General features: G+C 54.1%; 85 protein-coding genes. 53 read left to right on the top strand and 32 right to left on the bottom strand.

From position 1 onward, the window contains the following. Positions 1-207: 207 nt before the first annotated feature. Positions 208-429 carry a DUF2754 domain-containing protein gene (locus BN2591_RS17620; protein ID WP_017458816.1) on the top strand — a complete coding sequence of 74 codons (222 nt, stop codon included), beginning with the start codon at positions 208-210 and terminating at the stop codon, positions 427-429. On the opposite strand, the gene ddlA is transcribed toward BN2591_RS17620, so the two are convergent. Continuing rightward, on the bottom strand, positions 430-1,530 hold the full coding sequence (ddlA, locus tag BN2591_RS17625) for a D-alanine--D-alanine ligase (protein ID WP_086873210.1): 1,101 nt from the start codon (positions 1,528-1,530) through the stop codon (positions 430-432). A 108-nt stretch (positions 1,531-1,638) separates the two neighbouring features. Here ddlA and BN2591_RS17630 point away from each other — a divergent pair, with 108 nt between their 5' ends. From BN2591_RS17630 to BN2591_RS17655, 6 genes are all read left to right on the top strand, one after another. Further along, complete coding sequence (locus BN2591_RS17630) at positions 1,639-2,322, top strand: extensin-like domain-containing protein (RefSeq protein WP_086873211.1); 684 nt, start codon at positions 1,639-1,641, stop codon at positions 2,320-2,322. Positions 2,323-2,491: 169 nt separating this feature from the next. Beyond that, positions 2,492-3,682, top strand: coding sequence for a multidrug efflux MFS transporter (locus BN2591_RS17635; RefSeq protein WP_086873212.1), 1,191 nt, complete (start codon positions 2,492-2,494; stop codon positions 3,680-3,682). 261 nt (positions 3,683-3,943) lie between these two features. Continuing rightward, positions 3,944-4,204, top strand: coding sequence for an anti-adapter protein IraP (gene iraP / locus BN2591_RS17640; protein ID WP_017458820.1), 261 nt, complete (start codon positions 3,944-3,946; stop codon positions 4,202-4,204). An 87-nt stretch (positions 4,205-4,291) separates the two neighbouring features. Continuing rightward, positions 4,292-5,722 carry an alkaline phosphatase gene (gene phoA / locus BN2591_RS17645; RefSeq protein ID WP_086873213.1) on the top strand — a complete coding sequence of 477 codons (1,431 nt, stop codon included), beginning with the start codon at positions 4,292-4,294 and terminating at the stop codon, positions 5,720-5,722. Positions 5,723-5,812: 90 nt separating this feature from the next. Next, positions 5,813-6,133 (top strand): phosphate starvation-inducible protein PsiF, encoded by a 321-nt coding sequence (psiF, locus tag BN2591_RS17650; protein ID WP_086873214.1) that lies wholly within the window; start codon positions 5,813-5,815, stop codon positions 6,131-6,133. A 180-nt stretch (positions 6,134-6,313) separates the two neighbouring features. Further along, entirely contained in the window at positions 6,314-7,837 is a 1,524-nt protein-coding gene (locus BN2591_RS17655) for an FAD-dependent oxidoreductase (protein ID WP_086873215.1), read from the top strand. A gap of 36 nt (positions 7,838-7,873) precedes the next feature. On the opposite strand, the gene proC is transcribed toward BN2591_RS17655, so the two are convergent. Further along, positions 7,874-8,680 (bottom strand): pyrroline-5-carboxylate reductase, encoded by an 807-nt coding sequence (gene proC, locus BN2591_RS17660; protein ID WP_086873216.1) that lies wholly within the window; start codon positions 8,678-8,680, stop codon positions 7,874-7,876. Positions 8,681-8,813: 133 nt separating this feature from the next. On the opposite strand from proC, the gene BN2591_RS17665 reads away from it, so the two are divergent. From BN2591_RS17665 to ppnP, 5 genes are all read left to right on the top strand, one after another. Continuing rightward, positions 8,814-9,275: a YaiI/YqxD family protein gene (locus tag BN2591_RS17665; protein ID WP_086873217.1), complete on the top strand. Its 462-nt coding sequence runs from the start codon at positions 8,814-8,816 to the stop codon at positions 9,273-9,275. 271 nt (positions 9,276-9,546) lie between these two features. Further along, positions 9,547-10,071, top strand: coding sequence for a shikimate kinase AroL (aroL, locus tag BN2591_RS17670; protein WP_086873218.1), 525 nt, complete (start codon positions 9,547-9,549; stop codon positions 10,069-10,071). Between the two features lie 50 nt (positions 10,072-10,121). Beyond that, the gene (gene yaiA / locus BN2591_RS17675) at positions 10,122-10,313 is read left to right on the top strand and encodes a protein YaiA (RefSeq protein ID WP_017458827.1); all 192 of its coding nucleotides are present in this window, start codon (positions 10,122-10,124) and stop codon (positions 10,311-10,313) included. 217 nt (positions 10,314-10,530) lie between these two features. Continuing rightward, the gene (locus tag BN2591_RS17680; RefSeq protein ID WP_086873219.1) at positions 10,531-11,208 is read left to right on the top strand and encodes an AroM family protein; all 678 of its coding nucleotides are present in this window, start codon (positions 10,531-10,533) and stop codon (positions 11,206-11,208) included. Between the two features lie 88 nt (positions 11,209-11,296). Next, positions 11,297-11,581, top strand: coding sequence for a pyrimidine/purine nucleoside phosphorylase (ppnP, locus tag BN2591_RS17685; RefSeq protein ID WP_017458829.1), 285 nt, complete (start codon positions 11,297-11,299; stop codon positions 11,579-11,581). A 45-nt stretch (positions 11,582-11,626) separates the two neighbouring features. Here ppnP and rdgC read toward each other — a convergent pair whose 3' ends face one another. Beyond that, positions 11,627-12,538 (bottom strand): recombination-associated protein RdgC, encoded by a 912-nt coding sequence (gene rdgC / locus BN2591_RS17690; protein WP_086873271.1) that lies wholly within the window; start codon positions 12,536-12,538, stop codon positions 11,627-11,629. Positions 12,539-12,637: 99 nt separating this feature from the next. Between rdgC and mak the strand changes: the two genes are divergently transcribed. Then, complete coding sequence (mak, locus tag BN2591_RS17695) at positions 12,638-13,546, top strand: fructokinase (RefSeq protein WP_086873220.1); 909 nt, start codon at positions 12,638-12,640, stop codon at positions 13,544-13,546. A 33-nt stretch (positions 13,547-13,579) separates the two neighbouring features. On the opposite strand, the gene sbcC is transcribed toward mak, so the two are convergent. Together sbcC and sbcD are read right to left on the bottom strand one after the other, a co-directional pair. Next, positions 13,580-16,720 (bottom strand): exonuclease subunit SbcC, encoded by a 3,141-nt coding sequence (sbcC, locus tag BN2591_RS17700; RefSeq protein WP_086873221.1) that lies wholly within the window; start codon positions 16,718-16,720, stop codon positions 13,580-13,582. After that, entirely contained in the window at positions 16,717-17,919 is a 1,203-nt protein-coding gene (sbcD, locus tag BN2591_RS17705) for an exonuclease subunit SbcD (protein ID WP_086873222.1), read from the bottom strand. Before sbcD ends, sbcC begins: the two co-directional genes overlap by 4 nt. Positions 17,920-18,117: 198 nt before the next feature. Here sbcD and phoB point away from each other — a divergent pair, with 198 nt between their 5' ends. The 4 genes from phoB to proY all read left to right on the top strand — a co-directional run bounded on the left by phoB (position 18,118) and on the right by proY (position 23,289). Beyond that, positions 18,118-18,807, top strand: coding sequence for a phosphate response regulator transcription factor PhoB (gene phoB, locus BN2591_RS17710; RefSeq protein WP_007373472.1), 690 nt, complete (start codon positions 18,118-18,120; stop codon positions 18,805-18,807). A 21-nt stretch (positions 18,808-18,828) separates the two neighbouring features. Next, positions 18,829-20,127, top strand: coding sequence for a phosphate regulon sensor histidine kinase PhoR (phoR, locus tag BN2591_RS17715; protein ID WP_086873223.1), 1,299 nt, complete (start codon positions 18,829-18,831; stop codon positions 20,125-20,127). A 406-nt stretch (positions 20,128-20,533) separates the two neighbouring features. Further along, a complete protein-coding gene (gene brnQ / locus BN2591_RS17720; protein ID WP_086873224.1) occupies positions 20,534-21,853 on the top strand; it encodes a branched-chain amino acid transporter carrier protein BrnQ in 1,320 nt (439 codons plus the stop codon). Positions 21,854-21,936: 83 nt separating this feature from the next. Beyond that, the gene (gene proY, locus BN2591_RS17725; protein ID WP_086873225.1) at positions 21,937-23,289 is read left to right on the top strand and encodes a proline-specific permease ProY; all 1,353 of its coding nucleotides are present in this window, start codon (positions 21,937-21,939) and stop codon (positions 23,287-23,289) included. A gap of 53 nt (positions 23,290-23,342) precedes the next feature. Here the strand turns inward: proY and BN2591_RS17730 are convergent, their stop codons facing one another. After that, a complete protein-coding gene (locus tag BN2591_RS17730) occupies positions 23,343-24,284 on the bottom strand; it encodes a 2-hydroxyacid dehydrogenase (protein WP_244173023.1) in 942 nt (313 codons plus the stop codon). 232 nt (positions 24,285-24,516) lie between these two features. On the opposite strand from BN2591_RS17730, the gene malZ reads away from it, so the two are divergent. From malZ to BN2591_RS17745, 3 genes are read left to right on the top strand one after another with little or no spacing between them, the layout of a single operon-like run. After that, positions 24,517-26,334, top strand: coding sequence for a maltodextrin glucosidase (gene malZ / locus BN2591_RS17735; protein WP_086873227.1), 1,818 nt, complete (start codon positions 24,517-24,519; stop codon positions 26,332-26,334). A 57-nt stretch (positions 26,335-26,391) separates the two neighbouring features. Further along, positions 26,392-29,106, top strand: a complete 2,715-nt coding sequence (locus BN2591_RS17740) for a DUF2339 domain-containing protein (RefSeq protein WP_086873228.1) — start codon at positions 26,392-26,394, stop codon at positions 29,104-29,106. Beyond that, entirely contained in the window at positions 29,103-30,482 is a 1,380-nt protein-coding gene (locus BN2591_RS17745; RefSeq protein ID WP_086873229.1) for a DUF3999 family protein, read from the top strand. Before BN2591_RS17740 ends, BN2591_RS17745 begins: the two co-directional genes overlap by 4 nt. A 201-nt stretch (positions 30,483-30,683) precedes the next feature. Here BN2591_RS17745 and BN2591_RS17750 read toward each other — a convergent pair whose 3' ends face one another. Both BN2591_RS17750 and acpH read right to left on the bottom strand, forming a co-directional pair. Next, positions 30,684-31,286, bottom strand: a complete 603-nt coding sequence (locus BN2591_RS17750) for a peroxiredoxin C (RefSeq protein WP_017458841.1) — start codon at positions 31,284-31,286, stop codon at positions 30,684-30,686. Positions 31,287-31,454: 168 nt separating this feature from the next. Then, on the bottom strand, positions 31,455-32,036 hold the full coding sequence (gene acpH / locus BN2591_RS17755) for an ACP phosphodiesterase (RefSeq protein WP_086873230.1): 582 nt from the start codon (positions 32,034-32,036) through the stop codon (positions 31,455-31,457). A gap of 92 nt (positions 32,037-32,128) precedes the next feature. Here acpH and queA point away from each other — a divergent pair, with 92 nt between their 5' ends. From queA to BN2591_RS17795, 8 genes are all read left to right on the top strand, one after another. Then, complete coding sequence (gene queA, locus BN2591_RS17760; RefSeq protein ID WP_086873231.1) at positions 32,129-33,199, top strand: tRNA preQ1(34) S-adenosylmethionine ribosyltransferase-isomerase QueA; 1,071 nt, start codon at positions 32,129-32,131, stop codon at positions 33,197-33,199. A gap of 51 nt (positions 33,200-33,250) precedes the next feature. Beyond that, on the top strand, positions 33,251-34,378 hold the full coding sequence (gene tgt / locus BN2591_RS17765) for a tRNA guanosine(34) transglycosylase Tgt (RefSeq protein ID WP_086873232.1): 1,128 nt from the start codon (positions 33,251-33,253) through the stop codon (positions 34,376-34,378). 21 nt (positions 34,379-34,399) lie between these two features. Then, entirely contained in the window at positions 34,400-34,732 is a 333-nt protein-coding gene (yajC, locus tag BN2591_RS17770; RefSeq protein ID WP_020456740.1) for a preprotein translocase subunit YajC, read from the top strand. A 27-nt stretch (positions 34,733-34,759) separates the two neighbouring features. After that, complete coding sequence (gene secD, locus BN2591_RS17775; RefSeq protein WP_071925261.1) at positions 34,760-36,607, top strand: protein translocase subunit SecD; 1,848 nt, start codon at positions 34,760-34,762, stop codon at positions 36,605-36,607. Between the two features lie 10 nt (positions 36,608-36,617). Then, positions 36,618-37,589, top strand: a complete 972-nt coding sequence (gene secF, locus BN2591_RS17780; protein ID WP_086873233.1) for a protein translocase subunit SecF — start codon at positions 36,618-36,620, stop codon at positions 37,587-37,589. 232 nt (positions 37,590-37,821) lie between these two features. Continuing rightward, entirely contained in the window at positions 37,822-38,454 is a 633-nt protein-coding gene (locus tag BN2591_RS17785) for a response regulator (protein WP_086873234.1), read from the top strand. A 16-nt stretch (positions 38,455-38,470) separates the two neighbouring features. Continuing rightward, complete coding sequence (locus tag BN2591_RS17790; RefSeq protein ID WP_086873235.1) at positions 38,471-39,178, top strand: Hpt domain-containing protein; 708 nt, start codon at positions 38,471-38,473, stop codon at positions 39,176-39,178. 83 nt (positions 39,179-39,261) lie between these two features. Then, on the top strand, positions 39,262-41,169 hold the full coding sequence (locus BN2591_RS17795; RefSeq protein WP_244173024.1) for an ATP-binding protein: 1,908 nt from the start codon (positions 39,262-39,264) through the stop codon (positions 41,167-41,169). 96 nt (positions 41,170-41,265) lie between these two features. On the opposite strand, the gene BN2591_RS17800 is transcribed toward BN2591_RS17795, so the two are convergent. From BN2591_RS17800 to BN2591_RS17820, 5 genes are all read right to left on the bottom strand, one after another. Then, positions 41,266-41,949, bottom strand: coding sequence for a LuxR C-terminal-related transcriptional regulator (locus BN2591_RS17800; protein WP_086873236.1), 684 nt, complete (start codon positions 41,947-41,949; stop codon positions 41,266-41,268). A gap of 271 nt (positions 41,950-42,220) precedes the next feature. Next, positions 42,221-43,495, bottom strand: a complete 1,275-nt coding sequence (locus BN2591_RS17805) for a hypothetical protein (RefSeq protein WP_086873237.1) — start codon at positions 43,493-43,495, stop codon at positions 42,221-42,223. Continuing rightward, positions 43,492-44,283 (bottom strand): outer membrane lipoprotein-sorting protein, encoded by a 792-nt coding sequence (locus BN2591_RS17810; protein ID WP_086873238.1) that lies wholly within the window; start codon positions 44,281-44,283, stop codon positions 43,492-43,494. The genes BN2591_RS17805 and BN2591_RS17810 overlap by 4 nt, the downstream gene beginning before the upstream one ends. A 35-nt stretch (positions 44,284-44,318) precedes the next feature. Next, a complete protein-coding gene (locus BN2591_RS17815) occupies positions 44,319-45,716 on the bottom strand; it encodes an ABC transporter permease (protein WP_086873239.1) in 1,398 nt (465 codons plus the stop codon). A 9-nt stretch (positions 45,717-45,725) separates the two neighbouring features. Beyond that, complete coding sequence (locus BN2591_RS17820; protein ID WP_086873240.1) at positions 45,726-46,409, bottom strand: ABC transporter ATP-binding protein; 684 nt, start codon at positions 46,407-46,409, stop codon at positions 45,726-45,728. Between the two features lie 247 nt (positions 46,410-46,656). On the opposite strand from BN2591_RS17820, the gene BN2591_RS17825 reads away from it, so the two are divergent. Both BN2591_RS17825 and BN2591_RS17830 read left to right on the top strand, forming a co-directional pair. Further along, a complete protein-coding gene (locus BN2591_RS17825; protein ID WP_086873273.1) occupies positions 46,657-47,022 on the top strand; it encodes a VOC family protein in 366 nt (121 codons plus the stop codon). A gap of 51 nt (positions 47,023-47,073) precedes the next feature. After that, complete coding sequence (locus tag BN2591_RS17830; protein ID WP_086873241.1) at positions 47,074-47,763, top strand: helix-turn-helix transcriptional regulator; 690 nt, start codon at positions 47,074-47,076, stop codon at positions 47,761-47,763. 42 nt (positions 47,764-47,805) lie between these two features. Here the strand turns inward: BN2591_RS17830 and BN2591_RS17835 are convergent, their stop codons facing one another. Next, on the bottom strand, positions 47,806-48,675 hold the full coding sequence (locus BN2591_RS17835; RefSeq protein ID WP_086873242.1) for a nucleoside-specific channel-forming protein Tsx: 870 nt from the start codon (positions 48,673-48,675) through the stop codon (positions 47,806-47,808). A gap of 293 nt (positions 48,676-48,968) precedes the next feature. Continuing rightward, a complete protein-coding gene (locus BN2591_RS17840; RefSeq protein ID WP_086873243.1) occupies positions 48,969-49,511 on the bottom strand; it encodes a SadB/YajI family lipoprotein in 543 nt (180 codons plus the stop codon). A 153-nt stretch (positions 49,512-49,664) separates the two neighbouring features. Between BN2591_RS17840 and nrdR the strand changes: the two genes are divergently transcribed. The 6 genes from nrdR to pgpA all read left to right on the top strand — a co-directional run bounded on the left by nrdR (position 49,665) and on the right by pgpA (position 53,765). Next, entirely contained in the window at positions 49,665-50,114 is a 450-nt protein-coding gene (gene nrdR / locus BN2591_RS17845; RefSeq protein WP_017458860.1) for a transcriptional regulator NrdR, read from the top strand. 2 nt (positions 50,115-50,116) lie between these two features. After that, positions 50,117-51,220: a bifunctional diaminohydroxyphosphoribosylaminopyrimidine deaminase/5-amino-6-(5-phosphoribosylamino)uracil reductase RibD gene (ribD, locus tag BN2591_RS17850; RefSeq protein ID WP_086873244.1), complete on the top strand. Its 1,104-nt coding sequence runs from the start codon at positions 50,117-50,119 to the stop codon at positions 51,218-51,220. Between the two features lie 89 nt (positions 51,221-51,309). Next, positions 51,310-51,780, top strand: coding sequence for a 6,7-dimethyl-8-ribityllumazine synthase (gene ribH / locus BN2591_RS17855; protein WP_086873245.1), 471 nt, complete (start codon positions 51,310-51,312; stop codon positions 51,778-51,780). 19 nt (positions 51,781-51,799) lie between these two features. Beyond that, positions 51,800-52,219: a transcription antitermination factor NusB gene (gene nusB, locus BN2591_RS17860; protein WP_017458863.1), complete on the top strand. Its 420-nt coding sequence runs from the start codon at positions 51,800-51,802 to the stop codon at positions 52,217-52,219. A 75-nt stretch (positions 52,220-52,294) separates the two neighbouring features. Beyond that, on the top strand, positions 52,295-53,272 hold the full coding sequence (thiL, locus tag BN2591_RS17865; protein ID WP_086873246.1) for a thiamine-phosphate kinase: 978 nt from the start codon (positions 52,295-52,297) through the stop codon (positions 53,270-53,272). Next, a complete protein-coding gene (pgpA, locus tag BN2591_RS17870; RefSeq protein ID WP_086873247.1) occupies positions 53,250-53,765 on the top strand; it encodes a phosphatidylglycerophosphatase A in 516 nt (171 codons plus the stop codon). The genes thiL and pgpA overlap by 23 nt, the downstream gene beginning before the upstream one ends. A 37-nt stretch (positions 53,766-53,802) precedes the next feature. Here pgpA and BN2591_RS17875 read toward each other — a convergent pair whose 3' ends face one another. Genes BN2591_RS17875 through xseB form a run of 4 tightly spaced genes read right to left on the bottom strand, consistent with a single transcriptional unit; the run spans position 53,803 to position 57,866 of the window. Continuing rightward, positions 53,803-54,777: an aldo/keto reductase gene (locus BN2591_RS17875; RefSeq protein WP_086873248.1), complete on the bottom strand. Its 975-nt coding sequence runs from the start codon at positions 54,775-54,777 to the stop codon at positions 53,803-53,805. Positions 54,778-54,836: 59 nt separating this feature from the next. After that, positions 54,837-56,699, bottom strand: coding sequence for a 1-deoxy-D-xylulose-5-phosphate synthase (gene dxs, locus BN2591_RS17880; protein ID WP_086873249.1), 1,863 nt, complete (start codon positions 56,697-56,699; stop codon positions 54,837-54,839). A gap of 24 nt (positions 56,700-56,723) precedes the next feature. Continuing rightward, positions 56,724-57,623: a (2E,6E)-farnesyl diphosphate synthase gene (gene ispA, locus BN2591_RS17885; RefSeq protein WP_086873250.1), complete on the bottom strand. Its 900-nt coding sequence runs from the start codon at positions 57,621-57,623 to the stop codon at positions 56,724-56,726. Continuing rightward, positions 57,624-57,866 (bottom strand): exodeoxyribonuclease VII small subunit, encoded by a 243-nt coding sequence (gene xseB, locus BN2591_RS17890; RefSeq protein WP_017458869.1) that lies wholly within the window; start codon positions 57,864-57,866, stop codon positions 57,624-57,626. A gap of 213 nt (positions 57,867-58,079) precedes the next feature. Here xseB and thiI point away from each other — a divergent pair, with 213 nt between their 5' ends. Next, positions 58,080-59,528 carry a tRNA uracil 4-sulfurtransferase ThiI gene (thiI, locus tag BN2591_RS17895; RefSeq protein WP_086873274.1) on the top strand — a complete coding sequence of 483 codons (1,449 nt, stop codon included), beginning with the start codon at positions 58,080-58,082 and terminating at the stop codon, positions 59,526-59,528. An 81-nt stretch (positions 59,529-59,609) separates the two neighbouring features. Here thiI and yajL read toward each other — a convergent pair whose 3' ends face one another. Both yajL and panE read right to left on the bottom strand, forming a co-directional pair. Continuing rightward, a complete protein-coding gene (gene yajL / locus BN2591_RS17900) occupies positions 59,610-60,203 on the bottom strand; it encodes a protein deglycase YajL (RefSeq protein ID WP_086873251.1) in 594 nt (197 codons plus the stop codon). Beyond that, positions 60,166-61,077: a 2-dehydropantoate 2-reductase gene (panE, locus tag BN2591_RS17905; RefSeq protein ID WP_086873252.1), complete on the bottom strand. Its 912-nt coding sequence runs from the start codon at positions 61,075-61,077 to the stop codon at positions 60,166-60,168. Before panE ends, yajL begins: the two co-directional genes overlap by 38 nt. Before the next feature lie 139 nt (positions 61,078-61,216). On the opposite strand from panE, the gene BN2591_RS17910 reads away from it, so the two are divergent. After that, positions 61,217-61,708, top strand: coding sequence for a YajQ family cyclic di-GMP-binding protein (locus BN2591_RS17910; RefSeq protein WP_020456765.1), 492 nt, complete (start codon positions 61,217-61,219; stop codon positions 61,706-61,708). Between the two features lie 41 nt (positions 61,709-61,749). Here BN2591_RS17910 and BN2591_RS17915 read toward each other — a convergent pair whose 3' ends face one another. The 8 genes from BN2591_RS17915 to BN2591_RS17950 all read right to left on the bottom strand — a co-directional run bounded on the left by BN2591_RS17915 (position 61,750) and on the right by BN2591_RS17950 (position 70,758). Beyond that, positions 61,750-63,111, bottom strand: a complete 1,362-nt coding sequence (locus BN2591_RS17915; RefSeq protein WP_086873275.1) for an MFS transporter — start codon at positions 63,109-63,111, stop codon at positions 61,750-61,752. 147 nt (positions 63,112-63,258) lie between these two features. Continuing rightward, a complete protein-coding gene (cyoE, locus tag BN2591_RS17920) occupies positions 63,259-64,146 on the bottom strand; it encodes a heme o synthase (RefSeq protein ID WP_017458875.1) in 888 nt (295 codons plus the stop codon). A gap of 12 nt (positions 64,147-64,158) precedes the next feature. After that, complete coding sequence (locus BN2591_RS17925) at positions 64,159-64,485, bottom strand: cytochrome o ubiquinol oxidase subunit IV (protein ID WP_017458876.1); 327 nt, start codon at positions 64,483-64,485, stop codon at positions 64,159-64,161. Further along, the gene (locus BN2591_RS17930) at positions 64,485-65,099 is read right to left on the bottom strand and encodes a cytochrome o ubiquinol oxidase subunit III (protein WP_086873253.1); all 615 of its coding nucleotides are present in this window, start codon (positions 65,097-65,099) and stop codon (positions 64,485-64,487) included. Before BN2591_RS17930 ends, BN2591_RS17925 begins: the two co-directional genes overlap by 1 nt. Further along, complete coding sequence (gene cyoB, locus BN2591_RS17935) at positions 65,089-67,080, bottom strand: cytochrome o ubiquinol oxidase subunit I (protein WP_086873254.1); 1,992 nt, start codon at positions 67,078-67,080, stop codon at positions 65,089-65,091. Before cyoB ends, BN2591_RS17930 begins: the two co-directional genes overlap by 11 nt. A 19-nt stretch (positions 67,081-67,099) precedes the next feature. Then, positions 67,100-68,047: a cytochrome o ubiquinol oxidase subunit II gene (gene cyoA / locus BN2591_RS17940; protein WP_086873255.1), complete on the bottom strand. Its 948-nt coding sequence runs from the start codon at positions 68,045-68,047 to the stop codon at positions 67,100-67,102. Between the two features lie 617 nt (positions 68,048-68,664). Further along, positions 68,665-70,140 (bottom strand): muropeptide MFS transporter AmpG, encoded by a 1,476-nt coding sequence (gene ampG / locus BN2591_RS17945; RefSeq protein ID WP_086873256.1) that lies wholly within the window; start codon positions 70,138-70,140, stop codon positions 68,665-68,667. A gap of 39 nt (positions 70,141-70,179) precedes the next feature. Beyond that, positions 70,180-70,758, bottom strand: a complete 579-nt coding sequence (locus BN2591_RS17950; protein ID WP_017458882.1) for a lipoprotein — start codon at positions 70,756-70,758, stop codon at positions 70,180-70,182. A gap of 298 nt (positions 70,759-71,056) precedes the next feature. On the opposite strand from BN2591_RS17950, the gene bolA reads away from it, so the two are divergent. The 9 genes from bolA (at position 71,057) to BN2591_RS18000 (ending at position 81,474) form a co-directional block, all read left to right on the top strand. Beyond that, positions 71,057-71,374, top strand: coding sequence for a transcriptional regulator BolA (bolA, locus tag BN2591_RS17955; RefSeq protein WP_017458883.1), 318 nt, complete (start codon positions 71,057-71,059; stop codon positions 71,372-71,374). Positions 71,375-71,722: 348 nt separating this feature from the next. After that, positions 71,723-73,021 carry a trigger factor gene (gene tig / locus BN2591_RS17965; protein WP_086873257.1) on the top strand — a complete coding sequence of 433 codons (1,299 nt, stop codon included), beginning with the start codon at positions 71,723-71,725 and terminating at the stop codon, positions 73,019-73,021. A gap of 287 nt (positions 73,022-73,308) precedes the next feature. Then, entirely contained in the window at positions 73,309-73,932 is a 624-nt protein-coding gene (clpP, locus tag BN2591_RS17970) for an ATP-dependent Clp endopeptidase proteolytic subunit ClpP (protein ID WP_017458886.1), read from the top strand. 125 nt (positions 73,933-74,057) lie between these two features. Continuing rightward, positions 74,058-75,332 carry an ATP-dependent protease ATP-binding subunit ClpX gene (gene clpX / locus BN2591_RS17975; protein WP_007373539.1) on the top strand — a complete coding sequence of 425 codons (1,275 nt, stop codon included), beginning with the start codon at positions 74,058-74,060 and terminating at the stop codon, positions 75,330-75,332. A gap of 183 nt (positions 75,333-75,515) precedes the next feature. Beyond that, positions 75,516-77,870: an endopeptidase La gene (gene lon / locus BN2591_RS17980; protein ID WP_086873258.1), complete on the top strand. Its 2,355-nt coding sequence runs from the start codon at positions 75,516-75,518 to the stop codon at positions 77,868-77,870. 210 nt (positions 77,871-78,080) lie between these two features. Then, positions 78,081-78,353: a nucleoid-associated protein HU-beta gene (gene hupB, locus BN2591_RS17985; RefSeq protein WP_017458889.1), complete on the top strand. Its 273-nt coding sequence runs from the start codon at positions 78,081-78,083 to the stop codon at positions 78,351-78,353. Positions 78,354-78,562: 209 nt separating this feature from the next. Next, positions 78,563-80,440 (top strand): peptidylprolyl isomerase, encoded by a 1,878-nt coding sequence (ppiD, locus tag BN2591_RS17990; protein WP_086873259.1) that lies wholly within the window; start codon positions 78,563-78,565, stop codon positions 80,438-80,440. 150 nt (positions 80,441-80,590) lie between these two features. Continuing rightward, entirely contained in the window at positions 80,591-80,971 is a 381-nt protein-coding gene (locus BN2591_RS17995; protein WP_086873260.1) for a helix-hairpin-helix domain-containing protein, read from the top strand. A gap of 95 nt (positions 80,972-81,066) precedes the next feature. Next, positions 81,067-81,474, top strand: coding sequence for a YbgC/FadM family acyl-CoA thioesterase (locus BN2591_RS18000; protein ID WP_020456774.1), 408 nt, complete (start codon positions 81,067-81,069; stop codon positions 81,472-81,474). A gap of 96 nt (positions 81,475-81,570) precedes the next feature. Here the strand turns inward: BN2591_RS18000 and queC are convergent, their stop codons facing one another. Beyond that, positions 81,571-82,266 (bottom strand): 7-cyano-7-deazaguanine synthase QueC, encoded by a 696-nt coding sequence (gene queC / locus BN2591_RS18005; protein ID WP_086873261.1) that lies wholly within the window; start codon positions 82,264-82,266, stop codon positions 81,571-81,573. Positions 82,267-82,332: 66 nt separating this feature from the next. Further along, a complete protein-coding gene (locus BN2591_RS18010) occupies positions 82,333-84,030 on the bottom strand; it encodes an SgrR family transcriptional regulator (protein WP_086873262.1) in 1,698 nt (565 codons plus the stop codon). Positions 84,031-84,140: 110 nt separating this feature from the next. On the opposite strand from BN2591_RS18010, the gene cof reads away from it, so the two are divergent. Further along, positions 84,141-84,959, top strand: coding sequence for an HMP-PP phosphatase (gene cof, locus BN2591_RS18015; RefSeq protein WP_086873263.1), 819 nt, complete (start codon positions 84,141-84,143; stop codon positions 84,957-84,959). 42 nt (positions 84,960-85,001) lie between these two features. Here cof and BN2591_RS18020 read toward each other — a convergent pair whose 3' ends face one another. Then, a complete protein-coding gene (locus BN2591_RS18020; RefSeq protein ID WP_086873264.1) occupies positions 85,002-86,048 on the bottom strand; it encodes a PLP-dependent cysteine synthase family protein in 1,047 nt (348 codons plus the stop codon). Between the two features lie 115 nt (positions 86,049-86,163). Between BN2591_RS18020 and BN2591_RS18025 the strand changes: the two genes are divergently transcribed. From BN2591_RS18025 to amtB, 5 genes are all read left to right on the top strand, one after another. After that, complete coding sequence (locus BN2591_RS18025) at positions 86,164-86,622, top strand: Lrp/AsnC family transcriptional regulator (RefSeq protein WP_017458897.1); 459 nt, start codon at positions 86,164-86,166, stop codon at positions 86,620-86,622. Between the two features lie 51 nt (positions 86,623-86,673). Continuing rightward, positions 86,674-88,437 (top strand): SmdA family multidrug ABC transporter permease/ATP-binding protein, encoded by a 1,764-nt coding sequence (locus BN2591_RS18030; protein WP_086873265.1) that lies wholly within the window; start codon positions 86,674-86,676, stop codon positions 88,435-88,437. After that, positions 88,430-90,208 carry a SmdB family multidrug efflux ABC transporter permease/ATP-binding protein gene (locus BN2591_RS18035; protein ID WP_086873266.1) on the top strand — a complete coding sequence of 593 codons (1,779 nt, stop codon included), beginning with the start codon at positions 88,430-88,432 and terminating at the stop codon, positions 90,206-90,208. The genes BN2591_RS18030 and BN2591_RS18035 overlap by 8 nt, the downstream gene beginning before the upstream one ends. A gap of 255 nt (positions 90,209-90,463) precedes the next feature. Continuing rightward, positions 90,464-90,802, top strand: coding sequence for a P-II family nitrogen regulator (gene glnK / locus BN2591_RS18040; RefSeq protein WP_002891893.1), 339 nt, complete (start codon positions 90,464-90,466; stop codon positions 90,800-90,802). A gap of 31 nt (positions 90,803-90,833) precedes the next feature. Next, on the top strand, positions 90,834-92,120 hold the full coding sequence (gene amtB / locus BN2591_RS18045; protein ID WP_020456781.1) for an ammonium transporter AmtB: 1,287 nt from the start codon (positions 90,834-90,836) through the stop codon (positions 92,118-92,120). Positions 92,121-92,325: the final 205 nt, after the last annotated feature.

The raw sequence follows: 92,325 nt of genomic DNA on the forward strand, positions 1-92,325 counted from the left end.
GACGCTAATTTTGGCAGTTGTACCGCTTTGTCAACATCAGAATGGTGATAATTTCGCCCCGGGAATGATTCCAGTTGGATGATTTTTGCCGATGCTCACATTTCTGTAACGTTTTAATTACCTTGGTAACATTTCAGAATTTCCGCATACGCCACAGACGGTAAGCGGTGGTTGTGCGATGATGCCGTTTTGACTGCCGGAGTTGTCATGAAGCTGCCTGTAAAAATCCGCCGTGACTGGCACTATTACGCGTTTGCGATTGGGTTGATCTTTATTCTGAATGGCGTGGTCGGGCTGCTGGGGTTTGAAGCCAAAGGCTGGCAAACCTACGCGGTGGGGCTGGTGACCTGGGTGATTGGTTTCTGGCTGGCCGGGTTAATTATCCGCCGCCGCCCGGAGGACGAGGAGACGGCGGATAAACCGCAATAATTAGCTGTTAACGGTAATTTTCAGCGCGCTGTTAGCCTGATGGCGCGCAATCGCCAGTTCAATCAGACGTGTGATTAACTCGCTGTAACCAATGCCGCTCGCCTGCCACAGTTTCGGGTACATGCTGATATTGGTAAACCCTGGCAGCGTGTTGATTTCGTTGATGATCACCTCGTTTTCCGGCGTCAGGAACACATCCACGCGCGCCATCCCTTCACAACCCAGCGTCTGATAAGCCTGCACCGCAATGCCGCGGATTTTATCGTTGATTGCCGGATCAATGTCGGCGGGCACTACCACTTGCGCACCGTTTTCATCAATGTATTTGGTGTCGTAGGCATAAAACTCGCTGTTAAGCACGATTTCGCCACAGGTACTGGCCTGCGGAGAGTCATTGCCCAGCACGGCGCATTCAATCTCACGGCCTTTGATGCCGGTTTCAACAACCACTTTTTTATCGAATTCAAACGCCAGGTTGACCGCCGCCTGGTACTGCGCTTCATTCGTCACTTTGCTGACGCCCACGGAGGAACCCTGGTTGGCGGGTTTAACAAACAGCGGTAAACCGAGCTGGGTTTGCACCTCGCTAAAGCTAATCTGCTCGCGATTGGCGCGGGTGAGCGTGATAAACGGGGCGATGGAAAGCCCGGCGTCGCGCAGCAGGCGCTTGGTGACGTCTTTATCCATACAGGCTGCAGAAGCGAGCACATCGGAGCCGACAAACGGTAAGTTCGCCAGACGCAGCATGCCCTGCAATGAACCATCTTCGCCCAGCGTGCCGTGAACAATTGGGAAAATCACGTCGACATTCGGAAGCGGTGTGCTGTTTTCTGCCTGGATCAGTTGCTGCTGTTGGTTTCCCGGCACCAGCGCCACACTATTTGCCGAAGGGTTTAAGGCGATACGCGCCGGATCGCTGGCGTTTAGCAGATAATTATTCGCATCGCTGACATGCCACTGCCCCTGTTTATCGATCCCCAGCAGCACCACGTCAAAGCGTGATTTATCCATAGCGTCGACGATATTTTTCGCCGACTGTAACGACACTTCATGTTCCGCTGATTTGCCGCCAAAGACGACCCCTACCCGCAGTTTTGCCATTTCTCCGTTCACTCACACTGAATTCACAAAGCACATACCATAGCACGTCAAAACGCACGATTCGCGGCCTTCTGCCATAATGTTTTCTGGAAACCAGAAGGAGGCGACGTGAGCGGGAAAGGGCTGATTGTTTTGTGCATTCTTCTGGCGGTGATTTGGATTGGCTACCGCGCGTTGCCGTCTTATTACAACCCGTTTGCGCCGTTACAGCTTAGCGACCCGCCCGGGCGCATCACGCAGTTCAAACTGCGCCGCTTGCAGCCGCAAGCCTGTGCGGAATTATTGTCGCAGGCGAATCAGCAGCAGTTGATTTCCTCGGTTCCGGTTGCCGACAGCGCCGGGGATTGCCCATTAACCAATGTCGTGCGGGTGCGCGATTTTGGGGCGGTTAAACTGAGCAGCAGTTTTCTCGCCAGTTGCCCGCTGGCGCTCAGCTCCGCGCTGTTTATTGAGCAACAGGCGCGGCCACTCACCGAACGCTTTATGGGCAGCCAGCTTACGCGTATCGACCACCTTGGCAGCTACGCGTGTCGCAATATCTACAACCGCGCTGATGCCAGGCGTAGCGAGCATGCCAGCGCAGAAGCGCTGGATCTCAGCGGTTTTCGGCTGGCGAATGGTCAGTCCGTGACGGTATTAAAGGGCTGGCGCCAGGCGAGAACACAACCGTGGCTGCGGGCAATGTTAAGCGCCAGTTGCGGCTATTACGGTAACGGCCTTGGGCCGGAGTACAACGCTGCGCATGCCAACCATTTTCATCTTGGCATGCGCGGCTTTGGCCTCTGTCGCTAAGCATAATCCACTGTGAATAATGGGGTTTTTCTTTCAGGCAGCAGCGTGAAACGAAAGCTGGCAGATAAAATACCGAAATCGCTGTCACCGCATCTCTGGTGACTCATCGTAGGCGCATTCTTGTTAACCTGTGCGCTGTTTGTCAAAATCTCAATAATTACGCGTACTTATGGAATCCTGGAAGGTCAATCTTATCTCGGTCTGGTTCGGTTGTTTTTTCACCGGCCTCGCTATCAGCCAAATTCTACCGTTCTTGCCGTTATATGTTGCGCAACTGGGCGTGACGTCCCATGAAGCGTTGTCGATGTGGTCAGGCTTAACGTTCAGTATCACCTTTCTGGTTTCGGCGATTGTTTCGCCCATGTGGGGCAGCCTGGCGGACCGGAAAGGGCGCAAACTGATGCTGTTGCGTGCCTCGCTGGGGATGGCGATCGCGATTCTGTTGCAGGCGTTTGCTACTAATGTGTGGCAACTGTTGATTCTGCGCGGTGTGATGGGGCTGACCTCTGGCTATATTCCCAATGCGATGGCGCTGGTGGCCTCGCAGGTGCCGCGCGAACGGAGCGGCTGGGCGCTGAGTACACTCTCCACGGCGCAGATAAGCGGCGTAATTGGCGGGCCGCTGATGGGCGGTTTTCTCGCCGACCATGTAGGGCTGCGCATGGTGTTCCTCATCACGGCGATACTGCTGATGGTGAGTTTCCTCGTTACGCTGTTTTTAATTAAAGAGGGCGTCAGGCCGACGGTGAAAAAGGGCGATCGTCTGAGCGGCAAAGCGGTGTTCTCGACCTTGCCGTACCCGGCGCTGGTCATCAGTTTGTTTATTACCACCATGGTCATTCAGTTGTGTAATGGCTCTATCGGCCCGATCCTGGCGCTGTTTATTCAATCGTTGTCACCGCACACCACGAATATTGCTTTTCTCAGTGGGCTTATCGCCGCTGTGCCCGGTGTCTCGGCGCTGATTTCCGCGCCGCGTCTCGGCAAACTGGGCGATCGCATTGGTACATCGCGCATTTTAATGGCGACGATGGCGGTGGCCGTGGTGCTGTTTTTCGCCATGTCGTTTGTCACCTCGCCGCTCCAGCTTGGGATCTTGCGCTTTATGTTGGGCTTTGCCGATGGCGCGATGCTGCCCGCCGTGCAGACGTTGTTGCTGAAATACTCCAGCGATCAGGTCACCGGGCGTATTTTCGGTTATAACCAATCGTTTATGTATCTGGGAAATGTCGCCGGGCCGCTGATGGGGGCGACCGTATCCGCAATGGCGGGTTTCCGTTGGGTATTTGCCGCTACGGCTGTGGTGGTGTTTATTAATCTTTGGCAATTACTGCTGGCGTTTCGCCGGGTAAAACGCTAACGCAACGGGGCCGAAATAATATAAGTTTGCTTCGGCCTTACTATCGCTTTTTCTTATGAAAATAAGCCATGCGCTTTTTTTTATTTGCCGCTAAGCCACTCAAATCATTTGCCTTCGATGCGGGAGAAACGTTTCGTTAACCCTGTTTTTTAAATGACTATTACGCGTTGTGAGAAAATCCGCAAAAATAATACATGTATCTACTTTGCAACATCAAAACTCAATGCTAACGTCTTTGAAATCTCGTAAGGAAATAGCGCTATGAAAAATCTCATTGCAGAGTTATTGGTCAAGCTTGCAGAAAAAGAAGAAGAGTCGAAAGAACTGGTCGCTCAAGTTGAAGCGCTGGAAATCGTGGTGACCGCGCTGCTGCGCCAGATGGCGACGACGGAACAACAGGCGTTAATTCAGAGTATCGAAGGCGCGCTGGAAGAAGCCCGGCCGGGAACGCACGTTACCCATCAGGACGCGGAGTTGTTGCAACAGTATGTAAAAAAGCTTTTAAGGCACCCGCGCAGCTAAACCTCTGACGCGCTGCCTGCACTGTCATATCACTGTCATCTGCGCTACCTATAGTCGCTCTGTTTTATTTTCTTTAAGTATTTGTACATGGAGAATATTAAAGTGAAACAGAGCGCATTATTTCTTGCCTTATTACCTCTGATCTTTACCCCTGCTATTTATGCCGAAACGACGTCGGCACCGGTTCTTGATAATCGTGCTGCTCAGGGGGATATTTCCACGCCCGGCGGTGCGCGCCGTTTAAGTGGTGACCAAACCGCTGCTCTGCGTGATTCCCTCATTGATAAACCCGCCAAAAATATTATTTTGCTGATTGGCGATGGCATGGGGGATTCTGAAATTACCGCCGCGCGAAATTATGCCGAAGGGGCTGGCGGATTCTTTAAAGGTATTGACGCATTACCGCTGACTGGCCAGTACACGCACTATTCGCTGGACAAAAAAACCGGCAAACCGGATTACGTCACCGATTCCGCCGCGTCTGCCACGGCCTGGAGCACAGGCGTGAAAACCTATAACGGCGCACTCGGCGTCGACATTCACGATAAAGATCACACCACCATTCTGGAGATGGCCAAAACCGCCGGTCTGGCGACGGGCAACGTTTCCACTGCGGAACTGCAAGATGCTACGCCCGCCGCGCTGGTTTCTCACGTTATCTCACGTCGCTGCTACGGCCCGACGGTGACCAGTGAGAAGTGTGCGCTCAACGCGCTGGAGAAAGGCGGTAAAGGTTCGATTACCGAACAACTGCTGAACGCCCGCGCGGATGTCACGCTGGGCGGCGGCGCGAAAACCTTTAGCGAAACCGCCACCGCCGGTGAGTGGAAAGGGAAAACGCTGCGCGAACAGGCGCAGGCGCGCGGTTACCAGCTGGTTGGCGATGCCTCTACGCTTGCGGCGATCACCGAAGCGAACCAGGATAAACCGCTGCTGGGGCTGTTCTCTGATGGCAACATGCCGGTGCGCTGGGAAGGGCCAAAAGCCTCGCTGCACGGCAATACTGATAAACCTGCCGTGACCTGTACGCCCAACGCGAAACGTACCGCCAGCGTGCCAACACTGGCGGCAATGACGGAAAAAGCCATTGATTTGCTGAGCAAAAATGAGAAGGGCTTCTTCCTGCAAGTGGAAGGCGCGTCTATCGATAAACAGGATCATGCGGCGAACCCGTGCGGTCAGATCGGCGAAACGGTTGATCTCGACGAAGCGGTACAGAAAGCGCTGGAATTTGCCAAAAAAGATGGCAATACGCTGGTGATCGTTACCGCAGATCACGCCCATGCCAGCCAGATCATTCCGCCAGATACCAAAGCGCCAGGCTTGAGCCAGGCGCTGAACACCAAAGACGGCGCGGTAATGGCCATCACTTACGGCAACTCGGAAGAGGAGTCGATGGAGCATACCGGAACGCAGGTTCGTATCGCGGCTTACGGGCCGCATGCGGGCAACGTGGTGGGGCTGACGGATCAGACCGATCTGTTCTACACCATGAAGGCGGCACTGAATCTGAAGTAACGGCCTCCCGGCGGTAAATCTTTGCTGCCGGGTGGTTTTTTCACCAATTAGTACCATCCTTAAAAGGCACATTAAGAGAAGGATGGTGCTATGAAAATAACATTACTGGTTACCCTCGTTTTCGGTCTGCTGTTTGTCACGGCGCTGAGCGCCGCTGAAAAAACACTGACCCCGCAACAACAACGTATGACCCTCTGCAATCAACAGGCAACGGCGCAAACCCTGGCGGGAGACGCCCGTAAGAAATACATGAGTGACTGCCTGAAAAAAACCAAAACTGAGCCCGGACAAAAAAGCCTGACGCCGCAGCAACAGCGGATGCGTGAATGTAATGCCCAGGCGACGCAACAATCCCTTAAAGGCGAAGATCGCAGTAAATTTATGAGCGGTTGCCTGAAAAAACCGCAATAACGCAGCGGGTGAGCAGCGCGTTTGCTCACCCTTTTTTCGGAATTTTCCCCGTCTTTTTGCCCGTCCGCTAATCTCTGCCAGGCTTACTTTGTGAGCTTCGTTTTATTTTTCCTTTTCCTCGTGGTTGTGCGCTGTCTGGCGTTACGCCCGTTTTCGCAACACTGACACGGGAGCAAAGTGATGAACTATCAATATGTTACTGAACTGAATGCCTTGCCGGAAAGCCAACCGGTCAAAGTGGATGTCGCGGGCACCTCAATGATCCTTATCCGCACCGGGGCAAAAGTCCGCGCCTTTCAGAGTAAATGCCCGCACGCAGGCGGGCCGCTGGAGAAAGGGGCCGTATGCGATGGCAAACTGGTCTGCCCGTGGCATAAAGCCGCGTTTGATATCACCAATGGCGAATGGCGCGAACCGTTGGCGCTGCAAAACCTCAAGCAGTACCCGGTGATGCTTGAGCAGAATCGTGTGCTGGTGAACCCGCGTCCACTTTCTCCCGCCAGCCACTCACTTATCCGCGGCGAGCGTCCGCAAACCGCCGTGATCCTGGGAACTGGCGCGGCAGGCAGCGCGGCGGCGATGACGCTGCGTGACGCCGGATTTAACGGCCAGCTGGTATTGATCGATAAAGAAGATGATGCGCCCTACGATCGCACCGCGCTGAGTAAATTCGTTCCGGCGGGAAAAATGAAAATCAGTGACGTTCCCCATTTGCTGGACAGCGCCTTTTACAGCCAGCCTGGCGTCGAAAGCCTGCGTGAAGAGGTGGCGAATATTGATTGCCACGCTCACCAGCTTACGCTTGCCGGTGGCCGACAAATCGCCTTTGACAAGCTACTGCTGGCCACCGGCGGCCAGCCAGTGTGGCCGGATATCCCTGGCAATCACCTGGCGGGCGTGCATGTACTGCGTGGTATCCACCAGGCCGAGAGTTTGCTCAATGAAGTGGAACAGGAGCAGCAACTGGTAGTGATCGGTAACAGCTTTATCGCCATGGAGCTGGCGGCGGCGCTGCGCAATCAGGATATCGATGTGACGGTGCTGTCGCGCCATGCACTGCCGTTTGTACCGCAGTTTGGTGAGGAGATGGGCCGGTATTTTATGAATCTGCATAAACAGAATGGCGTCAAGTTTGTTACCGGCGAACCGGCTGCGCTGGAGGGGAACGGCCATGTGCAGAGCATAACGTTAAAAGATGGCCGTTCAGTGCCAGCCCACGTGGTGGTGTTTGCCACGGGAGTGCAACCGGTGACTGACATGGCGCACGACCTGCCCCATGAAAAAGATGGCAGCCTGACGGTGGATGAAACGTTAAGCGCGGCACCGGATGTCTGGGCGGTAGGAGATATCGCCAGCTACCCGGCACCGGAAGGGCGTCGGCGTATTGAACACTGGCGTGTGGCGCAGCAGCAGGGGCGGCTCGCCGCGCTGAATATGCTGGGTGAACAGCATACCTTTGATCGGGTGCCCTTTTTCTGGACGACTCACTTCGGTAACCGCTTTGAATACCTCGGTTATACCCGTGAGTGGGACAGCATGAAAATGCTGGGATCGTTTGATAATAAACGTTTTGCCGTACTCTACGGCGAAGCGGGCATACTGAAAGCGGTGCTGAGTTGCGGCGAGTACAGTGAAACGGCGGGTTTACTGCTGAAAATGCAGCAACCAATCAGCATGCAAGCCGCCAGCGAAATGCTGGCCTGAGAGTTGCGCCACGCGGATTTTGCGTGGCGCATTGCCTTAGCTGCTCAGCTTGTCAGATTTCGCCATACAAGCGGCAATGGCTTCGATCACCGCCGAGCGGAAACCTTTCTCTTCCAGCACTTTTACCGCCTCAATGGTGGTGCCGCCAGGCGAGCAGACCATATCTTTTAACTCGCCCGGATGCTTACCGGTTTCCAGCACCATTTTCGCGGAACCCATTACCGCCTGCGCGGCAAATTTATAGGCCTGCGCGCGCGGCATCCCGCCCAGTACTGCAGCATCGGCCATGGCTTCAATAAACATAAACACATACGCCGGAGCCGAACCGCTGACGCCCACCACCGGATGGATCATCGGTTCGGCAATCACTTCTGCTTCACCAAAGCAGCGGAAGATGTTCAGCACATCGGCGGTATCTTCCGGCGTCACCAGCGCGTTAGGCGTCACGGAAGTCATCCCGGCATTCACCAGCGACGGTGTGTTAGGCATCGCGCGGATGATTTTGCGGTCGTGGCCGAGCGCGCGAGCTAACTGATCAAGCGTAACGCCGGCGGCGATGGAGACCACCAGCGTCTCTTTGTTCAGGCTGGAGGCGATATCGTTAAGCACTTTCACCATAATGTTCGGCTTCACGGCACCAAAGACGATATCGGCAATCTGCGCCACTTCCTGCGCGCTTTGCGCGGCGTTCACGCCAAACTGGTCATGCAGGGCAGCCACTTTATCCGGCGACGGGGTATACACCCAGATTTGCCCCGGCAGCACCTGGCCGCTGGCAATCAGGCCGCCAACAATCGCTTTTCCCATGTTACCGCAGCCGATAAAACCGATTTTCTTCTCCATCACATCCGTCTCTCTGCTTGTAAATGTTTGTGCGATATAGCTTAACGTGGATTGGCGGCGAGGGCGAAAGGATCTCTCCTTTCCCCGACAGGAAATTAAAGCGACAATGCGCCGCAAACAGAAAGGAGTAACGATGGCGATTTGGGTTGATGCGGACGCCTGTCCGAACGTAATCAAAGAGATTTTATTCCGCGCCGCCGAACGCACACAGACGCCGTTAACGCTGGTCGCGAACCAAAACCTGCGCGTGCCGCCGTCGCGGGTGATCCGTTCCATCAGAGTGCCTGCGGGTTTTGACGTTGCCGACAATGAAATTGTCCGGCTGTGCGAGGCCGGTGATTTGGTGATCACGGCGGATATTCCACTGGCAGCGGAAGTGCTGGCAAAAGGCGCGGCGGCGCTGAACCCACGCGGTGAACGCTATAGCGAGGCAACCATTCGCGAAAAGCTGACGATGCGCGATTTTATGGATACCCTGCGCGCCAGCGGTATTCAAACCGGTGGCCCGGACAGCCTGTCACAACGGGATCGCCAGCAATTCGCCGCCGAGCTGGATAAATGGCTGCTGGCCGACAAGCGCCGCCAGGGCGAGTAAATTCTGCGCATCCCCGCATGATGTGTTACTGTTTGCCGCCTTGCGGGCTTGCCAGCCTGTGTTACATTCAGTAAGGTTGCCGCGACACGTACTGCCATAGAATGTTTACAGAGGAAACCCGGATTCACTCTGGTTTTCCCTGAGCTTTTTACCGACGCAGACATAAAAGTGTAACGTTAATTTTACGATGAATTTCGTACTAGTTTGGTGATAATATCGCTGTCTTATTTTCCGTCCTGCGCAGTGCAGGACCCGGAGGGAACACCTGCTCATGACGCTCCCCATTTTTCTTATCGGCGCACGTGGTTGCGGTAAATCGACAGTTGGCCGGGCGCTGGCGCTGGCGCAGGGGTGCCAGTTTATCGATACCGATTACTGGTTGCAGGAAAATGCCCAACAGACCATCGCAGCGATGGTTGAACAGGAAGGGTGGGATGGTTTTCGCGCACGGGAAACTGCCGCGCTGGAAGCGGTTAGTGCGCCATCACGCGTGGTGGCGACTGGCGGCGGGATTATCCTTAGTGAATACAACCGCCGTTTTATGCACGAACACGGCGTGGTGATTTATCTTTGCGCACCGGTTGATGTGCTGGCTGACCGGCTGGAGGCTTTTCCCGAGGAGGGGCAACGCCCGACGTTAACCGGTAAGCCCATCAGCGAAGAGGTCAGTGAAGTGCTGGCGCAGCGTGACGCGTTGTATCGTGAAGCCGCGCATTATGTGGTGGATGCGGCGCAGTCGCCGGATAAGGTGGTGTCTGATATTGAAGCGGCATTACAACTGGCGCGCGCCAGTTAGCGAAACGTTTGTCTATACTTATTGCTCGACCCGCAAAATGAGGAAGAGCTATGCCGACTAAACCGCCATATCCGCGTGAAGCCCGTGTTGTCGCCGTTGAAAAAGGGGCGAATGGCCCGACTGTTACCTGGTATGAACTGCGCGCCGACCATCCGAAACCGGATACCTTAATTAGCGAACACCCCACCGAGCAGGAAGCTCTGGACGCCAAACGGCGTTATGAAGATCCGGACAAAAGTTAAGCCGGATCTCGCAGGCTGGATGATTTCCTGAACATTACAAAAAAGGATCTACATCACGTTTTTAAACTGGCTAAATAATAGTCAGTGGTTACTCTTTTATGGTTACTGGAATTTATATGAACACAGGAGTGGCATGTTCTCTTTACACAACAGCCGTCAAAACGGCGTGATTGAGAGCGAATAAGAACAAGCAGTGATGAAAGGCGGAAAGTAAAAAATGAGTGCGTCCTTGGCGATCCTCACCATTGGTGTGGTGCCGGTAAAAGAGATTTTTCCGCTCCTCGCGGAACACGTTTCAGAAGAGCAGATTACACATCTCAGCCTGCTGGGCAAAATGGATCCGGAAGAGGTGCGCCGTGAATACGCCGTTGATGCCGGGGAGCACGCCATTCCCACGCGATTACGCGATGACAGCCTTGGGATGGTTTCCCGCGAAAAAGTGGAGCGCGATCTCCAGGGCGTTATCGAAGTGCTGGATAACCAGGGCTACGATGTCATTTTGTTGATGAGCACGGCGGATATTCGCGGTTTTGTTGCCCGTAACGCGATTCTGGTTGAGCCACAGCGCATCATTCCGCCCCTGGTCGCTTCCATTGTTGACGGGCATCAGGTGGGCGTCATTGTGCCCATTCCCGAACTCATGGCCCAGCAAAAGAAAAAATGGCAAGTGCTGGAAAATGAACCTTACTACGCGCTGGCGCATCCTTACCTGGCAACAGAACAGGAATTAATTGAAGCGGGTAAAGGGCTTATTGAGCGCGGCGCGGATGTGTTGATGCTGGATTGTCTTGGTTTCCACCAGTATCACCGCGATTTGCTGCAAAAAGCGCTGGATGTGCCCGTTTTGTTATCGAATGTGCTGGCCGCACGGCTGGCATCAGAACTGCTGGTTTAGGCCCGCAATCGTGTGAATTTCTCGTGACAGAAGCAAAGCCCGGCCTCTATAGTGTTTTTCCATACATTTTCTTTATAAGGGCCAGTTCATGCTTCAAAGTAACGAATACTTTTCCGGTAAAGTGAAATCCATTGGTTTTACCAGCAGCAGCACTGGCCGTGCCAGCGTTGGGGTGATGGCGGAAGGGGAATACACCTTCAGCACTGCGCAGCCAGAAGAGATGACGGTGGTCAGCGGCGCGCTGAATGTCCTGCTGCCGGGCGAAACCGAATGGAAAGCTTACGCCGCGGGTGAAGTGTTCAACGTACCTGGCCATAGCGAATTTCATTTACAGGTGGCGGAACCGAGTTCTTATCTCTGCCGTTACCTGTAATGCAAAACGCCCGGAAAACCCGGGCGTTTGTCTGTGGAGAAATGGTTAGCGCTGCGCCTCGCCGCCTAAGCCTTCCACCAGGTTTTGAATCAACGCCGCCAGCTCGCCGGTCATCAGAATAAAATCGGCATCGAATCGCTGAGCGAAATCTTCTCTGTCGATATCTTCATTCTGATCGCGCAGTTCATCGCAGAATTTCAGGCGTTTTACGGAACCGTCATCGCACATCAGGAACTGGATACGCTGCTGCCAGTCGAGCGCCAGCTTGGTGACCACTTTGCCCGCCTCAATGTGTACGGCAATTTCATCACTCACCAGATCCTGTTTTTTCGCACGGATCACGCCGCCATCTTCCAGCATCGCTTTCAGTTCTGCTTCGTCCAGCAACTGGAAACCCTGCGCCACCGTGCCGGAACGTACCCATTCGGTCAGCGTCAGTTCGATAGGATTTTCCATCGCCAGCGGTACGACCGGCAGCGAGCCGAGGCTTTTTCGCAGCAGCGCCAGCGTGTCTTCCGCTTTTTTGGCACTGGCGCAATCAACCATAATCAGACCATTCACGGTGTCGATCCACATCATGGTCTGGCTGAAACGGCTGAACGCACGCGGCAGCAAGGAGTGCAGCACTTCGTCTTTCAGCGAATCTTTTTCGGTTTTTTTCAGCTTGCGACCCTGCTCGGCTTCAAGACGGGAAATTTTCGCTTCCAGCGCTTGCTTGACCACAGGTGTTGGCAGAATTTTTTCTTCTTTACGCGCGCAGATAATAATCTGACCGTTGGCGGTATGGGTCAGCGCGTCGCTGTGTGAACCCATCGGTGGAACCCATCCGGTTTTCGCCATATCCTGACTACCGCATGGAGTAAACGATAGTGGGGCAAGCTGTTTTTCCATCTCTTCCGCACGCAGCGCAACATCGCGGCTGAGACGGTATACCATTAAATTTTTGAACCACAGCATGATTTTTTCCACGGCCTTGTCGTTAAATGCAGCGGGCATGATAGCGAATTGTCGCCGCCGTTGCATTGCTAATGCGTGGTCCACTATGAGGAGTTTGATGTGCGTATCGGTATCGACTTAGGTGGTACAAAAACAGAAATTATTGCGCTGGGTGAACAAGGCGAAGAGTTGTTTCGCCATCGCCAGGCCACGCCGCGTGACTATTGGCAGACCATTGAGCTAATCGCCTCGTTGGTGGATCTCACGGAAAAAGAGACCGGGCAGCGCGGCACGGTAGGCATGGGGATCCCCGGTTCGATTTCGCCCTACACCGGAGTGGTGAAAAATGCCAACTCAACCTGGTTGAACGGTAAACCGTTCGATAAGGATTTGAGCCAGCGGCTGAATCGCGAGGTGCGGCTGGCAAATGACGCCAACTGCCTGGCGGTATCCGAGGCGGTGGATGGCGCGGCAGCCGGTGCGCAAACGGTATTTGCGGTGATTATTGGCACCGGCTGCGGTTCCGGCGTGGCGCTTAACGGCCACGCGCACATCGGCGGTAACGGCACTGCAGGCGAATGGGGGCACAATCCGCTGCCGTGGATGGATGAGGATGAGCTACGCTATCGCACCGAAGTCCCCTGTTATTGCGGCAAACAGGGCTGTATTGAAACCTTTATTTCCGGCACCGGCTTTGCCACGGATTATCAGCGGCTTAGCGGCAATGCGCTCAGGGGCCATGAAATCATGCGTCTGGTAGACGAGCAGGATGCGGTGGCGGAACTGGCGATTAGCCGCTACGAGCTGCGGCTGGCGAAATCGCTGGCGCATGTGGTGAACATTCTTGACCCGGATGTGATTGTGCTGGGCGGCGGCATGAGTAACGTCGAGCGGCTTTACCAGACCGTACCGGTGCTGCTGCGCAACTGGGTGTTTGGCGGTGAGTGCGAAACGCCGATCCGCAAAGCGCTGCACGGCGATTCCAGTGGCGTACGCGGCGCGGCATGGCTGTGGCCGCAGGGCGAATAAACAACAAGGGCGCGGTTGAACGCGCCCTTATTTTTAACTCACCGCGAATTTCCCGTCGAGTTTGCTGTAGCCCAGTCCGTTAATTTTCTTCACTTTGATCTGCACCGGGATGCGCTCTTTCATCGCCTCCACATGGCTAATCACGCCGATGGTTTTACCGCTGGCGTTCAGCGCGTCAAGGGCATCCAGCGCCGTGTCCAGCGTTTCACTGTCCAGGGTGCCGAAGCCTTCATCGAGGAACAGTGAATCGATGCGGGTTTTATGGCTGACCAGATCGGAGAGCGCCAGCGCCAGCGCCAGGCTGACCAGGAAGCTCTCGCCGCCGGAAAGGGTGCGCGTATCGCGTACCGCATCCGCTTGCCAGGTGTCGACCACCTCAAGTTCCAGCGCATCGCTCTCCTTGCGTTTCAGCAAATAACGTCCATGCAGGCGATTAAGCTGGTTGTTCGCCAGCCAGACAAGGTTATCCAGCGTTAAACCCTGGGCGAATTTGCGGAATTTATCTCCCTCTTTGGAGCCGATAAGCGCGTTCAGGTGTCCCCAGTCGTCATACAGCACGCTGGCATGCGCCATCTCCTGCAATACGTTTTGCTGGCGCTTGCGGTTATCGTCGTCCTGCTTCAACTGTTGGCGGCATTCCCCCTGGCGGGTGGTGTTTTCCCGAAGCTGGCGCGAAATCGCGTCCAGCGCCAGGCCGATGCTTTCAACCGTGGCATCCGGTGAGAGTGCCGCAGGCGGCTGCGCCTGGTGCGCACGCCATGCCTGTTCAGCGCTGTTCGCTAGTGCCTGTTTCTGCTGGCATTCGCTGTCGAGCTTCTGGCGTAACTGCTCAAGGCGCTGGCGTTCAGGTTCGGTGAGCAGGGCGTCGAGAAAGGCCTGATGATCGGCGAAAATGCTGTTTCCCAGCGCATCGGTAAATTGTTGCTCCAGCGCGGCTGCGGTTTGCTCCTCTTGCGCCAGTTGCTGATGCAAGGTTTGCCACTGGCTTTGTAGCGCAAGGCACGCATCGTGTATTTTCCGCCAGCCTTCCAGCGCCGCCGTTTGATCGTCGCTGGCGGTGTCGCTTTCCGGTAGCGTCTCGAGGATCGGCGTGAGTTGCGCCATCTTTTCGTGCAGCGCGCTGAGCTGTTGCTGCTGGTGTTGCCATTGTTCGGCTTCCTGCGTGCGCGCCGCCAGCCACGGCTCCTCTTCGCCTTCCGGCGGCAGGGCCAGATCCAGTTGTTGCAGCGCGGTCGCCAGTTTTTCACGGCGGGCGACCACGGCTTGTTGGTACTGTTCGCTTTGTTGATGAAGTTCGCGGATTTGCACCTGCAGTGTCTGGCGCTGGTTTAGCAAGTAAAGCTGATGTTCATATGCATCCTGCGCGCTTTGCCAACTGGTTAACTCACGATGCGGCTCCAGCGTGACGCTGAGCGCGGCGCAGGCTTTCGCCCACTCCTGCAACCAGTTTTGCTCCTCCTGTTGCAGGTTTTTCACTTCGCGCTCATCTTTTTCGTAGCGTTCAGCCAGCCCTTTCAGCCGCTCGCTAAGTGCGACGCCATCCTCTTTGACCTGGCGCACTTCGAGATCCAGTGCGCTGCGCCGCGCCTGATTGACGCCGGGTTCAAGGGTTTGATAATGCGCAATCGCCGGATGTTCGGTTGCGCCACACAGCGGACAAGGCTGACCCGGTTGCAGGCGCGCGCGTTCGCTTTCCAGATCTTTGATGCGGTTTTCCAGCTCGCAAATGGTGGTGACTTCCGTCAGCAGCTGGTTTTTCTCTTTATACAGCTCGCGTTTGCGCGCCAGCTCCAGGCTTATCTTTTCCTGCTCGGCGCGTAAATCAAGCAAGCTTTGCTGGCGCTGCGCCAGCTGCTTGCGCAGCGGAGCGAAACGGGCATGCAGGGCGGTAAGCTGCTGGCGCAGCGGGCGGTTTTGTGCGCACAACGCCATTGCCGCCGCCGTCTCTTCTTCGCTCATCGCCAGTGTTGACACAGGCAAGGTGCGCAGTTTCGCCTCCTGGCTCTGCACGCGTTGCTGCAGCCCAATCCACTGTTTTTTCTCTTCTTCCAGCTGGTTGAACAACACGCGCCAGCCGGTTAATTCGCTCTGCCAGCGCTGAAAACGGGCGTTCTCAGCAAGCCAGCTTTCCAGCGTTTTCTGCGTTTCCCGCAATGTTGCATGCTGCTGCTGGGCGCTAAGGCGAATGCGCGCACGCTGTAACAGGCTGGCATGTAAGCGAGTATTTACTTCTTCGCTCTGCGCACGGGTGCGAACCAGCGCGTTACGCTGTTCTGCAAGCCGATCCCACAATGGGCGCAATTGCAGCGCCGGTTGCGCACGTTCCAGCGCCGCTAACTGCGGCTGGGCACCGGCCAGCGCCTGCTGGGCCTGTACCAGCGCGGCCTGTGCGCGTCCGCGCGTGGTGCGCAACTCCGCGTCGCGGTTCAGCCAGTTGGCCTGTGCCTGTTTGTCGCGCTGCCCTGCCAACAAACGTTGCTCTTCGTCAGTAAGCGCCTGCAAACTTTGTGCAAGCTGCTGGCGCTGCTCATCACTAAGCAGTTCCACGCCTTTTGCCTGCGCCTGCAACTGCTCCAGCCGGGTTTTCGCCGCTTTGTGTTTTTCAAACACCATGGCGGAAATCTGGCCGTAAATCTCGGTGCCGGTCAGCTCTTCGAGCAGCTCTGCGCGTTCACGCGGTTTCGCATTGAGGAACGCGGCAAACTGCCCCTGTGACAACAACATGGAGCGGGTAAAGCGGCCATAATCCAGCCCGGTCAGTGAGGCGGTCAGATCAAGCTTGTCTTTCACTTTATCGGCAAGGATTTTGCCGTCGGCGCAGAGAGCCAGCTCAACGCGCGGGGCTTGCAGATTGCCCTCCGGCAGCCCGCGGGCGCGGCTCTGGCTCCAGAATGCGCGGTAGGCAACGCCTTTCACTTCAAACTCCACTTCAGCCAGGCAGTCAGCGGTGTCGCGAGTCATTAAATCGTTTTGCGATTGTGAAAGGGTGCTAAGGCGCGGTGTTTCGTGGTACAGCGCCAGGCAGATGGCGTCGAGCAGCGTGGTTTTCCCCGCACCGGTCGCGCCGGTAATGGCGAACAGACCGTTGCTGGCGAACGGCTCTTCGGTGAAGTCTATTTTCCACTCGCCTTTAAGCGAGTTCAGGTTTTTTAGCCGCAGGCTCAGGATTTTCATGCCTCATTCTCCTCATCCAGCGCCTGACGCGCTTCGCTAAACAGCGTGTGTAACCGCGCATTTTGTGTGTCGTCGAGTTCTGCCAGCGCAAGGCGGCGGGCGAAGACCTCTTCGACTTTTAATTCGTTTAAGGTTTCGCGTAACTCGCCGGAGAGAATGCGTTCGCGTTGCTCACGGCTGCGGCGCACCAGCAGCACTTCGACTGGCAAATCTTCTGTCACCTGCTGGATTTTGCGCTGCATATCTGCCAGATATTCATGGCTTTCGATTTCGATATCCAGCCATACGGTCTGCTCTGTGGGCGCATCGCGCCACTGTTCTAACTGACGGCAAATTTCCGCGAAATCGCCTTTTATCACCGCTAGCGGCTGAGTTTCCGGAACCTCCAGCGCCGTGACATCGGCGAGTTTACCTTCGGCGAAGGTCACCAGATTGACGCTTTTGCTTTTCCCGGTTTCATCAAAACTCAACGCAATGGGCGAGCCGCAGTAGCGGATATGCTCGAGGCCGCCAATCTTCTGCGCCCGGTGAATGTGGCCGAGCGCGAGGTAATCCACCGGTGGAAAATTTTGTGCAGGGAAAGCGTCTAACGTGCCGATATAAATATCACGTACCGCGTCACTTTTACTGGCACCCACCGTGGTTAAATGGCCGCTGGCGATAATCGGCAGTGGTTTGTCACCGCGCAGTTCACAGGCCTGAGAAAATTGCTGTTGATAGTAATCGGTGATCGCTGCCAGCAAATGCTGCTGTTTTTGTTGTCCGGAAAGCCCTGCCTGGCTCACGGTAATATCGCGCGGGCGTAAAAATGGCACCGGGCAAAATACCGCACCGGGTTCGCCATCGCGGCGATAGAGCCAGAACGGCTGGGTGCCTGCACTGGCCACCACGGTGGTTTTCAGGTAGGCAAGGATCGCTTTTGATTCATTCAGCGTGGCCACGGAATCGTGGTTTCCCGCCAGCACGATAAGCTGGCAGCCCGTCTGCTGGAGTTTGACCACAAAGCGGTTGTAAAGCTCGCGCGCGTAGCTTGGCGGGGAACCGGTATCGAAAATATCGCCTGCGACAATAATGGCATCCACCTGGTGCGTTTCGGCGGCGGCGAGCAGCCAATCGAGAAAAGCGTCATGTTCGGCAGCGCGGTTTTTACTGTAGAAGTTTTGACCCAGATGCCAGTCTGAAGTGTGAATGATGCGCATAGCGGTTCCGTGGCGAAAAAGCGTAAAGCCGATTATAAACATTAAGCAGATGAGGGACATAACCGAACGCAAATTTGCGTTGTCACACGGCCACCGCACGGGTCATATAGCGGTCATCTTATTCATAAATCTGTCATAAAACTGACGCATAATGGCGCCGCTACATATACTGACGACTTAATTAAAACAGGGCGAATTATGGCGAGACGAATTCTGGTCGTAGAAGATGAAGCACCGATCCGTGAAATGGTGTGCTTCGTGCTCGAGCAAAATGGTTTTCAACCGGTGGAAGCTGAAGATTATGACAGCGCGGTGAACCAACTTAACGAACCCTGGCCCGACCTGGTTTTACTGGACTGGATGCTACCTGGCGGTTCTGGCATTCAGTTTATTAAACATCTTAAACGCGAAGCGATGACCCGTGATATTCCGGTGATGATGCTGACCGCGCGCGGGGAGGAAGAGGATCGCGTTCGCGGCCTGGAAACGGGGGCGGACGATTACATTACCAAGCCATTTTCACCGAAAGAGCTGGTCGCGCGCATTAAAGCCGTGATGCGCCGTATTTCACCGATGGCGGTGGAAGAGGTGATAGAAATGCAGGGGCTGAGCCTCGATCCTTCCTCTCACCGCGTGATGACCGGTGAGAATCCGCTGGATATGGGACCGACAGAGTTTAAACTCTTACACTTCTTTATGACGCACCCGGAACGGGTTTATAGCCGCGAACAGCTGCTGAACCACGTATGGGGAACCAACGTTTACGTTGAAGACAGAACCGTGGACGTGCATATTCGCCGTCTGCGCAAAGCGCTGGAACACAGCGGCCACGATCGTATGGTGCAAACAGTGCGCGGCACGGGATATCGTTTTTCGACCCGTTTCTGAAATTTGACAGGAGTGTGACGCGTGCTGGAACGGCTGTCATGGAAAAGGCTGGTGCTGGAGCTCCTCCTTTGTTGTATCCCCGCCTTTATTCTCGGCGCGATTTTCGGTTACCTGCCCTGGTTTTTGTTCGCCGCGGTAACCGGGTTGCTGATCTGGCATTTCTGGAATTTACTGCGTCTTTCCTGGTGGTTGTGGGTCGATAAAAGCATGACGCCGCCGCCGGGCACGGGAAGCTGGGAGCCGCTACTTTACGGGCTACACCAGATGCAGATGCGTAACAAAAAGCGCCGCCGCGAACTGGGAAATTTGATCAAACGCTTTCGCAGCGGTGCGGAATCGTTGCCGGATGCGGTGATCCTTACCACTGAAGAAGGGGCGATTTTCTGGTGTAACGGTCTTGCGCAGCAGATGCTGGGGCTGCGCTGGCCGGACGATAACGGCCAGAATATCCTTAACTTATTGCGCTACCCCGAATTCACTAAATACATCAGGAACCAGGAGTTTGGCCGACCTCTGCATCTGGTGCTCAATAATGGGCGGCATCTTGAGATCCGCGTCATGCCCTACAGCGAGCAACAGCTGCTGATGGTGGCGCGCGACGTGACACAAATGCACCAGCTGGAAGGTGCGCGGCGTAACTTTTTCGCTAACGTCAGCCATGAACTGCGCACGCCGTTAACGGTGCTGCAGGGCTACCTGGAGATGATGCAGGAGCAAACGCTGGAAGGGGCGCCGCGCGAAAAAGCGCTGCACACCATGCGTGAGCAAACGTCGCGGATGGAAGGGCTGGTGCGTCAGTTACTCACGCTGTCGAAAATTGAAGCCGCGCCGACGCTGCCGCCAAACGAAACCATTGATGTGCCGATGATGCTGCGGGTCGTCGAGCGTGAAGCGCAAACCCTCAGTCAGCAAAAGCACACCTTCAGTTTTGAAGTGGATAACACGCTTAAAGTGCTTGGTAACGAAGAGCAATTGCGCAGCGCAATCTCAAATCTGGTGTATAACGCCGTCAACCACACGCCAGCGGGCACGCACGTTATTGTGCGCTGGCAGCATGTCCCGCAAGGGGCGGAATTTAGCGTGGAAGATAACGGACCGGGCATTGCCGCAGAACATATTCCGCGCCTGACCGAACGTTTCTACCGGGTGGATAAAGCCCGCTCGCGGCAAACCGGCGGCAGCGGTCTTGGGTTGGCGATTGTCAAACACGCGGTGAATCACCACGAAAGCCGCCTTGATATTGTCAGTGAACCGGGCAAGGGCACCCGTTTTAGCTTTGTTCTGCCGGAACGTCTGGTTGCCAAAAAAGCCGCTTCCTGAAGGTCCTGTCAGCATATCTTTCCAGCGGCCTGCGAAAACAGGCCGCTTTCCCGCACCGTCTACCGCCGCTGAAACGTATTTTGTACGTCTGTTGATTTTTTGTTCGCATGATCAGCCATGTGTTTTTCTGATAAATAGAGTATTTAACTGCTTGTTTTTTGCAATGCAGCATAACAATCTGGTTTTGCGATCCCACCTTGCCTTTAAACGTTATAAGCGTTTAAATTGCGCCCCATACATTGTCAGACCGACTGTGTTCACGTGGTAAATCGAAAAACTATTCTTCGCCACGTTGTAGATAAAGCATTTCCCGCTGAATTTTCACGCAATTGGCGTTTTATTGTTCGGTCGGGAAAGGCCAATAATTCATCACTTTACGACACCACATCCACAGGCAGTAAAACTTATGACCCATCACTTAAAACCACGAGACATTGTTGCTCTGGGCTTTATGACCTTTGCCCTCTTCGTTGGCGCAGGTAATATCATTTTTCCTCCGATGGTCGGCTTACAGGCGGGTGAACACGTCTGGACGGCGGCATTTGGCTTTCTGATTACCGCTGTGGGGCTGCCGGTGCTTACCGTTATCGCGCTGGCGAAAGTGGGGGGTGGCGTCGATAGCCTGAGCACACCGATTGGTAAAGTGGCGGGTGTGCTGCTGGCGACGGTTTGCTACCTGGCGGTTGGGCCACTGTTTGCGACGCCGCGTACGGCAACCGTGTCGTTTGAAGTCGGCATTGCACCGCTGACCGGCGAAGGCGCGATGCCGCTGCTGATTTACAGCGTGGTGTATTTCGCGCTGGTGATCCTGGTGTCGCTCTATCCGGGCAAACTGCTTGATACCGTGGGTAACTTCCTTGCCCCGTTGAAAATCATCGCGCTGACTATCCTCTCGATCGCCGCGATTGTCTGGCCGGCGGGTTCCATCAGTCACGCGCTGGACGCCTACCAGAACGCCTCTTTCTCCAACGGTTTTGTTAACGGCTACCTGACGATGGATACGCTGGGCGCAATGGTCTTTGGCATTGTGATTGTCAATGCGGCGCGTTCGCGTGGCGTGACCGAAGCGCGTTTGCTGACCCGTTACACCGTTTGGGCTGGCCTGATGGCGGGCGTGGGTCTGACACTGCTGTATCTGGCGCTGTTCCGCCTGGGGTCAGACAGCTCTTCGCTGGTTGAGCAGTCTGCCAACGGCGCCGCCATTCTGCATGCTTACGTGCAACACACCTTTGGCGGTGCGGGCAGCTTCCTGCTGGCGGCGCTGATTTTCATCGCCTGCCTGGTGACGGCGGTTGGCCTGACCTGCGCCTGTGCTGAGTTTTTCGCGCAGTATCTGCCGCTCTCTTACCGTGCGCTGGTGTTTATTCTGGGCATCTTCTCGATGGCGGTTTCCAACCTTGGGTTGAGCCACCTGATTCAGATTTCGATTCCGGTGCTGACGATGATCTACCCGCCCTGTATCGTACTGGTGGTGCTGAGTTTTACCCGCTCCTTCTGGAACAGTTCGACACGCGTTATTGCGCCGACCATGTTTATCAGCCTGCTTTTTGGTATCCTTGACGGCGTGAAAGCCTCCGCGTTTGCTGAACACCTTCCTGCCTGGACACAGCGCTTGCCGCTGGCGGAGCAGGGATTGGCCTGGTTGATGCCAGGGCTGGTGATGGTGATTCTGGCCGCAATCTGGGATCGCGCCGCAGGACGACAAGTGACATCCAGCGCGCATTAACAGCAGCAAACACGGTTTGTTTAACCACGGGGTACGCGCTCCGTGGTTTTTTATTTTTGTGTTGAATAATGGCAGTGGAAACGATGGAAAGTACTAATAAGCTGAAGCGTGGGCTAAGCACCCGCCACATTCGCTTTATGGCGCTGGGTTCAGCGATTGGCACCGGGCTGTTTTACGGCTCCGCAGACGCCATCAAGATGGCCGGGCCAAGCGTGCTGCTGGCTTACATTATTGGCGGTGTCGCCGCGTATATCATTATGCGTGCGCTGGGCGAAATGTCCGTGCATAACCCTTCTGCCAGCTCCTTCTCTCGCTACGCGCAGGAAAACCTCGGCCCGCTGGCCGGTTATATCACCGGCTGGACGTACTGTTTTGAAATCCTGATTGTCGCCATTGCCGATGTGACCGCGTTTGGCATTTATATGGGCGTCTGGTTCCCGACGGTGCCGCACTGGATTTGGGTGTTGAGCGTGGTGCTGATTATCTGCGCCATTAACTTAATGAGCGTGAAGGTGTTCGGCGAACTGGAGTTCTGGTTCTCGTTCTTTAAAGTCGCCACGATCATCATCATGATTGTCGCTGGTTTCGGCATCATCATCTGGGGCATTGGCAACGGGGGGGAACCGACCGGTATCAGCAACTTGTGGAGCCACGGCGGCTTCTTTAGCAATGGCTGGCTCGGCACGGTAATGGCGCTGCAAATGGTGATGTTTGCCTACGGCGGTATTGAAATCATTGGTATCACCGCCGGCGAAGCGAAAGATCCGGAAAAGTCGATCCCGCGCGCCATCAACTCCGTGCCGCTGCGCATCCTGGTGTTCTATGTCGGGACGCTGTTCGTGATTATGTCCATTTATCCATGGAACCAGGTGGGCACTAACGGCAGTCCGTTTGTGCTGACCTTCCAGCATATGGGCATCACCTTTGCCGCCAGCATTCTTAACTTTGTGGTGTTGACCGCCTCGCTTTCTGCCATTAACAGCGATGTGTTCGGTGTCGGGCGGATGCTGCACGGCATGGCAGAGCAGGGAAGCGCGCCGAAGATGTTCGCCAAAACCTCGCGCCGCGGTATTCCGTGGGTAACGGTGATGGTGATGACGGTCGCGCTGCTGCTGGCGGTCTATCTGAACTACATCATGCCGGAAAATGTCTTCCTGGTGATCGCCTCGCTGGCAACCTTCGCCACGGTGTGGGTGTGGATCATGATCCTGCTCTCACAGATTGGTTTTCGTCGCCGTCTCTCCGCTGATGAAGTGAAAGCGCTGAAATTCAAAGTCCCGGGCGGGGTGGCTACGACCGTCGCCGGGCTGATTTTCCTCGTGTTTATTATTGCGCTGATTGGCTGGCATCCGGACACCCGCATCTCGCTGTATGTCGGCTTCGCGTGGATTGTGTTGCTGCTGATTGGCTGGATGTTTAAACGCCGTAAAGTCTGATAACCGTGCCGGATAAGCGTTAGCTTGTCCGGCATTGTCTCGCCAGACACCGGTTAAACCACCGGCGTCAGCAGTTTTCCTTGCGTAAAATAGCTCACCAGATTATTGATGGTCAGATCCGCCATCGCCTGACGCGTTTCGGCGGTATTACTGGCGATATGCGGCAATAGCACCACATTTTGCAGGCTGCGCAGCGCGGGCAGAATATGCGGTTCCTCTTCAAACACATCCAGCCCGGCGCCGCGTAGTTTCCCTTCCTGAAGCACAGCGATTAACGCCCCGGTATCCACCACGCTGCCGCGCGCAATATTGACCAGAATGCCCTCTGGCCCCAGCGCTTCCAGCGCTTCACGGTTGATAATGTGCTGCGTTTTCGCACCGCCTGGCAAGGTGAGTACCAGAAAATCGACCGCGTTTGCCAGCGAGATAAGCGAGTTATGGCGCTGCCAGCGACGATTGCGCGCTTCCCGTGGGCTGAAATAGTGGATCGGCATATTGAATGCTGCCGCGCGTTGGGCGATGTCATGCCCAATATTGCCCATGCCGACAATGCCGCAGCGCTTGCCACTCATCTTCCATGCGCCGGGAAAGACGCCATGTTCCCATTCGCCGGCGCGGGCAAACCGATCGGCCTCGCAGATTTTCCGCGTGACGGCCAGCATTAACGCCAGCCCGGTATCGGCCACGCATTCGTTAAGCACATTGGGCGTATTGCTGACGCGAATCCCGCGTTGACGGCAGATGTCGAGATCGGTGGCATCCACGCCGACACCGAAACCGGCGATCACTTCCAGCGCCGGCAGCTGCCCTATCAGCGCGGTACTGATGCCTTTCGCAGCGCGTGTCAGGGCGCCACGGATGGCAGAAGCGCGTTCACGTACCAGGGTCTGTGCATTGGGCTGCCAGTAACGATGCACCACGAAATGGTGTTCGAGGGTGTCGATCATCGCTTGCGGGATTTCGCTGATGACGAGGATCTCGGGTTTGCTGCTCATACTAAGCCCTTTATTCATCTATAGTTTTTATCAGTATAAAAAGCGCGTTTGCCTGCGGCTTCGGGCATCAGCACGAAGCGGGCGTGGAAAATATCACGCAAATGCCTGGTGAATATCTCGCCAGATCACATCTGCGCCCTCTCTCTCACCCCCGGAAAAAAGTGGAAAGAAGGAGGCAGGGCGAGAATCGCTGTGGAAGAGTGGCGTCATTTTGAGCAAAGGGGATTTTTTGATGTTGAATGCATGGCATTTGCCCGTCGCGCCGTTTGTGAAACAGAAACAAGATCAAGTCGTTATTAGCCTTTGGCTAAGCGGGACCTCGCTGCCGGAGCGGGTGACGCTGCGCACGGAAATCGATAACGAAGAGACGCCGGTGGTGATGCATCGCGCGCGCAAACCGACAGCCGATGGGGTGACGGTCTGGCGGGCGGCGATCGATGTCGCGAACGGGCAGCCGCGTCGTCGCTACAGCTTTAAACTGCTATGGGAAAACCGCCAGATCTGGTTTACGCCGCAGGGTTTTAGCCACTTTCCGCCCGCGCGGCTTGAGCAGTTCGCCATTGATGTGCCGGACAGCGGGCCGCAATGGGTGGCAGACCAGGTGTTCTATCAGATTTTCCCGGATCGTTTTGCCCGCAGCCTGCCGCGCGGCGAAAATCAAGACAAAATCTATCATCACGATGCGGCCGGGCAGCCAATTGTCATGCGTGAATGGGACGATCCGTTGACTGGCGACGCGGGCGGTTCGACCTTTTATGGCGGCGATCTTGACGGTATCAGCGAAAAACTGCCGTACCTGAAAAAGCTCGGTATCACCGCGCTGTACCTCAACCCGGTATTTGTCGCCCCCAGCGTACATAAATATGACACCGAAGATTATCGCCATGTCGATCCGCAGTTCGGCGGCGATGAGGCGTTGCTGCGCCTGCGGCACAACACGCGCGAAGCTGGCATGAAGCTGATACTGGATGGTGTCTTTAATCACACCGGTGATTCCCATGCCTGGTTTGACCGGCACAACCGCGCAACGGGCGGTGCGTGCCACAACCCGGATTCGCGCTGGCGTAGCTGGTTCAGCTTTGACGAAAATGGCCACGCCCGCGACTGGCTGGGGTATGCGAGCCTGCCAAAACTCGATTACCAGTCGCCCGCGGTCGTGGACGAAATTTATCAGGGAGAAGAGAGCGTGGTGCGCCACTGGCTGAAAGCGCCGTGGCATATGGATGGCTGGCGGCTGGATGTGGTGCATATGCTGGGCGAAGATGGCGGGGCGCGTAACAATTTGCGCCATGTCACGGGCATTACACAGGCGGCGAAAGAGACTCAGCCGCAGGCGTATGTTTTTGGCGAACATTTTGGCGATGCACGCCAGTGGTTACAGGCGGATGCTGAAGACGCGGCAATGAACTATCGCGGTTTTACCCTGCCGGTGTGGGCTTTTCTGGCGAAGACCGATCTCTCTTATGATCCGCAAAAAATTGATGCGCAAACCTGTGCGGCATGGATGGATAACTATCGCGCCGGGCTGTCGCATCAGCAGCAATTACGCATGTTTAACCAGCTCGACAGCCACGATACGCCGCGCTTTAAAACCGTGCTCGGCAAAGACATTGCGCGCTTACCGTTGGCGGTGGTCTGGCTGTTTAGCTGGCCGGGTACGCCGTGCATTTATTACGGCGACGAAGTGGGGCTGGATGGCGCTAACGATCCGTTTTGCCGCAAGCCGTTCCCGTGGGACAAAAAGCGCCAGGATAGCAAACTGCTGGCGCTTTATCAGCGCATGGCGAAGTTGCGTTCACGTTCACAAGCGTTGCGCTACGGCGGCTGTCTGGTGATTTACGCGCACGATAATGTGCTGGTATTTTTGCGCGTTTACCGTCAGCAACGGGTTATGGTCGCCATTAACCGCGGCGAAGCCTGTGAAGTTGTGCTGGAGGATTCACCGCTGTTACGGGGGAAAAGCTGGCGGCTTCAGGAAGGTACAGGTACGCTACAGGATGATGTGCTGACGCTTTCAGCCATTAGCGCATCTGTCTGGTCCGCCGCCTGAATCGCCACGCGAAAAGGGGTGGGCGTTACGTCTCCCCTTTAGCGAAGGCGATAGTACATGGATGGTCTTTTACTCTTTGGCGTGGTGGTGCTGTTTCTGGCACTGGTGGTGGTGCCCATTGTGGCTATCACCGCCTGGCGGCGCAGCATTGCCACCCAGAATGAACTGCAACAACTGCGTCAGCGGCTGAGCATACTGGAACGGCAGTTTTCGGCGATGCCGGAAAGCCGCGAACCAACCCCGGTTCCGGTGGCGACGGCTGAAATTGCGCATTCCACCGAACCGGTTGACATCACTCAACCTGCCGCGCCGGCGGAAAACCCATGGGGGCGTAAAGTCGAACCGACCTCCACAGCGGAAACCCCGTGGGGACGCAAAACTGAAACACCCGCACCGGTGATGTCCGCGCCTGCTATTGATGAACCTGCTGTAACGACAAAGGTACCGGAAACCGCATCGTGGGGAATGGTGACGTCGCTGGTACGCTGGTTTATGCAGGGCAACCCGCTGGCAAAACTGGGCGTCATCCTGCTGTTTATCGGCCTCTCTTTCCTGCTGCGCTACACCGTGGAATACGCGTTATTCCCGCTCGAATTGCGGCTGGCCGCCGTCGCGCTGGTGGCGATGGTGCTGCTCGGGCTTGGCTGGCGACTGCGGCATAAACAGACGGTCTTTGCGCTGATACTACAAGGCGGTGCGGTTGGCGCACTTTATCTCACCGTGTTTGGCGCGTTTCGCTTATGGCAGATGCTGCCGATGACGCTGGCCTTTGTGCTGTTAATCGTTATCTGCGCGGCGAGCGTTGGCCTGGCGGTGCTGCAAAAAGCGCTAAGCCTGGCGCTGCTGGCAAGCCTTGGCGGCTATCTTGCGCCGATCCTGCTCTCTACCGGCGGCGGCAGCCATGTCGCGCTGTTCTCGTTTTACCTGCTGCTTTCGGTGGGGATCCTCGCCATCAGCGTCTGGCAGCACTGGCGCGAATTGAACCTGCTCGGCATGGTCTTTACTTTCGGCGTTGCCGGGCTGTGGGGTATGGATAACTATCGCCCGGAATTCTACTTCAGTTGCCAGCTGTTCCTGATGGCTAACCTTCTCATCTTCGGTGTACTGAGCGTGGCGCTTTCGCTGCGCGCGCAGCGCCGGGGCGAGCGCATTATCGATGGTGTCTTACTCTTTGCGCCGCCGCTGGCGGGCTTTGGTATGCAGTACGCCATCACGCAACACTGGCATTATGGCCCGGCATTTAGCGCGCTGGGCTTTGGCCTCTTCTACCTGGCGCTGGCGCTGCTGGCACTCAAACGCTTCCCTGCGACCGCAAAACCGCTGGTGCTGGCGGCGCTGGCACTCGGCGGCGCGTTTGCCACACTCGCCATTCCGCTGGCGCTGTCGGCGCGCTGGACAGCGATGGCCTGGGCGCTGGAAGGGCTGGGTATTTTGTGGCTTGGCGTGCAGCAAAATCTGCGCCGCATGAGCTACAGCGGCAGCGCATTACTGCTGCTGGCACTGTGTAGCGCACTGTGGGCGGCGGCAGACGGCATTAATGCCGTATCGACATTGCTGATCTTTGCTGTGCTCAGCGGCTGCTGGCTGGCAGCCTCCTGGTTGTGGCGTGGCCTGCGGCAAGAGGGCAGCTGGCTACTGCTGGTAGGCGGCATAGCGTTTTGGGTGGTTGCGCTCGGCGGCGCGTCTCAGGCTACGCTGCCATCCTCCGTTGATAACGGGTTCGGCGTACTGGCGTTACTGGCGCTTTCCGTATGGTTATGGCGTGCGGGCAGCTTACGCTGGACATGGCCGGAGCTGGGCTACGCCCGCTGGCTGTTATGGCCGGGAATGGCAGTCATGCTGGTCTGGCAGATTATGACCCAGGGGCATCTGCTGGCAGCGGGCTGGCCGAATCTGGCCTGGTGTGTCGCACTGCCTGCCGCGTTGCTGCTGCTTTATCGTGAAACGGGGATGATACCCGCGCGGGTATCGCAAGGGCTGCATATCGCGCTGTGGTGGATATTGCTGCTGGCGGCTGGTACGGAGCTGTGGTGGTTCGTCGATGGGCTGGCATGGGGGAATGAACCCTGGCAGACCGGGCTGCCAATGGCCGCAGGTGGTGTGGTCATTGCGTTGGTGCTGGCGGCCATTCGCCGCCAGTTCTGGCCGTGGCGCATCTGGCCTGCGCTGTATGGCGCGTTGGGGCTGCTGCCGCTGGTTCCTGTGCTGCTGTGTTTGCTGGTGTACGCTAATCTGGGCGACGGGGTGGTGATGGGCATGCCGTATCTGCCGGTCATTAACCCGCTGGAAGAGGGCGCGGCGTTTGCGCTGATCGGCGTCTGGCTGTACAGCCGTTTTGCCGAAGCGCACTACCCGGCGGTTGCGCCGCAACTCTGGCGCGCGCGTCCGTGGGTGATGGCGGCGCTTGGTTTCTGGTGGCTAAACGGCGCGTTACTGCGCCTGCTGGCTTACTACGGCGATGTGGCCTGGGAGAGTGAAAGCCTGTGGCAGTCGCGATTGATCCAGACCAGTTTTGCGCTGTTCTGGATGTTGATCGCGCTGGTGGTGATGATCCGCGCCACACGTCAGCATGCGCGTCAGCAGTGGTTGTGCGGCAGTGTGTTGCTGGGCGTGGTGCTGCTTAAATTAATGCTGGTAGACAGCGCGGGCGGCGGTGGGCTTTCGCGTGCAATTGCTTTTATTGGCGTGGCGGTTTTGGTGCTGATTGTGGGGTACTTTTCACCCCTGCCGCCAAAAGCCGTGCGGGAAGAGGATAAGGGAGAAGAGCAATGAAAAAGTGGCATGGATTACTACTGGCCGCACTGATGACAACCGCAAGCGTGGCGACAGGCAGTGACGCTGTTGCGGATTCACCGCCGGATTACGCGTTTGGCGTGACACTCGATCTACCGCAACCGGCATCCTGGTATCGTGTCGATCTGCCACAGGATACTTACGCGCAGAGCGCCTGGCCGGATCTGCGCGACGTGCGGGTGTTTAACCACGATGGTGAGCGTGTGCCGTTTACGCTGGAAACGCAGCGTGCCACAGCGCGTGAGCCTGAACCCATTGCGCTGCGCGTGTTCCCGCTGGATACATCGCCGGTGGACACCGGTACAGAGGGGCAACATGTGGTGCGTTTGCACTCCTCGTCCGGCGTCGATATTCGTATTGAAGGCGAGCCTGACGAAGTGGTCGGGCAGAGCTATTTGCTGGCGTTCCCGGAAAATACGCCGGAAAGCTTTAATCTCGCGCAGCTGAAGCTGGCCTGGTCAGAACCTGTAAAAAACTGGCGTGGCAAAGTGACGCTCTTTTTCAGCAGCGATATGCGCAACTGGACAACGTTGCAGCAAGACATACCGGTGATGGAGCTGGCGAGCGGCAGCGATCGGCTGAAGCTTGATCAGATTAACCTCGATCAACCGATGCCTGCCGATGGCGTACGTTACTTGCTGATGGTGTTTGATAACCCGACTCTGCCTGTGACGATTACGCAGGTCACCGCGCGGCCAGGCAGTGAGCCAACGCCGCTGGAACAGGTGGAGATGACAGGCCACGAACAACGGATTTCCCCGACCGAAGCACAGTATCAATGGGCGCAACCGCAGCCATTAAGCGCACTGTCGGTAAGGCTTGCGCAAGAGGGCGTGTTGCCGGTGGCGATTGACTGGCGCAGCAGCGCCAGTGATGAGTGGAAACCATTAAGTAAAACGGTGCTGTGGGCGCTTAATGGGCGTGTTTCCGCGCCGCTCAACCTGCCAGGAGATGTTGTGCAGGCGGTGCGCATCACCACGCTTGATGCCCGTTTCCCCGAAGCATTGCCACAGGTGACCGGCAGCCGCGACCGACAATCGCTGGTCTTTAATGCGCAGGGCAAGGGGCCGTTCATGCTGGCGTGGGGTAACCGGGCAGCGGCGCCTGCTGCGGTGACAATGGACGGATTGATCCCGGAAGCGCTGCGTAAACAGCTCGATCTTACGGCGATACCGGAAGTGCTGGTGCAGGATCGTGTGGCACTTGGCGGCGAGGAACGGTTAACGGCGACATCACCGGCAGAGCGACAGCAGACGTGGAAAACAGTGCTGGTGTGGGGTGTCTTACTGTTGGGGGTAGCGGTGCTGGTATGGATGGCGCTGCGTATCTGGCGTGAAGTGAAAACAGGCAAATAACGATCCGTTTTTTCAGCGGGCGACATTGAATTGCCCCTGAACGGTGCGCGGAACCTGGCAAGCCGCGGCGGCTCGTAGTGTTAGTTCGTCATCTAAAAACAATGCGGCCGATCCAGACTTGTTGATGACGACGCATACTGATGTTGGTTTGAATTAGCCATAAAAAAGGCCCGCAGTGCGGGCCTTTATCAATGCAGCCAATTACAGGCTGGAGACGTTTTCGCTCAGGTATTTTGCCACGCCGTCCGGAGAGGCGTTCATCCCTTCTTTGCCTTTTTCCCACTGCGCCGGGCACACTTCGCCGTGCTCTTCGTGGAACTGCAGCGCGTCAACCATGCGCAGCATTTCATCGATGTTACGGCCCAGCGGCAGGTCATTGACGACCTGGTGGCGCACGATGCCGTTTTTGTCGATCAGGAAAGAACCACGCAGGGCAACGCCCGCGTCCGGGTGCTCGATACCGTAAGCCTGCTGAATTTCACGTTTGATATCAGCGACCATCGCGTATTTCACCGCGCCGATGCCGCCTTTCTCAACCGGCGTGTTACGCCATGCGTTGTGAACAAACTCAGAGTCAAAAGAGACACCAACCACTTCCACACCGCGGCTTTTGAACTCTTCGTAACGTTTGTCGAACGCGATCAGTTCAGACGGGCAAACGAAGGTGAAGTCCATCGGCCAGAAGAACAGCACGGTCGCTTTACCGTTGGTGTGCTGTTTGAAGTTGAAGTTTTCAACAATTTCACCGCTGCCCAGAACGGCTGCGGCAGTAAAATCCGGTGCCTGACGAGTAACCAGTACCATATGTACTCCTGTGATTTACAAGGTTAATAGAACGCAACGCGGGCCAGTATAGGGAGAGGGGTAGGGTAGCTCAAAGCGCCATTGACAATCGCTGGTATAGGTTTTATCTATCGATTGTTTCTGCAATAACGCTTTCCAACATAGCGCAACGCGCCGTCAGTGCAAGAATTAAAGCTGCTGATCTTTGGCCTGCGCCATCATACGCGGATAGAACTCCCAGAATTGCGACTCAAGCGCGGCGTAGTTGGCGTCCAGATCCTGCCAGGAGTCACGCAGTGCGTCCAGTCGCGGGCGACGGTTGGCCATGCCATTAAGCACATTCTGGATAAAGGCCATCTCGCGGTAGCGCTCCAGCCAGCGCTCAGACCAAAGGTAATTGTTCAAATTAATAAATCGTGGTGGAGAGTCGGGCAGGATGGTCGCCACCTGCGCATGGGCATAGTGAACAAAATCATTCAGCGGGAAATCCGGCGAGATTTGCGCCCAGTGTCGCGAAAGGAAATGATCCCACATCACATCCAGCGTAATCGGCGCGACCCTCCGGGTTTGCGGGCGGAACCACTCGCGGGCGGTTTTCACTTCCGGCAAGTTGTCGGTCATCACATCAATACGGCGATGCATATGAATTCCTTCGACAATATCCGCCGGATAGAGACTTTCCGGGTTGCCGCGAACAAAATCCGCCAGCAGGTTGCCGGACAATGAGCTTTCGGCAAGATGGGCTAAGTGCAGGTGTGCTAAAAAATTCATGCTTATTGTTTGTCCAAAAGCGGCTAACGGTTGCAGCGAAGGGGCGTGAGCACTAGACTACCCGCCTCTTAAATATGTATCGAGTTAGTGTCATGCGCGTTGCCGATTTTTCCTTTGAATTGCCTGAATCCCTGATTGCCCACTATCCGCAGCCTGAGCGCAGCAGTTGCCGCTTACTGTCGCTGGATGGCCCAACAGGCGCGCTGACGCACGGTACTTTCACCGATTTGCTCGACAAGCTCAACCCCGGCGATCTACTGGTGTTCAATAACACCCGCGTGATCCCGGCGCGCCTGTTCGGCCGTAAAGCCAGCGGCGGCAAGATTGAAGTGCTGGTTGAGCGTATGCTCGACGATAAACGTATTCTGGCACATATTCGCGCTTCCAAAGCGCCAAAGCCGGGCGCGGAACTGCTACTGGGCGACGCGGAAGATATTCAGGCGACGATGGTGGCGCGCCACGATGCGTTGTTTGAAGTGGAATTCCACGACGAACGCCCGGTGCTGGATATTCTTAACGCAATCGGCCATATGCCGCTGCCGCCCTATATTGACCGCCCGGATGAAGACGCGGACCGCGAGCTTTACCAGACCGTCTACAGCCAGAAGCCTGGCGCGGTTGCCGCGCCGACGGCGGGCCTGCATTTTGATGAGCCACTGCTTGAGCGTCTGCGTAATAAAAGCATCGAGATGGCGTTTGTGACGCTGCATGTGGGGGCGGGAACTTTCCAGCCGGTGCGCGTAGACAGCATTGAAGACCACATTATGCATTCCGAATACGCCGAAGTGCCGCAGGAGGTTGTTGACGCGGTACTGGCGGCAAAAGCGCGCGGCAACCGGGTTGTCGCCGTAGGTACCACGTCTGTGCGTTCGTTGGAAAGCGCCGCGCAGGCAGCCAAAAAAGATCTCATTGAGCCGTTTTTCGGTGATACGCAAATTTTCATTTATCCGGGTTATCAGTACCGGGTGATTGATGCGCTGGTCACCAACTTCCACCTGCCGGAATCGACGCTGATCATGCTGGTTTCTGCCTTCGCCGGATACCAGCACACCATGAATGCGTACCGCGCCGCAGTTGCGGAGAAATATCGCTTTTTTAGTTACGGGGATGCGATGTTTATCACGTACAATCCGCAAGCCATTTTTGAACGCGTCGGGGAATAGGTCCGCGGCGCTGGTTTTAAACGTCAGACTGTCTTTCTGGCTGGAGAAGAAATGAAATTTGAACTGGATACCACTGACGGACGCGCCCGCCGCGGTCGTCTGGTGTTTGATCGCGGCGTGGTTGAAACGCCAGCGTTTATGCCTGTGGGCACTTACGGCACCGTAAAAGGGATGACGCCGGAAGAAGTTGAAGCCACCGGCGCGCAGATTATCCTCGGCAACACTTTCCACCTGTGGCTGCGTCCGGGTCAGGAGATCATGAAGCTGCACGGCGATCTGCACGACTTTATGCAGTGGAAAGGCCCTATCCTTACCGATTCCGGCGGTTTCCAGGTGTTCAGCCTGGGCGACATCCGCAAGATCACCGAAGCGGGCGTGCACTTCCGTAATCCGATCAACGGCGATCCTATTTTCCTCGATCCCGAAAAATCGATGGAGATTCAGTACGATCTCGGTTCCGATATCGTGATGATCTTTGACGAATGTACGCCGTATCCGGCGGACTGGGATTACGCAAAGCGCTCGATGGAGATGTCTCTGCGCTGGGCGAAACGCAGCCGTGAGCGTTTTGATGGGCTGGGTAACAAAAACGCGCTGTTCGGTATTATTCAGGGCAGCGTTTACGAAGATTTACGCGATATCTCGGTCAAAGGTCTGGTAGAGATTGGCTTTGATGGCTACGCTGTCGGCGGTCTGGCTGTGGGCGAACCGAAAGAAGATATGCACCGCATTCTGGAGCATGTCTGCCCGCAAATCCCCGCAGACAAACCACGATACCTGATGGGCGTCGGTAAACCAGAAGATCTGGTTGAAGGCGTGCGACGCGGCATTGATATGTTCGACTGCGTGATGCCGACGCGCAACGCCCGTAATGGTCACCTTTTTGTGACCAATGGCGTGGTGAAAATCCGTAACGCGAAATATAAAAGCGATACTGGCCCGCTTGATAGCGAGTGTGATTGTTATACCTGTCGCAATTACTCTCTTGCTTACTTGCATCATCTCGACCGTTGCAACGAAATATTGGGCGCGCGTCTCAATACCATTCATAACCTGCGGTATTATCAGCATTTAATGGCTGGTTTACGCAAGGCTATCGAAGAGGGTAAATTAGAGAGCTTCGTCGCGGATTTTTACCAGCGTCAGGGGCGGTCTGTACCACCTTTGAACGTTGATTAATTTAATAATGAGGGAATTTGAATGAGCTTTTTTATTTCTGATGCGGTAGCAGCAGCAGGCGCACCGGCAGCCCAAAGCCAGTGGACGTTGATTCCGATGCTGGTGGTGTTCGGTCTGATTTTTTACTTCATGATCCTGCGCCCGCAACAAAAACGCACGAAAGAGCATAAAAAGCTGATGGACTCCATCGCCAAAGGTGATGAAGTGCTGACCAACGGTGGTCTGATCGGCCGCGTGACCAAAGTAGCAGACACTGGCTACATTGCAATCGCCCTGAACGACACCACCGAAGTGGTAATCAAACGTGACTTCGTAGCTGCCGTTCTGCCGAAAGGCACGATGAAGGCGCTGTAATCTATTGTTTTCCCAAAGGGAACTGCCGTGTTAAACCGTTATCCTTTGTGGAAGTACATTATGCTGGTCGTCGTTATTATCGTCGGCCTGCTTTACGCACTTCCCAACCTGTATGGTGAGGATCCGGCTGTTCAGATCACTGGCGTGCGCGGCGTCGCCGCCAGTGAGCAAACGCTGATCCAGGTCCAGAACGATCTACAAAAAGAAAAAATCAACGCGAAGTCTGTGGCACTGGAAGAGGGCGCGATTCTTGCTCGCTTCGATTCTACTGATACGCAGCTGCGCGCCCGCGAAGTGCTGGTTAGCGCGTTAGGCGATCAGTACGTTGTCGCGCTTAACCTTGCTCCGGCAACACCACGCTGGTTGACCGCCATTAAAGCTGAACCGATGAAACTCGGTCTTGATCTGCGCGGCGGTGTGCACTTCCTGATGGAAGTGGATATGCAAACAGCGCTCAGTAAACTGCAGGAACAAAACATGGACAGCCTGCGCAGCGATCTGCGCGATAAAGGCATTCCTTACACCACAGTGCGTAAGGAAGATAACTATGGCCTGAGCATTCAGTTCCGCGACAGCGCGGCGCGCGATCAGGCGAATGCTTACCTGACAGCCCGCCACCGCGATCTTGTTATCTCCAATCAGGGCGACAACGTACTGCGCGCCGTGATGAGCGATGCGCGTCTGAGCGAAGCCCGCGAATATGCTGTTCAGCAGAACATCAATATCCTGCGTAACCGTGTAAACCAACTGGGCGTGGCTGAGCCGCTGGTACAACGCCAGGGCGCTGATCGTATCGTGGTTGAGCTGCCGGGTATTCAGGATACGGCGCGTGCGAAAGAGATTCTGGGCGCTACCGCGACGCTGGAATTCCGCCTCGTTAACAGCAGTGTGGATGCTTCCGCCGCCGCTGCTGGCCGCGTACCGGGTGACTCCGAAGTGAAACAGACACGCGAAGGTCAGCCCGTTGTGCTGTACAAACGCGTGATCCTGACCGGTGACCATATCACTGATTCCACTTCCAGCCAGGATGAGTACAACCAACCGCAGGTGAACATTTCGCTGGATAGTGCGGGTGGCAACATCATGTCTAACTTCACCAAGGACAATATCGGTAAGCCGATGGCGACCTTGTTTGTGGAGTACAAAGACAGCGGTAAAAAAGATGCCAACGGACGTGCGGTGCTGGTGAAACAGGAAGAGGTGATTAACATTGCCAACATCCAGTCTCGCCTGGGGAATAGCTTCCGTATTACCGGTATCAGCAACCCGAACGAAGCGCGTCAGCTTTCTTTGCTGCTGCGTGCTGGTGCGCTGATTGCGCCGATTCAGATTGTTGAAGAACGTACTATCGGCCCAACACTCGGTTCGCAGAACATCACCCAGGGCCTGGAAGCATGTCTGGCAGGTCTGGTGGTTTCCATTATCTTTATGATCTTCTTCTATAAGAAGTTTGGTCTGATTGCCACGTCTGCGCTGATTGCCAACCTGGTGTTAATTGTCGGCATTATGTCGTTGTTGCCTGGCGCAACGCTGACAATGCCGGGGATTGCCGGGATCGTGCTTACCCTTGCGGTCGCGGTGGACGCCAACGTTCTGATAAACGAGCGTATTAAAGAAGAGCTTAGCAATGGCCGTTCGGTGCAGCAGGCAATTCACGAAGGTTATCAGGGCGCGTTTTCGTCCATTTTCGATGCGAACGTCACCACGTTGATCAAAGTACTTATTCTTTACGCAGTAGGTACTGGTTCAATTAAAGGGTTTGCGATCACCACCGGTATCGGTGTGGCGACCTCTATGTTCACCGCCATTGTCGGCACCCGTGCCATCGTCAACCTGTTGTACGGCGGCAAACGCATTAACAAGCTGTCTATCTGAGGAGTGCGTTGTGGCACAGGATTATACTGTTGAACAATTGAACCACGGCCGTAAAGTCTGGGACTTTATGCGCTGGGACAACTGGGCTTTTATCATTTCCGGCGGGCTGCTGATCCTCTCCATCGTTGTGATGGGCGTTCGCGGCTTTAACTGGGGCCTGGATTTTACCGGTGGTACGGTTATCGAAATCTCGCTGGAAAAACCAGCGGATATGGATTTGATGCGTGACGCGCTGGAGAAAGCGGGCTTCCAGGAGCCGCTGTTGCAAAACTTCGGTAGCAGCCGCGACATCATGGTACGTATGCCGCCTGCTCAGGGCGAAACCGGTGGTCAGGTGCTGGGCAGCAAAGTCGTTAGCGTGATTAACGAAGCGACCAGCCAGAACGCAGCCGTGAAACGTATTGAGTTTGTCGGTCCGAGCGTGGGCGCTGATCTGGCGCAGACGGGTGGGATGGCGCTGCTGGTTGCGTTGATTAGCATTCTGGTTTATGTCGGTTTCCGCTTCGAGTGGCGTCTGGCGGCGGGCGTGGTTATCGCGCTGGCGCACGACGTTATTATCACGATGGGCGTACTCTCGCTGTTCCAGATTGAGATTGACCTGACCATTGTAGCGTCGCTGATGTCGGTAATTGGTTACTCGCTTAACGACAGCATCGTGGTATCTGACCGTATTCGTGAGAACTTCCGCAAGATCCGCCGCGGTACGCCATACGAGATCTTTAACATCTCTCTGACGCAAACATTGCACCGTACGTTGATCACGTCCGGTACGACGTTAGTCGTGATTTTGATGCTTTATCTCTTTGGCGGCGCGATGCTGAAGGGCTTCTCGCTGACCATGCTTATCGGTGTTTCCATCGGTACGGCTTCGTCTATCTATGTCGCGTCTGCTCTGGCGCTGAAAATGGGGATGAAGCGCGAGCATTTACTGCAGCAGAAGGTGGAAAAAGAAGGGGCGGACCAACCGTCTATTCTGCCGTAACCATTCGTTGTACAGAACAAACCGCAGCCACGTGCTGCGGTTTTTTTATCTATAGTATTTTTTCTATTTATAATAAAAGCACGTTTATTTATTAATCATATCAATTCCGCTTTATTATTTTTATAAAATGCGAGCCTCTTTCCTTTATTAAATATTCATTCTGCATTGCCATTTTTTTTTGTTAAAGTGCGGGAACTCGTAATGATATGGTTGTGACCAGAGATCTGTAAGCGTGTTGAAACCGAAAAAAGTGTTGATTGCTGATGATCACCCTATTTATTTGATGGGGATGCGAGCGTTGCTCGCACCACTTTCCGCGCAATACCTCATCATTGATGAAGCCATGACCACCGATGAAGTCGTGGCGAAGCTGGAGCAACACGCAATCGATATTCTGATAACCGATCTCAGCATGCCCGGAGAGCGGTACAACGATGGTCTGGCGCTCATTCAATTATTAAAAAGGCGCTGGCCAGATTTACTGATAATCGTTGTTTCTATGATCAATAATCCCGGTATTCAACATTCATTACTCCGCCTCGGAGTACACGCGGTATTAAATAAAGCCAGTTTGTCGACAAGACTATTACAGACATTGCAAGCGCTCACCTGGCCTGCTATTTCCCCGAAAACAAACACGCTGCAAGAAGAGGCTGCAGCGCAACTCGAAGTGAAGCTGACGCCAAAAGAGAATGAGGTGCTGCGCCTGTTACTGCGCGGTATGACGGTGAACGATATCAGTACCCGGCTTAGCAGGACGAAACAAACCGTCAGCGCACAGAAAAAAAGTGCCATGCGTAAATTGGGTGTCACCTCCGAGTACGAGCTCTATCAATACCTGCAACAAATTGGATTAACAAGTTAATGACATGGAGTTGGTTATGCATGGAATGCAGACACTACTTGCGACGTACAGTGCGGAACAACAGTTGCGCTTTTGCAGTGATTTACATATCGCCACTGTCAATATAAGCGATGCGCAGAATGCGCTTTCCCGTCATTCCTGGGACGCGTTACTGGTCGATTTACGCGAGAATGCAAATTCAGGTACTGCTTTCGTTGAGAAACTTCTCACTGCGGAATTGGCAGGAGAATTAACCTTACCGCCGTTATTATTGGCCTGCATAGATGAAGAACAGGCAGAAACAGAATCTATGCTGCGTCTGAAAGGCTTCGATCATGTTTTGTACTTTCCTTTATCTAAAGAGCGCTTACGCTGCTCTTTTCTATCAAGGGATATGGCAAAACCGGAGCTGCGTGAATTACATCTTCTGGCAAATCATCAGCAGCCGATAATTGATGCCATGGTGTCTAAACTTTTGCAGACGCTAGCCGCCGATATTCAACAACTCGACAGCATCGCAAGGGCTGGAACACATCTTCAGATCGCGAATCTTGCCCACCGAATGAAATCTTCCTGGTATCTTTTGGGAATGCGCCGGGCGATACGGAGCTGCATTGTGATGGAACGGTTGCCGCAGCTGATTGATGAGGGAGTAATAAACGAGGGAAATATTTCAACAATGCGTCAGCGTTTTATTTCGCTCATCTTTAAAGATTATAAGCAACTGGTTTTTCTGTTCGGTTGATTTACTGTGAGTATGCCCGGTTTGGAATAGAAATAGTATTTTTACCTGTTGCATTGATCAGCAATTAAAACCTGGGAAAGAGAATGCGTTCTTTTATTTTTCACCGTATTAAGTGGTGCGTTTTTTTATTATCGCTACTCTTCACTTGCTGCCTCGCGGCTAATGCTCGTCCGGCGAATATCGTTTTTCATACAGCCGATATTTCTGGCGGTGGAGCAGCAGAAAAGCAAAAAGTGCAAGAAGTGCAAGTCGTCCATCCTATCGGATCGGCAGTCGTGAACACGTTTCCGGTGAATAAAGCTGGATTTGACGCGCAAAAGAGCGTGTTTTGGCAGGGAGGGCGCCGTCATATCAAGGTCATTAGTCTGGTGATGTTGGCGATAGTTATCATCTCGATGATGTGGATCATTTCACTCAGACGCCAGGTCAACCAGCGCATACGCATGCAACAGCGGCTCAAAGAGCAACTTTCTTGCATGAGCAATATGATGTTTTCCGTCCCCTGGCCGGTCGCGGTGCGTAATTTGCGCGGGGAGCTTGTCAGTTGCAATATCCGCTATCTGGAAGAGATGAACGTCACGCGCGAAGAGGTGTACGGGAAAACTGTCGATGTTTTGCCTTTGCCGGATTTCATGCTCCGTGAGATTCACCGCGACTATCAACGGGTGATCACCACTGGTGTCCCGCACATGCATGACAGGTTGCTGACGTTTAACCACTCTGCGCAATCACGCACCGTTTTTTACTGGATCATTCCTTTTCATGGGAGCGATGGCAGAAACAATGGTGTTTTAAGTGGCTGGATAGACATGACCGAGCGGCAGGAATTCATTCAGCAATTGAATGAGGCGAGGGATGAAGCCGTAGCGGCAAATCGGGCGAAGACGAATTTTCTCTCGGTGATGAGCCATGAAATTCGCACGCCGTTAAACGCGATCCTTGGCATTCTGGAACTGCAAATCAAACAGAATGTGCTGGCGCAGCAGCCACAGCCAATGCTGGAGGTTGCGCACGATGCCGCAAAAAATTTACTCGCTGTCGTGGGGGATATTCTGGATATTTCACGGATTGAATCGGGACGTATGGCAATCGCGCCACGAAAAGAGGAGCTGATTGCGTTAACACGCTCTGTGGCGCTGTTATTCAAAGAGGCGACCGATCAAAAACAGCTAGCTATAAATATGCATGTAGAAGGTGGCGATCGGTGTCTGCTAAAAATTGACCCTCATCGCTATAAGCAGATCCTTTCTAATCTGTTAAGTAATGCAGTTAAATTTACTCGCGAAGGTTCAATAGACATCATTCTAAAACATGAACCAGCAGTTGAGGGGATGATTGCGGTTTCACTGACAGTCAAAGATACCGGTATTGGAATTACACCCGAAGACCAAAAAAGGCTTTTTAACCCCTTCACCCAGTTGGATGCCGATAAAGACGCTTCGCGGCTCGGCTCAGGGCTTGGGCTGTTTATCTGCCGTACACTATGCGAACTGATGAAAGGCGAATTAACGCTGGAAAGTACCCCCGGTGAAGGCACCGCTGTTCATGTGCGTTTGCGTCTGCCTGCTGTAGCGGTAAATCCTGCTGAGCATGCGTCGACTGCACCAGTAAAGCGCTCATCTTCCGGCGTAAAACGGGTGCTCATTGTTGATGATTATCCGCCGAACCTTATGCTGTTGCGTCATCAACTTGAATTTCTCGGTCATCAGGTCAGCGAAGCAACGAATGGAGAAGAAGCGCTCACCCTTTGGCTTATGACCCGCAATTACGATTACATTCTGATTGATTGCAACATGCCGGTGATGGACGGTTTCACGCTTGCAAAGCTGATACGCGCGGAAGAGCAGCGTTCAGGAGAGAGGCGTGCAACCCTGTTGGGGTTCACCGCCATTGCGCAAGCCGAGGTTGTCGAACAGTGCATCGCGGCAGGAATGGATGGCTGTTTATTCAAGCCTTGCAGCCAGGAAGTTATCAATAAATGGATTAAATAACCGGTGATAATTTTTAAACTCTACAAAAAGGCCTGAGTTGGAAAATACAGAGGCCTTTTTATTTGTCATGTAATAAATTAAATGCGTAGCAGCGATTCACATGGCGATATCAAACATCCGCGTCTGAAATAATAAGCAATAAAGCTGGCAATCCGTTCGCACATTGAGCTTTCCCATGGCGCGGAGTTTATGTGCGCTGACCGTTTTAATACTGATATTCATGCGCTTGGAAATCGTTGTTAACGAAAGCCCGCGACATAATAAGCGTAAAACTTCACTTTCGCGCGTTGATAATTCCTGCGGCCTCAGCGCATCGCGGCGGAAAAGTGAATCCATTAACCCTCGCTCAATATAGACTTCGTCCATCAGCACTGTCGTAATGGCCCGCCAGAGCGTACGTTCGCTGGTGTTACGGCTTATATAGCCCTTGGCACCCGCCTCCAGCGCAATACGAATAAGATTCGTATTGTTATAAGGAGATAAAACGATGGTTTTTGTATGGGGGTAACGGCTTGAAATCCATTTCACCAGCGCCACGCCATCCAGTTCCGACACAGGGTTACCGGTTTTAATGGTATGCAGGCCATAACCAAGAAAGAGAAGATCCACTTTTTTACTGGCGAGAATATCAAGAAGTTCTGTTTGCTCATTGGTATCGCCGATAACGTCAATATCAAGTTTATCAGTATTCAGATTGCTGTTTTTTAGTGAGTTAATCATCGAGGCCATTCCCCGACGTATAATTGCATGCTCATCCACAATTAAAATATTAATGGACATAGATTAACCTCCTAAACCTGCCTGAGGAATGTAAGCGGGATAGAGAAGATACGATGTTCTATTCCTGTTTTCTATCTGACCAGTAAGAAAAATGACCATTATATTTAATCCCGGTTTATAAGATGTGAGAGATAAACTGTCAGCGTCATTTGCATGGCTGTTATATTTCCCAAACGGATGAATTCCCGTTCAATACCTGTTGTGGTGATGAATCGTTATTCGTATTCCCATTGCGGGCAGAGAGGATGATGCTCCGGCAATATCGCACTATTTAAAAATAGTAATCCACGGAGAGTTGCCAGCGCCTGTCTGGCTGCACGTTATAGGTCTTTTTCACCTCAGCGCGGTAGATTTTTTGCCACTGAAGGGCAATATCCACCGAATTCAGGTGACGCCTTAGCTCCACAAATCCCATATTTTTCTGGCGCTGCAAATCCCGCTGCCAAATCAGGTTGAAGTCATACTGGTCAGCGATGTCTTTCCAGTACGCCTGCAAAAGTGCACCACGGCGTGGTGTTAGCCCGTCCTGTACTTGCTGCGCTGTGCTGTCTGCGGGAGCGGCGGCGATCTGTGCAGCGATATACGGTGGCGCGGCACGAAGTGCGGAGATGGCCTTTTGGCTGTCGGCACTGCCGTTATAGTGGCCCTCCAGGCGAAGGGTTAAATGGTTCTCGCCAGTCCAGGTTAAACCCACTGCTGCACGATTACGCCACGCCATATCCCACTGGCTTTCGGGCAGCGCTTCCTGCCAGTTGAAGGGCTGGCGTCCTCCCGCCCATTCAGCATAGACCAGCGTGGAGCGCGACAGCACCCGCGAAAGATTTACGCCCAACTGAGGGGAGCGGTGTTCTTCCTGTAGCAGCAATAACTGAGGGTTAAGGTTTTCGGCAAAGCGATAGCTTCCCGCCAGCAAGACGCGTTCACGGGGGTTACTGGCATTCCAGTCAAGGCTGGCGCTGTTCTGCCGCCGACGGGCACTGATTTTGGGCGACCAGATCACCGTTGCAGACGCCTTGTCCCAAAACTTTTGCAACCGGATCATGGCATTGCCCAGACGGTTGCTGCGCAAGGACTCCGGATCGGCCGATATAGCTGAACGCACAGTACCGCGACCAAGAAAATCGGTAGGGTTGTAGCCCAGCGCAACACCATAACGGGTGTTAATGCGCCCGACATCGATGGAGGCCTGGGACGTCAGCGCGTAGCTAAGCCAGGCTTCACGCAAAGTATTGATGTTGCGGTTTTGAGTGAGATGGTGAGAGAAACGGCTGTCGAAGCGGTTCGAAAGGACAACCCGCCAGTTGCGTAGCAGGGTTTTGTCCCAGCGCATATCCAGTGATACGCGTTGCTCTTTGGCGCTGTTTTCGTTCAGGCTGCTGGCTATTTCGAGCAGTGCACTCATTGCCTTGTTTTCCACGGCGCTAAACTCGGTTTTGTCCGCCAGTTCAAGCGCCGCCAGAGTGCTATCCTGCTGTGCGCTGGCAGAAGCGTTGCACAGCGCGGCGAGTGCGATGAACCAGCTTACGCGTGCGCGCGTAGCCTTCATTGCTCTGTATCCTTAAAATGCGCCAGATAATCGCGCTGTAGCCACGCTTCCGGGACATCCCGCCAGGCAAAGTTCTGCTGGCGCAGAACGGTAACAAGCTGGGCGTTAACGCCATCAATAATCACCGCCTCGGTGGGACGCACACCGCCCAGCGCGGGTTCGTAGCGACGATACCAGGTCGTTTTCAGCAGGTTGCCATTAACGGCATAAAACTCCGCTTTACGGCTTTTGAAATCGTTTTTATCGACCCAAAGATCCATTGAAGGGTACGGCGCGTCCGGATTGGTTGCGACCAAATGCAGGTGGTAGCAGTCGCGCATTTGCTTTTCACCGTCCTGGATCTGTTCTACTGCCAGCAGGCTTGCCGTGTAATCCTCGGCCCAGTTTGCCGTTACGACATCGCCGTTAGACGCTTGCCCCAACAGGCGCTGTTGCGGGGAAATCGGCACACTCGCCTGGCTCGCCGGGTCATAAAGCCAGAGATCGCGGCCGCTTTTCAGCGTCAATTTACCCGCATCGCGTTGCGGGCTGATAAAGCGCAGCAGGCTGCGGAATTGACCGCCATTCGGCGATGCGCGCGAATAAAGCACCAGTTTGCTGGTGTCGTTCTGCTTGCCGTTTTTATAACTGATAAGCGTGGTGACCAGGCTAAAGGAGCGATCCGGGTTACGTACCTCGTCGCTTTTTTTCAGGATTTGTTGCGCATCAAGCGCGGCACTTGCTGGCATCGCGGCCAACAAGAGCCACACCAAGCACCATGGTGCCAGTGGTTTCTTTTGCAATTGCATTACGTTCTTCCTTGTTAACAGATGAAAGGCAGGGATCAGATATGGCGCAGCGCCTCGACGATAGAGACATTCGCCGCGCGTCGTGCAGGCCACCACGATGAGATCACGGTTATCAGCAACAACACGCCGACCACACTGCTCATCATTGCCCACTCGCCCCACACGCTGATGTGGATCCTGATTGGCACTGTCACTCCGGGAGGCTGCCAGGTAAGCCCGGCGTGATTAATCAGATAGGCCAGTAATAAAGAGACAATTACCCCGATAATTGAGCCAAATAGCCCCAGTAGCGAGCCTTCGCTGAGAAACAAGCGCTGGATATCACGCCGTTTCTGCCCGACAGCCCGCAGTGTGCCAATCTCCACCGTGCGCTCCATTACCGCCATTCCCATGGTGTTACTGACGGTGAATAGCGCGATGGCGAGGATAAGAACCAGCATGAAATTGAGTATGTTGCCGAACATTTTCAGTACCTGGTTATACAACGGCTGTAGCTCGGTGAAGTCGTATACTGCCAGGGGATAATCGGCGAGTTCGCTGGCAAAAAGCTGCTGGAGACGCGCTCGCGCTGCCGCCATTTGCGAGGTGCTGTGCAGTTGCAGAATGATAGCCGTCGCGCCTGGCGGCTCCTGACCAAATAGCAGTTGTTGCGCCTGGTGCAGATGGATGCCGACGAAGCTATCGTCTAGCTCGCGAGCGGGTTGCGGCTGAATGCCTTCTACTTTAACGCGCACAATATTCGGCGCGCCGTTACCGGATGCCGCCAGCAGTTCAATGTAATTGTCGCTATCCGCAGTGTGTGCCTGTCGCGCTTGCTGCGACAGTTGCAGAAGATCGTCTGGGAGATCGGCGGCGTGGTTCTCTTTTGCCGGAGGAGCACTGCAAGGCTGGCTTTTTGCGAGATCGCATAATTGCAGCAAACGCGCCAGACCGCCGCCAATAAATGCCGAATCTGCTGCGGCACCAGAATATATCTGGCGGTTTTGCAGGAAATCACCGAGGTGGTATTCGTCCCATTTGTTCAACTGTACTTTACCTGCGGCTTCACTGCCGTAAATCAGTGCCGGACGTGACGTACCGACCGCATAATGCCCGGCGATGCCCGTCAGCATGAGCACCGGTGTGCTGACGGTGAGCATTGGTTGCAGTACCGGATCGTGGGCAATGGTATCCATCACTTTCTGGTAATTGCGGATACTGTATTGCGCCGGGTTTCCCGTGCCGTGCAGTAAATAATCGCGATGCTGAATTTGCAGATGACCGGTGCTACGCACAAATGTCGTTTGCAAACTGTATTTGATCGAGTGGTTATAACCGCCAAACAACAGAATACCGACGGCACCAACCACAATTGCGCAGAGCGTTGATAAGGTACGGCGACGGTTGCGCAGCAGGTTGCGCAGCGCGTGTTTCAGCGTTTTTAGTCTCAGCATGTTCTCTCCTTATCGATCGCTCGCGCCGTTCACACTGCCATCGTGGACGACATACAGATCATCGGCCTCGGCAATCACCTGCGGATCGTGGGAAGAGAACACCACCGTAACGGCATGCTCCCGCTGTAAACGCCGTAACAGCTGTAAAATGGATTTGCCTGTTTTGCTGTCGAGGTTCGCCGTGGGTTCGTCGGCCACCACCAGCATTGGGCGGTGAATGAGCGCGCGGGCGATAGCGACGCGCTGACGCTGGCCGCCAGAGAGCTGGTTCGGTAATGAATCGGCTTTATCGCCAAGTCCGACGCTCTCAAGCATGTCGTTGACTGCCTGCTTGCGCCAGGCCGCCGTTCGACGCTGAGCGAGAAGCGGAATTTCAACGTTTTCGCGCGCGGTCAGCACCGGGATAAGATTGAAATTCTGGAAGATAAATCCAAGATTACGGGCGCGAAAAGCGCTGCACTGGTCGTCGTTGAGGCTGTTCATTTCGCGATCGGCAATCACCAGACGACCACTATCAGGAGTATCGATGCCGCCGATTAAATTCAGGAGTGTCGTTTTGCCACTGCCGGACTGACCGGATAATACGGTAAACCGCTTTGCCGCAATGTTGAGCGTCACCTCTTTTAATGCGTCAACACGAACCTGTCCTAATAAATAACTTTTACTGACGCCCTGCATTTCAACTGCCCACATTGTTCCCTGTTCCTTACCGTGAAATTCCTGTTTGTGTCGGCTACCCATTACGGCAGGGGGCGGATTCTATAGATATCATTTTGCTTTGAATATATAGCCTGCTCATTAATGGTTTGGTTAATTATGTTTTTCGGATAATTATCGCGGCAGAAGGGAAAATAGTAAGACGATCCCTACTGACAATATGCTGTCAGGAGCCTTCATGCAGACTCGCTGTGTTGATTTTTTTAACGCAGAGGAACAGAGCATGAACACATTAGTGAATTGGTTTGAATTGCCGGTACAGCAGTTGGATCGTGCGGTAGCGTTTTATGAGCATGTCTTAGGCGGCCAGTTTCGCCATGAGACCGTAGCCGGTATTGAGATGGCGGTTTTTCCGCATGTAAAACCCGCCACCGGCGGCGCGCTGGTAAAAGGGGCAATGTTCCAGCCGGCAAGCGGTGGTACAGTGGTTTACCTGGCGACGGCAAACCTTGCGGCTGCGCTGGAGCGCGTGCGTGAAAAGGGCGGTGAGTGTTGTTTTGGCCCGGAAGTATTGCCGCAGGGCATTGGTACTATCGCCCTGATTCTTGACAGTGAGGGTAACCGGGTTGGATTGCATCAACCTGCATGAACCATTGATGCCCGTGCTGAATGCACGGGCTTTTCTTCATCCGGATAAGTTATGAGCCGTCGTGCTGATCGATTGTTTCAGATAGTTCAGGTTTTGCGTACCCGACGTCGCGTGACGGCGGCGCTACTGGCTGAGCGGCTGGAGGTTTCTGAACGCACCATCTACCGTGACATTCGCGACTTGTCGCTCTCCGGCGTACCGATTCAGGGCGAAGCGGGCAGCGGTTACCGCTTATTGCCCGGTTTCGATTTGCCGCCGTTAATGTTTACGGGTCTTGAGGTTGAAGCATTGATCGCCGCTATCGGCATGTTGCAAACGTGGAGCGGCGATACGCTGGCACAAGCTGCCGGTTCGGCGCAGGAAAAACTGTTGGCAGTGCTGCCTTACGACAAACGCATTACCGCTGAACGCAACCGCATCGTTTCACCCAATTTTGATAAATACCCCCAGGTACGCGTCTGGTTTGATGTGATGCACCAGGCGATGCGGCTGCATCAGGAGCTGCATCTGCATTATAAAGACGACAAGGTAAAAGCCTCGGAGCGGGTGATCCATCCATTAGGGCTGTCGTTTATGGGCAGCGTGTGGGTATTGGTGTCGTGGTGTACGTTGCGCGATGACTATCGTTGTTTTCGTCTCGATCGCTGCACGTCGGTCGCTTTTACAGGCAAGACATTTACGGAACGCGCGGACAGATCAATGCAGGATTTTGTTAACCTGCAGAAAGCGCGCTGGCAATAAAAAAGCCGACCATCGGGTCGGCTTTTATGCGAGGCGGCGGGATTAGAAGTTGTAACCAACCACCAGGTAACCACCCCAACCGGTAGAACGTACATAGCTATCGCCCAGGGCTGCATCATCTTTGAACTGACCGCCATTGTGCCAGTAACGCGCAACCACAGAGTAGTGCCAGTGATCGTAGCCCAGCGAAAGAATATGGCTGGAAGCAATCGAGTTGTTGGTGCGGAACTGCTCGCCGTTAACATAGTAGCGGCTGTCGCCCAGTTTTGAACCCCAGTCAAAGTTGGTAAAGCCGATGTAGCTCAGCTGGCCGCCCCACAGGCTGGTGATTGGCACGAAATATTTAACTTTGAAGCGGTAGCCGTCCCATTCGTTCTGGTTTTCGGCACCGTAGTTCTGCCACTGGTATTTCGCATAGACGTTCAGGGAGAGGCTCATCGGCAAGCCGGTGTCGATGTCGGTACCCAGACCCATGTACCAGGTGCTCTGACGACCAGATTCGTTGCGACCCATGTCGTAGATGTAGTTGTTAGCGAAGTACCACTCTTTGAACGGACCGAAACTCAGATCGGTTCCCGTCAGTTTATCAATAGAGAAACGCGGCTCGATTTCCATAAACAGCGGCGAACCGTGGTTCCAGATCCCCTTCGCACCGGTGTTGCCACCGAAGAAGACCGGCGCATCCAGGTAGCCGTAGAAATCAAACCAATCTTTCTTGGCGAACGCTTCATATTCCAGATAAGTATCGTTACGCGGAACAGGTCCGAAACGGGTGTGATAGCTGCCCACCACGTTTACGCTCTGGTGCCACCAGTCGGAAACGTATTCAGGTTTGCTGTTATCCGCTGCGTTAGCAGTAAAAGAAGCGGAAAGCGCCAGAGCAGCACCGGCTGCGAGAATTGTTTTTTTCATCATTACGCCACTGATTGAGATCCCAGACGGGAGTGAAAGAAAGCACGCATGGAGTTTCTAAATGTTTCATATTTCTGCGCGCCTATTATAAGTATCCGCGTTCACAAAAATATGTGTTGTTTCACATTATTGACACACGCGTAATCGATTGCGTTCACGTTTGCGTGCAATAAACGACGGCGATTGTACTGGCATTTATCGATATTGCAAATTGGTGAATGTGATGAAGAGATGACAAAAAAGAAGAAAATGTATGACAGAAGGTAAGAAAGGGCGACAGCGTCGCCCTGATGTTACTGCAAATTGGCGGGCTGGATGTCGTGAATGCGGACAAAGCCTAACTGCTCTGGTGTGATGCCGTTAAGTTGCAACGGGATGTCCACGTCGCTCGGCGCCAGTGTGCTGGCCGGTGCGTTAATCAGCTGGTTTTGTACGTTCACTTCCTGGTAGTTCTCGGTAGTGCCCTGAATCTGGCCCCATTCAACGGTGCCGCTAAAAGCCGGTAACGGATCGTTGGATTCGCCCTGGATCCGCAACACGACGCGGGTTCCCGCCGCAGTCGGCGCGATATTTTGCAACGACATCCGCAGCATACCGATTTGGCTATTCAACCGGGCGGGCGTGTTGGCACCTGGCAGCAGGTAAACGCCGCCGCCGGATTTGGCATTCAGCGTATTCTGCTGGGTGATTTTCACCGTCTCTTTGTTCAGCTTGCTCATTTCATTATTGAGCGTGCTGACACTTTGATGAAGCTGGCGAACTTCGCTTTGCTGGGCGCAGGCACTGAGGGCAAAAAGGCTTCCCAGTAACAGGGTTCTTAGGTAACGTCTTGTCATTGTGTCTGTTTCCTTGGATAGGATCTTCTCTGTAATGGTAGATCGCAACGGCCTCGTTGCCATCGATCCATTGTCTCAAAAACGGTCTGCCTTTGTTGTCATGCCAGTTCAGGGTAAAATAGATTTCAGTTAACTCTAACGTCAGGACGCCGTATGCATTGCCCATTCTGTTTCGCCGTGGATACCAAAGTTATCGATTCTCGCCTGGTGGGTGAAGGTTCATCCGTTCGCCGTCGCCGGCAGTGCCTGGTCTGCAATGAGCGTTTCACCACGTTTGAAGTGGCGGAGCTTGTGATGCCGCGCGTCGTGAAAAGCAATGATGTGCGTGAACCGTTCAATGAAGAGAAGCTGCGTCGTGGCATGTTAAAGGCGCTCGAAAAGCGTCCGGTCAGCGCAGATGACGTAGAAATGGCGCTGAACCATATTAAATCGCAACTTCGCGCAACCGGTGAACGGGAAGTGCCGAGTAAGATGATTGGCAATTTGGTGATGGAGCAGCTGAAAAAGCTCGATAAAGTGGCCTATGTCCGCTTTGCCTCTGTCTACCGTAGCTTTGAAGATATTCGCGAATTTGGCGAAGAGATCGCACGTCTACAGGACTAATCATGCACGACGAAATGTACATGGCGCGGGCGCTGAAACTGGCGCAACGCGGGCGTTTTACGACTCACCCGAACCCGCGTGTCGGCTGCGTAATTGTCAACGATGGCGAAATTGTCGGCGAAGGTTTCCATTACCGTGCTGGCGAACCGCACGCGGAAGTGCATGCATTGCGCATGGCGGGCGAACGGGCTCGCGGCGCAACAGCGTACGTTACGCTCGAACCGTGCAGCCATCACGGGCGGACGCCGCCATGCTGTGAAGCGTTGATTAATGCTGGCGTCGCGCGCGTGGTCGCCGCGATGCAGGATCCTAATCCACAGGTTGCCGGGCGCGGTTTGTATCGCTTGCAGCAGGAAGGTATCGAAGTCAGCCACGGCTTAATGATGAGTGAGGCTGAAGCGTTAAATAAAGGCTTTCTCAAACGCATGCGCACCGGGTTCCCTTACGTGCAGCTTAAGCTCGGCGCGTCGCTTGATGGCCGTACCGCAATGGCCAGCGGCGAAAGCCAGTGGATCACCTCACCGCAGGCGCGACGTGATGTGCAACTGCTACGCGCGCAGAGCCACGCGATCCTGACCAGCAGTGAAACGGTGCTGGCGGACGATCCGGCACTGACCGTGCGTTGGACCGAGTTAAATGCGGATACGCAGGCTCTTTACCCGCAGGAAAATTTGCGTCAACCGGTACGCATTGTTGTCGACAGCCAGAACCGGGTGACACCTCAGCATCAGTTAGTTGGCCTGCCGGGAGAAACCTGGTTTGCCCGCACGCGCGCCGATGAGCGCCAGTGGCCTGAAAATGTGCGTGAAATTATCGTACCGGAACATAATGGCCATGCCGATCTGGTCACGCTGATGATGCTGCTCGGCAAACAGCAGATCAACAGTGTGTGGGTCGAAGCGGGCGCACACCTTGCCGGAGCATTGTTGCAGGCCGGCCTGGTGGATGAGCTGATTGTCTATCTGGCGCCTACACTGTTAGGCAGCGATGCGCGTGGTCTGTGTGTGCTGCCGGGATTATCCGCCCTTGCGGATGCTCCACACTTTAAATTCAATGAGATACGTCAGGTTGGCCCGGATGTCTGCCTGCATCTCACTCATGCGTGATGCCTGCTGTAAAAGGGAAGCAGCGCGTAAAATATTATGCTAAAATCCGCCCCCCTGCGGGGTCCGAACTGAACCTGTGAAGGAAGTGTATGAACATTATTGAAGCCAACGTTGCTGCTCCGGACGCTCGCGTCGCCATCACCATTGCCCGTTTCAACAACTTCATCAACGACAGCCTGCTGGAAGGCGCGATTGATGCGCTGAAACGCATCGGTCAGGTGAAAGATGACAACATCACCGTCGCGTGGGTGCCTGGCGCTTACGAACTGCCGCTGGCGGCAGGTGCGCTGGCAAAAACCGGTAAATATGACGCGGTGATTGCGCTTGGTACCGTGATCCGCGGTGGTACCGCGCACTTTGAATATGTTGCCGGTGGTGCAAGCAATGGCCTGGCGCATGTTGCGCAGGACAGCGAGATTCCGGTGGCTTTCGGCGTGCTGACCACTGAAAGTATTGAACAAGCCATCGAACGCGCTGGCACCAAAGCCGGTAACAAAGGTGCGGAAGCCGCACTGACCGCGCTTGAAATGATTAATGTATTGAAAGCCATCAAGGCCTGATTTTTGTAAGGGGAATTCCGTGAAACCTGCTGCTCGTCGCCGCGCCCGTGAGTGTGCCGTCCAGGCGCTTTACTCCTGGCAGTTGTCCCAGAACGACATCTCTGATGTTGAGTACCAGTTCCTGGCAGAGCAAGACGTTAAAGATGTTGACGTCCTGTACTTCCGTGAACTGTTGACCGGGGTGGCGACTAATAGCGCATATCTCGATGGCTTAATGAAGCCGTACCTGTCCCGCCTGCTTGAAGAGCTGGGTCAGGTCGAGAAAGCGGTATTGCGTATCGCGCTGTTCGAACTGTCCAAACGTGATGATGTGCCGTACAAAGTGGCGATCAACGAGGCTATCGAACTGGCAAAAACCTTTGGCGCTGAAGACAGCCACAAGTTTGTTAACGGCGTGCTGGATAAAGCCGCACCTGCGATCCGCCCCCACAAGAAGTGATCCGCAAGCCGGAGTCTGGCGCTGCACTTTGCGCGTCGGTTCCGGCTTTTTCTTTTTTCTACAGAGGCATAACGTATGGCATGCGGCGAATTTTCCCTGATTGCCCGTTATTTTGACCGCGTACGAAACTCCCGTCGCGATGTAGAAACTGGCATCGGCGACGACTGCGCACTACTCAATGTTGCCGAAAAACAGACGCTGGCGATAAGCGTCGATACGCTGGTGGCGGGCAACCATTTTCTGCCGGATATCGATCCGGCCGATCTGGCGTACAAAGCGATGGCGTCTAATCTCAGTGATTTGGCGGCAATGGGCGCCGATCCGGCATGGTTAACGCTTGCCTTAACGCTGCCCGAGGCGGATGAAGCCTGGCTGCAAGCCTTTAGCGATAGTCTGTTTGAGCAGCTAAACTACTACGATATGCAATTGATTGGCGGCGATACCACGCGCGGACCGCTGTCGATGACCATCGGCATTCATGGTTATGTTCCGGTGGGGCGGGCGATGAAACGTTCTGGCGCGAAGCCAGGAGACTGGATTTACGTCACCGGTACGCCAGGTGACAGCGCTGCCGGGCTGGCGATTTTGCAACAGCGTTTAGCCGTTAACGATAGCGCTGATGCGCAGTATTTGCTCAAGCGCCACCTGCGTCCAACGCCGCGCGTATTGCAGGGGCAGGCGCTGCGTAATCTCGCAAGTTCGGCGATTGATCTCTCCGATGGCCTGATTTCTGACCTGGCGCATGTGCTGAAAGCCAGCAGTTGCGGCGCACGTATCGATCTGGATGCGTTGCCGTTTTCCGATGCCATGATCCGCCATGTCATGCCGGATCAAGCTCTGCGCTGGGCGCTATCCGGCGGCGAAGATTACGAATTGTGCTTTACCGTGCCGGAGCTGAACCGCGGTGCGCTGGATGTCGCGATTGGTCAGTTGGGCGCGCCTTTTACCTGTATCGGGCAGATCAGTGCGGATATTGAAGGGCTGCATTTCACCCGCGACGGCAAAGCCGTGACGCTTGACTGGAAAGGATATGACCACTTTGCGGCGCACTAAAGATGTGGCGAAAAGCCGTCTTAATTTACGCAACCCCTGGCATTTGCTGGCTACTGGCTTTGGTAGCGGTTTAAGCCCAATCGTGCCGGGAACAATGGGCTCGCTGGCGTCGATTCCTTTCTGGTGGGCAATGACCTTTTTGCCCTGGCAGCTCTACTCGCTGCTGGTGATGTTGGGTATTTCGCTTGGCGTTTACCTTTGCCACCAGACGGCAAAAGACATGGGCGTGCACGATCACGGCAGTATTGTCTGGGATGAGTTCATCGGCATGTGGATAACGCTGATGGCGCTGCCAACCACGGACTGGCAGTGGGTCGCTGTGGGGTTTGTGCTGTTCCGTATTCTGGATATGTGGAAGCCGTGGCCGATCCGCTGGTTTGATCGCAACGTGCATGGCGGAATGGGGATCATGGTCGATGATATCGTCGCCGGGATCATCGCCGCCGGGCTGCTCTATCTGATTGGCCATCACTGGCCGCTCGGGCTTATCTGACGTTTCCCTCTCCCGGTGGGAGAGGGCGTTTCCTGCTTTATTTAAAGCCGACCACCGGATGTGGTTTATACGGTGTTTCGAGCTCGGCAATCTGCTCCGGTTTCAGCGTGAGATCTACCGCGCCCAGCAAGTCGTCCAGTTGCTCTTCACGCGATGTACCAATAATAGGCGCTGCAACACCAGGTTTACTTAGCAGCCACGCCAGCGCGACCTGCGCGCGCGATGCGCCAATCTCTTCTGCCACACCCGCCAGTCGTTCGGCGATCTGCGCGTCGTTGTCATCCGTTTCGCTGTACAGCGTTTTGCCGAATTCATCCGACACCAGACGCGCAGTGGTTTCACCCCACGGACGCGTTAAACGCCCGCGCGCCAGCGGGCTCCACGGAATAATCGCCACGCCCTCTTTGTAGCACAGTGGCAGCATTTCGCGCTCTTCTTCGCGGTAGATTAGATTGTAGTGATCCTGCATGGTGACAAAGCGTGCCCAGCCGTTTTGCTCCTGCAATGCCAGCGCCTGCGCAAACTGGCGGGCATGCATGGAAGAGGCGCCGATATAGCGTGCTTTACCGGCTTTCACCACCTCGTTCAGCGCTTCCAGTGTCTCTTCAATAGGCGTGGTGTAATCCCAGCGGTGAATTTGCAGTAAATCGACATAATCCATGCCGAGACGCCGCAGGCTGTCGTCAATAGAGCGCAAAATTTGCGCGCGTGACAGGCCTTCGGGCAGATCGCCAACCTGGTGATACACTTTAGTCGCCACCACCACTTCATCGCGGCGGGCGAAATCACGCAGCGCCCGGCCAACAATCTCTTCACTGCTGCCGTCCGAGTAGCTGTTTGCGGTATCGAAAAAGTTGATCCCACCTTCCAGTGCGCGTTTGATGATGGGGCGGCTGCTCTCTTCAGGCAAGGTCCAGGCGTGTTTACCGCGATCCGGCTCGCCAAACGTCATGCAGCCCAGACAAAGGCGGGAAACCTTCAGGTCTGTTTTTCCTAATGTGTTGTATTGCATGGTTCCACTCCTGCTTGTCAAAACGTTCGTTTAAGCATAGCAGGAGCGGAGGGGGAGGGTCAGGCAAGCCAGTTTCTGATGCGGGATTCAATACCGGCGGCGTCGAGACCCAGCTCAGCGCGGGCTTCATCCTGCGTGCCTTGCGGGATAAAGAAATCCGGCAACCCAAGATTTAACACCGGTACCGGTTTGCGGTTAGCCATCAGCACTTCGTTCACGCCGCTACCTGCGCCACCGATAATGGCGTTTTCTTCCAGCGTGACCAGCGATTCATGGCGCGCGGCGGTTTCCAGAATCAGCGCCTCATCCAGCGGTTTGGCAAAACGCATATCGATTAGCGTGGCGTTCAGCGCTTCGGCGGCTTTTTCCGCCTCCGGCAACAGCGTACCAAAATTAAGGATCGCCACTTTTTCGCCATGGCGTTTCACCACACCTTTGCCGATGGGCATTTTTTCCAGCGGTTGCAGCGGTACACCAACTGCATTCCCGCGAGGGTAGCGCACCGCGCTTGGGCCATCTGCGTAGTGATAGCCGGTAAACAGCATCTGGCGACATTCATTCTCGTCGCTCGGTGTCATCACCACCATTCCAGGGATGCAGCGCAGATAAGAGATATCAAACGCGCCCTGGTGGGTTTGACCGTCAGCGCCGACAATACCTGCGCGGTCGATAGCGAACAGCACCGGCAGTTTCTGGATCGCCACATCATGGATAACCTGATCGTAGGCGCGTTGCAGGAAGGTGGAATAAATCGCCACCACTGGCTTGTAGCCGCCAATCGCCAGACCTGCGGCAAACGTCACTGCGTGTTGTTCGGCAATCGCCACATCAAAGTATTGATCGGGATATTTGCGCGAAAACTCGACCATGCCGGAACCTTCACGCATCGCTGGCGTGATTGCCATCAGCTTGCTGTCTTTCGCGGCGGTTTCGCACAACCAGTCGCCGAAAATCTTCGAATAGCTCGGCATGCCACCGCTGCTTTTTGGCAGCGTTCCGCTGGTCGGATCGAATTTCGGTACGGCGTGGAAGGTGATCGGATCTTTTTCGGCCGGTTCATAACCGCGCCCTTTTTTGGTCATGATATGCAGGAACTGCGGACCTTTCAGATCGCGCATATTCCGCAGCGTCTGCACCAAACCCAGTACATCGTGACCGTCGACCGGGCCGATATAGTTAAAGCCCAGCTCTTCAAACAGCGTGCCCGGCACCACCATACCTTTGATGTGCTCTTCGGTACGCTTAATCAGCTCTTTAATGGGCGGGACGCCGGAAAGCACTTTTTTGCCGCCTTCGCGCAGCGTGGAGTAGAGCTTGCCGGAGAGCAGCTGCGCCAGGTGATTATTCAGCGCGCCGACATTCTCAGAAATCGACATTTCGTTGTCGTTTAACACCACTAGCATATCCGGGCGGATATCACCGGCGTGGTTCATGGCTTCAAATGCCATGCCTGCGGTGATCGCGCCATCGCCAATCACACAGACGGTGCGGCGCTGTTTGCCCTCTTTCGCCGCCGCGACGGCCACGCCAATACCGGCGCTAATGGACGTCGATGAATGGCCAACGCTCAGCACGTCGTATTCGCTTTCGCCGCGCCACGGGAAGGGGTGCAACCCGTTTTTCTGGCGGATGGTGCCGATTTTGTCACGACGTCCGGTCAGAATTTTATGCGGATACGCCTGGTGGCCTACGTCCCAGATCAACTGATCAAACGGTGTGTTGTAGACGTAATGTAGCGCGACGGTCAATTCAACCGTGCCAAGCCCGGAGGCGAAGTGCCCGCTGGAGCGGCTCACGCTGTCGAGAAGGTAGCGGCGCAGTTCGTCGCATAGCTTCGGCAGGCTCTCTTTCGGCAACAGGCGCAACTCTTGCGTGGTATCAACCAGCGCCAGCGTCGGGTATTTGGCTATATCAAAACTCATCAGAGACTCATCGTGGTGTTTTCGTTATTTATCACGCTGGATTATGTAATTCGCCAGTGCTTCCAGTGCCGTCGTATCCAGCGACTGTACCGCTAGCAAGCCTAAAGCTTGCCGGGCGTCGTCAATCAGATCGCGGGCTTTTGTCCGGGCTTGCTCAAGGCCCAATAGTGCGGGATAGGTACTTTTCCCCAGTTGCTGGTCAGCGCCCTGGCGTTTGCCAAGCGTCGCAGTATCGCCGACAACATCCAGAATGTCATCCTGAACCTGGAACGCCAGACCAATGCATTCGGCATAGCGATCGAGCAACGGCAGGGCTTCGCGGCCCTTATCACCTGCGCTTAGCGCGCCCATGCGGACCGCTGCGCGAATCAGCGCGCCGGTTTTATGGCGATGGATCTGCTCCAGTTCAGCCAGCGAAACACGCTTGCCTTCAGCTGCTAAATCCAGCGCCTGGCCGCCGCACATTCCGGCAACGCCACTGGCGTGAGCCAGTTCCGAAACCATCGCCAGCCGGTCACGCGCATCGACTTCTGTCATTGGCGCATCCGCGAGAATGGAGAAAGCCAGGGTTTGTAACGCATCACCCGCGAGGATGGCGCTGGCTTCACCAAACTTAATATGGCATGTCGGTAAACCCCGACGGAGATCATCATCATCCATGGCGGGCAGATCATCGTGGATCAGCGAGTAAGCGTGAATGCACTCCACCGCCGCTGCGGGCGCATCCAGCGTTTGCTGGCTAACGCCGAACATGTTGCCCGTGGCATAAACCAAAAAAGGGCGCAGACGTTTACCGCCTAATAATGCGCCATAGGAAATGGCCTCAACCAGAGGAGTGTTCTGAAAGGGCAGTGGCGCGATAAATCGGCGCAGCGCTTCATTGGCCTGAGCGACACAGGCCTGTAACTGTTGATCGAAATCCATTTATTCAGCGTCCGGAGCAAAAGGCGTAAGGGGAGCCTCTTGTGAATCAGAGAGCAGGATCTGCACGCGTTGTTCCGCTTGCTGGAGTTTCACCTGTCCCTGGCGCGCCAGCTGCACGCCGCGTTCGAATTCATTGAGCGCCTCTTCAAGTGGCAGATCGCCGCTTTCAAGACGAGTGACAATCTGTTCCAGTTCGCTTAGCGCTGTTTCAAAACTGGCCGGTGCGTCGTTTTTCTTTGGCATAGTGAATGTCTGACTCTTCTAGTGTTCTGGCTCAACGTAGCTATGGTAGCGAAGTCACGGCGCTTAGCAAATAACGCGCAATAGTAATGCAATATGCGCAGCTTTATTGCGATGGTGGTATACTTCCGCGCCTGGATGCAGCCGCGGGTATGGGGCTGCTGTATTATTTTCCATTACAGGCCCAGCCGGGCTTGCCAACGAACCATTGCCGCCATGAAGTTTATCATTAAATTGTTCCCGGAAATCACCATCAAAAGCCAATCTGTGCGTTTGCGCTTTATTAAAATTTTGACCGGGAACATTCGTAACGTTCTGAAGCACTACGACGAGACTCTCGCCGTTGTCCGCCACTGGGATCATATCGAAGTGCGCGCCAAAGATGAAAATCAGCGGCTGACTATCCGTGATGCGCTGACCCGTATTCCGGGCATCCACCATATTCTTGAAGTGGAAGATGTTCCTTTCACTTCGCTGCACGACATTTTTGAGAAAGCGCTGGTGCAGTACCGCGAGCAGATCGAAGGTAAAACCTTCTGCGTACGCGTAAAACGTCGCGGCAAGCATGAGTTTAGCTCGATTGAAGTTGAACGTTATGTTGGCGGTGGTCTGAACCAGCATGTCGAATCTGCGCGCGTCAAACTGACTCACCCGGATGTGACGGTAAATCTGGAGATCGAAGACGATCGCCTGCTGTTAGTGAAAGGCCGCTATGAAGGTATCGGCGGCTTTCCGATCGGCACCCAGGAAGATGTGCTGTCGCTCATCTCCGGTGGTTTCGACTCCGGCGTTTCCAGCTATATGCTGATGCGTCGCGGTTGCCGCGTACACTACTGCTTCTTTAACCTCGGCGGCGCAGCGCATGAAATTGGTGTTCGCCAGGTGGCACACTACCTGTGGAACCGTTTTGGTAGCTCTCACCGCGTACGGTTTGTGGCGATCAACTTTGAGCCAGTGGTCGGTGAAATCCTCGAAAAAGTGGATGACGGCCAGATGGGCGTGGTGTTGAAACGCATGATGGTGCGCGCCGCGTCAAAAGTGGCTGAACGCTACGGCGTACAGGCGCTGGTGACCGGTGAAGCACTTGGCCAGGTTTCCAGCCAGACGCTGACCAACCTGCGTTTAATCGACAACGTTTCTGACACGCTGATTTTGCGCCCGCTTATCTCTTACGATAAAGAGCACATCATCGACCTGGCGCGTGAAATCGGTACTGAAGATTTCGCCCGTACCATGCCGGAATATTGCGGAGTGATCTCGAAAAGCCCAACCGTTAAAGCGGTGAAGGCGAAAATCGAAGCGGAAGAGGAGCATTTCGACTTCTCCATCCTCGATAAAGTGGTTGCTGAAGCGAGCAATATCGATATCCGGGAAATCGCCCAGCAGACGCAGGAAACGGTGGTCGAAGTTGAAACGGTTAAAGGTTTTGGCCCGAACGATGTGATCCTGGATATCCGTTCGATTGATGAACAGGATGACAAACCGCTGAAGCTGGAAGGGATCGACGTGGTTTCGCTGCCGTTCTATAAACTGAGCACCAAATTTGGCGACCTCGATCAGAACAAAACCTGGTTGTTGTGGTGCGAACGCGGTGTGATGAGCCGCCTGCAGGCGCTCTATCTGCGCGAGCAGGGTTTTACCAATGTGAAGGTTTACCGCCCTTAAAACAGAACCGGAGGACTTGCGTCTCTCCGGCTGCGCTTCAAGCTGAAAGCCCGGTACGCGAAAGCGCCGCCGGGCTTTTTTTTAGGCTTCGTAGTAGTTATAAATGCCGGCCGCCATCACCAGTTGTGAGGCCACTTCGTGTGCTTTTTCGCGCCCCACCAGCAAATCAATAATCTTCAGCCCAAAATCGATGGCGGTACCCGGCCCCTGGCTGGTGAGCAGATTGACGCGCGGATCCCACACGACACGTTTATCCTGCCACTGTTCGGCGGGAATCGTCTCTTTCAGGCCTGGAAAACCGGTCATATTACCCAGCGGGAAAATCGCATGCGGCACCAGCACGGTGCCCGCTGCCGCACAGATTGCCGCAACAATACGGCCCGAAAGATGAAACTGGCGCACCGTTTCCACCAGTAACGGACTATCGCGAAAATACTCTGCCCCTTTCAGACCGCCAGGCAGCACAATCACGTCGTAATCGCCATCGGCTACTTCTACTAACGGCGCATCTGCCAGCAGTTTTACGCCGCGTGAACAGGTGATGACCAGGTTGCCATCGCTGGCGACGCTGGCGGTAGTAACGGCAATACCGCCACGTACCAGCAGATCGATAGTGGTGACCGCTTCGGTTTCTTCACTACCAGGGGCGAGACATATCAGAGCCGATGCGCTCATACTCACTCTCCTTACGTTTAATCATTTCATACAGACGGGCGTTTTCTGGCACCGCGATGCCGTGCGCACGGGCGCGTCTGAGCAGGTAACCCGTAATATAATCGCACTCGGTATGGCGCAAAGCGCGTACGTCCTGCAGCATAGATGAAATATTTTCTGCAGTATTTTCAATAATCTGATTCACATAGCTCAACAAATCATCGGCAGAAATATGGTGGCCTTCGCGTTCAATCACTGCGGCAACCTCATGAGTGACCTTTTGGATCTCCGCCGGGAAAGCACGCAGATCGCCATTTTTACAATCATGCAGCGCAGTTAACGGGTTGATGACGCAGTTCACCGCCAGCTTGCGCCACAGCGCCGGACGGATCGTGTTATGCCAGGCAACGTCCGGCAGCACATCTTGCAGAATATCGGCCAGATAGCTGAACTCGCCATCCTGCTGCCGCGCCGGACCAATGTGTGTGGTGCCGCTGGCAACGTGTACGATAACGTTGCCATCACGGCGCGCCGCATGAGTAGTGGTGCCGATCAGTAACGGATTCGCCAGTGCTTTCAACTCTTCGACAGTGCCCATGCCGTTGTGAAGCAGCAACACGGGAGTTGAAGGCGAAAGTGTGGCTGCCAGCCCTTTCACCGCATCGGAAACTTGCCACGCTTTTAACGTCACCAGCAATAAATCGCTACGCGCCAGGAATTCAGGATCGTTGGCCGTCAGGGATTCGTTAAATATTGAGCCGTCTTCATCAACGACATTCACACTGCAAAAAGGCTGTGGAACGCGTAACCAACCCTGTACCTCATGTCCCTTTTTACATAACGCGGTTAACCACAATTGCCCTAAAGCACCGCATCCGAGTACGGTAATTCTCATTTATCCTCCTCACCTGCAACGTCGCCAGGTGTTGCTTTCACCATTATAGCGCTGTCGGCTAAGCTTCCCGTATTACAAGTTGAGTTATGCCTCGTTGCGGGTATTATGCAACGCAACAAATGCAGAGGGAGAAGAAAAGATGCCATCTTTCGATATCGTTTCCGAAGTTGAAATGCGAGAAGTGCAAAACGGCGTTGAGAATGCGACCCGTGAAGTAGGGACTCGTTTTGATTTTCGCAACGTTGAAGCCACGTTTGAACTGAACGAAGAGAAACAGACCATTAAGGTTTTGAGCGAATCCGATTTCCAGGTAAATCAGTTGCTGGATATTTTGCGTGCTAAATTGCTGAAACGCGGCATTGAAGGGGCGTCGCTGGACGTGCCGGAAGAGTTTGTTCACAGCGGCAAGACCTGGTTCGTTGAAGCAAAACTGAAACAGGGTATTGATGCGGCGACGGCGAAGAAAATCATTAAGCTGATTAAAGACAGCAAGCTAAAAGTGCAGGCGCAGATTCAGGGCGAAGAGATTCGTGTGACCGGGAAATCCCGTGATGATTTGCAGTCCGTGATGGCGCTGGTGCGCGGCGGTAATCTTGGTCAGCCTTTCCAGTTTAAGAACTTCCGCGATTAAGGTGCGTGCTCTCTCCCCGGCGGAGAGAGCGTGTCGTAGATTTAACCCGCTATGGCTTGTTCAACTTCAAAGCGGTTAGTGATCTTACTGTCAATCTTGACGTAAGCGCTGCGCTCTTCGGCAACCACCAGCACTTCACTCACACCCGCTGTTGCCAGTAAACGCTGCTGCAGCGCGTCATTGATGGTGACATTTTCCGGGATCGCGATGCGTAAGCTGCTGACATAGGGCGGTTCCTGCATGGTGCCCGCGACAAGCAGCCAGACCATCGCCAGCAAGGCGCCGGCAAGAAATACCGTTTGGGAATCAAACATACCGTCTACCCAGCCGCCAAGCGCGCCGCCAATCGCCACGCCGATAAACTGGCTGGTGGAGTAAATTCCCATCGCCGTGCCTTTATAACCCGCTGGCGCTTCTTTGCTGATTAACGAGGGTAATAACGCCTCCATCAGGTTAAAGGCGAGGAAAAAGATCTGTACACCAATAACGATTTCCCAGAAATGTGGCCCCGCGCCCCACAACACGATCTCCGCAATCAACAGCAGCGCCACGCAGAACACGAAAACGCGCTTCATACGGCGCTTCACTTCAGCGTAAATAATAAACGGCACCACAGAAACGAAAGAGATAAGCATGGTGACAAGGTATATTTTCCAGTGATCCGGTGCGAGAAAACCGGCGGCTTCAAGTTGCCCGGGCAGGGCAACGAACGTCGACATCAGCAGGATATGCAGGCACATAATGCCAAAGTTGAGCTTTAGCAGCTTCGGGTTGACCATCACCATCTGGAAACAGTCTTTCACCATACCGGATTCACGGTTACGCACATGTTGCTGACTGTCTGGCACGACCCACACGGTTAACATAATGCCGATGGTTGCCAGCCCGGCAATCATCCAGAACAACGCATGCAAGCCCAACTGATGCGTAATAATTGGGCCGATCACCATGGCGATAGCGAAAGTGACGCCAAAACTGACACCGATAAAGGCCATCGCTTTGGTGCGGTTCTGTTCGCGGGTGAGATCGGAAAGCAGCGCCATGACGGCGGCGGCGATAGCGCCGGAGCCTTGTAATGCGCGGCCAAGAATAATGCCCCAGATAGAGTCGGAAAGGGCGGCAATAATGCTACCGGCGACAAAAATCGCTAACCCGCCAACGATAAGCGGCTTGCGGCCGATGCGGTCAGAAAGCAAGCCAAAGGGGATTTGAAACACGGCCTGCGCGAGGCCATAAATACCAATCGCCAGACCGATGAGTGCTTCACTGGCACCCTGCAGCGCCATACCGTAAGTGGTCAGAACGGGCAGGACCATAAACATGCCGAGCATGCGCAGTGAGAATACAGTCCCTAAACCCCAGGTGGCGCGCAACTCGCCTGGCGTCATTTTATAATCGTTCATTACCACCTCAATTTGAAAACCGGACATAGTGTAGTGCGGGGGCAGGGCGGGGTAAATAACAGCTTAATTAACAAATATTACCTGTAAAGCGGGGTGTTCAGGCATGAAAAAAGGGTGCCGTAGCACCCTTTAGAATGGCGGTTTGGATCACCAGACGTAGGTCAACAGATTATGGGAATCCGGCACCATAAAATCGACCGACATCATCACGCTCAGTGAGGTGATAGCGACAATGGAGAAGACGAACAGTTTGCGCGCCCACACCTTGTCATCCTCAACTTTATAACCACGCAACGCCATGCCTAACCACCAGAGGCTTACCGCCGCGGCAACGACCAGGTATTTGTAACCGGCGTAGCCGCCAAGCGACAGCATCAGGGTGGCGATAGCGAACGCCAGGATGTACAGCGTGATATGGTTTTTCGCCACGGAAATGCCTTTCACCACCGGCAGTACCGGGATGTTCGCTGCCTGATAATCCTTAAAGCGGAAAATCGCGATGGCATACGAGTGAGGCATCTGCCACAGACTGAAAATCGCCAGCAGGATCGCCGCGCCGCTGTCAAACTCGTTGGTGACGGCGCAGTAGCCAATCACCGGCGGCGCAGCGCCGGAGAGTGAGCCGATCAGCGTACCGTAAACGGAGTGGCGTTTCATATACAGGCTGTAAACGCCTACATATACCACGAACCCCATTACCCCAAGCCAGCAGGCCAGCGGGTTGGCGCCAAACCACAGCAGCATGAAGCCAGCAATACCCAGCAAGGCGGCGTAAACCAGCGAGACTTTTGGCGAGATCAGCCCTCTGACCAGCACCCTGTTTTTCGTCCGTTCCATCTTTTTATCGATGTCACGATCGATGTAGTTGTTAAAAACACAACCAGAGGCGACCACCAGCGACACACCAATCAGCGTGTAGATGAACAGGGGATAATCGATGTGGCCTTTCGAGGCCAGCAGGAATCCCCCGATCACGGAGATCAAGTTGCCAAAAATAATGCCCGGTTTCGTGACTTGCAGGTATTGCTTAAACATACTTCGCCGCTCTTATCGAACCATCATGTTGTAGTTGAGGTTCCACATAATCCAGATGGAACCTACCACCACGATCGCGATGATCAGCACAGTAAAGACGAAAGCCGTCATGTTCCAGCCCTCATCAGACTTGGTGTTCATGTGCAGGAAGCACACCAGATGCACCAGAATCTGTACTACTGCGGTCACCAGCACGGTGCCGAGGATCGCCACGTGGGACGCAGTACCGCTCATCACCATCCAGAACGGGATCACCGTCAGGATGATCGACAGGATAAAACCTGTCATGTAGGTTTTTACGCTACCGTGGGAAGCGCCATGATCGGTTGAATGACTCATTACATCGCCCCCATCAGATAAACGACTGAGAATACACAAATCCATACCACGTCCAGGAAGTGCCAGAACAGGCTCAGGCACAAGATACGTGTACGGTTTGTACTGGTCAGGCCGCGACGGGAAATCTGGAACATGAGCACTGCCATCCAGATTAGACCCGAGGTTACGTGCAGACCGTGGGTGCCAACCAGCGCGAAGAACGCTGACAGGAAGCCGCTGCGATCCGGACCCATACCTTCAACAATCAGATGATGGAATTCATAGAGTTCCATCCCGATGAAGCCTGCGCCGAACAGCCAGGTCAACGCCAGCCAGGAAACGACCTGGCTTTTGTTGTTCTTATACATGGCGATCGCCGCCATGCCATAGGTAATGGAGCTGAACAGCAGCAGGGCGGTTTCCACCAGAACGAACGGCAGTTCGAAAATGTCTTTACCCGACGGACCACCCGCCGTGTTATTGACTAACACGGCATAGGTCGCGAACAGGATCGAGAACAGAATGCAGTCGCTCATCAGGTAGATCCAGAAACCGAAGACTTTCATCGGTCCTGTATCATGGTGCCCATGTTCGTGCGCGTGGGCGTTCGCAGTCGTCAGAGTATCAGTTGCCATTTTTCAGCCCTGCCTTTTTGATCTCATCGAAATGCTGATTTTCCAGTTTTTCGACTTCTGCAACCGGTACGTAGTAATCCACGTCCTCGTCAAAGCTCTTCACAATCCAGCTAATTACGATGCCGGCGAAACCGACGATCGCCATCCACCAGATGTGCCAGATCATGGCAAAGCCAAACACCGTTGCGAAAGCGGCAATAACAATGCCCGCACCGCTGTTTTTCGGCATATGAATTTCTTCATAATGTGCAGGTTGCTTGTACGCTTCGCCTTTTTCTTTCATTTCCCAGAAGGCATCACGTTCATGAACGTGCGGCACTTCAGCGAAGTTGTAGAACGGCGGCGGAGAAGAGGTCGCCCACTCCAGCGTACGGCCGCCCCACGGGTCACCGGTCAGGTCACGGTTGAGGTGACGGTCGCGGATGGAGACATAGTACTGAATCAGCTGGCACAGAATACCGCAGGCAATCAGCGCAGCACCGCAAGCGGCAACCACCAGCATGGTGTGGAACTGCGGATCGATCTGCTGGCTCAGACGACGGGTCATGCCCATAAAGCCCAGTACATACAGCGGCATAAATGCTACGAAGAAGCCGATAATCCAGAACCAGAACGCGCGTTTACCCCAGGTTTCATTCAGGGTGAAGCCAAACGCTTTCGGCCACCAGTAAGTGATACCCGCAAAGCAACCAAATACCACACCGCCGATGATGACGTTATGGAAGTGAGCAATCAGGAACAGGCTGTTGTGCAGCACAAAGTCCGCGCCCGGTACCGCCAGCAATACGCCGGTCATACCGCCCACAGAGAAGGTCACGATAAAGCCGATGGTCCACATCATCGCTGAATGGAACACGATACGGCCCTGGTACATGGTGAACAGCCAGTTGAAGATCTTCACCCCGGTCGGGATGGCGATAATCATGGTGGCGATACCGAAGAAGGCGTTAACGTTCGCGCCCGCACCCATGGTGAAGAAGTGGTGCAGCCAAACGATGAACGACAGTACGGTAATACACACGGTCGCCCAAACCAGCGAGGTGTAACCGAACAGACGTTTACGCGAGAAGGTCGCGGCGACTTCCGAGAACACACCGAACACCGGCAGAACCAGGATGTACACTTCCGGATGGCCCCAGGCCCAGATCAGGTTGATGTACATCATCATGTTGCCGCCCATTTCATTGGTGAAGAAATGGGTACCCAGATAGCGGTCCAGGGTCAGCAGCGCGACGGTGACCGTCAGGATCGGGAACGAGGCGATAATCAGCACGTTGGCGCACAGCGATGCCCAGGTAAATACCGGCATCTTGAACATCGTCATGCCCGGCGCACGCATCTTCAGAATGGTAACGAAGAAGTTGATACCGGTCAGCGTCGTACCGATACCGGAGAGCTGAAGTGCCCAGATCCAGTAGTCAACCCCGACACCAGGACTGTATTCAATTCCCGATAGCGGCGGATAAGCCAGCCAGCCAGTCTGCGCGAATTCACCCACGCCCAGAGACAGGTTAACCAGGATCACACCGACAACCGTGAACCAGAAGCTCAGGTTGTTCAGGAACGGGAACGCCACGTCGCGAGCGCCGATCTGAAGTGGGATAACCACGTTCATCAGACCGATAACCAGCGGCATTGCTACGAAGAAGATCATGATCACGCCGTGGGCGGTGAAGATCTGATCGTAGTGGTGCGGCGGCAGGAAGCCTGCTTCACCCGCCGAGGCGAGTGCTTGCTGGCTGCGCATCATGATGGCGTCAGCAAAGCCACGAATCAGCATCACGATACCGACGATGCAGTACATGATACCGAGTTTTTTATGGTCAACCGAAGTCAGCCACTCTTTCCACAAGTAGTTCCACTTACCGAAGTAAGTAATCAGGGCCACTAATGCCAGGCCACCGATGATAATGGCAGCCACCGTAACCATAATAATGGGTTCATGGTAGGGGACTGCATCCAGTGTCAATTTTCCGAACATCGTTTTCTTCCTCGACCCCTTAGTGAGAGGTTTCCGCGTGGCTCATGTCCATGCCTTCCATACCTTCGTGCTCGCTATGCTCGCCCTTCGGTTGGTTCATGTCCATGCTCATGCCGTGGCCCATAAATTTGTTGATAACGTCTTTAAACAAATCGGGTTTCACGCTGGAGAAGTATTCAACCTTGTTGTATTCGCTTGGCGCAGCAAGTTTTTCATACGCTGCCATATCCGGCAGGGTATTCGAAGCTTGTTTCGCTTTTGCGACCCACTGGTCGAATGCGGCACGATCCGGCGTAGCAATTGCTTTAAACTTCATACCCGAGAAGCCCGGGCCGCTGTAGCTTGCGGAGATACCATCGTAGGTGCCAGCTTCGTTGGCGATCAGATGCAGGTTGGTCTGCATACCGGCCATCGCATAAATCTGACTACCCAGTTTCGGGATAAAGAACGAGTTCATCACGGAGTTGGAGGTCACTTTGAACTGAACCGGAACGTTAGCCGGGAAGGCGATTTCGTTCACGGTAGCAATGCCCTGCTCCGGATAGATGAAGAACCATTTCCAGTCCATAGAAACAACTTCAATGGTGATCGGTTGTTCATCATGGGCTAATGGTTTACTCGGTTCGAGCGCGTGGGTGGTTTTCCATGTCAATACGGCAAGGAACAGGATGATAAGAATTGGCACCGTCCAGACCACAGCTTCCACTTTATTGGAGTGTGACCAGTTAGGGCTATACTTCGCATCTTTATTGCTCGCACGATACTTCCAGGCGAAACCAACGGCCATCAAGATGGCGGGAATAACGACAATCAACATCAGGCCAAAAGCCGTCAGTATCAGCGAACGTTGCTCCAGTCCAATCTGTCCTTTGGGGTCAAGAAGTGCAGAATCGCAGCCACTGAGTAAAACAGTACCGGCGATTAATGACAACCATCCCAAACTTTTATTGTATTTCCTGAGTCTCATTTAACGACCTCAATTCCACGGGATCTGGTGGCGCTTAAAGTGTGCGGGCATTTTACGGAAAGGTTACGTTACTGTAAACATGATTGGCTCTGTGTCAGTAAGGTGTTACTGGCTTTTGCCGTTTATGTCACATCGAATGCAACAATCTGTAAAAAAAGCGATTCGCACTGCCAGAGAGTGAGATTATAACGGAAAAATTACATGACAATCAGCGTTGGGGGTAAATTGATATAACCAATCAGTTAAATATACATTTATTTAACAAATATCCAGCAAATATTGAACATTATTGGAACGAACTTGAAACCCAACAATTAATAACCGTGCTGAATCGTTAAAGAGTAGCCTTTAATTTATAAGGCACAAAACAATTAAGATTTTTTATTTGTTCAATTTGAATTAGGCGCTTTGCTAAAAAGAGGTGGTGTTTATTTATTGAGCATAATAATAACTGCGGTGAATTGTTTTGGGCTGTTTTTATTTTTTGATGGCCTGATTTTAATAGGAAAATAGCGACTAAATATATTCTTGAGTGATTTTTTTGTCATTTTACTGTTTTTTAACATCCTCATGCTTTTGACGCCGAAAAAAACGCCCGCAGGCGCTTTTTTATCCCGTCATAGCAACTCTGTTTTACGTAGCGCCAGCAGATCCAACACACCGCCAAACACAATGCCGATAATCGCTAACAGTGCGCCCCATTCCAGAAGCGTGGTGCCAAAAGACCAGTCGGTAAAACCTGTGGCGTTGACCATCAGCACCAGCAGCCAGCAGCCTAACAGCATGCAACCGGCGCTGAGTATGCGTAGCGCCAGCCGGTACGCTGCAGCGTATTCCGTTCTGCAGAGAAAACTTTCACTCTGTTGCGTAAATGCCAGTGTTTTTTTGCACAACACCAGCAATACCAGACCGGGAAGCGCGGCCACAATCGAAAAGAGATAGAACGTCGACCAACTGTAACTTTCAACAAACCAGCCAGCCAGCGGGCCGACATAGACGCGTCCAACCGCCGACAGCGCCGAGAGCAGCGCAAACTGCGTTGCCGAGAAGGACTTGTTGCAGAGCGTCATTAATAGCGCGACAAACGCCGCAGTCCCCATGCCGCCACACAAGTTTTCTAAAAAGACGGCTGAACCCATCGTAAAAATGCTTTTCGCCGTAATCGATAGCAGCCAGTAACCGGCATTCGAAATGGCCTGCAGTACGCCAAAAATTAACAGCGCACGGAACAGGGATAGCCGCTGCATCAGTACGCCGCCAAACAACGCGCCGATAATCGTGGCGATAAGCCCCAGGGTTTTGTTCACCACGCCGACTTCTCCGGCGTCAAAACCGACACCGCGGATGAGAAATGTTGTCGTCAGACTCATGGCGAACGCATCGCCCAGTTTGTACAGCACTATTAATAGAAGAATAAGCCAGGCGTTGTTACGCCCAAAGAAATCACGCAGCGGCTCGACAACGGCGCGTTCCAGCGTTTTCGGCACCGGAATCACATCCTCTGGCTCCGGTGCGAGCAGGGTGGCGATAATGCACGGGACCAGAAGCACGGCCATCAGCCAGTACATCCCCTGCCAGCCGAGCCACCGATCCGCCAGCCATAGTGCCAGTCCCCCGGAAACCAACATTCCGAGCCGATAGCCCAGCACGCTTATTGCCGCACCTGCGCCTCGCTCTTCGAGCGGCAGCACATCCGTTTTCCAGGCATCGAACACAATATCCTGAGACGCAGAGCAGAATGCGATAAGCACAGCCAGCGCCGCCATCCAGCGCAGATGGTTGGCCGGATCGAGGAACCCCATTGCGGCAATCGATACCAGCAGCAGAATTTGCGTAAGGAGCAGCCAGCCACGACGACGCCCGAATAAAGGCGGCGTGTAGCGATCCATCAGCGGTGACCACAAAAATTTAAACACGTAAGCCTGGCCGACCAGAGAGAAGAAACCGATGGTTTTTAAATCGATGTTTTCAACGGTCATCCACGCCTGGAGTGTGCCGCTGGTCAGGGCGAGAGGCAAACCGGAAGCGAAACCCAGAATCAGCAGGATGGCTGATTTTGGCTGAGTGAAAATGCGTAAGTAGTGACTGGACATGAGTTAAAAACTGGCCCGGAAAACCGGGCCAGAAAAAGATTAACGGGCGTTTTGCTTGATGAAGTCGTGAATGCTGGTGTCCTGAGACATATCAGCGATGGTGTCAGTCAACACGCTGTTAACCGCACCGGCAATCTTGTCGTTGGTAGCCTGAAATGCGCCTTCGACGTTATAGCTTGCGCGGTAGTTTTTGGTCATTTTGTTGCCGTTCGCAGCCGTCGCGATGATGGCGATATCCGCTTTGGTCGCGATGTTGTAGCGGACGTTGCCCTGAGAGACATCCGCATACAGCTGGTTAACAATAATCTGCAGGTTTACCGCGCCGTTCGGCCCGATCATATAACCGCGCGCGGTCATCTGTTTTTCCAGCACTTCTTGTAGCAGGAAACGCAGATCGCGGGAGGCTGTCAGGGTAACCAGCTGGTTATCGCGCGTGACTTTGGCCAGCGCCTGATCCGGACGCTGATCGGCACCGTTGATGCTCACGGTGACACCCATCAGGCTTGGATCCTGCTGTGGCAGAGTAATTTTTGGGGTGACATCAAGTGTTGTCGGCGGGGTTGCACACCCGGCCAGCATAAATAAAGCGACCAACGGAAAGAGTAGTTTTTTAAACATGTTCAGGCTCTCAAGGATCTAAGCTTCTGGGGGAAAATTCTCGCCATCATAACATTGCCGCTGTTAAGAGGAAGTCCTCAATGCATGGAAATTCATCGTCTTGTGCTTTTTTTGCCGTCAAAAACCTTTTTATGGGTGATGCCGCGCAAAAAAAGCTGCTTTTAGTAGAGTTCATCCCCTTGAACGGGAAAATAGGACGAACGCTAATTTTTTGTTGTTTTATTGTTATAGAGACGGTAAAAGCGGCTAACATTTAAAGAGATGGCTGGCATCTCAGCGTTGTCGGAGGTGTAATATCATGATGATGCGTGAACAGATAGAAGCAAAGCTGAAGGCGGCGTTTGAGCCCCTCATTCTTGAGGTTGTTGACGAGAGTTATCGTCACAATGTCCCCGCAGGTTCTGAAAGTCACTTCAAAGTTGTACTGGTGAGCGACCGCTTTACTGGAGAGCGTTTTCTTAACCGTCATCGCATGATTTACGGCACGTTGGCAGACGAACTGTCTACGACGATTCATGCACTCGCTCTGCATACTTACACACTTAAGGAGTGGGAAGGTTTGCAGGATACCCTGCTGACCTCGCCAGCCTGTCGTGGTGCCGGAAGCATCGCGTAAAAACCGGGTTGCAACTGCCCAAACTTTTCCAGTATGTTGCATGCAGATTATGTAAAAACGGCCTACGGGCCGTTTTGTTTTGTCTGAATTTTGAGCGAGAAACGCAGTTTTTTGAGCGAAATTGCTTCAGAAGTGTGAAAAATGACGCACCATTGCGACATTCCCGTTCTCGACTCATATCTGTGATGCCGCTATAATGCTGCGTCTTATTTTTCGGAATGTCTTCGGGATGATTCTGACGACAGGGAATGTATATCTGATTTGAGAGAACATCCCGGTTCTGCAAGCGAAACGGTTTGCTTCGCAGAGTAGAGTTGACCGAGCACTGTGATTTTTTGAGGTAACAAGATGCAAGTTTCAGTTGAAACCACTCAGGGCCTTGGGCGCCGTGTAACGATTACAATCGCTGCTGATAGCATCGAGACCGCTGTGAAGAGCGAGCTGGTCAACGTAGCGAAGAAAGTGCGTATTGACGGCTTCCGTAAGGGTAAAGTACCGATGACCGTTGTTGCTCAGCGTTATGGCGCGTCTGTTCGCCAGGACGTTCTGGGCGATCTGATGAGCCGCAACTTTATCGATGCGATCATTCAGGAAAAAATCAACCCAGCTGGCGCGCCGAACTATGTTCCGGGCGAATACAAACTGGGCGAAGACTTCACCTACTCTGTAGAGTTCGAAGTGTATCCGGAAGTTGAGCTGAAAGCGCTGGATACCATTGAAGTTGAAAAACCGGTTGTTGAAGTGACCGATGCTGATGTGGACACCATGCTGGAAACGCTGCGCAAGCAGCAGGCGACCTGGAAAGACAAAGACGGTGCTGTTGACGCTGAAGATCGCGTGACCGTTGATTTCACCGGTTCCGTTGATGGCGAAGAATTCGAAGGCGGCAAAGCCACTGATTTCGTACTGGCAATGGGCCAGGGTCGTATGATCCCGGGCTTTGAAGACGGTATCAAAGGCCATAAAGCGGGTGAAGAGTTCACCATCGACGTGACCTTCCCGGAAGAGTACCACGCAGAAAACCTGAAAGGTAAAGCGGCGAAATTCGTCATTAACCTGAAAAAAGTTGAAGAGCGTGAGCTGCCGGAACTGACCGAAGAGTTCATCAAACGCTTTGGCGTGGAAGATGGCTCCGTTGCAGGTCTGCGCGCTGAAGTGCGCAAAAACATGGAGCGTGAGCTGAAAGGCGCGGTGCGTAACCGTGTTAAATCTCAGGCAATTGAAGGCCTGGTGAAAGCGAACGAAATCGATGTTCCGGCTGCGCTGATTGACAGTGAAATCGACGTTCTGCGCCGTCAGGCTGCACAGCGTTTCGGTGGCAACGAAAAACAAGCTCTGGAACTGCCGCGCGAGCTGTTTGAAGAGCAGGCTAAACGCCGTGTTGTTGTTGGTCTGCTGCTGGGCGAAGTCATTCGTACCCACGAGCTGAAAGCTGACGAAGAGCGCGTTAAAGGCCTGATCGAAGAGATGGCATCTGCGTATGAAGATCCGAAAGAAGTGATCGAATTCTACAGCAAAAACAAAGAGCTGATGGAAAACATGCGTAACGTCGCGCTGGAAGAACAAGCGGTTGAAGCGGTTCTGGAAAAAGCGAAAGTGACTGAAAAAGCCACTTCCTTTAACGAACTGATGAACCAACAGGCTTAATCGACTTCTGCGATAGCTAAAAGCAATAAGCCCGTCACCTGCTTGCTGGTGACGGGCTTTTTTTATCGCATCAGGACTATCAGATCTGTGCTAAAAGGGCGTTTCAGTGTTAGCGTAACAGCAAAAGATTGTTATGCTTGAAATCAGGTAATGTCATCCCCACTAAGGGAAAAGCGACAGAAAAGACTCTGGCTGATAATCCGTCCGTGAGGCGTCGTAGTCAGACCCCACTCACTCAAGTACAATCAGTACAGCAGGTTTGTTAATTTTTTATCCAGGAGACGGAAATGTCATACAGCGGCGAACGAGACAACTTTGCACCCCATATGGCCCTGGTGCCAATGGTTATTGAACAGACCTCACGTGGTGAGCGCTCTTTCGATATCTACTCCCGTCTTCTCAAGGAACGCGTAATTTTTCTGACTGGTCAGGTTGAAGACCACATGGCGAACCTGATTGTGGCGCAAATGCTGTTTCTGGAAGCGGAAAACCCGGAAAAAGACATTTACCTGTACATTAACTCGCCTGGCGGGGTAATTACCGCAGGGATGTCAATTTATGACACCATGCAATTTATTAAGCCGGACGTTAGCACGATTTGTATGGGCCAGGCGGCGTCAATGGGCGCATTCCTGCTGACGGCGGGGGCAAAGGGCAAGCGTTTCTGCCTGCCAAACTCACGTGTGATGATTCACCAGCCTCTGGGCGGCTATCAGGGCCAGGCGACGGATATTGAAATCCACGCGCGTGAGATTCTGAAAGTGAAAGGGCGCATGAATGAACTTATGGCGCATCATACGGGTCAATCTTTAGAACAAATTGAACGCGATACAGAACGTGACCGCTTCCTTGCCGCGCAAGAGGCGGTTGAATACGGGCTGGTTGATTCAATTTTAACCCATCGTAACTAAGCTCAGGCTACAGGTGCCGCTATACTATTAGGTACAAGCGGCACACGCTTGAGTAACGTTTTGCGCCTGGAATGGCATATGCGTCGTCATGTGCGGCACAAAGAACAGATAAGAGGTTTTGACTCATGACAGATAAACGCAAAGATGGTTCGGGCAAACTGTTGTACTGCTCTTTTTGCGGCAAAAGCCAGCATGAAGTGCGTAAGCTGATCGCCGGGCCATCCGTGTATATCTGCGACGAATGTGTGGATCTGTGTAACGACATTATTCGCGAAGAGATTAAAGAAGTTGCGCCGCATCGCGAGCGCAGCGCGCTGCCGACTCCGCATGAAATTCGCCACCATCTTGATGATTATGTCATCGGTCAGGAGCAGGCGAAAAAAGTGCTGGCGGTCGCGGTATATAACCACTACAAACGTCTGCGTAATGGTGACACTAGCAACGGCGTTGAACTGGGCAAAAGTAACATCCTGCTTATCGGGCCGACGGGTTCCGGTAAAACGTTGCTGGCGGAAACGCTGGCGCGCCTGTTAGATGTCCCGTTCACCATGGCCGATGCCACGACGTTGACCGAAGCAGGTTACGTGGGTGAAGACGTAGAAAACATCATCCAGAAACTGCTGCAGAAGTGCGACTACGACGTGCAGAAAGCGCAGCGCGGGATTGTCTACATCGATGAAATCGACAAGATCTCCCGTAAGTCTGATAACCCGTCGATTACCCGTGACGTTTCCGGCGAAGGTGTACAGCAGGCGCTGCTGAAGCTGATCGAAGGTACTGTGGCTGCGGTTCCACCACAGGGTGGACGTAAGCATCCGCAGCAGGAGTTTTTGCAGGTTGATACCTCTAAAATCCTGTTTATCTGTGGTGGTGCGTTCGCAGGGCTGGATAAAGTGATTTCTCACCGTGTTGAAACCGGTTCTGGCATTGGTTTTGGCGCGACGGTGAAAGGAAAATCTGAAAAAGCCAACGAAGGCGAACTGCTGGCGCAGGTTGAACCGGAAGATTTGATTAAATTCGGTCTGATCCCTGAGTTTATCGGTCGTCTGCCGGTAGTAGCAACGCTGAGTGAATTGAGCGAAGAAGCGCTGATTCAGATTCTGAAAGAGCCTAAAAACGCCCTGACTAAGCAGTATCAGGCGCTGTTTAACCTGGAAGGCGTGGATCTCGAATTCCGCGACGAAGCGCTCGACGCTATCGCTAAGAAAGCCATGGTGCGCAAAACCGGCGCTCGTGGGCTGCGTTCTATCGTTGAAGCTGCGTTGCTTGACACCATGTATGATCTGCCATCACTTGAAGATGTCGAGAAAGTGGTAATTGATGAGTCGGTCATCGCGGGTCAAAGCAAACCCTTGCTGATTTATGGCAAGCCGGAAGCGCAGCAGGCGTCTGGCGAATAATTAACCAAATCTTACAATCAGTTAATCGAAAAGGGGGGATTTTATCTCCCCTTTTATTTTTCCGTAAACACGGCGTTGAATGTGTGGGAAACATCCCCATATACTGCTTTACATGTTAATGGTGCGTGTTGCACAGTCACGTCACCTGATTACCTGGCGGACTTTAAACTAAGAGAGAGCTCTATGAATCCTGAGCGTTCTGAACGCATTGAAATCCCCGTATTGCCGTTGCGCGATGTGGTGGTTTATCCGCACATGGTCATTCCGTTATTTGTGGGACGGGAAAAATCTATCCGTTGTCTGGAAGCGGCCATGGACCATGATAAAAAAATCATGCTGGTTGCACAGAAGGAAGCCTCAACGGATGAGCCGGGTGTAAACGATCTTTTCACCGTCGGGACCGTGGCGTCTATTTTGCAAATGTTGAAACTGCCCGATGGCACGGTAAAAGTGCTGGTCGAGGGGCTTCAGCGCGCGCGCATTACCACGCTTGCCGACGATGGTGAGCACTTCTCAGCGAAAGCAGAATACCTTGACTCGCCGGCGATTGATGAGCGCGAGCAGGAAGTGCTGGTGCGCACGGCAATCAGCCAGTTTGAAGGCTATATCAAGCTCAACAAAAAAATCCCGCCAGAAGTGCTGACGTCGCTCAATAGCATCGACGATCCTGCGCGTCTGGCTGACACCATCGCTGCACACATGCCGCTGAAACTGGCGGATAAGCAGTCTGTGCTGGAGATGTCCGACGTCAACGAACGTCTGGAATATCTGATGGCGATGATGGAGTCTGAAATCGATCTGCTGCAGGTTGAGAAGCGCATCCGCAATCGCGTGAAAAAGCAGATGGAGAAATCCCAGCGTGAGTACTATCTGAATGAACAGATGAAAGCCATTCAGAAAGAACTGGGTGAAATGGATGACGCGCCGGACGAAAACGAAGCGCTGAAGCGTAAAATCGACGCCGCGAAAATGCCGAAAGAGGCAAAAGAGAAAGCCGAATCTGAGCTGCAAAAGCTGAAAATGATGTCGCCGATGTCTGCGGAAGCAACCGTGGTGCGCGGCTATATCGAATGGATGGTGCAGGTTCCATGGAATGCGCGTAGCAAGGTCAAAAAAGATCTGCGTCAGGCGCAGGAAATTCTGGATACCGACCACTACGGCCTCGAACGAGTCAAAGACCGCATTCTTGAGTATCTTGCGGTCCAAAGCCGTATGAACAAACTGAAAGGGCCGATTCTGTGTCTGGTGGGACCGCCGGGGGTAGGTAAAACCTCTCTGGGCCAATCCATTGCGAAGGCTACCGGGCGCAAATACATCCGCATGGCGCTGGGCGGCGTGCGCGATGAAGCGGAAATCCGCGGTCACCGCCGTACTTACATCGGTTCAATGCCGGGTAAATTGATTCAGAAGATGGCGAAAGTGGGCGTTAAAAACCCGCTGTTCCTGCTTGATGAGATCGATAAAATGTCGTCCGATATGCGCGGCGATCCGGCTTCAGCTCTGCTGGAAGTCCTGGATCCGGAACAGAACGTGGCATTTAGCGATCACTATCTGGAAGTGGACTACGACCTCAGCGATGTGATGTTTGTCGCCACCTCCAACTCCATGAATATTCCGGCGCCGCTGCTGGATCGTATGGAAGTGATCCGCCTTTCTGGGTACACCGAAGACGAGAAACTGAACATTGCCAAGCGTCATCTGCTGACCAAGCAAATTGAGCGTAATGCGCTGAAACCTAATGAGTTGACGGTTGATGACAGTGCTATCATCGGCATCATCCGTTACTACACGCGTGAGGCGGGTGTGCGTGGTCTGGAGCGTGAAATTTCGAAATTATGCCGCAAAGCGGTGAAACAGCTGCTGCTGGATCCGTCTTTGAAGCATATCGAAATCAACGGCGAAAACCTGCATGACTACCTTGGTGTGCAGCGCTTTGATTACGGTCGTGCGGACGATGAAAACCGTGTGGGTCAGGTCACCGGTCTGGCATGGACGGAAGTGGGCGGCGACTTGCTGACCATTGAAACCGCCTGTGTCCCAGGTAAAGGTAAGCTGACTTACACAGGCTCGCTGGGTGAAGTGATGCAGGAGTCGATTCAGGCAGCGCTGACGGTAGTACGCGCCCGCGCTGAAAAACTCGGCATTAACGGCGATTTCTATGAGAAACGCGATATCCACGTTCATGTGCCGGAAGGTGCCACGCCGAAAGATGGCCCGAGCGCAGGTATCGCGATGTGCACCGCGCTGGTTTCTTGTCTGACCGGTAACCCGGTTCGTGCAGATGTGGCGATGACAGGGGAAATCACCCTGCGCGGCCAGGTTCTGCCGATTGGCGGTCTGAAGGAAAAACTGCTGGCGGCGCATCGTGGGGGCATTAAGACTGTTCTGATTCCTTACGAAAACAAGCGCGATCTGGAAGAGATTCCGGACAACGTTGTCGCCGATCTGGATATCCATCCGGTTAAGCGTATCGAAGAAGTTCTCAGCCTTGCGCTGCAGAATGAACCCTTTGGTATGCAAGTCGTAACGGCAAAATAGTGACCTTGCGCAAAGTGCGTTAATAAAAACAAGGCTGGTGAGTGATTTCGGACTTGCCAGCCTTTTTTTGTATAGCTAATTTAGATTGCTGGTTGGGTGTGTCATCATCAACTGGTGTTGTAAGGGCATGACAGGCCTGATATAACTGCTGCGCGGTCGCGCTGTGAAGGATTCAGGTGCGATATAAATTATAAAGAGAGGAAGAGTAGAGTGAATAAATCTCAACTGGTAGACAAGATTGCCGCAGATGCTGACATCTCTAAAGCTGCGGCTGGACGTGTGTTAGATGCTTTTATTGCTGCCGTTACTGATTCTTTGAAATCCGGGGACGACGTAGCGCTGGTAGGTTTTGGCTCTTTTGTTGTTAAAGAGCGTGCTGCCCGTACAGGCCGCAACCCTCAGACCGGCAAAGAAATCACCATTGCTGCGGCTAAAGTTCCTGGTTTCCGCGCAGGCAAAGCACTGAAAGACGCAGTAAACTGATCGCCTTCCCTTTGAAGGGATAGCGACAAACTACAAGGGCGCATCGCGAGATGTGCCTTTTTTATTTGTGCAAACGCACTTTCTGCGAGTTAATACGCGATGCGGGCTAACAATTGCCCCGTTTTCTTGTCAAAATACGCGTTTACACGCAGCGGGCAACTTGAGCTGCCTGAGATCTACAGTCACCTACAGCGGAGTGTTGTTACACCATGATGGACAATTTACGCGCGGCGGCAAATCACGTCGTGCTCAAGATCATTCTGGGTTTGATTATCGTGTCATTCATTTTGACTGGCGTAGGTAACTACCTGATTGGCGGTAACAATAATTACGCCGCAAAAGTTAATGGTCAGGAAATCGGCCGTTCACAGTTTGAAAATGCGGTGAATAGCGAGCGCAACCGCATGGCGCAACAGCTGGGCGATCAGTTCTCGGAACTGGCGGCCAACGAAAACTATATGAAATCTGTGCGTCAGCAAGTGCTCAACCGCTTAATTGATGAAGCGCTGCTGGACCAGTACGCAAAAAACCTGGGTCTCGGCATTAGCGATGATCAGGTGAAAAAAGCGATTTTCGCTACTCAGGCATTCCAGGCTAACGGTAAATTTGATAACAATCGCTTCAGCGCCATCGTAAACCAGATGGGGATGAGCACCGATCAATATGCGCAGGCGCTGCGCAATCAGTTAACTTCTCAGCAATTGATTAATGCCGTTGCCGGTACGGATTTCATGCTCAAAGGCGAAACCGACGAGCTGGCTGCGCTGGTCGCTCAACAGCGTGTTGTGCGCCAGGCGGTGATTGATGTCAACGCGCTGGCGGCGAAGCAGACCGCAAGCGATGAAGAAATTGCCAGCTACTACGATCAGAACAAGAGCCGCTTTACCTCACCGGAGCAGTTCCGCGTAAGCTATATCAAGCTGGATGCGGCATCGATGCAGGAAACCGTCACCGACGAGCAAATCCAGGCTTATTACGATCAGCATCAGGATCAGTTCACTCAGCCACAGCGTAATCGCTACAGCATTATCCAGACCAAAACGGAAGATGAAGCAAAAGCGGTGCTGGACGAGCTGAAAAAAGGCGCAGACTTTGCCGCGCTGGCAAAGACGAAATCTGCGGACATCATTTCTGCGCGTAACGGCGGTGACATGGGCTGGCTTGAAGACGCCACCACGCCGGAAGAGCTGAAAAACGCTGGTCTGAAAGAGAAAGGCCAGCTGTCTGGCGTCATTAAATCTTCTGTGGGTTACCTGGTTGCTCGTCTGGATGATATCCAGCCAGCGCAGGTGAAACCGCTGAACGATGTGCGCGATGAACTGGCAGCGAAAGTGAAACAGGAAAAAGCGCTGGATGCATGGTACGCGCTGCAGCAGAAAGTGAGCGAAGCGGCGAGCAACGATAACGAATCGCTGGCGGGTGCTGAACAGGCTGCTGGTGCCAAAGCAGTACAGACTGGCTGGTTCAGTCGCGATAATCTGCCGGAAGAGCTGAATTTCAAACCGGTAAGCGATGCCATTTTCAATGGTGGTCTGGTAGGGCAGAACGGTACGCCGGGCAGCAACTCCGATATCATCACCGTTGATGGTGACCGCGCATTTGTGCTGCGTATCGCCGATCACAAAGCCGAAGCGATCAAACCGCTGGACGAGGTAAAAACCCAGGTCAGCGATATCGTGAAGCACAACAAAGCGGAGCAACAAGCAAAACTTGATGCGGATAAACTGCTGGGTGAGCTGAAAGCCGGTAAAGGTGATGACGCGCTGAAAGCGGCTGGCCTGAGCTTTGGTGCGGCGAAAACGCTGGCACGTACTGGCCAGGATCCGGTCAGTCAGGCGGCGTTTAATCTGCCGCTGCCAGCAAAAGATAAACCTTCCTTCGGCACTGCCAACGATCAGCAAGGTAATGTTGTTATCATGGCGCTGGATGAAGTGAAAGCCGGCACGATGCCGGATGCGCAGAAAAAAGCGATGGTGCAGGGCATCACGCAGAACAACGCGCAAATCGCTTTTGAAGCGTTGATGAGCAACTTGCGCAAAGAAGCCAAGATCAAACTGGGTGACATCGTCGCTGAGCCACAGCAATAAAAGGCTCGATGCATCTCGCAAAAAAAGAGTAATACTCTGCAAACCTTAAAGGCCGCTTTCGCGGCCTTTTCCATTTTAGAAGTTTGTGTTTTGTCTGCCTTCTTTGCTGTGGTTATTGTTGTCTGGCGTTGAAAACAAAGGAGAAACACAATGAAACATGGAATCAAAGCACTCTTAATTTCGCTGTCCCTCGCTTGCGCGACGCTGAGCCACAGTGCGTTGGCAGCACCTTCTGCTGCGGCTAAGCCACCGGCTGCGCAAAGTAAAAGCGATACCGCCACCTCAGCGCAAGCTAAAGCGCAGGATGCGGCGAAAAGCGCGGATGATGAAGGTGGTACCCGGGTGAGTATCAATAGCGCAACGGCAGAAGAGCTGTCGCGGGTTATGAATGGCGTAGGCATTAAGAAAGCTCAGGCAATTGTCAGCTACCGGGAAGAGTATGGCCCGTTTAAATCTGTAGACGATCTTAAGCAGGTGCCAGGCATAGGAGGAACGCTGGTTGAGCGTAATCTGTCGAATCTGAAACTGTAAGCCGCTTGCGTAGTCGCTAATCTTTGCCAGAATAAAGAGGTCATACCAGTATGACCTCTGTCTCTATAACTATAAACGGTAAAGGTTGAAGCGCTATGCAGACGCAAATCAAAGTTCGTGGTTTTCATCTTGATGTCTACCAACATGTGAATAATGCCCGCTATCTTGAGTTCCTTGAAGAGGCGCGCTGGGATGGGCTGGAAAACAACGAGAGCTTTAAATGGATGACCGCCAACAACATCGCTTTCGTGGTGGTCAATATTAATATCAACTATCGACGCCCGGCTGTATTGGGCGATGTGCTTACGGTAACCAGCCATGTGCAGCAGATTAATGGCAAAAGCGGTGTGCTGAGCCAGGCCGTGACATTGAACCCTGAGGGGCAAATGGTTGCTGATGCGCTGGTGACGTTCGTCTGTATCGATCTCAAAACGCAAAAAGCGCTGGCGCTGGAAGGTGAATTGAGAGAAAGGCTGGAGAAGATGATCCGCGAAGGCGATTAATTCATCATTTTCGTGTCGTTTCGTCGTTCAGATAAAGCAATGCCGCCATCGGCTAACGCCCGGTGGCGCTGACGCTCACCGGGCCGGGTATCGTGCTTACTTGAGCCCGGTTTTCTGTTTCATTGCCGCCGTCACGGCAGTTTTATCCGCCAGGTAATGCTGTAAACCGTTGGCGCGCAGGTTACAGGCCGCACAATGCCCACAGCCATCGCCTTTGATGCCGTTATAGCAAGTCAGCGTCTCGCTGCGCACCAGATCCAGCTTGCCCCAGTAATCCGCGAGTGCCCACGTCTCGGCTTTATTAATCCACATCAGCGGCGTTTCGAAACGAATCTCTTTTGCCAGCCCCAGATTGACCGCATGATTCAGTGCCTTAACAAACTCATCGCGGCAGTCGGGATAACCAGAAAAATCAGTTTCGCATACCCCGGTGATCACCGCTTCCGCCTGTACCTGATAGGCATACACGGCGACCAGCGTCAGAAACAGAATATTACGTCCCGGCACGAAGGTGTTCGGAATGCCGGTCGCGTCAGGTTCATAATCCGGAACAGGGATGCTGTCGCGCGTCAGGCTACTCACCGCCAGTTCATTTAGCAGCGTCACATCCAGCACTTTATGCGCGCGTGCGCCCAGCGTTAGCGCCAGTTCTCGTGCCACATCGATTTCGGCGCGGTGACGCTGGCCGTAATCAAAGGTTACGCAATGCACTTCATCGTACTGCTGCAACGCCTGAACCAGGCAGGTTGTGGAGTCTTGTCCGCCACTAAACACAACAACGGCACGTTTCATAATTCTTCCTGACAATGACAAATAAAGCGCTATGGTAGCGCGAGCGGCTGGCAGCGACCAGCTTCTTCACAGCGATGGGGCAGGGAGCCAGGCTTCTGCAAAATCAAACCAGCCGCGCGTATTTAACTGGATCCCTTCCACACCCGGTGGCGCACTAATGCGGTACTGATAATTAAACATCGGGGTGAGAATAGCTTTGTCCATCAAGTGATAAAAAACATCCTGTAGCGCGCGGTTGCGTTGCTGTTCGTCGGGCTGGCGCTGAACCGCATCCAGTGTGGTTTGCAGATGCGCAAATTGTTGAGTATTCAGCAGGTTTGGCCACAGCGGATCGCAGCGCAGCCACTGTTCCAGTGTACATTCTGGCGCTTCGCCGATCAGTCTGTCCCCCATCATCAAATCGGCGCTGGCGAGCTGATGACAGCCTTCCCAGTTTTTACCGTCATGGAAAATCACCGTCAGCTCACAGCCAAGTGTCTGTAAATGCCGCTTAAACTGTTCCGCCATGGTGTGTAATTCCACGGGCAAGTGGTAAACCAGCGTAAGTTTGCCAGGTAGCGAAACCTCTTCGGTGGGCCAGTCAGGCATGTGCCAGCCGGGTAGTAGCTCCCGGCTCGGTGTGATGAGATTCTCATCCAGCGGCAGCGTTTGTAGTAGCGAAGAGTGATGAATAATCTGCACCAGCCGGCGTAACTGGGCGTCATTCAACCGCGCACCCGGGCGCAAAGTAAGGTAGCAGAATCCCAGGCTGATACTGTTACTCACCGGCTGCAAGTGCTGCAACTCATCGGCCTCGCCAATGGCAATCTGCACCGGGTGCCGACAACTGGTGCCGAGACCTTGCTCAAAGAGTTGCGGGGTTATCCAGAATTCCACCGCTTTAAGCAGCGGGTGGCCCAGGTGGTAATAGTCATGGCTTTCCAGACGCACCAGCTCCCGGCTGAATGTCACCAGCCGAAAAGGGCCGGTACCCAGCATCGGATGCTGCGGATGCGCCAGGCGGCTGGCGTAGCTGGCCAGCCTGTGCGCCAGCCAATAATCGGGGTGATGCAGCTTGAAAGTTAAACACCATGGATGTGTTATGTCGATGCGCTCGACGCTGGCGAACAGCTTTTGCAGAGCGGGCAGCGTCAGCAGCATGTGCAGCCGCGCCTGTAACTGTTCAGCCGTCACGGCGTCGCCGTTATGCCAGTGCAGCGTTGCGTGCAAATGAAAACGCCAGCACAGCCCATCCGGGCTGATATCCCAGTGGTGCGCCAAATCGCCCTGCGGCTGAAAACTGCGCGCCACGAAACGTGTTAAGCCGCTAAAAATCTGTCCGGCTAAATGTTGCTCCGCACGGCCGGGAAGAAATCCCGGAACCAGTGGATCCAGCGGGCGATAATAGGGAATACGCAGCGTCGGCGTTTCGTTCTGCCATAAGCCGCCCAGAAAGGGATTCAGCAATGCGCGCAGATCGTCAGGATCGAGCTGCGCCAGTGCCAGCGCGTTCTGCTGTTGCCCAGCGTTTAACGCGAGTTCCAGCATTTCGCTACGCAGGGATTCAGGTGTGGCGAGAAAATGAAGCTCACCGCGCTTGCCGCGCCCGGATTGCGACTGCCAGCTTAACCAACCTGCTTCCTGCATCTGGTGCAGTAGCGTGCGCATATGCCTCTCGCTGCAAAAACAGCGTGCCGCCAGTTCACCAATGCTGACGGATTGCGCCTCACCGGCGGATGCCTGCCACAGACGCTGGTATTGATTAAGCCGATTAAGTTGTCGCATAAACCCGGAACAATAATTTTTATCTATTCACTATTACTTCCGTATATCCCACGCAATACTGGAACACAACACTGAACTTCACAATAACGCACTGCAAGCGGAGAAAAATCATGGCACGTCTGGCCGCTTTTGACATGGATGGCACCTTGTTAATGCCCGACCATCGTTTGGGCGACCAAACTTTAGCAACTCTCCGGCGCTTGCATGAGCGGGAGGTGACACTCGCTTTTGCGACCGGGCGGCATGCGCTGGAGATGCGCCGCATTCTTAGCGCTATCGCGATGGATGCTTTCTTGATCACCGGCAACGGTACGCGGATCCATTCTCGCGAAGGTGATGTGTTGTATCGCCAGGATCTCAACCCGGAAGTGGCCGATCTGGTGCTGCACAGTCGCTGGGAAACCGATGCCACTGTCCATGTTTTCAATGATTCGGGTTGGTTTACCGACAAAGCGCTGCCAGAGACGTTGCAGGCGCACCTTTACAGCGGGTTTACCTACCAGCTCACCGATCTTAAACGGCTGCCTGCGCACGACGTGACCAAAATCTGCTTTGTTGGCGATCACGACGATCTTTGCCGTTTGCGCATTCAGTTAAATGAGGTGCTGGGCGCACGCGCGCACTTGTGCTTCTCGGCGATGGACTGCCTGGAAATCCTGCCGGTGGGATGCAATAAAGGCTCGGCGCTGGCGGTGCTCAGCACAAAGCTGGGTTATTCATTGCAGGATTGCATGGCATTTGGCGATGCGATGAATGACCGGGAGATGCTCGAAAGCGTCGGGAAGGGCATGATCATGGGCAACGCCATGCCGCAACTGCGTGCGGCGCTGCCCCATTTACCGGTAATTGGACACTGCCGGGATCAGGCGGTATCCCATTTTTTGACACACTGGCTGGACACACCCAATCTTCCTTATTCCCCCGAATGAAAAGATCTTTCCAGCAAGCCAGGCACCACTGCCTGGCTTTTTTTATGCCGTCAGTCGGGCGATTTCCGCTTTCCACGGTTCAATATCACCGAAATTCGCCGCGACCCATTGCGGATTGTAGTAGGTGTCCAGATAGCGTTCACCGCTGTCGCACAACAATGTGACAATAGAACCCTTACGGCCTTCTTCACGCATCCGCGCGGCGAGTTGCAACACGCCCCACATATTGGTGCCGGTGGATGCGCCCACTTTGCGCCCCAGTTGCGTTTCCAGCCATTGCGCAGTGGCAATGCTTGCCGCGTCAGGTACACGCAGCATCTCATCAACAACGTCGGCGATGAACGAGGGTTCCACACGCGGGCGGCCAATGCCTTCGATTTTACTGCCCACCGTGCTTCGCAAACCGGCGTCGCGATGTTGCCAGTAGTCGAGGAATACGGAGTTTTCAGGATCGACCACCAGCAACTTAGTGCCATAGCCCTGGCTGCGAATATAGCGGCCAATGGTGGCGGAAGTCCCGCCGGTGCCCGCGCTCATTACAATATAATCGGGTTGCGGGTGCGGTTCATTTTTCATCTGGCGGAAAATACTGTCGGCAATGTTGTTATTGCCGCGCCAGTCGGTTGCGCGCTCGGCAAAAGTAAACTGATCCATATAGTGGCCGTTCAACGCTTTCGCCAACCGTTCGGACTCGGCGTAAATCTCGCAGGCGCTATCGACAAAGTGGCAACGACCGCCGTAGAACTCAATCTGCTCAATCTTGCGTTTCGCCGTGCAGTGCGGCATGACGGCGATAAACGGTAAACCTAAAAGCCGGGCGAACCACGCTTCTGAAACCGCCGTGGAGCCGGAAGAGGCTTCAATAATCGTAGTGCCTTCTTTGATCCAACCGTTACATAAGCCGTAAAGAAACAGCGAGCGCGCCAGGCGGTGCTTCAGGCTGCCGGTCGGATGAGTGCTTTCGTCTTTTAAATAGAGATTAATGCCTGCAAAACCCGGCAACGCCAGGCGGATCAAATGGGTATCTGCTGAGCGCTGCGCATCCGCATTGATTTCGTTTATAGCGTATTTAACCCAACTGCTATTCATGGTGATTATCCGTTTGTCATTTTGTGCCCAGTCTAGCGAAAGAGAAAGAAAAAAGGGTTGTCATTTCGCCTTTGTATTAGACTGTTAAGAGAAAATTTTTCTCCCGAGGTGCGGAATGCTAGATAAAATTGACCGTAAACTGCTTTCGCTATTGCAACAGGATTGTTCGCTCTCTTTGCAGGCGCTGGCAGATGCCGTTAATCTGACCACCACACCGTGCTGGAAACGTCTGAAACGGCTGGAAGATGACGGCATTTTACTCGGCCGGGTGGCGGTGCTGGATGCGGAAAAGCTGGGGTTAAATTTGACGGCGTTTGTGCTGATCAAAACCCAGCATCACAGCAGCGACTGGTACTGCCGTTTCGTTAACGAAGTCACGCAGATGCCGGAAGTGCTCGGTTTCTGGCGCATGGCGGGAGAATACGACTATCTTCTGCGTGTGCAGGTGGCAGATATGAAACGCTATGACGACTTTTACAAGAAGCTGGTGAACAGCGTTCCGGGCCTGTCAGATGTCACTTCTAGCTTCGCTATGGAACAGATAAAATACACCACGGCTTTGCCCATTGAATAACCCTCGCGGCAGTAATTCACTGCCGGAAAATCACGTTCAGGATGTAACCGCGTGCGATTATTTGCTCAGTTAGGCTGGTACTTTCGCCGGGAATGGCAACGCTATCTCGGGGCTGTCGCCTTACTTATTATCATTGCTATCTTGCAGCTTATCCCCCCCAAAGTGGTGGGGATCGTGGTGGATGGCGTTACCCAACAGCACTTCACCACGCAGCAAGTGTGGATGTGGGTGGGTGTTTTGGTCGCTGTTGCGATCGTCACCTACTTGCTGCGCTACGTCTGGCGCGTCTGGCTGTTCGGCGCATCCTATCAACTGGCCGTTGAGTTGCGGGAAGATTTTTACCGCCAGTTAAGCCGACAACACCCGGAATTTTATCTCCGTCACCGCACCGGTGATTTGATGGCGCGCGCGACCAACGATGTCGATCGCGTCGTTTTTGCCGCGGGCGAAGGGGTGTTGACGCTGGTGGATTCACTGGTGATGGGCTGCGTGGTGCTAATAGTGATGTCGACGCAAATCAGCTGGCAGCTTACGCTGCTGTCGCTATTACCGATGCCGATCATGGCGTTGGTTATCAAGCGTTATGGCGATCAGTTGCATCAACGCTTTAAGCTGGCGCAGGCGGCGTTTTCTGCGTTAAACGATCGTACCCAGGAGAGCATGACCAGCATTCGCATGATCAAAGCGTTCGGCCTGGAGGATCGCCAGTCGGCACTGTTCAGCCGTGAGGCGGCCGACACCGGCGCGAAAAACATGCGTGTGGCCCGCGTTGATGCCCGTTTCGATCCCACTATTTATATCGCCATTGGTATGGCGAACATGCTGGCGATTGGCGGCGGTAGCTGGATGGTGGTGCACGGTTCCTTAACGCTCGGCCAGTTGACCAGCTTTGCGATGTATCTGGGGCTGATGATTTGGCCGATGCTGGCGCTGGCGTGGATGTTTAACATCGTCGAGCGCGGCAGCGCTGCTTATAGCCGCATCCGCGATATGCTGGCGGAAGCGCCGGTTGTGAATGACGGCTCCGAACCCGTGCCGGAAGGGCGCGGTAACTTGCATATCGCCATCCGTGAATTTCGTTACCCGCAGACCGAGAGCGCGACGCTCAACAATGTGGCTGTGACGCTGGCACCGGGTCAGATGTTGGGTATTTGCGGCCCGACAGGCGCCGGAAAAACCACATTGCTTTCTCTGATTCAGCGCCATTTCGATGTTGATCAGGGCGATATCCGTTTTCACGATATCCCCCTGACGCGCCTGCAACTGGACGCCTGGCGCAGCCGCCTGGCGGTGGTCAACCAGACGCCATTCCTCTTCTCCGATACCGTGGGCAACAATATTGCGCTGGGTAAACCCGATGCGACACAGCAAGAGATCGAGCATGTGGCGAAACTTGCCAGCGTGCACGAGGATATCCTGCGCCTGCCGCAGGGGTATGACACCGAAGTGGGCGAGCGCGGCGTGATGCTCTCCGGCGGGCAAAAGCAGCGAATCTCCATTGCCCGTGCGCTGCTGCTGAATGCGGAGATCTTAATCCTTGATGATGCGCTTTCCGCCGTGGATGGGCGTACTGAACATCAGATTTTGCATAATTTGCGCCAGTGGGGCGAAGGACGCACCGTTATTATCAGCGCGCATCGCCTGTCGGCGCTGACCGAAGCCAGTGAGATTATCGTCATGCAGCATGGACACATCGCGCAACGCGGCCAGCACGAACAACTGGCGCGCCAGCCGGGCTGGTATCGCGATATGTATCGCTATCAGCAACTGGAGGCGGCGCTGAATGATGTGCCTCAGGAGGCGGTTGATGCGTAATTTCACCAAACAGTGGCCAACGCTTAAACGCTTGCTGAAATATGGCTCTCCGTGGCGCAAACCGTTGGCGAAAGCGGTGCTGATGCTGTGGATCGCGGCGATTGCCGAAGTTTCTGGCCCGGCGCTGATCAGCTACTTTATCGATAATATGGTGGCGAAAAACTATCTGCCGCTCGGCGTGGTTGCCGGGATGGCGGCGGTCTATATCGGCCTGCAACTGCTGGCGGCGCTGCTGCATTATGCGCAAGCGCTGCTGTTTAACCAGGCGGCGGTCGGCGTCGTGCAACAGTTGCGTACCGATGTGATGGACGCCGCCCTGCGCCAGCCGCTTAGCGCGTTCGATACCCAGCCCGTCGGGCAAATTATTTCGCGTGTGACCAACGATACTGAAGTGATCCGCGATCTCTACGTCACGGTGGTGGCAACGGTGTTGCGCAGCGCGGCGCTGATTGGCGCGATGCTGGTGGCGATGTTCAGCCTCGACTGGCGTATGGCGCTGGTGGCGATGGCGATTTTCCCGGCGGTGTTAATAGTGATGCTGCTATACCAGCGTTACAGCACGCCCATTGTGCGGCGTATGCGAGCTTATCTGGCGGATATCAACGATGGTTTCAACGAAATCATCAACGGTATGAGCGTTATTCAGCAGTTCCGTCAGCAGGCGCGTTTTGGGGAACGCATGAGCGAATCCAGCCGTTCGCACTATATCGCTCGCATGCAAACCCTGCGGCTGGACGGCTTTTTGCTGCGTCCGTTGTTGAGCCTTTTCTCCGCGCTGGTGCTGTGCGGCTTGCTGATGCTGTTCGGCTTCTCGTCCGTAGGCACGGTAGAAGTCGGTGTGCTGTACGCCTTTATCAGTTATCTCGGACGTCTTAACGAGCCGCTGATTGAGCTGACAACGCAGCAGTCGATGTTGCAGCAGGCAGTCGTCGCTGGCGAGCGCGTGTTCGAACTGATGGACAGGCCGCGCCAGACTTATGGTTACGATGACGCGCCGCTACAAAGCGGGTCTATTGACATCGACAATCTCTCGTTTGCTTACCGCGACGATCAACTGGTGCTGCAGGATATCTCCCTGCACGTTGAACCGCGCAGCTTTGTCGCGCTGGTCGGACACACTGGCAGCGGGAAAAGTACGCTGGCCAGCCTGTTAATGGGCTATTACCCGCTGACGAAAGGGGAGATCCGTCTGGACGGGCGTCCTCTTTCTGCATTAGGGCACGCGGCGCTGCGCAAAGGTATAGCGATGGTGCAGCAGGATCCGGTGGTACTGGCGGACAGCTTTTTTGCCAACGTCACACTGGGACGTGAGATCAGCGAAGAGCAGGTGTGGAAAGCGCTGGAAACGGTGCAACTGGCGGAACTGGCGCGTACGATGAGCGACGGCATTTACACCCGGTTGGGCGAACAGGGTAATAACCTCTCGGTGGGACAAAAGCAACTGCTGGCGCTGGCACGCGTGCTGGTTGATACACCGCAGATCCTGATTCTGGATGAGGCGACAGCGAACATAGATTCCGGCACCGAACAGGCGATTCAGCACGCGCTGGCGGCCGTGCGTGAGCATACGACGCTGGTGGTGATCGCCCACCGCTTATCGACCATTGTTGAGGCAGAAACGATTCTGGTGCTGCATCGCGGGCAGGCAGTTGAGCGGGGCACACATCAGCAACTTCTTGAAGCGAAAGGCCGTTACTGGCAGATGTATCAGTTGCAGCTTGCCGGTGAAGAGCTGGCTGCCAGCGCGCGCGAAGAGTCGCTTATCGCCTGATGCACCAAAATTAAGCACGCACCTTTACGGAATCTTTGTTGGTGCAAAAAAGTAACGCACCGTGCACTGTCATGGTGCGTTTTTCTTTGCGCGTAACCTGCCGAATCACAAGCAGACTTTTTTCCCTTTCTTGCTCTGCCCGTCCGGGCGCACTAACAACCTGAAATCCTCCCTGTTTTCATTCCTGGCACAACGATTGCAATGTCTACTGCGTGTTAGCTGCGGCCATTATCGAATTCGACTGGAGGGGGATCTATGAAGCTGGTTACCGTGGTGATTAAGCCATTCAAACTTGAAGACGTGCGTGAAGCGCTTTCTTCTATTGGTATTCAAGGGCTGACCGTAACTGAAGTGAAAGGCTTTGGCCGTCAGAAGGGTCACGCTGAGCTGTACCGCGGTGCGGAATATAGCGTCAATTTCCTGCCAAAAGTGAAAATTGATGTGGCGATCGCCGACGATCAACTCGATGAAGTGATCGATGTGATCAGCAAAGCGGCCTACACCGGAAAAATTGGCGACGGCAAAATCTTCGTTGCCGAGCTGCAACGCGTCATTCGTATTCGTACCGGCGAAGCCGACGAAGCGGCACTGTAATACAAGACACACAGTGATGGGGATCGGAACAATGAAAAACACAACATTAAAAACGGCTCTTGCTTCGCTGGCGTTGCTGCCAGGCCTGGCGATGGCGGCTCCCGCTGTGGCGGATAAAGCCGACAACGGCTTTATGATGATTTGCACCGCGCTGGTGCTGTTTATGACCATTCCGGGCATTGCGCTGTTCTACGGCGGTTTGATCCGCGGTAAAAACGTGCTGTCGATGCTGACGCAGGTTGCCGTCACCTTCGCTCTGGTGTGCATCCTGTGGGTGGTTTACGGCTACTCTCTGGCATTTGGCGAGGGCAACAGCTTCTTCGGCAGCTTCAACTGGGCGATGTTGAAAAACATCGAATTGAAAGCCGTGATGGGCAGCATTTATCAGTACATCCACGTGGCGTTCCAGGGCTCCTTTGCTTGTATCACCGTTGGCCTGATTGTCGGTGCGCTGGCTGAGCGTATTCGCTTCTCTGCGGTGCTGATTTTTGTGGTGGTATGGCTGACGCTTTCTTATGTGCCGATTGCGCACATGGTCTGGGGTGGCGGTCTGCTGGCAACCCACGGCGCGCTGGATTTCGCGGGCGGTACGGTTGTTCACATCAACGCCGCGATCGCAGGTCTGGTGGGGGCTTACCTGATTGGCAAACGCGTGGGCTTTGGCAAAGAAGCGTTCAAACCGCATAACCTGCCGATGGTCTTCACCGGCACCGCGATCCTCTATGTTGGCTGGTTTGGCTTCAACGCCGGCTCTGCAAGCTCGGCGAACGAAATCGCTGCGCTGGCTTTCGTGAACACGGTTGTTGCCACTGCGGCCGCTATTCTGGCGTGGGTATTTGGCGAGTGGGCAATGCGCGGTAAGCCGTCTCTGCTCGGTGCCTGTTCTGGTGCCATCGCGGGTCTGGTTGGTATCACCCCGGCGTGCGGTTATGTGGGTGTCGGCGGCGCGCTGATTGTGGGTCTGATTGCCGGTCTGGCAGGGCTGTGGGGCGTTACTGCACTGAAACGTATGTTGCGTGTTGATGACCCATGCGATGTCTTCGGTGTGCATGGTGTGTGCGGCATCGTGGGCTGTATCCTGACCGGTATCTTCGCGTCTACGTCGCTGGGCGGTGTCGGTTTCGCTGAAGGGGTGACCATGGGCCATCAGGTACTGGTACAGCTGGAAAGCGTTGCCATCACTATCGTGTGGTCTGGCGTGGTGGCCTTTATCGGTTACAAACTGGCGGATATGACGGTAGGCCTGCGCGTACCGGAAGAGCAAGAGCGTGAAGGGCTGGATGTGAACAGCCACGGCGAAAACGCCTATAACGCCTGATTACATTGAGTTATCTCCTGAGCATAAAAAAGCCTCCGTTCGGAGGCTTTTCTTTTTGTCTATAGAAAACCCCCAGCCAGGCTGGGGGTTCCGGAAAGCTTTCAGCTTTAAGCCAGTTATTAAAACCCCTTTTGATTTGTTAAAACAGCTTGCGGTCTGGCAACTGCAAAAGTTCAACAAGAAATCAAAAGGGGGGCCCGATGGG

The sequence above is a fragment of the Kosakonia pseudosacchari genome (assembly GCF_900184035.1).
GTDB classification, from domain to species: Bacteria; Pseudomonadota; Gammaproteobacteria; order Enterobacterales; family Enterobacteriaceae; genus Kosakonia; species Kosakonia pseudosacchari.

Bases quoted from the DNA above. Each gene is read 5' to 3' on its own strand.
- thiI (WP_086873274.1), top strand. From the start codon at position 58,080: ATGAAGTTTATCATTAAATTGTTCCCGGAAATCACCATCAAAAGCCAA.
- brnQ (WP_086873224.1), top strand. From the start codon at position 20,534: ATGACCCATCACTTAAAACCACGAGACATTGTTGCTCTGGGCTTTATG.
- BN2591_RS17795 (WP_244173024.1), top strand. From the start codon at position 39,262: ATGCGTTCTTTTATTTTTCACCGTATTAAGTGGTGCGTTTTTTTATTA.
- yajC (WP_020456740.1), top strand. From the start codon at position 34,400: ATGAGCTTTTTTATTTCTGATGCGGTAGCAGCAGCAGGCGCACCGGCA.
- BN2591_RS17930 (WP_086873253.1), bottom strand. From the start codon at position 65,099: ATGGCAACTGATACTCTGACGACTGCGAACGCCCACGCGCACGAACAT.
- cyoB (WP_086873254.1), bottom strand. From the start codon at position 67,080: ATGTTCGGAAAATTGACACTGGATGCAGTCCCCTACCATGAACCCATT.
- BN2591_RS17835 (WP_086873242.1), bottom strand. From the start codon at position 48,675: ATGAAAAAAACAATTCTCGCAGCCGGTGCTGCTCTGGCGCTTTCCGCT.
- BN2591_RS17665 (WP_086873217.1), top strand. From the start codon at position 8,814: ATGGCGATTTGGGTTGATGCGGACGCCTGTCCGAACGTAATCAAAGAG.
- BN2591_RS17805 (WP_086873237.1), bottom strand. From the start codon at position 43,495: ATGAAGGCTACGCGCGCACGCGTAAGCTGGTTCATCGCACTCGCCGCG.
- BN2591_RS17750 (WP_017458841.1), bottom strand. From the start codon at position 31,286: ATGGTACTGGTTACTCGTCAGGCACCGGATTTTACTGCCGCAGCCGTT.
- yajL (WP_086873251.1), bottom strand. From the start codon at position 60,203: ATGAGCGCATCGGCTCTGATATGTCTCGCCCCTGGTAGTGAAGAAACC.
- panE (WP_086873252.1), bottom strand. From the start codon at position 61,077: ATGAGAATTACCGTACTCGGATGCGGTGCTTTAGGGCAATTGTGGTTA.
- BN2591_RS17745 (WP_086873229.1), top strand. From the start codon at position 29,103: ATGAAAAAGTGGCATGGATTACTACTGGCCGCACTGATGACAACCGCA.
- ddlA (WP_086873210.1), bottom strand. From the start codon at position 1,530: ATGGCAAAACTGCGGGTAGGGGTCGTCTTTGGCGGCAAATCAGCGGAA.
- BN2591_RS17815 (WP_086873239.1), bottom strand. From the start codon at position 45,716: ATGCTGAGACTAAAAACGCTGAAACACGCGCTGCGCAACCTGCTGCGC.
- aroL (WP_086873218.1), top strand. From the start codon at position 9,547: ATGACGCTCCCCATTTTTCTTATCGGCGCACGTGGTTGCGGTAAATCG.
- nrdR (WP_017458860.1), top strand. From the start codon at position 49,665: ATGCATTGCCCATTCTGTTTCGCCGTGGATACCAAAGTTATCGATTCT.
- BN2591_RS17830 (WP_086873241.1), top strand. From the start codon at position 47,074: ATGAGCCGTCGTGCTGATCGATTGTTTCAGATAGTTCAGGTTTTGCGT.
- amtB (WP_020456781.1), top strand. From the start codon at position 90,834: ATGAAAAACACAACATTAAAAACGGCTCTTGCTTCGCTGGCGTTGCTG.
- BN2591_RS18010 (WP_086873262.1), bottom strand. From the start codon at position 84,030: ATGCGACAACTTAATCGGCTTAATCAATACCAGCGTCTGTGGCAGGCA.
- BN2591_RS18000 (WP_020456774.1), top strand. From the start codon at position 81,067: ATGCAGACGCAAATCAAAGTTCGTGGTTTTCATCTTGATGTCTACCAA.
- glnK (WP_002891893.1), top strand. From the start codon at position 90,464: ATGAAGCTGGTTACCGTGGTGATTAAGCCATTCAAACTTGAAGACGTG.
- queC (WP_086873261.1), bottom strand. From the start codon at position 82,266: ATGAAACGTGCCGTTGTTGTGTTTAGTGGCGGACAAGACTCCACAACC.
- BN2591_RS17730 (WP_244173023.1), bottom strand. From the start codon at position 24,284: ATGAGCAGCAAACCCGAGATCCTCGTCATCAGCGAAATCCCGCAAGCG.
- BN2591_RS17925 (WP_017458876.1), bottom strand. From the start codon at position 64,485: ATGAGTCATTCAACCGATCATGGCGCTTCCCACGGTAGCGTAAAAACC.
- BN2591_RS17790 (WP_086873235.1), top strand. From the start codon at position 38,471: ATGCATGGAATGCAGACACTACTTGCGACGTACAGTGCGGAACAACAG.
- clpX (WP_007373539.1), top strand. From the start codon at position 74,058: ATGACAGATAAACGCAAAGATGGTTCGGGCAAACTGTTGTACTGCTCT.
- ppnP (WP_017458829.1), top strand. From the start codon at position 11,297: ATGCTTCAAAGTAACGAATACTTTTCCGGTAAAGTGAAATCCATTGGT.
- proC (WP_086873216.1), bottom strand. From the start codon at position 8,680: ATGGAGAAGAAAATCGGTTTTATCGGCTGCGGTAACATGGGAAAAGCG.
- ampG (WP_086873256.1), bottom strand. From the start codon at position 70,140: ATGTCCAGTCACTACTTACGCATTTTCACTCAGCCAAAATCAGCCATC.
- bolA (WP_017458883.1), top strand. From the start codon at position 71,057: ATGATGATGCGTGAACAGATAGAAGCAAAGCTGAAGGCGGCGTTTGAG.
- BN2591_RS17810 (WP_086873238.1), bottom strand. From the start codon at position 44,283: ATGCAATTGCAAAAGAAACCACTGGCACCATGGTGCTTGGTGTGGCTC.
- BN2591_RS17915 (WP_086873275.1), bottom strand. From the start codon at position 63,111: ATGAACGATTATAAAATGACGCCAGGCGAGTTGCGCGCCACCTGGGGT.
- BN2591_RS17950 (WP_017458882.1), bottom strand. From the start codon at position 70,758: ATGTTTAAAAAACTACTCTTTCCGTTGGTCGCTTTATTTATGCTGGCC.
- BN2591_RS17800 (WP_086873236.1), bottom strand. From the start codon at position 41,949: ATGTCCATTAATATTTTAATTGTGGATGAGCATGCAATTATACGTCGG.
- clpP (WP_017458886.1), top strand. From the start codon at position 73,309: ATGTCATACAGCGGCGAACGAGACAACTTTGCACCCCATATGGCCCTG.
- pgpA (WP_086873247.1), top strand. From the start codon at position 53,250: ATGACCACTTTGCGGCGCACTAAAGATGTGGCGAAAAGCCGTCTTAAT.
- queA (WP_086873231.1), top strand. From the start codon at position 32,129: ATGCGCGTTGCCGATTTTTCCTTTGAATTGCCTGAATCCCTGATTGCC.
- tgt (WP_086873232.1), top strand. From the start codon at position 33,251: ATGAAATTTGAACTGGATACCACTGACGGACGCGCCCGCCGCGGTCGT.
- BN2591_RS17635 (WP_086873212.1), top strand. From the start codon at position 2,492: ATGGAATCCTGGAAGGTCAATCTTATCTCGGTCTGGTTCGGTTGTTTT.
- BN2591_RS17740 (WP_086873228.1), top strand. From the start codon at position 26,392: ATGGATGGTCTTTTACTCTTTGGCGTGGTGGTGCTGTTTCTGGCACTG.
- BN2591_RS18020 (WP_086873264.1), bottom strand. From the start codon at position 86,048: ATGAATAGCAGTTGGGTTAAATACGCTATAAACGAAATCAATGCGGAT.
- malZ (WP_086873227.1), top strand. From the start codon at position 24,517: ATGTTGAATGCATGGCATTTGCCCGTCGCGCCGTTTGTGAAACAGAAA.
- iraP (WP_017458820.1), top strand. From the start codon at position 3,944: ATGAAAAATCTCATTGCAGAGTTATTGGTCAAGCTTGCAGAAAAAGAA.
- yaiA (WP_017458827.1), top strand. From the start codon at position 10,122: ATGCCGACTAAACCGCCATATCCGCGTGAAGCCCGTGTTGTCGCCGTT.
- ribH (WP_086873245.1), top strand. From the start codon at position 51,310: ATGAACATTATTGAAGCCAACGTTGCTGCTCCGGACGCTCGCGTCGCC.
- BN2591_RS18035 (WP_086873266.1), top strand. From the start codon at position 88,430: ATGCGTAATTTCACCAAACAGTGGCCAACGCTTAAACGCTTGCTGAAA.
- phoA (WP_086873213.1), top strand. From the start codon at position 4,292: ATGGAGAATATTAAAGTGAAACAGAGCGCATTATTTCTTGCCTTATTA.
- lon (WP_086873258.1), top strand. From the start codon at position 75,516: ATGAATCCTGAGCGTTCTGAACGCATTGAAATCCCCGTATTGCCGTTG.
- BN2591_RS17620 (WP_017458816.1), top strand. From the start codon at position 208: ATGAAGCTGCCTGTAAAAATCCGCCGTGACTGGCACTATTACGCGTTT.
- cyoE (WP_017458875.1), bottom strand. From the start codon at position 64,146: ATGTTTAAGCAATACCTGCAAGTCACGAAACCGGGCATTATTTTTGGC.
- phoB (WP_007373472.1), top strand. From the start codon at position 18,118: ATGGCGAGACGAATTCTGGTCGTAGAAGATGAAGCACCGATCCGTGAA.
- cyoA (WP_086873255.1), bottom strand. From the start codon at position 68,047: ATGAGACTCAGGAAATACAATAAAAGTTTGGGATGGTTGTCATTAATC.
- BN2591_RS17825 (WP_086873273.1), top strand. From the start codon at position 46,657: ATGAACACATTAGTGAATTGGTTTGAATTGCCGGTACAGCAGTTGGAT.
- rdgC (WP_086873271.1), bottom strand. From the start codon at position 12,538: ATGCTGTGGTTCAAAAATTTAATGGTATACCGTCTCAGCCGCGATGTT.
- xseB (WP_017458869.1), bottom strand. From the start codon at position 57,866: ATGCCAAAGAAAAACGACGCACCGGCCAGTTTTGAAACAGCGCTAAGC.
- ppiD (WP_086873259.1), top strand. From the start codon at position 78,563: ATGATGGACAATTTACGCGCGGCGGCAAATCACGTCGTGCTCAAGATC.
- acpH (WP_086873230.1), bottom strand. From the start codon at position 32,036: ATGAATTTTTTAGCACACCTGCACTTAGCCCATCTTGCCGAAAGCTCA.
- sbcC (WP_086873221.1), bottom strand. From the start codon at position 16,720: ATGAAAATCCTGAGCCTGCGGCTAAAAAACCTGAACTCGCTTAAAGGC.
- tig (WP_086873257.1), top strand. From the start codon at position 71,723: ATGCAAGTTTCAGTTGAAACCACTCAGGGCCTTGGGCGCCGTGTAACG.
- BN2591_RS17910 (WP_020456765.1), top strand. From the start codon at position 61,217: ATGCCATCTTTCGATATCGTTTCCGAAGTTGAAATGCGAGAAGTGCAA.
- proY (WP_086873225.1), top strand. From the start codon at position 21,937: ATGGAAAGTACTAATAAGCTGAAGCGTGGGCTAAGCACCCGCCACATT.
- BN2591_RS17875 (WP_086873248.1), bottom strand. From the start codon at position 54,777: ATGCAATACAACACATTAGGAAAAACAGACCTGAAGGTTTCCCGCCTT.
- BN2591_RS17655 (WP_086873215.1), top strand. From the start codon at position 6,314: ATGAACTATCAATATGTTACTGAACTGAATGCCTTGCCGGAAAGCCAA.
- ispA (WP_086873250.1), bottom strand. From the start codon at position 57,623: ATGGATTTCGATCAACAGTTACAGGCCTGTGTCGCTCAGGCCAATGAA.
- psiF (WP_086873214.1), top strand. From the start codon at position 5,813: ATGAAAATAACATTACTGGTTACCCTCGTTTTCGGTCTGCTGTTTGTC.
- dxs (WP_086873249.1), bottom strand. From the start codon at position 56,699: ATGAGTTTTGATATAGCCAAATACCCGACGCTGGCGCTGGTTGATACC.
- BN2591_RS17820 (WP_086873240.1), bottom strand. From the start codon at position 46,409: ATGTGGGCAGTTGAAATGCAGGGCGTCAGTAAAAGTTATTTATTAGGA.
- sbcD (WP_086873222.1), bottom strand. From the start codon at position 17,919: ATGCGCATCATTCACACTTCAGACTGGCATCTGGGTCAAAACTTCTAC.
- cof (WP_086873263.1), top strand. From the start codon at position 84,141: ATGGCACGTCTGGCCGCTTTTGACATGGATGGCACCTTGTTAATGCCC.
- ribD (WP_086873244.1), top strand. From the start codon at position 50,117: ATGCACGACGAAATGTACATGGCGCGGGCGCTGAAACTGGCGCAACGC.
- thiL (WP_086873246.1), top strand. From the start codon at position 52,295: ATGGCATGCGGCGAATTTTCCCTGATTGCCCGTTATTTTGACCGCGTA.
- BN2591_RS17840 (WP_086873243.1), bottom strand. From the start codon at position 49,511: ATGACAAGACGTTACCTAAGAACCCTGTTACTGGGAAGCCTTTTTGCC.
- BN2591_RS17995 (WP_086873260.1), top strand. From the start codon at position 80,591: ATGAAACATGGAATCAAAGCACTCTTAATTTCGCTGTCCCTCGCTTGC.
- BN2591_RS18025 (WP_017458897.1), top strand. From the start codon at position 86,164: ATGCTAGATAAAATTGACCGTAAACTGCTTTCGCTATTGCAACAGGAT.
- BN2591_RS17680 (WP_086873219.1), top strand. From the start codon at position 10,531: ATGAGTGCGTCCTTGGCGATCCTCACCATTGGTGTGGTGCCGGTAAAA.